We start from the raw sequence: 106,227 nt of genomic DNA, 5'->3' as shown, positions 1-106,227 counted from the left end.
GCAAAAAGCTTCACAATTTGCCGAAATTTGGATTCAGAAATTTTAGAACGGTAAATGTATTTGTTTTTCATCTGCATGATCATGATTTGAACACCATTTTATTTGGTTGTTCTTATCGTGACCCTTTTATTTTTTGCCTTTTTATTCATTTTGTTTCGATTTATTTTCAGTAGTTTTATCTTCTACTTTCACCCTAACTTTAATTCAGATTGTCGGAAAATATTAATAAAATAAAACATATTATTATAAAATTTAAAAAATATTTTATAGAGGAGTGAGGACAAATGACTGAAAATCAAAAGAAAACATGCGGCTGCAAGCCGGACGCAAATGAAACGGACGACGAACTCATCGTCGAAATTGACGAAGAAATGGAAATCGATTTCGAAATTGACGGCGAAGGATTTGATGAGATGTCGCCGGAATACCAAAAAATGGTGGCTGAAATCCAAAAGCAAATTCAAGAACAAATGCAGGCGGCTATGGGTCAAAATTTCAATTTGGCCGATTTGGAAGCGCTGGAAGACGCTTACGAAAATTTGATGTACGGCGATGTCATGTCGGATGAAGAAGTCGAACAATTCTTAGCGGAACACGCCGTCGCCCCGGAATTGGCCAAATATCTCATGGTCGGCGCCGTTTTAATCGGCACCAACGGCGAACCGTACGAAACGCTGGCGCTCACCGGCGAACCGGAAGACTATCTGATTGAACTTTCGGAAGCGTGGGACATCAACACGCCCAACGACGCCATTGAAACCATGAACTGGCTGATGGCGGAAGGCCATGCTGCAGTTTACCAGGAAGACTTTTTGTCTTACAAAATCGGAAAAGAATGCGGCCTTGATGAAGAAGACATCGAAAATTATGAAACGACCGTTGAAGGCTTAATCGAAATTCTCGAATTGCCGGAAAAGCTCGTGGAAGCCTGCGATTCCGTCGGCGCCTGGGACATCGACCGGATCGGCTATTTGGCAAGAATCTTTGCGCACGTCGATTTCATCAGCGAAGATGAAGCCTGGGATTATCTGAAAAAAGCCTCAGCGCTTGCCAAAGAACAATTCGCCAGCTGGGAAGAGTATTTCATTTCCCTTCTCATCGGCCGCGGATTTGCGATGGGCGTCGACGAAGAGCCTTTTGCCATCGTTTATGATTTGCTCACAGAAAGCCGGGATCTGATGGAAAACTATCCGATTTCGGATTTGTAAAAATTTATTTTGTCAATTTATTCAGGCATTTTTGCCTGAATTCTTTTTTCCTTTTTTAAAGCACCATAGCTCTGCTTTTTATCAAAAATACGAATTCCGACAAAAACTCGGACGAAAAAGTGTAAAATTGTTAAAGAAAAACAGGAACCTGATTTTAAAAATAAATAAATAAAATGATCGCTATAACGCGCGCGATGCCGGCGCTGTAAAAACCAAACAGAAACAAAATAAAAAAGAAATAAAATAAAAAAACAAAAGCAACGGAATTATTCCGTTGCATAGTTGTCGAAATAGTTTTGAATCAAAATGAACGGCGTGCCTTTATCGCCGCTGCCGCTGGTCAAATCGCACAAGCTGCCGATCAAATCCACGTATCTTCTCGGCGTCGTGCCTTGAGATTCCATTTTTCCGGTCAAGTCTTTTTTGCAGCGAATGCTTTCGCACATGGCCGCTTTCAGTTCGTCGCCTTTGAGTTCTTTGAATTCGTTGTCGGCCAAATACTTCAGCTTCAATTCGTTGGGTGTTCCGAGAAGACCATCGGTGTAACCGGGAGACACGACCGGGTCGGCCAGTTCCCAAATACCGCAAACCGGGTCTTTGAAAGCGCCGTCGCCGTAAACCAAAACTTCGATCCGCTTGCCGGTTTTGTCTTTGAATTTTTGCTGAACAGCGTTGACGAACACGTTGCATTCGCGCGGAAACAGTTTGATGGTTTCTTCGGTGGCTTTGTTGGCGCCGAGAATGCCGAATTCCGGATTGTAGCCGCTGCCGTCAATCGGTTTGTTCAGTAAATCATCCATGCCGTAAACGGTTTTGGCGCCGGCGGCTTTCAAAACGCGTTTTGTGCGCTCACGGTTGTGAATGTCAGCGCAAAGAACGTGCGGCGTGTACTTTAAAATCGCACGCGGGTTGTTGGCAAAAACGATCTCAATGTTGTCGTTGTGCGCCAAACTTTTGTAATAATCCACATAATCGACGCCGGTGTACGGATGTTTAATGGTACCGAAGTGTTTTCTGAATTCGGCTTCCGACAAAACATCAGCATACGGATCCAAACCGGCTTTTTCAATCATATCCATGCTGATGAGCTCGTTGCCGACTTCGTCGTTGGGAAAACTCAGCATCAAATACAATTTATTGACGCCGCGGGCGATTCCTTTGAGCATGATCGCAAAACGGTTGCGGCTGAGGATCGGGAAGATCACGCCGACTTCGCCGTCCGGAAACTTTTGGGCGACGTCTTTGGCCAACTGGTCGATGGTGGCGTAATTGCCCTGCGTCCGCGCAACGACCGCTTCCGTCACACCAACCACGTCGCCGTCCGACAAAGAAAAGTTTTCCGATTGGGCTGCCGCAAGAACGGAATCGACGACGATTTGAACCAAATCGTCTCCCTCTTTAACAATAGGTGCCTTAATTCCTTTCGATTGCGTTCCGATGAGTTTCAAAATATTTGCCTCCGATGTTGTTTAAAATATAAATGATTATGAATGAAATGATTATGAATGAGATGAATATTGAAGAAATATTGATGGAAGAAATTTAATTTGGGGAAATTCCATTAAAATAATAAAATAAAAGGATTTTGGAAGGGATTTGAATTATAAATTAAATATAAATCAAATATAAATTAAAATTCAAAAATCTCATTGCAGATTCTATTTTTAAATTTATTATATGTGAGTATTATCATTTAAAGTTTGATTTTAATATTATTTTTGGGTTATCTTTTTAATCCCGTAAAGTTATTTTATTGTCGGACGTTCAATTTATAACTTCATTCCGTAACCGTTAAAAGGAATAAAGTTATAGGGTATTTGACTATTTTCAGGAAGGATTGAAAAATATGACAACGCTTAAAGAAAATTTATTAAAAGCCTTAAACGGCGAAGCTGTGGAAAAAACACCGGTTGTCTCCGTGACCCAAACCGGAATTGTTGAACTGATGGACGCCGTGAACGCGCCGTGGCCGGAATCTCAATCCAACGCCAAAATGATGGCGGACTTGGCCATCGCGGCCCACGAACTTGGCGGACTTGAAGCCGTCAGAGTCCCGTACTGTTTAACCGTTCTCGCGGAAGCCATGGGCTGTGAAGTCAACATGGGAACCAAGAACAGACAACCGTCCGTGACCGCTCACCCGTACGAAAAACCGGAAATGCTTGACGGCATGACCAAACCGGATTTAAAATCCACCGCCAGAATTCCGGCCGTTATCGAAGCCATCAAACTCGTCCGCGCACACGTCGGACCGGATGTCCCGATCATCGGCGGTATGGAAGGACCGATCACCCTCGCTTCCGACCTCTGCAGCGTGAAATCATTTATGAAATGGTCCATTAAAAAACCGGAAGACCTCAAAAAAGTCATTGACTTTGCGAACGTCGCCGCCATCGAATACGCCAACTTAATGGCAGACGCCGGCGCCGACATCATCTGTATCGCCGACCCGGTTTCTTCTCCGGACCTCATGAGCCCGCAAGACTTCCATGACAAACTCATGGGCGCCATCACCGAATTCGCTGACAAAGTCAAAGTGCCGGTGGTTTTGCACGTCTGCGGCAACGTGACCGCGATCTTAAACGACATGGCCGACTGCCACTGCAAAGGACTCAGCATTGAAGAAAAAGTCGAAGACGTTAAAGGCGCCGTTGAACTCACCAAGGGACGCGCCATTATCATCGGAAACGTGTCCAGCCCGTTCGTTCTCTTAAGCGGCGACGAAGCCAAAGTGACCGAAGCCGTCAACCAAGCGCTTGACGCCGGCGTCGGTGTTCTCGCACCGGGATGCGGTATTGCACCGATGACCCCGCTCGCCAACATCAAAACAATGGTGGCCGCACGCGACAAATATTTCCAGTAAGCTTGCTGTAAATAACGAAAAGTAATGAAAATCGCCGGCAGCAAAGTTTTGCTGCCGGCTTTTTTTATTTAAAAATGAAAGTTGCAGACTGTTTTTGTTAAACTGTTTTTAAAAAACGATTGCCGTAACGCGCGCGGACGCGGCGGTGCAACGAACCGCCAATCTATTTTCTTGTTTTCGATTTTTAAATATTTGAAAATTATACATTTAAACTTTATTTAAAAAGCCTTAAATCACATTGACGCCATGCTTGTTTATTCGATTTTGAAGATGTACGATTGATAAAAAATAACAAACAGGAGGGAAAAGGATGACAATGGACGATTCAAATTCAAACAACACAAGAGAAATGACATACGACGAATGGATGGAAACATTTGAAATGCTCAAAGAAAGCAGAAGAATAATGGAAGAAAGAATAGAGGAAGAGTTTAAAGACGAAAAAGAAAAAAATCAAACGGTTGAAACAACCCGGAAAAATTTATTTGAGTCCAATATTCCAATATCTGAAACTTTAAAATACGATGCTTTTAAAACTGAAAAAATTAAATCAGGAGCTGCTTAAATGGAAAACGAAAATCAAGAATTATTCGAAAAAAAATCCATTATTCGGGTTCCGGTTTTTCCCAAATTTTATGTCACCAATATTGCCGGCGGCGCGACGGACCAAGATTTCCGATATGAACTTTTGAATGAAAAGTCATACGATTCCGAAAATGAAAAATGGAATTATTATTCCGACGGTTTGCTTATTTTGTCGCCGGTCGGCGCCAAAAAATTATGGAATAAATTATCTGCTGATATCAATTTGTACGAAAGGGAACACGGCATTATTTCAATGGTTATCGAAAATGAATTGACGTACTGATTTTTCCATTTTTAAAAATCATTGCCATAACGCGCACGGACGCAGCGGCACCACAATTATTTGCGCCGTTTTCCGGTGCATTCGACAATTTCAATTTCAATAATCCCTGTCTTTTCAATCATCACCCCAAACGGAATTTTCGGGTAATCCGGCACGTATTTTTCAACCGTCAGCCGGAGAACTTTATCTTTCAAATCGGCGTCGTCAACCATCTTTGCGTTTCCGAGAATGATGACGCTGGAGTAATAAGTTCCGATCCCGCACGCTGCCTTTCTTTCAGCGGAAATGTTGAGACCGTCCATTTGATCAATTTCAAAACCGACTTTCGGATGAGCCAGAATGTTGTCGATTTTTTGTCCTTTGGGCAGCCCGTGGATGTAAATTTTCTGATTGTAATAAACGAAATGAATCGGCGCGATATATGGAAATCCGTTTTCGTTTTGGGTGGCAATCCGTCCGACCGGCGCTTTTTCCAAAAATTCAGTGATTTCGGATTCGGTCATTTGATTCATTTTCATTTTATTTTGCATAAATTTCATCTCTTTAATATTCCAACACTTTAACCTAAAATGTAATCAAGCGAATGGCTCTATTTGTGTCACCAGTGGTGACACAATTTATTTATTTAAAATGTCTGTCTTATTTTCAGGTATAAGCTCTTTAAATTCCCGTAATTTTCGTTCAAGCAGTTTTTTATCAATTAACTGTAGTGTGTATTCAGAAACCAATGCCGGTGATAAGCTTTTACTCATGGCGTATTCAACAATCTCATCGTTTTTCGTTGCACAAAGAATGACACCAATACTCGGATTTTCATTTGGTTTTTTGTGTTCCCTGTCAAGAGATTCAAGATAAAAATTCATTTTTCCAAGGTATTCAGGTTTGAAATTGTCAATTTTTAATTCAAAAGCAACAAGACATGATAAAGCCCGATGATAAAACAACAAATCAATATAAAAATCCGTGTCTCCAACTTGAATACGATATTCTTCCCCGATAAAAGAAAAATCTCTTCCAAGTTCTAATAAGAAATTTTTTAAATTTTGAATGATTGCTTTTTTAAAATCATTCTCTGAATACCCGTCCGGCAAATCTAAAAATTCCAAGACGTATTTATCAAAGAAACCGTTTTTTATATTTTCCGGCAACATCGTTGATGCCGTTTTCTTTGAAGAAAGAAGATATCGTTCATAATAGCAGCTTCCGAATTGCCGCTCAAGTTCTCGTTTGCTGTATTTCTCTTGAAGACACAATTTAATGTAAAATTCCTTCTCTTCCATGCTTTTCGTGTTTGATAAAATAAGCAAGTGGTTTGTCCAGCTGATTTGTGTCACCAGTGGTGACACAAATTCGTTGTCTTTATATGTTTCATAAAACTGTTTCATACGATACAAATTTCGCCGGTCAAATCCCTTTATTTCAGGATTATTTTCTCGAATTCGCCGAGCTGTTTCATCAATGAAAGAACTGCCCCATAAAGATTTTGAACTTTCGTTGCTCAAATATTCTCCAACTCGCCAGTAAAGTTTGATTAATTCAGCATTAACACTCTTTAAAACATTGAGCCGAGATTCTTCAATCATGTGAATAATTGCATCGGCATACGGAATAATATCATGACTCATCGTTTCATCTCCTTTCATTTTGTATTGAAAAGAGACTGAGTTTTATAAACATTTTTAATTTTTTGACATTCTATTATAATCAATTTGAAAATAAAAGAATAATAAAAACAAAAAACAGTAATAAGAGAATTAATATTTGTTTAAAACATTTTATTTTTTATTTGTGTCACCAATGGTGACACAAATTTTATTTTGAATGTTGCGTGTTCCGGTTCTGTATTTACTGATTCCGTTTCAAATATTTCTCAAAATCCGCTTGCGTTCCCGGCTGCATGCCCATCGTTTTCAACCGTTCGATCACGCTTTTCGCGTCGCGTTTGCGGGCTGACAGCGGCACGTCGCGGTCAAAATTAACAACGCCTTCCAGTGTGGAATCTGCTGAAATGATCGATGTCACCACGTTGGCGCCGGCGTTGAGCCGGTCCACCATGCCGTCAATACCGGCGACGTCCAGCGACGCCGGAATCAAGCGGTCCGGGAACAGGAACCGGAGAACGGAAATGATCTTAATTTCCATCAAATACGGCGCTTGAATCGTTTCTTCAAGCGGCGTTCCGGGCTGCGGCTCAAATGTCATCACACGGACTTGATCAGCGTTGAACTTTTGCATTTCCCGAAGCGATAACAGGGCTGCTTCGACATCGTCGACGACGAAATCCGGGGTGTTGAGAACGGATTTTGAAAAACCGGTTAACATGCCGTCTTCAACGCACATACCGGCGGCTCTCGCCGCGGTTCTGGCTTGAATGCGTCCGTCAAATGATTGACCGATGCGGAGTTTTTCATACAGGTTTTGCTGATATGTTTCCTGGTAAAGCGCAAAAAAATTGGCACCGGCGGCGGCCAACTGTTCGATGAATTTGTCGTCGACAACGCCGGGAGAAATCATAACCGGAAGGCCGGCGGTTTCTTTGGCGATTGTCACAAACTCGATTAAGTTTTCCGGGTGGTCGTGGAAATGCGGATCTTCGCCCATCGTCAAATCGATCATGTGAACGCCTTCGTTTTTCAGCTGTTTGCACATGTCCCGAAGTTCTTCCGGCGTTAAACGGTAGCGGTCAATCTTGTTGGCGGCGCGGTAATAGCAAAAAGCGCATTTGTTTTTGCAGTAAGTGGAAAAATAAACGAAACTGTAAAGGTAGACGTTGTTTGAAAAAAAGTGATTGCGAACGGCTCTGGCGGCCGAAAACATTTTCTGAAGGCTTTCTTCATCGGTCGCGGAAAGCATGCTTTTAATTGTTTCGTCTGAAATCGGTTTTTTGGAAATGACGTCGGACACAAACCTCGATATGTCCGCTTCGCTCATGTTTTTAAAATAATCTGCCAAATCTGATCCCCCAAGAAAGATTTGAAAAACCGGCAACCGGTTTTAATTTTATTTAATTCTATTTGATTGAATTTGATTCAATTTTAAAAATGATCTTAGAATGAAGATAACAGAACAATCAAGATTGCCTGCCGTCTTATAATTTGGTGTAAATGCCGTTGTAATAGAATTCAGAACGGCTTCCGCGCTTGATATTTTTAAAGTTGTGGCGCGCTTTTAAGAGGCGTTCGAGACCAAAGCCGGCGCCGATCCACGGTTTGCTGACGCCCCAGTCGATGTCCATCGGAACCGGACCGACAACCGCGGACGATAATTCCATATCGCCGTGCATCACGTCGACCGTCGCGCCGTAAACCATACATTCGTCGCCTTCAATTGTGTAATCGATGTCAAGATACGTCAAAAATTCATCCAGCAATTTCACCAGGTTTTCGCGTGTGGAGCCGTCCCCCATCTGACAGAAATTGACCATCGTGAACTCTTCCAGATGGCTGCTGCCATCGGATTCTTTGCGGTAGCAGGGACCGATTTCAAAAATCTTCACCGGATCGGGGAGAATTTTATCAAAACGGGCCAGATAATTGTAAAGCACAGGCGCCAGCATCGGGCGCAGGCACATGTTGTCGTCCGTCCGGAAAATCTGTTTGGACAGCTCTTCATCTTTGTCAATCCCCATGCGAAGAATGTATTCTTCCGGAATCAGAATCGAGGACTTGATTTCAATAAATCCTTTGGAAATCAAAAAGGCGGAAATGTCACGCTCCAATTTCGCCAGCATGTGTTCGCGGCTGTTCGCGTACAAATCGCAAAGTTCCTGTTTGCGGCGGGCGACCAGAACGGATTCCAATTCGGAAAAATCCATGTCCGTCTTTTCCAGATCAAATTCATCGCCGGAAACCAATAAAGATTCGAGCCGGCTCAGCTGTGACGGCGAAAACGCCTTTTTCGGTTTGGGTTCAGCGTTTGTCATATTTTGACTTCCTGTTGCGTTTGCCGCTGTTTTTGGAACAGCTGCTGTCTGAACTGCAGATTGCGTTGCTGTTTGAGCTGCAACTGTCTGAGATACAGTTGTTTGAGTTGCCGTTTGCATTGCTGCTGCCGGATTAGCTGTTTGAGCCGGCGGGACCGGAACCGGTCTGGCCGTATCTTTCTTGCCGACTTTTTTCGGGGCGGACGCTTTGGCAACGGGTTCGACAAACGTGATGTGTTCGTGGAAATTTTTGGACACGAAACGGTCGATCCGCTCTTCCGCCAGCTTGCATTTTTTGCAAACTTTTTTGTATTTGGAATTGCGCAGGGAACGCGCCGACGCGCTGTTCCGAGAATTGTGTGCGGTGATCACTTCGCCGCAATCCGTTGTGATGCGGATGTTCATGCGGGACGTTTCATATTTGGCCACGCCGTGCAAGACATCTTTTCGGGAAAGCCAAACGCCGTTGAGTTTGACAAGTCTTTCAAGATTCGGGCGGTCCATGTGATCAATCCTTGTTTGGTTTTAAAAAATAATAAAATGTAAACGGAGACCCCGGGAATCTAACCCGGCTAAACGGATCTAGAGTCCATTCGATCTACCTGACCAGATCTCCTTGCCGATTTATTGCGTCTGTTTTCCTGTTCCAATGGAAAGTTTGGTACTATAAGTTATTTTTTTAATTAATACTTTCCCACCCAAAAATCAACTCTCTGTTTTTATAAATTTAAAAATAAAAATGAAATTGATCCCCGTTTTTACGGGTCGGGAAAAGTGTGTGCCGTAACGCGCGCGGCGCCGCTCGCTAAATAAAATGAAAAATAAAAATGAAAAAAATCAATACAAAAACTTGGACATGTACGATTCCGCCAAAACCGCCAAACACGTTTTGTTCAAATCGTTTTCAAACGACCCGTTTTTTTCCTGGATCAAATAAAGCCACGGAACGGAAGCAACGCAGGCCGGATTATCGATGCGGGACAACGCCGCCAGCACCAAACAGCTGGTCGCCGTGTGATTCCAAAAGCCGTCTTTGCGTTCCAAAATCAGCCAATCGGCTTTGCGGTCGATAAAAGCTGAAATTTCTAAATCTTCTTCCTCGGAAAAAGAACGAAGTTCCCGCTGTTTTTGAAGCGCCGTCAAAATCAATGCCGTCGTCCCCGGATGTTTCCACTCCGGCCGGTCAGCGCACAAATTCAAAGACAACTCTTTTTCAAAAATACCGGCGTCAGCCATGGCTGCCAATGCGTAAACACAATCGTAAACGTCGGACGTCCATTCGCTTTTTTTGGATAAAAGCCATTGTGTTGCCGTTTCTGCGCTTTTTTGAATCTTTTCTTTTAGATTTTCCGCATCAAAACCGGCGTACGAATCTCGAATCTGCGGATAGGAAGAAGCTTGATCCAACTGTTTTTGAACGGTACAAATGCAGGAAACGGCGCGCGACGTGTCTTTGATGTCGCCGAATGATCCGTCCGGCTGCTGTTTGTTGAGAAGCGCCGCTGCGGCCGGGAAAAAAACGGATGAGCGGTTCCAAAAAACGTAAACTAAAATCAGATTGGACAATTCCTTGACCGGGAAAACAAAGTTTTCCGGTTTTTGCGTCCTTTTGTTTTCGATTTGAGAAGAAAGCCAATGAAAACCTTTTCCAATGGAAACGAAGGCTTGTTCGGAAATTTCAACGACTTCGCCGTCAAAATGTCCGGAAACGTCATGCTCGGGGCTGTCCGCGAAATTGAATTGCTCAAAATCAAAAAGGTCGCCGCCGAATTTTTTATCCATGATTTTTCACAAACCAAAAATGAACGGCGGAGTATAAAAAAGTTCGTCGAAACGGGGAATTTGTGTGCTGAACGCACAAATCAACACGCGAACGTATCCAAAAATATCTAAGAGAAAAGTAAGATAAGAAAAAAAGAGTTTCCACATCGTGGAAACTCGTGTGTGTGTGTTTATGGTTTGTGGTTTATAGAATGTGTGGTTTTAGACTTTTTGAACTTGAACGTTTTTCAAAATAATCCAAAAGCAAGTTTTACAACGATAACCCCCCTATAAATACCTATTGTTGTTTTAAAGGGTACCGATGTATAAAATCTCAAAAATCGGCGTAGAAAACGGACCCTTTTTTGAATTTTAATGTTGTAATATGTAAACGCTGTTATTCTATAATTTAACTATATGATTGTAAAATTATAATGTTATTGTAATTTATTTATGATTGAAAATTATATTAAAAATTATGTTGAAATTATTTTGAAAAATTCGGATTTTGGAATAGATTGAATTTTTATAGTTGAAATACATTGTATAATCGGAATTATATATTTATATTTGGCTTATTAAATGATTCAACAAAGAGGCAGAATATGTTTTGGATGATTGCAGAACACCTTTTAGGCGTCGGCGGCTTGCGCACGCTGGATGAAAAAACACCTTTCAAATTTGAAAGAAACATCGGAAAAGAAGACCGGCTCAGAAGAGCGATTATCGGTTCATTTTCATTAATTGCTTTGATTTTTGTCCGCAGAGGATTCCTTCTCCGGTACCTGCTCGGCTTGGCCGCACTTGCCGGACTCGTGACCGCGTACACGAAATTCTCGCCGGTTTATGCACTCATTGGCGAAAGCACGGCTAAAAAAGGAAAGAAGAAAAACAAATAATTTGTTTTTCACTCTTTATTTTATCTTTTTTTATTTCTGTTTTTTTGTTTTCTTGTTTTTTGGCGGGCGGCGCCGCGCGCGTTATCGCATTCGTTTTTGACGACACGCCAAAGTCCGGAGTCTGTTTTTATAATTTTTATTCAAAAAGAGTTAAACCGGTTTTCCGACAGCTGTAAACCGTTGGTTGTCCTCAAGACCGGCAAATAAGAATTGATCATCTTTGCTGTAAGCGATTTTTTTGGAACTGATCAATTTCAAAACACCGGATTCACCGGCACCAATCTTTTCCTTGTCAGCGCCGCCGACCGTGATTTTTTTGACGCGGACGGGTTCCGATTGAAGGCCGACAAACATGTGAACGACGTCTTCGAGTTCGATGCCGGCTTTCGCGAATTTGGAGAGCGTACAATTGATTTCAAATTCCGTCGCCACGATTTCGTCGTTGGACAACAGATAGCCGCGGTCGAGTTCACGCTCAAGCAGGCCTTTGAGCGCCAGACCGACGCGGGCGCCGGTTGTCGCTGATTTGACGTCAATGTCATGCGTCTGAATCGAACGGATATCGATTTTTTTGTCGACCGGCCAAAGACCGATTTTGTCGTGCGTGTGAATCGTTCCCTGGAGAACTTTTCCGAGAACAACGATGCCGATGCCGGTCACGTTGAAGAAGTGATCGATAACGACACGCGGCGGAAGAGCGTCTTTGGTTTTTTGTTCCGGTTCAATAATGTCAGCCAAATCGTGAATTTTGTTTTTGAGTTCTTCCAGACCTTCAAAAGCGTTGGGCGCGTCTTTGTTGGTGTTGATGACTTGGATTTCCCAATTTTCAAGAACGGTTCCGACAGTCATTTTCTTCAGTTTTTGCGCAAAGGCGTCGATTTCCATCGGGTAGCTGGTGTCTGATTTTGTAATCACGATCACGCCGTGCTTCATGCCGAGAAGGTCAAGCGCGATAATGCATTCGCCGGTGTGCGGCGTCATGCCGTTGGGCGTCACGCAAAGAAGCGCCATGTCGGCCAAATTAAGGGCGGCCATGATGGATTTAATGGATTTGGGATAGGATTTCGCGTCCACGTAAACATATTTGCGTTCGTGGCGGTCGTCATCGTAAAGCGTGATGTCGGAATCCGTACCTTTTTTGCCGAGTTTGGACGCGAGGGATGTTCGCCCGGTTTTCTCGTCCCCGATAATTGCGATATTTGTCATAAATTCTCAATCCTGATTGGTAAATGAATGTTGAATGATTTGAATGTCAATTTGTTTGATTTAATCTGTTTTTAGATATATGAGTTTTATTCCGATTGATTTTTGATTTTATCTAAAAATAAAAAATCAAAATTTTTAATAGTTTATTATAAATTATGTATATTTATTTGAAAATAGATATTATTTATAAATTAAATCATGAAAAGGATACAAGTATAGTATAAATTAAAATTCACATTTTGAAAAATAAAAACACATTCTTGTTATGCGGTTAAAACCGCATAACAAATCACTTGTTGGTGATTTTATTATTATTATTTTATCTCAGCAATTCAATAAATTTTTGAATTATATATATCAAAAAATAAGTCAAAAATAATTTATAATATATCAACTTCATTAATTTAACAGAATCTGCCCGGCCTCTCGATGATGCACACTGGGCGGATCGTATTTATTTTTCATTTCATCGTTTTTCGCATAATAACAGCCGTCCCTGACAACGGATCGGAACTGATTTTCGGGAAAAAACCGCTGATTTGCCCGATTTCCGTAAATCCTTCTTTTTGATACATTCCATGCGCGTTTTTCCAGTCGCTGTTGACGATGAGAATGGAACTGACAACATCATATTCCGATGTCAGCGACTCCAAAAGCGTTAAAAAAAGCTTTTTGCCGACTTTTCCGCCGCGAACATTCGGATCAACCGCAACGGAAGAAATATAAATTTCATTGCCGGCGGACTTGTGCGTGTCGCGAATGGAATGATTGATGCCGAAATTGTCGTACGGAATTTTGTCGGAATAATCCCAAAGTTCGGAAGAAATGTAGCCGACGACTTTTCCGTCCATTTCCGCCACCAAAAATCCGTCCGCAAAAACGGAAATCCGGTCCGCAAACACATCTGCCGATTCCACAATTTCCGGGTGGAACGAATATTTTTCAATATCCATGACCACGTCGATGTCGTTGGGGACGGCTTTACGAATTGAAACGGTTGGTGTGTTATTCATAGGGATAACTCGGATTTTTGATTGATAAGTATTTCTTCTTTTTGTTTTTTATTTTCATTTCTGTTTTTATTGTTTCTTTCGACTCGAAATGAAAAGGCAAAGCGCTGCAAAAACACCAATGGCCGTTAAAAATTCGAATCCCGGAACCGATTCTCTTTTGATGTTTTCCGCTTTTCCGGAAACAGCAACCGGAATATTTTGAATGCCGTTTTGTTCTCCGGCAGCCGTCACTGCTTGAATGATGGCGTCCAGTTGTTTATTTGTTAATTCGGAATCGTCCGATAAAATCACGGAAATGTAATCATAATCAACGAAAAACATTCCGATCGGGCCGCCGTTTTGGGACAAATATTTTTCAAATTCGGGATCGGATTGCAAATCGGATACAATTTTTTCCAAAGCTTCATTCCAGCTTTGAGCATCGGCACCTTCCGATTTTCTCGGAACTTCACCGGATGTTTTGAGAACGCGGTCGCTGTTTGTCAAATGCTTGAACGCGGAACGGTCGGTTTCCGGGTAAAAGCGCGGCGATTCAGCAACTGTAAATATAATCGGGGTACCGATGGAAATAACGATCGGAACATTTTCAACACCTTCTTGGGCAGCGTATTGGTCAACAATATTTTTCATGTTTTCCAAATCTTTTTGCGTCACATCATTCCGAAATTCTTCATGAATTAAAATTGAAACGTATCCGTCGGCAATGGCGCCATATCCCATAATAAAATTACTATTATCAGACATGTATTTCCTTAAAGCATCGTCTTCTGAAATTGAATCAACAATTGAACTGATATTGAGCCACCATTCATATGATTCAATTCCTTGCTTCTTTTGGGGAATTTCACCATAAACAGCCAAAATACCATTTTGTTGACGAAGCTGGTCCAACAATTCCGGATTTGTCGGTGGAACAGCGTCAATGCGTTCTTGAATTTCTTCCTGTGTGAAACTATCCGTATCGTTGCGTATATCATTTTTGTTTCCATCACCTAAAGCCATGCTCATCAAAACGACAGCAATCATAAGAAAACAAAATGTTTTAAGTATAATTTTCATGTTAATTTCTCCATTGCTGATTTGTAATTTTAGAATACAAACAAAGCGCAAAGAAAACGAAAACAAACGATAAACAAAAAAGAAAAACAAAAGCGATTAATGTTACCGCTGAAACTGAATCTCTTTGTTTGCTGAAATCTCAACAAACAAAAGAGAACTCTAATCCGTTAAATAGTTTATATCTAAAAAAACTATTTTTAAAAATAAATCTTAATTTTTATTTTTGATTTTCCAAATTTTTCGATAAATCAACGTACCATGCCGCATTTTGGATGGTTTCCTCAACTTCCGCATCCGTCACTTGCCGGATCACTTTTCCGGGAACGCCCAACACCAAACTTCTCGGCGGAATGATTTTGCCGGCCGGAATTAAGGCGTTGGCGCCGATGATGCTGCCTTCGCCGATGACGGCTTTATCGAGAACGGTAGAATTCATACCGATGAGAACATTGTCTTCGATGATACAGCCGTGAACGACGGCGCAATGGCCAACCGTCACGTTTTTTCCGATGATGATCGGGGAATCAAAAGCACTGTGAAGAACGCAATTGTCTTGAATGTTACTGTTTTCACCGATTGTCATCTTGGCGGCGTCCGCACGAATCACAGCGCCATACCAAACGCTTGTGTTTTTCTCAAACTCAACGTCGCCGACAACCGTCGCATTCTTTGCAATTCTAAGCATCTTCATCTCCTCTTTGTTTTGATTCCGTTATCTATTGTTTTGTTTTTTGATTATTTTGATTTTATTTTTTGTTTTACTTTTTGTTTTTGATTCGATTATTTTTATTGTGATTTATATTAAATTTTCCGATTCCGGATTTAGAATATTCCGGAAACGACGTCTTTAATGATTCCGACAATATCGATTCCGGAAATCTGCAAGACGACGTAGGTACCGATTAAGGTACCGATAATGCTGCCGACGTTGGCCAGCGCCGCCACCAAAATAACTTTGAAGAACGGGTTGTTGTTCATTTCTTTGAACGTTTCGGCATTCATCATTCTTTTTAAGTCGTTCGTTGTCGGTTTCCGAATGGCGGCTTCCGTCAGTCCGGCAAACCAGCCCGCAGCCACCAAAGGATTGAGGGATGTGAACCACGCCAACATGAAGGCGACAAACGCTGATTTTGGTTTTCCGCCGGCCACGAGTACACCGATCGCGCTGAGAACGCCGTTAATCAGGAACCAGCTCGCAAAGGCGATGAGAAGAATCTCGGGCGTCATGTCCGGGTACGTCACGACGCTGTAAATGATGTACAAGAACGCCAGGAGAACCAATCCGATCAGCGTGTAGCTGATGATTTTGGCCAGGCTGAATCTCTTTTTGGGAATGGTGACCAATGTGGCAAGATCCGGAATTGTGGATGGGTCGTGAAGGTAATTGATAACGCCTTGGCGGTGGCCGGCGCCGATGACGACGACGATTTTTTTGCCGGGTCCGGCAGCTTTAATGGTCCGAACAATGCTTCCGGCCAGATAAGCGTCTCTTTCGTCAATCAAAACGGACGCAGCCGTCGGTGAGAATTTCCTGAATTCTTCAATTAAAGCGGAAACGACGTCTTGATCGGTCATGGAATCCAAACTGAATTCGACCATTTCTTCTTTGCCGCCGATGCCGAGGTAACCGGTGACGAGCGCGTAGAGCATTTTCACTTTTTCCCAGAAGCTCATTTTCGCAATGAAACGCTTGAAAGTGGTTTGGATGTCGCGGTCAATGAGCGCCAAATCCGCGCCGATTTCCTGAGCGCCGTCGATGGCCGCAAACATTTCAGTTCCCGGCGGAACACCGAGCTCCTCGCCCATCTTTTTCTGGATATAAGACAAAAGTCCGTAAAGTAAATAGTAGAAAGTCTGACCCGGAGACAGAATATCCTTAAAGGAAACTTCTTTGTTTTGTTCGGGTTCCATGATGCTTTTGTAGCGGTTGGCGCAAAGCTCAACGGCGACAATATCCGGTTTTTCCCGTTCGATGGTTTCTTTGACTTCCTTCACGCTTTTTTCAGAAACGTGCGCCGTTCCGATGATGATAATTTTTGTCGGCTCAACCGCTTTTTGCGTTGAGAGCGGAATTCCGGAAAGATCGGAAGAGTCGGAGTCGTTCGGATATTCCGACAAAACTTCATCGGAAACAACCGGGACAAAAACATCTGAAATTTCGAGCGACGATGGAGAATCGGAATCAGACGGATTGGAACCGGAAGAATCGGAGTCAACTGATGCAACAGAACCGACCGGTGCTGCAGAATCTGCCGGCATTACCGTATCTGTTGAAGAAACAGAAAAATGACTCATAGATGATTCTGATGATGAAACAGTTATAATATTTTCCTGGATAACATCATCTTCGGGGAGATCCTTTGAAGAAAGATTGGAAGACGAGGATTTTTCGGATTCGTTTTTCATAATGATGTCACAAGCGTCATAATGGATCTTTGTTTAATTGGCGATACGCCATGTAATTTGATTATATATGTATTAATAAATGATTTTGACCTTAAATATCCGTCCTTCTATTTAAAGCACGTTTATTTAAATCATCAGCGGATTCGATTTGGTTTTCTGTCAATATCCGCATTGATGTTGCTCAAAAATGGTAAAAATTGGCTCCATCAGAACAAATCAATTTCAAATATGAGCTTAATTTGGAATTATATTTTGATTTCTTATTTTAATAGTTTGCTTTAACTTCAAAATCAATTGACATATCTTTCTTTAAATTTGCCTTTTATATAAATTTACTTTGATTTATTAACCCCTTTATTTCGCCTGGAAAGTATATAAAGAGACCAGCCCCTATGATTTCGTCTGAAAAGAACAGAATTCAAAAAATTAAACGCAAAAAAATAAAAATTAAAAATTTTTTTAATTTTAAAATGAAATTCAATGTTGTTGTGTTATGAGATTTTTTGTATTTATAGTTTTTGAAAAAATTTATAAAAAATTAAAAATTTTTGATAGATTTAAGAAAAAAATTTATTTTTTTAATAAAATTTAAAAAAACGAAAACAATTGACGCGAAAACTAAAATGCGTTTTTAATTTTCCCGCGCAATTTTTCCGGCCGGATTTTTCTGACCCTTCCAGACGAAATTTTAGGGTGGGGTTTTGAGCATTTATTAAGCATTATTTTTTAAATGCAAAAATATTTTATAATGGTTGATTGATTTTATCATCATCTTTAATTTTTTGTGAAATATTCTTATGGAACATTTTTACAAATTTTTTCTTAAATTATTGTGGATTGAAAAATATGAAGAATATGAAAAAATGCGGCAGAAATTCTTTGATCATTGTTTTAATGTTGTTTTTATTTCTCAATTTGGTCATGATTCCGGTTTTTGCTGATGACAGCAGTCCGATCAAAGATGATAATTTAAGAATGGCAATCAATTAAAAATTAATGAAATCGGAAGATTATCAGCCAACTGTTCAAGATTTACAAAATATGAGAGGATCTTTGTGGGCTTCTGATGTGAGTGATCTATCTGGACTTGAATACGCAACCAACATAACTGAACTGGATTTGTATTTAAATTCGGAATTAAATGATTCCGATCTTAATTTAAAGGCTTTATCCAATTTGAATAATTTGGATAAATTGTCACTTTACAGTGGTCAAATATCGGACATAAGCACCTTAGAAAATCTGACAAACTTGTCACATTTGTCTTTGGAAAACAATCGAATTTCTGATATTAGTATTTTAAACAATTTCACAGAATTAAAATATCTCAACTTGTTTGGAAATCAAATTTCTGACATCTCGCCCTTAAAGAATTTAACAAAATTAGAATACTTGACTTTATCAAACAATCAAATTTCTGATATTTCTTCTTTGAGTGGTTTAAAAAATTTGAGGTTTTTATACATTTACAGCAATCGAATTTCAGATGTTACCCCTCTTGAAAATTTGGTAAATTTGGAATATTTGGACCTGTCCGGTAATCAACTTTCTGACGTCTCATCTCTGAATAATCTAAAGAAATTGAAAATATTATCTTTGCGGATTAATCAGATTTCCGATGTTTCTCAGCTTAATAATTTAAAAAAATTGGAAACATTGGAATTGTCAAATAATCAGATTTCTGATTTTTCAGGTTTGAGTGTTCTTCCAAATTTAAGAACACTTGATTTGCAAACGAATCAAATCTCAGATATCAAAAGTTTATCTGATTTTCCGAAATTGAATGAAGTTTATTTGAGTGACAACCAAATCACAAGTGCGGTGGGTCTGAATAAATCATCAAGTATTAAGGTTTTACATTTAAACAGCAATCAGTTTTCAAATACGGATGGTTTGGGTAATTTAACAAAATTAAAACATTTGTCTTTGAGTCATAACCAAATTTCCGATGTTTCCGGTCTGAGAAATTTGAAAAAATTAAATCATCTATCGTTATACAACAATCAAATTTCCGACATTTCCGCTTTAAGCAACCTGAAAAAACTGAACAGCTTATCTTTAGACAACAATCAAATTTCCGATATCAGTGCATTAAATCAATCAAAAAAACTGGTTTATTTAGGATTGGGAAATAACCAAATTTCTGATCTTTCCGCTTTAAGCAACCTGAAAAAACTGGGCAGTTTATCTTTAAACAACAATCAGATTTCTGACTTTTCCGCTTTGAGCAGCTTGAAAAATTTGTATTGGCTCTCTTTGTCCGAGAATCAGATTTCTGATATCAGCGCTTTACAAGGTCTTGACATTACAAATATTGCCCTTTCTGATAACAATATCTCCGACATTCAGGTCTTAAGTGAAATGGAATATATGTATTCATTAAATTTGTCCGGCAACCAAGTTTCCGACCTCGGTCCTTTACAAAATCTGACAAGATTGAATCATGTTGATTTAAGCCGCAATCAAATTTCCGACCTCAGTCCTTTAAGTGATTTGACAGAAATGTATTCATTAAGTTTATCCGGCAACCAAGTTTCCGATCTCAGTCCTTTACAAAATCTGACAAGATTGGATCATGTTGATTTAAGTTACAATCAAATTTCTGATATAAGTCCTTTAAATTTGACAGAAATATATGATTTGAATTTATCCGGCAATCAAATTTCCAACCTCGGTTCATTAAATTCAACAGGAATATATCGTTTGAATTTGTCCGGGAATCAAATTTCCGACGTCGGTCCGTTAAGCCATTCAAAGTCTTTGGAGCTCTTGGATTTGTCGGACAATCAAATTTCCAACATCAATTCCTTGGAAAATTTGTCTTCACTGAGAGACTTGTATTTGTCGAATAATCAAATATCAAATACCGGTTCATTCATCGGTCTGAAGAATTTAACTTCGGTTTATTTGTCCGGCAACAAAATTTCCGACGTTTCAAATCTGAGTTTAAGCGATTTACCGAGTTTATCCGCTATGGATTTATCCGATAATCAAATTTCAAATGCCGGTAGCTTGAATAATTTAAATAATTTGCCTCAGCTGGGCATTTTAGTTTTGTCCGGCAATTCCGTTTCAAATATAAACACTCTGAATTTGTCCAATTTGTCCGTTCTCGTTTTGTCGGAAAATCAGACCAATAGCGGCAATTGGCCGAAAACTCAAAATTTAAAATACGTGATCTTATGCGATGATTCGGTAGACGGAATGTATTTCAATCCGAATCAATTTTGGTCCGGCATTTCATTTTCGATGCCCATTTCCTCCGGAAAAGGCATTGAATTGAAAAACGCGGTTTATGATCCGGCCGGAAATCCGATCGTTCCGGATTCCATTTACCCCGGCGGTGTTTATGATTCGAAATCCAATCAAATCGAGTGGGAAGATTTCAGCAAAAATTATTCGTATAACATTGGTTATTCATTTGGATCCGAAACCGATTATCCGGGAAGCGTTGGATATGTTTTGACGTGGGAGGAATCCTCAACTTAAAAAATAAAGAAAAAAATGAAAGGAAAATGAAAGGAAAATGAAAGGAAAATGAAAGGAAAATAAAAAATTGGAAAAAATAACAAAAAAGTTGAACAACCCATTGACTCTTTCGGGTTGTCTTCTTTTTCAAATTTTAAGTATTTTTATTTGTTTTTCAGCTGTTTCAATTCTGTGATAATTTTCTCAGCTTCCTGAATTGTATTTTCCGTCTCTCTTTTTAGATTTGTAACCGGCGTTCTTTTATAATCACATTTTATTCGCAGCCGCTTCATTTTTTTAAGTATTTTTCCGATTTTTCGGTATAGATGGAATTCTGATTTTTCGTATACATCTGCCAAACATGAATGTGAATTTTTTCCCTGTGGTGTCCTGTAATTGAAATTTTTCACAGCGAAGTTTTCCGCATAAAGAAATGCAGCATAATAAGCCCGGCTGACTGCGCAGCGGTAAGCGGATTCTGAAAAAGGACAATTTTCCTGGCTTCCTTTTTGTTTCAGCCATTTTGAAATTTCCAAAAAGTCTTCCGGAAAAGCCATGATCATTCCTCGTTTTCGTTCACATATTTATATTTTCAATTCTTTCTTCAGCAGCAATGTAACTCATTACAAAGACATGATTTGAAATTGTTCCAAATCGTTTGAGCATGAGCTCACTGATTTCAAAAAGTTCGTCGTCTATGTCCGGATTATGGTCTTTCGTTGGAATCATGATCACAATATCTTCGTCATCCCAGTCATATTCGATTTCTATTTTATATGATAAAGATGAAGCATATTTTTCTTCCAAAATCGTTGTTGTGAGCGACAAAACTTCAGCAACAGCCGGTTGTTTGAAAAAGCGTTCTTTGATAAGATCGCTGTCTTCCAAATTGTAAATTCGCTTTTTTTCGAGTTCATTCATGACGGCTTCGATTTTAGACGTCCGAATTCGAAATTGTTTGATTTTTTCAAAGATATTTGGTATTTTAAAAGTATTCGAAATTTTTGTTGTATAAGATCCCATCAATGACGCCTCCTGGTTAGAATTTTGTTATTACAAAAAAGAAAATGTTTGCACTGTATATATGACTATCGAAAATAATAAAAACGAAAAGTTTATAAATTGAAGAAGTAAAAATATTATGAATCAAATGGTTTTTTGAGCAAATGATCTTCAAAAACAGAATCGGAAAGATTGGAAAATGAAAAATAGAATGAAAAATAGAATGGAAGATAAAACAAAAAACAGAATAAAAATAAGATGAAAAACAGATAAAAAATAAGATGAAAAATGTAAAATGGAAAAATAAGAAACTTACTCTTCCGGATTATCCTCTTTCTCAATTCCGTTTCTGACAAAAACGCCGACGCCGTAGTTGCCGGCTAAAACTTCATCCGGCGACATCGCCAACTGGCCGGTTGCCAGCAGACGGTCATTTTCATCCGTCACCAAGATTTCTTCTTTGGCGCGCACATTCGGATCAATGGAAACAATATGTTTTGCAAAAGCGGTTTTTCCTTTGGAAACAAAGGGCACGGCGTCTTCGCAAACCACGGCGCGGAGCGCCGGCGCTTTCAAATGGCTGTGAATTCTTTCGGCGCCTTTCATGCTGAGTGTGAAAAATCCGTCTTTGGCGCGAATCGTTGCGATCCGTTCGCCTGTTGCGGTTCGGACCTGCCGGATTCTTTTGGTTTTGGACAGCAAAAACGTCACGTTGTCATCAAAAAGTGCGGCTCCAGCACCTTTTCCGAATTGGTAGTCCGCCATCGTGCGGACGCGCCGGAGTCTCATGTTTGGATTTGTAGAAGTTGTCGGATTCATGAGATTTAAAAAGCGTCAATACATTTAAATTCATTTCGCAGATAAAATCATTCTATGACGGAAGTGATTATTCTTTGGGACAAGCCCATTCTACTTGAAAATCTGTTCAAAGAATATGAAATCAGCTGCAGAATCGTCATCCCGGATGCGCTCAGCGCGCCTCACATCGGAACAGCGAAAATGATCCTGCTTCCGGCCGGATTTTCATCCGAATACGCCGATTCCGGATTCAAAACAAAACTGTTCAAGGAAAAGTGCGTCAACAAATTGATCGCCTTCGCCGAAAACGGCGGCAAACTTTTGATCTTTTCGCCGCTTCAGGATTTTGATTTTTCGTGGCTGAATTTGCCGATTAAATACAAAAGAGAAGACATCATGGTTTCGGCGGTTTCAAAAACACAAACGGATGCCGAACAAAACCTGACTGCGAAACAAAACCCAATTGCTGAACCAAATCCGGCAGCTGAACAAAAAACCGATCCAATTTGTCTCATCAATCAAGATGACTTTTTCTGCGATGGTTTTTTTGAGATTCCGGCGCCGGAAAACTCAAAAATTCAGATATCCATCATTGAAACAGATCATCTGAACCGGCCGATCCATCTGTCGATTCCGGCCGGAAAAGGAGAAATTATCCTGTCTTCCATTCATGAATTTTTGTCCAAAGAATATTTTGATTCCCTTTTGGTTCATCAAAATGTAAAAATATAAATCAAATCAGGTTAAATTTATTCAATTCTATTCATTTATTTATTATTTATTATTCATCTATTTCGTTATTGTTCATCTATTTCGTTATTGTTCATCTATTTCGTTATTGTTCATTCCATTTTCACTTTATTTTAATTCATACCAGCTCAAGCAGGCAAAAGAATGAGTTCGACAAATCCGTCCGCAGAATCCGATTCCGTCATTCGCGTTTTGGACAAGGACACCATCAACAAAATCGCAGCCGGAGAGGTCATTGAAAAACCGGCCTCCGTCGTCAAAGAATTGGTTGACAACGCGATTGACGCCGGCGCCAAAAACATTTACATCGAACTGAAAGACAGCGGCAAAAAGATGATTTTGGTTCGCGACGACGGCAAAGGTATGTCCAGAGCTGACGCTGTTTTGTCGTACACGAAACACGCGACCAGCAAACTCAAAGACGCGTCCGATTTGGAAAGCATTCTCACGCTCGGATTCCGCGGCGAAGCGCTGTCGTCGATCAGCGCGATTTCCAAATTTGAACTCGTCACGAAAAGAAAAGCCGATGCGGTCGGAACCCGCATTTATTTGGAAGAAGGAAAAGATCCGGAAATTTCGGACATTGGCGCGCCGGCCGGAACAACTGTTTGCGCCGCCGACATTTTTTACAACACGCCCGCCCGGCTCAAATATCTCAAAAGCGACGCCACGGAATTGTCGCACGTCGTTTCCATCGTCGGCGATTTGATTTTGGCCAACACGGGCATCACCATCACGCTCGTCAACAATAACCGGACCATTCTCAAAAGCGCATCAGCCGATTTGTTCAACGCGATCGTTAACATTTTGGGTCATGACGTTGCCCGCATCATGATTCCGCTTCAGCCGGATCCGGAATCTGAAACCGAATCCAAAACTGAGACTGAGACCGAAACCGAAACAGGCATTCAAATTTCCGGCTACATGTCCAAACCGGAATACACCCGCTCCGCCGCTGACAACATGTATTTTATCGTCAACGACCGTCCGATTTCATCCAAAGAACTGATCAAAGCCGTCCGTTTGGGTTATTATACGAAAATCCCGAACAACCGCTACCCATCGGTTGTGATTCGAATCACCGTCGATCCGAAAACCGTTGACATCAACGTTCACCCGCGAAAAGTCGAGGTGCGTTTCCAAAATGAAAAAGCCCTTTTGAAATTGGTCTCGGAATCGATTGAAAGAACGTTAAAAGCTTTCGAGCTGGCGCCTCAAATCAAAGCCGAGAGCACGAAAAAAGTGATTGAAAAATCGTTTTCCGACTTCGGGCAAAAGCCGGAATCGAAATCCGGATCCAAGTCTGAATTAAAATCGGAACCAAAACCGGAATCCAAATCGGATCCGGTCGATTCAAATCCGTCTTCCGGTTTCAATGAAAAATCAAAGTCTGAATCATCATCTTTGTTGATAGCAGCGCCGCCCGAAATCGAAATCGCAACCGGAAATTCATCAAACCCGGAAGAAAAAACAAGATCCGCATCCGATTCAACGATTTATGTGAGAGAAACGGCGTCAGAATACGTTGTTTCCAATCCGGCAGCCGGAAATACATTCGGTACCAAATCAGATTCCAAATCTGAAAAACAGTATGTTGCACCGGCTAAAGATACGGAAAAAAGACTCAAAGCGACCGAACGTCTTTTGATGAAAAACGTTGAAAAAGATGCCTCAAATATTGAAGCCGCTGCCACGTCATCAAAAGCGGACGGCAGTACCGGTACCGGCTCAAAATCCAAAAAATCAGCTTCCGAAATTGATTTGTTGGACAACATTCGGATTGTGGGTCAAATTTCCAACCTCTACATCCTGGTTGAGAAAGAAGGCGGACTTTTAATCATTGATCAACACGCCGCTCACGAGCGTATTTTTTACGATTTGTTCAAAAATATGGACAACAAATCCGTTCAAGAATTGATTTCGCCGGCCGTTATTCATTTGTCGCTCAAGGAAAAGATTCTGATGGAAGAATACATTCCGCTTTTGGAAGACGTCGGTTTTGGCATTTCCGAGTTTGGCGACAACTCTTATGCGATCAGTTTTGTGCCGCTGATTTTCGGCCGGATGGAAGACGTGTCCGTTATTTCCGAGTTGATTTCAGACATTTTGTCGTTCGGCAAAGTCAAAGACGCGTCCGGCGCCCGGGAAAATATTATCAAGAGAATGGCTTGCCGCGCAGCGATTAAAGCCGGCGCCGGCTGCACGATGGCGCAGATGGAAAATTTGATCGCGCAGCTCAAAATGACGGAAAATCCCTATTCATGTCCGCACGGAAGGCCGTCAATTCTCGTTTTTTCAAAGAAAGAAATTGAAAAAATGTTTGAGCGGACTTGATAATAAAAACAATAATAGAAAATGGATGAAACTCAATAGAAAATAATAGATGAGAATCCAATAGAAAAGAATGGATGAAACTCAATAGAAAATAATAGATGAGAATCCAATAGAAAAGAATGAATGAGAATCCAATAGAAATAGGTAAAATGGAGCTGCATAAAGGAAAGCGATAAAAACAAAAGGCAAAACTCAAAGTTATTTGTTTTCGGGTTGGATGTTTAATTGTATGGTTTTGAATCATCTGTTTTTCTAAACAGTTCATCCAATTCGATTTTTTGATCAAAATATTTTCCGTTTTCAGTGAATATTTTGATGTTTTTATCTTTGAAATCAATATCATTCGTCCACAAACAAAGATCATATTTTTGACAGACATTCATAATATGAAAATCGTTAAAATCAATGGTGTTGAATTTGTTTTTGCTGATTTTTAAACTCAAATCATTCGAATCATATTCAAAGTTGACCAGATTGACATTGGATAAGATTTGGCAAACGTTTTGACAAACTTCATCAATTGAGGTTGAAAAATCATTTGTTTCTCGGTATTTTTTATAAGAAAATTGATTTTGATTCAGATGATTTTTCAAACAATAATTTTTCCACGATATTTTCAGTGTTCGGTTAAACAACTCGGAAATAACGGTGAAATCCGTATAAAGCTTGGTTTTATTTTTTAAAAATTTGTTGTAATCTCTTTCACAGATATCCGAAAAATAATTATTTTTGGGAAAATAAACAGAAAGAAAAATATTGGTATCAATGAAAATATTCATGGTGAATTTTTCATTGATTTCTTCCGGTTTGAAAACTTTCAATCAAATCCCTCCCACAACTGATTCATAATTTCTTCAAATTCTTTCGGATACTTGTAACAGAGTTCAGCATCCCGAAGTGCGTAATGAATTTGTCTTCGGTTGCCATCGGAAATGTCGACAAATTCAATCAAATCGTCCATGTTTTTTCCGTTGAAATCTCCCGGAAATTCCCAGACGATTGCGTTTATAAAATTGCCAGTGACAATTTCAAAATCCTTAAAAGAAACAACTGCTTTACCATTTTTTTCAATTTCCCGTTTAATTGCCGCATAGACTTTTTTGCCGTCCGTCGACATGACGCCCATGTCGTCGTTGACGATTTGGCGGACATTTAGCTTGTTCATTTTGTTCCTCCGTTCAATGTTTGCGGAATGCATTCGCAAAAAAACAAAAAACAACAATCTATAAAAATTTAATGAAAATCTCAAAAAAACAAAACTTATATATCAGAAATTTAGAATACAAATAAAAATTTGCATCATCATAAAAACAAAACAAAGCAAAATAAAAACAAAGCAAATAAAAATAAAAACAATAAAAAACAAAATCGGCGTCAGTTATTTGTTATCTTCATTCTTTGCTCAAGATGGGGTAACTCTCATCATTCGCCATTCGTTCCTTATATGGATGGTCTTATTTATGAGTAATGCCCTTAAGGCAAGGGAGATCTTCTATGGAATTGACGTTTAAAGCGGTGGACAATGTTCCTTTGATTCAGAAAGGAGACGATTTGGCGGATATGATTTACCGGCTGGCCGACTTGCACGACAACGACATTGTCGTGATTGCGTCCACCATTGTTTCCAAATCTCTCGGACTCACTTTTTATTTATCAGACGTCACGCCGGGCGAAGAAGCCCAACGCATCGCCCGCTTGAATCACAAAGAACCGGCATTTGTTCAAGCCGTTTTGGATGAAAGCTTGGAGGTTTTTGTCGAAACCCCGTTCATGCTCGTTCGGAACAAAAACCGTCACATTTGCATTAACGCCGGCATCGACGGCTCCAACGTCGGCGGCGACCGTCTTTTGAAGCTTCCTGAAAATCCGGACAAGCACGCCGCCAACATCGGTGAAAAGCTTGAGAAATTGACCGGCAAAAAAATCAGTGTGATCATCACCGATACGAACGGACGCGCCTTTAAAGAAGGGCAAACCAACGTCGCAATCGGTCTTTACAAAATCAAAGCGCTTCGGACTTGGATCGGCGAAAAAGATTTGTTCGGATATGTTCTCGAAATCTCCGAGGAAGCCGTCGTTGACGAAATCGCCGGCGCCGCCAATCTCATCATGGGCGAAGGCGCCAACGGCTACCCGGTCGTCATCGCTCGCGGATTGAATCTTTATGCACCGGAAACGGCCGGCATCACCGAATTTTATCGACAAGAAAAAGACGATGTGATTGTCCAAGGTCTTTTGGAAATTAAAAACAAAGGCAGAAATTGAGGCCAAATAAAAACCGGCATGCTTTTTTAAAACCGTCTTCAAAAATGAACGCCATAACGCGCGCGTTGCCGGCGCTCAAAAAACGAAAAGCAATTTTTGAAATTATCATATTTTATAATTGAGAATATTTCTCTTTTTGATCCATTTTCCTTGACTTTCATGTCTGATTCATCATTATTTAATCTTAAATTTATTTAAATTATTAATATATATCAAAACCTATATATCTTTTCAATGCCTTGAGAGGGAGCACGCAATTATTTCAAAAATAACATTTGGAAATAATTGTTTAAAAAAAACAAAGACCTCCATTTAAGACATTAGTCAGACCCCAAATAATTAAAAACATATAATAACGAAAATAAATCGAAACCGGCGGTGTCGTTCCCGCCGTTTCGCTGCTTTTTTACTTTTATTTATTATTTGTCAGCTGTTTTTTAAACTGTTTTTCAAAAATAGAATCCATTTTTGGATTATTTCTATCAAAAATTGTTATTTTTTATCAAAAACTGCATAGAGCATACTCAATGTTCCGATGCCGAGCGGTTCCTGAACAATCTTGACGTTATACTTCTCCTGAAGTGTTTTCGAAAGCCCGCACGGAATTCCGGGCGTCGACAAAACCGAGCCGTTGGTCAAGCAGCATTCCGGAACCGTATCGGCAGCCGGTGTTGCTTCAAAAATTTTATCGAATTTGCAGCCGGCGTTCGGATCGTATTTTTTGATTTTCCCGGAACTGTTCGGCGGACAGCGGTAACCGGAACCGCCAACGACTTCATTGAGCCGGCGGGAATCCGCGTCAAAAACAGAGATGGAATAACCGTAATCCAAAAATGTTTCCAGCGCCGGCGTTCCGACTTTTCCGAGACCGATGACCAGCACTTCTTTGGCGGCAGCGTCCGGCGTCGGCATCCGGCACAAAATTTCAGCGTACACGCGGCCGGTACAAATCTGATTGTGCGCGATTTTTTGGCTTTTCAAATTGTAAGCGACAAACGCCAAATCGTCGGCCATTAAAATAATATCCGCGCCGCTTGTGACCGCTTCATAAAATCCGGCGATGTCCGTGTTTTTCGTAATAAATCCGTCCATGCCGAAATGCTGAACGGTGAAAAGCAGAGATTCGGAAAAACGGCCGATAATACCGCAGCCGGCCGTCACCGGAATGATTGCGATTTTCTCATTTTTCTTTTCCGTTTTGTAAATGTCGGCGCACAGCCGGTCCAAAGAAAGGCCGGTCAGCGTGCAAACCAAATTATCGTTTTCGACCAAAGCGTCGGTCATATTTTGTAAATCGTCCGGGGTTAAAAGCGCCATAAATGATCCTCTTGTTGTCTCTTGTTATTATTTTAAAATGGTAAACGGGTGTGCAGAATGAATCCTTCAATCTGATTGAATGAAATCAAATTTTAACCAAATCGTTTCAACCAAATTTTTCAGCTAAATTGATTCAATCAGATTTTGAAATGTAAAAATATGAAAACAAAAATTTAAAAAAACGTTATTCACTGCACTATGTGTTTTTTTCGAGGACCATCAGCTTCGCCGCTTCGTGATATTTTTCAGCTTCTTCTTGCGAACCGCTGTGGCTGATGATGGTGTAAGCGCGGTATTTTTGATCGGCGAATTCGTAAATTTCAATGTTTTCGCTCACGAATATCGGCGTTAATTTCTTTCCTTTGGACACCAAATGTTCGCCGCCGGACGTCAATTTTCCGTAAACCGGCGCCACGTTTGTTTCTTCATAGATGAAGTGTTCCAAAATACAATACTGACCGACGTATTTGTCACAAGAAGCTTTTTTTAAGCTGCCGACGCCATAGTTTTTTCCGAACGCTTCAATCAAAAGAGAAATCAGGTTCACGCCGGAAGAGAAATAAACGCAAATCGGCGTCTGACTCGGGAACCGGGCGTCAATTTCCAAAACCTTAAAGCCTTTTTGGCCTTTGATCGCTTCAACGTCCATGATACCTTTTAAGTTGAGGCCTTTGGCCAAATCCAGTGTGATTTTCCGAAGATCCGAACTTTCCGGAAGCGGTGTCACCTGATTGCAGTCGTAAACGTCGTCCAAGTGAATATGCGTTTCCTTCACCACGTTATAGTGTTTCCCGTCGCCGATTACTTCCAAAGACCAAACCGGGCCTTCGACGTATTCTTCAATCAAATAACCGGCCGGAACGGATTCCAATTCCTTTTCGGTCCGAACGATTCGGGCGTTGGTGCTGCCGCTCTCATTCGGCGGCTTGATGAAAAACGGCGGTTCCGTCGGGCGGTCGGCCGGCGTCGGAACGTTGACGGACCGGAAATAATTTTTAGATTTATTTTTGTCGCAGCTGATCCGGTATGCGCCGAAATCAAAAAGAAGGGCGCAAGATGGGCTGATTTCGGATTGAACTGCTTCCAAAAAGTCGATCGTTTTTTGGTTTTCGTTGACAGGCAGCATAAAATCTGCGTTTTGCGAAATCTCAACGAATCTTTTCTTGTCGGCCGTCACGTCAAAACAGTGAAACTCGTCCGCGAATTCGCGGGCGAGAGCGTCTTTATTTTTGTCAATCAAAATGACATGAAGACCGGCTTTTTGAGACAAATAAGCGGCTTCCACGCCCTGAAGTTTTCCCCCGATCAAACAAATGCGTTTGCCGGATTTTTGAAAATCCGGACGAAAAACGTTCAACTGATCCCCCATTGATTTACCAGATAAACACATAGTCTAAATCCGTCTCCATTTTTACACATTGACACAATAATTGTTGTTTATGATCGTTCGCTTAAGAGTGTTTTTTAAGGAATAATTTGATTTCTTCCGAACTTTCCCATCCGGAATCCAATTCAGCGATCACTTCTTCGATCCGGTCGCATTCCGCCAGAATTTGCCGGGCGTTTTTGTCGTCGTTGAGCTGTTCGGTTAAAAGAACGATGGTGGATAATGGATTTCGAATATTGTCCACAATCGTTGCGAATTGCTCGATATTGCTTTCGAGTTGAATGTATGATTTTCGCCGCGCTTCTTCCGCGATTTTTTCCGTGGTGATGTCAATCGCCATCAAAACGCAGCCGATCCCCGCGCCAAAATCATCTTTTGCCGGATTCACGGTCACATACCAATACCGTCCGGTTTCGGTTCTGATTTGAATGGACCGGTTTTCACCGACATCCAGCGCTTCGGTGATGACATCCTGCGGGAAAAAGTCAAATTGAAACGCGTCCACCTTTTTGCTGATGAAATTTTTGGACTGCATCCTCAGTTCCTTGTAAAGAGCCGGGTTTGCCCAGCGGATTTCTTTGTTTTTGTCAAAATAAACCAAAATTTCCGGAATGGCGTTGATAGCAGTGTTTCTTTGAACGTTTTGTTCCTGAATGATTTCTTTGGCTTTCAAAACCCGTGAAATCATGTGCGCCAGCAGAACGCCGAAAACGAGACACAGCAAGAGAACAGACAAATTAAAAAAGAGATTCTCATCCGTCGTGAGCGGAGAAAATAAAAAGTCCAAAACCGTCATCCGCGGATTTGAACCGGCCACCAATCGTGAAAAGGATTCCGCAAGTAAGAATATAAACCCGAGAAGAACGGATAAGATGATGATTTTGTATTGCAGCTTCATGAAAATCACGATTCGTTCAAATGTTTGTAATTGTTTTTAAAATAATGCCGTTATGACATTCGATCTTTTATAATTGTTTTAAAATAATCAAATGACTTGAGTCGTTTTATGATTCTTTTAGTCCTTTTGTGACATTATTTTGAGTCATTTTATGACTGTTTTTATGATAACTTTATTCATTAACTTTGCGATTTTCAAATTCCGGATTTCCGGTTATTCTGATTTCAGATTATTCTGATTTCAGATTCATGACCCGGTTTGCCGTTTCCTTACTTTTTCACCAAACATTTCCACTCATTACCGATCAAGTCTTGGCGTCCGGCTTTAATGAGTGTTTCTTGGATAATGTCCTGATTGTCCGGATTTCTGAACTGAAGGAGCGATCGCTGAATCTTCTTTTCTGTCCGGGTGACGGCGATGTGAATCGGTTCCATCGTAAAAGGATCGAGTCCTGTGTGGAACATGCAAGTTGACACTGTCATCGGCGTCGGCGTGAAATCTTGCACCTGTTCTGTGTAGCGGTTGTTGTCCCGAATGTATTCCGCCATCTCAATGGAGTTTTCAATCGTGCATCCGGGGTGTCCCGAAATTTGGAACGTCACCAAAAACTGGTTCAAATTGAGCCGCTGGTTGATTTCTTTGAATTTGGATTCAAATTCTTCATAGGTTTTCCGGTTCGGCTTGCGCATGACCGCCGTCACGTTGTCGCAGAAATGTTCCGGTGCGACTTTCAGCTGTCCGCCGACATGGTATTTGCACAGCGTTTCCAAATAATCGTCGTCCAAAACCGCCAAGTCAAAGCGGACGCCGTATCCGGTCAAAACGCGTTTGACGCCGGGAATGTCCCGCAGTTCTTTTAAAAGAGACAGCAGCGGCCGGTGATCGGCTTTCAAGGACGGACAAATGTCGGGAACCAGACAGTTTTTATGGGTGCAGGCGCCCCGTTTTTCCCAGTTGGCGCACGTCATTTTGTACATGTTGGCGCTCGGACCGCCGACGCCGCTGATGATCCCGCGGAATCCCGGCGTTTTTGAAATCAAAACAGCTTCCTTGACAATGGATTTTTCACTCCGGTTGCTGATGGCGCGTCCCTGGTGCTGGGTAATCGCACAGAACGAACAGCCGCCGAAACAGCCGCGGTGGCTGGTGATTGAAAATCGGACGACGTCCAAACCGGGAACGGGTTCTGTGTAAGATGGATGTTCCATTCGGGTGTACGGCAATTCGTAAACGAAATCCATTTCATCTTCCGTCAGCGGGCGCATCGGCGGATTTTGAACGATCACGGTTTTCGGATGAACTTGCGCCAGCGCTTTTCCGGTGACCGGATTTTGATTTTCGTAAATAATTTTGAAGGCTTCCGCATATTTTTCCTTGTTGCTGAAAACCTCGTCGAAACTCGGAATTTCGGTCAGGGAGAAATTTGAATTTAAGTCGTCCGACTCGGATTTATTTTTCCATTCCTTCACCGGTATTTTCCAGACGGTTCCCGCAACGCTGCGGATATTTTCAATTTTTTCGCCGTCCGCCATGCGTTTGGCAATTTCCGCCAGCTGCAGTTCGCCCATGCCGTAAACAATCAAATCGATCGGCGCGTCCGCCAAAATGGATTGCCGGACATTGTTGGACAAATAGTCAAATTCCGCAAACCGGCGCAGCGACGCTTCAATGCCGCCGGCAATGACCGGCACGTCCGGATACGCTTCACGAATCCGGTTGGCGTAAGAAATCACGGCGCGGTCCGGCCGAAGCCCGGGTCTTCCGCCCGGCGAATAAGCGTCGGATTCGCGTTTGTTGAGAAGCGGCGTGTAATTGTTGACCAGCGAATCGGTATTGCCCGCGCTCACGGAAAAGAAGAGGCGCGGCTTTCCGAGAATTTCAAAAGATTCCTTTTGGGTCCAATCCGGCTGCGCGATCACGCCGACCCGGAAACCCGCCTGTTCAAGAACGCGTCCGATAATCGCGGTTCCGAACCCGGAATGGTCCACATAAGCGTCGCCGGAAACAAGAATAATATCGAGTTCTTCCCAGCCCTTTTGGCGGGCTTGCGCGAGGCTCATCGGTAAAAAGTCAGAGGTTTTAAATTTGGAATTTCGGCGGCGCTCTTCAAAAGCCGGATAGCCGGCCGCTTCTTTTCCTTGATTCCGTTTGCCGTCAAATGATTTTGAGTCGCTTCGCCCTTCTCTTTGTTTTGAATCGTCGCGATATGTTTTTTTATCGTTTACGGAATCGTTCCGGAACGTTTTTTTTTCGGCGGATTCTTTGGGCTCCGGCTTTTTGACGGCGCCGTCCGTCCGCTTCACAACACCCATCTGCCCGATATTTCTGCCGGCCAGCCGGGAATGTTTGTCCGCCTTTTTTTCCGCCAGCAGCGACGGTGCGGACCGGGCTTCCAGCTGTTTTTTCTTTTCAAACTCCTGCTGCCGTTTTTCAATCTCGACCGTGGAAGGGATTGTTCCCCGGAATCCCAATTGTCCGACCGGTTTTTCGGAAGCGACAACTTGCTTTCGTTCGCCTTTTTTTCCGACTTCAATCACGCCCGAAACGCCGGCTTTTCCAATCTTGACATTTGATTTGGGTTTTGATCTCGGCTTCGCATTCGATTTTAAATTAGAAACTGAGGTGGACGTGGTTGATTTCGGGACCGGTTTCGCACTTAATCTGTTTGAACGCGGCGGATTTGAATTGGATTGGTTTGAGTTTGATCGAGGGTTTGTCCGATCTGAATTTGGTCTGTTCGAATCCGGTTTATTTGAATTGGATTGATTTGAACGGGATTGATTTGAACTTGAGTTCGAATAGGCGTTTGAATTCGAATTTGTTTTTGGTTGAGCATCCACTCTTGGTTTAGAATTTGTGTCAGATGTGTTGCCGGATTTTTTAAAATGAGCATTTGAAATCATGCCGGCCAGTTTTTTATCTTGCGTATTTTTCTTTTGCTTCTCAAAAGAATGATCGTTTTTGTTCTCTTGCGCCATCTTTTTCCTTCCTCTTACGGGTTCATTCTTTCGGAAAATTTCAACGATAAATCGACAGAATGTTTGGCATTTTTGTGCGTCGGGCTGCCGTGTCCCGGATATAAATTTTGAATATCGAGTGTCGTTAATTTTTGAATTGATTGCGTCATTTTTTCCGGCGTTGAGTTTCCGAAATCGGACCGCCCGATACCGCCTTCTGAAAAAATGGTGTCGCCCGAAAACAAAGATTTGGAATTTTTCTCATACAAACACATGCAACCGGACGTGTGTCCCGGCGTGTGAATCACTTCCAAATACTCTTCTTCGCCGTTTTCACCTTTTCCGATCGGGATTTTATCGCCGTCGTGGTAAAAAACGTCGGGCGTCAAATCAGGACAAGCCTGTCCGAAATTGAGCGCGCTTGAAAATTCGGCGTGTTTCAGTGCGTCTGCTTCTGTTTCATAAATGCCGAGTTGTGCGCCGCTTTTTTGAATAATAGCCGGCGCCGCGCCGAAATGATCGAAATGGGCGTGTGTTAAAACAATCAATTCAATGTTGGAAACCGGCACAATCTTTTCCAAACGGGGTAAAACATAATCCGGCGTCATGCCGGCGTCAATCAGTATTTTTTTGTTAATAATGTAAACATTGGAATCGTAATAAGCCGGAACAATTTTCTCTACAATCATCCTTTCATCTCCGTCTTTTCCGTTTATTTTTTATTTTTGACGGCGATCACGCCCAAATGGTCGGCATGGTACGGCGCCAAATCAAATGTTTTTAAAATCTTAAAAGAGACGCCCCAATCATTTTTTTCCAATTTCCGGATTTCGTCTTTAAAGATCTTTTTCGGATTCTCGACAACGTCGATGCTTCTGGCTTTGATCGACAAAATCAAGTGTCCGCCGTCTTTCAGGAAATGCGCGGCGTTCTTGCAAGCGATTTCCGCTTGATTGGCTTGGGCGACGTCCTGAAAAATCACATCAACCGGTTCGACCGCCGGCGCATAAAATTCCGGACGGGACGCATCCGCCAAAATCGGGACAATATTTCTCCGTTTCTCAGACAACAAAACCAAATCCCGCATCGGGCGGTCTGAAAATTCGATTGCGTAAACCATTCCGTTTCCCGTTCCCAAAATATCGGACACGTGGCTGACGGTGGTTCCGGAGGCGGCGCCCAAATACAAAACAACGGAACCCGGCGCGATCGGAATGATTGCCCGCTTGTAATAAAGCGCGCCCAGTTTGCTTCTTTTCGGATCCCAAGACCGGAGTTCGCTGCCGTCGTCGTTTAAGTAAATCTTTTCGCCGTAAACGGAATATCCCGGCGACGCATTTTGTGTTAAAATATTGAATTTTCCCCAAAGGCGGCCTTCAAAGACGCCGTCGGCATATTTTTTAACAGCGGACGCAGACGATTGGTTTGATTGATTTGAATGCGGTTGGCGGTTTTCACCGTTATCAATTTCCTCGAATTTTTCATTCTTTTCCATCGGAAACTCCCCCGTTTGTCTTCTGCGTTTGCGCCTTTTTTTGCTTGTGCGCATCGTTGTGCTGAATCTGTGATATTTTTTGTGTCATCCGTTTCTCAATATCCGGATTCAATTTTCCGGCGTAAAAGTCAGTGCGCGCCGCTAAACTGAGCGCGGACGCAAATGTCCGGGCAATTTTACCGCGCAGACGCATCGGCGCAGTGTTGAGAACCGGATGGCTGAAAATAATACCATGTTTCGGCGACGGCGCTCTTGAGCGGAGGTGTTTCATCATCGCTTTTTCTGCGCCCATCACCTGAAGGCTTCCGGCCGGCATGGTTGCCAAATTTTTAAGGCCGCCCGCCATGCTGATCAAACGCGCGCCCAAAACGACGCCGGCGATTTGAGACACATTTGGCGCAACCGCTTCCATTTTTTCGGAAATATAATCTTCAAGAGCTGATTTTTGAGAATAAAGATTTGAAATGTCTTTGGCAAACGATTGCAAAAGAACCGAGTCTTTCGAATCCAAAGCGGCGCCCATTTTGGTGGCGGACGCTTTTTCCGGCGTCTCTGCAACGGTTGAGACGAAATTTTCGTCAAAAACAAGTTCGGGATAATAATAACTGTACCATTCGAAAAGCCGTTCCGACAAATGGTTGGCGGTTTCGTTGAGATCGTCCAGCGTTTCAACGGCTTGAATGATTTTTTTGTCGTCAGTGAGCGACGCGGAAATTTGAGAACGGGCAACGGCAATAGACACGTCCCGGAGAAGAGAATGATATTCGGCAGCGGAATTGACAAATCCGGATTCAATGGCAACGGCAGCCAAATTCAAGCGCGGAACCGATTTTTGAATCTGTCCGGCATTTCTCGGCTGATCCAACAGGGCCAGCCAGCGGTCTTTCAGTGCGTCTGTTTCTTTTTTTTCCAAAAAAACAACGTCAACTTCGGGTTCAGAGTCGCTTTCTTTTTTAAACTTTAAATCTCCGAACCAAACCGATATGTCAAAAACAGATCCGTCAGACATGCCATTTCGCTCCGCTGTTGTTTGCTTTTGTGAGAATTACTTCGCTGCCGGCCGGCATTTTTTCAAGAAGGGCGGCTTTGATGTTTTCGGAATCTCGGCGACTTTCGGAAAATCCGTAAACGGCCGGACCGAATGAACTGACGCCGGCACCGTAAGCGCCGCATTTTTTCATTTCCGCCATCAAGGCCTTGACTTCCGGCGGCTGGATTTCGACTTCATGTTTCTTAAAACCGACTTTTTGAAGGCGGTCCACGGCGTCGCCGAGGGAAACAATGTCTTTTTCGATAATGGCCGGAACCATCTGCATGAGAATAATATGAGATACTTCAAAAGCTTCAGCTTGCGGAATCGGACAAACGCTTTGGAAAAAGTGTTTTTCCACATCGCCGCTGATGCCCGTATCCGGCGGAACGGCGACAATCACGTCCCAATCCGGAAAATCTTTTCGGAGAAGCAGATCGGCCGGCGGTGCAGTGCTGCGCGACGACGGAACAAACCCGTTTTTGTCCTTGGTTTTGTGGCCGGCGTCAATGATAAAGCCGCCTTTTTCAAAAGAATGAACGCCGATACCGGACGTTCCGCCGCGTTTGGTAAGCGCGGCCAGTTCCCGGACATTTTTGTTGAGACCGTAGAGTTCGTTGACGGCCATCGCAGCCGAAAGCGCCAGCTGCGTTCCGGAACCGAGACCGATGTGTTGTTTCACATCGGAAAGCAAGTGAATTTCAATACCATTCCCGTCCAAAAGCGGGGAAATGGATTTTTGGATATAATCGAAAAGTTCCGTTCCGGATTCCAGCGGCGTTTGATCGGCGCCGGTGACGGAAAGAACGTCGGATTTTTTCGCACGCATGCGGACCCCGCCCTCTTCAAGCGTCAAGCCGGCGCTGCCGTCTTGACGGCCGAAACTGCCGTTCATATCGATCAACGTCATATGAACGCGGGAAGGCGTCGTTATTTCAAACATAAAATCACTGAAATGAGAAGGGTGCGAATTGAAATTAATAAAATGATTGATGGACTGAATAAAAACAGTTCACATATAAATAGTAATGGAGAAAAGCGGAAACAAATTTAAAGTTAATCGTTAAATTTTTCCTTTGTTTTTTAAAAAAAGTCAGCTGTCGGAGACAGGCGTGGATTTTTTATCGTCTTGTTTTTGAGTTTGTTTTTGAGTTTGTTTTTGAGTTTGTTTTTGAGTTTGACTTTGTTCCGGCTCATTTTTCTTTTCTTTCTTTTGATCCTGGTTTTCCTTTCCATCCTTGTTTTTCTTTCTTTTCAAGTGGTGGCGGATGAAATAAACATAAACATAATGCCGGATCACCCAGCGTGTGTTTTTGTGAAGCAGGAATTTGAGTGTCGGAACGTAAAGCGACCGGATCCAAAACGAAAACGCCAAATCCGATTCCGTACGCAGCGTCTTTTCCGTTAAAACCGGATGAATCAGCACATTTTCTTCAATATCCTTCATCAGCGTCTCGGCATTTTTCCGGGTATTTTTGTTTTTGGTCCGGTTTTTGACGTCTTCCAAATACGAAATCATAGAACTCTTCAACGCATACAAAACGCCGGATGAAACGGCGGTGTCGGCCGGGTCCGCGAGTCCGTAAACCAAATCAATGTCCAGCTTTCGAATTTTCATTTTCAAAAGAACCGACGACGCAAACCGGGTGGCCGGCTGAATCATTTTTGTGCCGGCGGTGATAGAATCTTTGGCGAACTGAACCGGATCGGACAAATCCACATACTTTTCAATGCTGCTGTCATCCCATTCCGAATCTTCTTCTTCCGGAATCTCATCACTTTCATCGGTTTCGCTTTCATCAATAATTTGTTCCTCTTCTTCGCCTGAAACGTCTTCAATTTCCAAAACAACGGTTTTTTGATCGCCCGCCGATGCGCTTTCGTCAAATACCTGCGCCGGCTCTTTCGACTCAATCACAGTCCGATCAACGATTTCAATTTTAAACTCTTCATCTAAGCCTGTTTCCCAATCTTCAATGAGAATATCCGTTTCTTCCGATTGAATTTCCCACTCTTCGCTCAAATCAATAAATTCATCCGAATCCGTTTCCGGAATGCTTGGCGGCACAATGACAATTTCATAATCTTCGCCGAACTTTTTGGATTTATCAATTTTGAGATGCGCCTTTCCGTCCGCGTCGAATGAAAGCGTATAAACGCTGACAGACGGTTCGTCTTCGTTGATTTCATCTTCCTCATCCGGTTCATCCATGTCGTCCGTTTCAAATGCGTAAATTTTGAATCGGGACAGGAACAAAAGAACCGACACCTTTTGTTTCAATTTCCGGCTGCCTTTGCGAACGGAAACGTCCACATCCAGCCTCAAAAGAAGCGTCAGCAAAAAAGCCACGGCTAAAAGAACAACAACGGCAACCAAAAGAATGGCGAGAATCCACAAAAGAATGTGTCCGATTTCGGCCAAAGTTGTTTGAATCGTCATGAAAACAATACCGGTTGAAGAAATAATTGTGAGCGGTCGATGAAAAAGAACAAATCAAAAGATCAAATCATGATCTGCGATCTGAAAATAAAAGTAAAAAGAAATTTAATTTAAATTCATTGAGCTCATCAATGAATTTAAATTAAATTTCGCAATCGTCGTCGACTTCGATGATTTTTGTTTTCGGCTGCCGCTCTTTTCTCATGGCTTTGACTTTGTCGATGACGGCCGGTACCATTTCCAAGAATTTGAGAATTTCCGTTTCCAGCTGGGTGCCGTTGACGGTTAAAATTTCAGAGGAGTCGGCTGTTAAAATAATGAATGCGACCGGCTCGATTTTCGCACCGGCACCGCCACCGCCGCCATAAGCGCTTTTGATTGCGTTGTCCGCATTTCCTTTTCCGGCGCCTTCATATCCGCCGCTGGCAAATCCGACCGAGACTTTCGTCACCGGAATGATGGTTTTTCCACAGGCTTCGATCGGCGTTCCGATAACGGTTTTTGCGCTGACGATTCTTTCAAGCTCTTCCGTCACTTCTGAAATAACATCTTGAATGGTCATATTGATTCTTCCTGAAAAAAGTGTATATTTTGATTTATTTTGAAGATTGTAATCGTAATTGTCATCTAAAATTTAAATTGCTACAGTGATTGATTTCAATAAAGTATAATAAAGTAATGTAAACAGCATATTTTATTTTTTATATAATATAATTCAATCCATTTAAACCCTCTGTAAAAATTTCCGTTCGTCATTTTGAGAATCTTTTTTGGTTTCAGAGCAAGATTAAAATTCCATCCCGTTTTTTGAATCATCTGCATTTTATGGGGATGGGTATTCAAAATATCAAGAATATTAAGGAGTTTTTAAAAAATGAAATATGAAATCAAAGGAACGCCTTTTCCGGTTGTGACCTGCCACTTGGAAAAAGGAGAAACCATGGTCAGCGAAAGCGGCGCCATGTCTTGGATGACCGACAAAATGAAAATGGAAACCACAACCGGCGGCGGACTCATGAAAGGTCTTGGCCGAATGCTTTCCGGAAATTCCCTCTTCTTAAACAACTACACCGCCGAAGGCGAAAACCAGCACATCACGTTTTCATCATCCTTCCCCGGCCGCATTTTGGATTTTAAGTTGGACGGCTCCAAAACGCTGATCGCGCAAAAACAAGCGCTTCTGGCCATGGAAAAAACCGTAAACATGGAAATGCATTTCCGCAAAAAAATCGGTGTCGGCTTCTTTGGCGGCGAAGGTTTCATTATGCAAAGATTTACCGGCAATGGGCACGTCTTTTTGGAAATTGACGGCGACGTCGTCGAATACGAGCTCAAGGCCGGCGAAAAAATGTATATTGAACAGAGCCACCTGGCCGCGATGGACAGCACCGTTACGTTCGACATCGAAACCGTCAAAGGCGCCAAAAACATTCTTTTCGGCGGTGAAGGCCTCTTTTTAGGAACGATCACCGGTCCCGGAAAAGTGTGGATTCAAACCATGCCGATGTCCGGTTTGATCGACATCATTTTGTCCAGAATTCCGCCGAGCAACGGCTGAAAAAAACGAAAATAAATAAAAATCAGAGGAAGAATTTTTCTTCCTTTTTTTGATTCGGCGCCCGCCCGCGCGCGTTATCACATTCGTTTTTGTAGGCGCGCTGCAAAAACCGGCATTTATTTTTATTCTGTTTTCACTTCTTTCCGGTCGGCATAGGTCGGTTTTTCCTCAAAGAACGTTTCCAGTTCTCCTTTCACGTCTTCCGGCGCAATATCGATCATTTCCGAGCGTTCTTCTTCCGGGAAACAATTGTGAACGGAATATTTCCGGAGCCGGGCCACCGATTTTTTCTGGTACCGGGCGTCAAGAAGCAGCCGAACGCCGAAATCATCCGGAGAACGCACCACGCGCCCCATCGCTTGCCGGACCCGCCGGATCGTCGGCACGGAAATGGCGAACTCCCAGCCTTTTCCGACTCCAAAAACAGTATCGTATGCAGCTTCAACAGCGCGGATCCGGTCGTTGAGCGCCGGATAACCGACACCGACCACAATCACAGTTCGAGCGCGGTCGCCTTGGAAATCGACGCCTTCGCTCAGCGTTCCGAAAATGTAGCTGATGAGAACGCTTCGGCCGCCGCTTTCGCCGATTTTGAAAAACTTTTCCCGGACGGCATTTGCGGAAATGCCGGCTTCGTCAAAAAGAACCTCAATGTTTTCCGAAACAATATCGTCCTGTCCTTTTAAAAAGCGGAAAAAGCGGTCTGCTTCCGAAAAACTTTGGAAATAAATGAGTGTGTTTCCGGGCGTTGCTAAAATAGCGGACACAATGGAATCTTCGACAGCGGAGAGCGTCTCCGGATCGTCCCGTCGACTGGAAAACAAGGGGGGTACGGCAACGGCAAAAGTCCGGCGGTTTTCCACCGGAAACGTTAGGGGGAACGCAATTTCCGTACACTGGCGTTCAATGCCCAGCGTTTCTTTAATCATGGAAAACGGACGCAGCGTTGCCGACATGAGAACCAGGCCGCCTAGTGAATCGAAAAGCGGCACCGTCACGTTTTTGGGAATGCAGGTGAAAATTTCCATCCGTCCGTAAATTTCCTCATCTTTAGTTTGCTGGTCGCGCCGGATGTTTAAAATCGGGTAATAGTTCGGATTTCCGGACAGCAGCAGGTAAGCGGACAAATAGTCGGACACGAGACTGATGCTTGATTTTTTTCGGATGATGTCGGCGCCCGATTTGTACCGCTCATGGTAGATTAGGTCGATTTCGTCGCCGATCGCCGACACGCTTTCCAAAATCATCCGGACGGAATTTTCATTCAGATTTCGGCCTTCTTCGGCGCTGTAGCCGCTGATTTTTTTCATCAGCCGGTCTTTGACGACGTCGAACCGTTCATACGGGTCGCTGATCCGAATATCTTTCCAATTCTTTCCGATGCGGTTGCGTTCGCCGAAATCCAGCGCCAAATCATACGTTTCCCGGATGGCGGAAATAAAACATAAAAATATTTTTTGCGCGTCCAGCTTCAGTTTTTCGGGAAACTTGTCGTCGTGCTCCTCGATTTCCATGACCGCTTTTTCCACCGTCCGCTCCGACACCACCATGGATGAGTGTGACCGCGCCGCATTTTCAATATTGTGCGCTTCGTCAAAAATAATAATCAAGTCTTCCGGCAGCTTTTCCATCCACCCGAGCAGCGTCAGAAAGATTTCTTGGCTGAGCACGTGGTGGTAATTGCAAATAATTAGGTCCGCGCGTTTAATTTCCCGTTTCAGCAGTTCGTACCCGCACATCCCGCGCTCGTCCGCGTATTCATTGATTTCCTCAGGACTTCGGACGTCGTCGAAAAGCCAAGTTTTAAATGACGGGGACTCCAATTTCAAAACTTCATACAAGTGGTTGCAGGACAAATCCCGCTTTCGCTTGACTTCCTTTTCCCGCTCTTGAATTTCCTTTTCAAGTTCCGCACGCAGCCGGTTGTATTCCGGATCTTTGGTTGCTTTGTATTTTTCCGTGGCGTCTGCAAATTCTTTTCTGGATTTTTGCAGTTCTCGTTCCATTTCGAGAAGCTCGTACGTGTTTTCGGACAGCGCGCGGCATTCTTCGTAATCCATCCGCCGTGGACACATCGCCTGTTTCCCTTTCATGACGGCGGCGTTAATATCGACTTTTCGTTTGATGTCGCGCGCTTCATGAATGAATTGAACCATCTGCTGGTGGACGTTGGTGACGATAATCACTTTTTTGTTTTGACGGCTCGCGATTTCAAGCGCCGGCGCGAGCGCGCTCAGCGTTTTTCCTGTTCCGCAGGCGCCTTCAAAAAGCACCGTTTCTCCCTTTTCCAAAGCAGCAGCTATCTGTTTCATTGCTTCCGCTTGATTCGGGTAGCAGCTTTCCTTGGTGAAATATTTCATAAATCCGGGAACAGGTTCAGAATCCATGATGTTGTCCGAGAATGCGTTTCAATTATAAAACGGTGAAACGCGGGGGGTGAAAATATTGAATGAATGTTGGATAAAATGTTGAATGAATTGAATCATAACGATTGGGTTTGGAGTTATATATTTTCTTTTATGGTCTTTTATGGTTTTTCAAAAACCGGCGTTTGGGCAAGATCAAATACCGTCCGCCGCTTTAAAATTCGGCACCGGTTTATTTTTTCGGAATCGAAAAGGTATTTTTGAAAACAATTTGATTGCTTTGAAAAGCTACGACGTCGATTGTTTCGCCGGCTGTCAGTCCGTAATTGTTGGACGTTGAAAAATTGCCATTCACGCCCACGAAAACGCTGGAGTCAGCTGAACTTTTACTGTCGTTTCCGGTTAAAACAAGCTGTTCTCCCGGAGACCAAATTCCATCTTTCAACATCTCAGCATTCTGTTTTTGGTAGTTCGGATTTTTGTCGGTCACGTTGAGATGTTCATATCGAATTTCAATGTCTCCGATGATCATTTTTCCGCCGGATCCCGGAATGCCTTGGTAAGCGTCTCCTTTGCCGGTCATTTTGAGGGAAATTTCGCCAACCGGGACGGGGTTTCCGCCGACGTTTTTGAGAATCAGAACGTTATCCTGAAATCGGGAATTGTCGTCGGCGTGATTGCCGCAGGAAGCATCCACCAGTTCGATTTTGACCGGTTTTACAGCTGTCAAATCATTGGATTCCATCCATCCGGCTGCGTTCATAAATATGGCGCCGCACATCAGCAGAACAATCAACAGGAGCAGCAGAGATGAAATGACGGGACTGATGCCTTGATTGAAACGGTGAATCTGATCTTTATTTTTCATAGCAGTCAGACAAAAATGAGATTTGGGTTAAACGTTTCGATTTTATCAAAATCGGCATGTTTTTAAAGGGATGAAAAATAAAAAAAGAATTTCGGTTTTTTAAAATTATCATCAAAAGTGATTGCCATAACGCGCGCGCAGACCGCCCGACAAAACCAAAAATTAAAAACTCTTTTCATACAAAAACAGGAAAACGAAAATTTTTATACTTTATAATATTTTTAAGATAAATGATTAGACAGGAAGAAAGTAAAGCAAATGGATTAATATATAAAGTAAATCGGAAGGAGGTTTTGTAATGAAAAAAGAGGAAATCGGTCAGATGACGGAAATTTTCGATTCAATAAGCCAGCGTACGCCGGACGAAAATATAGAATTTTGGTTTGCGCGCGACCTCATGGAATTGCTTGATTATTCTCGTTGGGAAAATTTTCAAACAGTTATAAAGAAAGCCATCGTATCTTGCGAATCAGCAGGATATGACCCGGACGATCATTTTCGTGATGTCACGAAAATGATCCCGATAGGGAAAACGGCTCAACGTCGTATTGATGATTTTATGCTGACGCGTTATGCGTGCTATTTAATTGCACAAAATGGAGATCCTCAGAAAGAACGTATTGCCTTCGCACAGAGTTACTTTGCCATTCAAACGCGTAAACAAGAATTAATTGAAGACAGAATGCGCCTTCAAGACAGGGTAGAAGCAAGAGAACAACTGAAAGAATCTGAAAAAACTCTTTCTTGCAACATATATGAACGTGGGGTTGATGCTGAAGGATTTGGAAGAATTCGTTCTATGGGAGATGCCGCCCTATTCGGCGGTCACACAACTCAAGCCATGAAAGAAAAATACGGAATTACTCAAACACGTCCGTTGGCAGACTTTTTACCAACTCTGACAATTGCGGCCAAAAATCTGGCGACTGAAATGACAAATCATAACGTCATTCAAGAAGATCTTGTGGGAGAATCTGCTATTGCAGATGAGCATGTCCAAAACAATGAAAGTGTTCGTGGAATGCTTGGTCAGCGAGGAATTAAACCGGAAGACCTTCCGCCCGAGGAGGATATTAAAAAGTTAGAGCGGCGTGTTAAATCTGAAGATAAAAAGATTGCAAAACAATCGGGGAAATTATCATAATCAAATAAAATTGGTTATGTGATATTCTATTCGCATTCTTAGATTTTAGGAATTATCGTGCAAAAGCAAAATCCGACGAAAGATTATAATATTCTGTTACCGTTTTTGTTTCATGTCGTTTTTATCAGATATTGAAATTCGCGAATTGATGAAAAATGATCCGCCGCTCGTTGGGAACTACACGGATCTCAATCTTCAGGTTCAGCCGAATGGTTTTGAAATGACGGTTCGGGAAGTTTATGAATTATCCGGCGCCGGCGCCGTTGATTTTGACAACAGAAAACGAAAGACGCCGGATAAGAACGCGCTGGCTTTCGGCAACGACGGCTGGATTCACTTAGGTCCCGGCATCTATTCCATCGTTCTGAATGAAGTTGTGAACATTCCGGGCGACGTGGCGGCCATTGCGCTTCACCGTTCCAGTTTGATCCGCAGCGGCGTGACGCTCGGCACTGCCGTTTGGGACGCCGGCTACCGCGGACGCAGCGAATGTTTGATGGTCGTTCACAATCCGGCCGGATTTGATCTTCAAAAGAATGCGCGGGTGATGCAGCTTTTGTTTTACAAACTCGGTACCGGCGTTGAAAATTTGTACAACGGCGTTTATCAAAATGAAAATTTGAAGAAATAAAAATAAACCACCCCATCGTTTTGCGTCTCAAAAAAAACGATCGCCATAACGCGCGCGGCGGCCGCGCAAATCAAAAAAGAAAAAAATAAAATAAAAAAGGTACGAAACAAATGTTCGTACCTTGATCTGCTTTTTTATTCCAATGTCGGAATGGACGTAATCAAACTTCTGCGGGTAATGATGCCGACCAATTTGCCGGCGTCCATCACTGGAATGATGCCCACGTTTTTGTGAACCATGAGGCTGACAATTTCTTCGGCCGGGGTGCTCGGCGTTGCCGTAATCGGATTTCTGGTCATCACGTCGGCGACAAGCAAATTCTTGATCCGGGCTTCCTGGTGGTTGTCAGGGACGCTGTCCTTGAATTCCTGGAATGCGACGGCGACGTCTTTTTCGGAAATGACGCCGATCAATTTGCCGTCTTCCATCACCGGAATACGTCCGACGTTGTGTTCAAGCATCAAGTAGCGGGCGTGAACCAACCGTTCGCTGGAATTGATGGTGATGATGGTCTTTTGGAACATCACGTCTTTGGCCTGGCCGTTGAAGTCGTAGGCGCCGATCAATTCGTTGGGCGTGATCCAGCCGAGAACATCCTTTTCGTTCTCAGACACCAAGAGGACGCCGCCCTTTTCTTTAATAATTTTCACCGCAACCAAAAACTTTGTATCAGGCTTCACGAATGTGAAATTTCCGGAAATGGCGGTCACGACCGGAAGAGATGAAGGCGGCTTCGTTCTCTTTTTGGTTCCAAGCTCCTTGGCCAAATTTCTCATCGTCAAAATACCGACCACTTCATTGTTGTGTGTCACAAGAAGACGGCGCGTATTTTTTTTCTCCATGATTCCGAGAGCGTTTGAGATCTTTGCGGATTTGTCAATGCTTGGAGGGGACACCATAATGTCTTTTGCTTGCATGGGTTTTCACCTTTGTTGATTTTTTTAATGAATGAAACGTGCCGAAACACGTTATCAATTTAATATATTTTAATATATATAAATTTATTTTATATATTTGCTGATTGACTTTTAGTTCGTCACCGGATCATTCCGTGTTGAATTAAATCAACCGGTATTCATTCCGACAATCCGGAAATGCTTTTGATGATATCGTCTCTTGAAATCATGCCGGCGATTTTGCCGTTCTTGGTGACCGGAAGCGACGCGACATTGTTGTCGATGATTTTCTTGGCGGCCGTCGTGATGGGCGCGCTCACATCCACGGTGATGATGTGCGTCATCAAATCTTCCGCCACAAACGGCAGGTCGATGGCATAGCGCCGGGATTTATCTTTCTTATTCTTTCCGTTCTTTTCACTGACGACGTCCGCCAGCAAATCATTGGCGGACAAGTCCTTGATGGAGACGATGCCGACGGCTTTTTCGTTGTTGTCCATCACAATCACTTTTTGGACATTGTTCTTTTCCATTTCGCCGATGATGTGATTGATGGTATGGTTGGTGTTGACCGTCACCGCTTTTCCGGACATGGAATCCAAGACCATGACTTCGGAACCGGTGCCGCTTTCCGCAACAAAGCGGACGATATCTGTTTTGGACACAATGCCCATGATTTCCTTGTCGACGACCGGCAGGTGGTCAATACCTTTTTCCGCCATGATTTTGGCCGCCTCAAAGACGGACGTGTTGGGCGACACCGTAACGACGTCGGCGGAGCAAATGGATTTGATCGGGATCTGGTCGATCGGACGCCGTTTCCAAGCCGCTTCTTCTTCAAACAATCTGACTTTCAAGTCGGATTTTGTGAAAATACCGGCGACGGCGTCGCCGTCCACCACTAAAATCGAGCCGACTTTGTGTTTCATCATCAGGTTTCTGGCACGAGCCACCGTTTCGTCGGGACCGACGACATAAACCGGCGCGCTCATGATATTTTTCATCTTCATGGGTCTTCCTCCTGTGCGACTTGGATGTTAATTTGAAGTCTGTTCAGTCTGAATTTATTCAGTTTGAATCTGTTCAGTTTGGTTTTGAATCTTTTCGCGGTATTTTGCTTGTTTTGACCGCGTTTGTTCTGTGTTTTGTTTGTTTTTGTTCTGTGCTCTATCCGAAAATATTTTCAATTTTATTTTCCGACTTAACAATTTGTTCAGAATCTTTTCCGGTTTATTTTTCTTTTGATTTTGGCAAAATCCGAAAGTTTATATGTTGTTAATTTTTCGAATTTTACCGTGTTTGATCATTGAAGATAGAGTCCTCTGTTCGTCAAAGTTGAGAGAAAAAGGTTTGCTGTTCAATAATGAACTGCAATGAGATCACTTCCGCAAACCCGCCGTAAAGAAAGCCGTTTTAAAACAAACGTTGCTTTTCCTTTTAACGAATTGCAAAAGTCAGAAATGCCGAACAAAAATGCTCTGAAATTGGGATATTGATTGTGTATCATTTTTTTTCACCCAAATATTTCCGGATAACAGATGAAAGGTGTCCCAGACTTATATATTTTTGTGTAAATTTTTCTCATTTAAAATGTATATTAATGTACAATAGACCCCCTTGTTTCCGATGGAGTAATACGTATCAGCATTGTGATTTTGAAATCAAGTGAACAAAAGAGAAATCAAAAAACCTCCGAATTTCAGAATTTTGTCGTTTTTGAATGATGGAGATTGAAGAAAACCGCTCCCTGTTTTTGAAAACAATGAGAAACGTGTTGCGATAACGCGCGCGGCGCCGCCCGCAAAAAAACAAAAAAAAAAGAATAATAAAATGAAAAAAACAAAAAATAATAAAATAAAAAAGAACAAAAAATGAAGCAGTGCTTCATTTTTTATTTTAATTCAATTAAAGAATCGTCACTCTTGTCCGGTTTCCGGCGCTGAGTTCAATTTCTTCGTTCATGCCGAACTTGGAAAAGGCGTCTGTGACCCGGACCCGCATGCCCATTTGAATGCTGTTGACGATGTCGGCGTGTTCGCCCCAGAGGGTGACGCGGATTTTTCCGGTTTCGTCTTCCAATTCGATGTTGGAAACGGAATTTTGGGTGCCGTCGTCCCGTTCAAATTCACGGATTTCGCCGATGTCAATCACGCGGCCCTCGACGGAATAGGATTTTCCGGGGAGAATATCGTTGATTTGGTCTAATTTTTCCTGGTAAGTGATTGATTTTGAAGATGCTGCAACGCTGCCGCGGTTACCGACATTAAGTTCGACTTGCTGGTTGAAGTTGTTGACGCGGGAGTAGGCGCCCATAATCTCAATGGTTTCACCGAAATCGAATTCATCCAAATGTGCGGTTTTGTCGTCCCAAAGAGTGACCCTGATTTTTCCGGTTTCGTCGCCGAGAACAAAGTTGCCGATAGTTCCTTCCGTTCCGTCTTTTCTGGAAAACGTCCGCACGTCGGAAATATCCAAAATAACGCCGGTCAAGTTCACACCGTTCATGCCGTCAACGATTTCAGCCGCTTTTGCAAACGGAACAACGTATTCGACGGTTTCATCAGAAGCTTCAACGATGCCGGAATTTCCGACGGAAAGCTCCACCTTTTGGGAATAATTGCTGAGTTTGGCGTAAGCGCCTTGAATTTGAACGGATTGTCCCGGTTTTAACGTGTCGACGAGTCCGGCCCGGTCGTCCCAAAGGCTGACGCGGATGGTTCCGGTAGAATCGCCGAGCGTCATGTTGGCGACGCGGCCTTCGCCGCCGTCTTTTCGGGCAAATGTTTTGATGTTGCCCAAATCCAAAACTTTTCCGGAAATGGACACGTCGTTCATGCCGTCTTTGATGTCTTCGATTTTACGGTCCGGGGTGCTGTATTGCACATCTTCGTCGCTGAGCGCGAAAACGCCGTTGTTGCCGATATTGACTTCGGTGCCGTTGAGGCCTTTTTTCGTGTAGCCGGCGATGACGACGACGGATCCGACTTCAATTTCGCCGGATTCCAAGGCGTCGACTTTTGCGTCCCAAACGGAAACACGAATTTTTCCGGTGCTGTCGCCGACCATCACGTTGGCGACCCGGCCGACGGTACCGTCGTTTCTTTTGAATTCGCGCGGGTCGTAAGCAGCTAAAACTTTTGCAAAGAAGGATACGTTGCCGCTGTTTTCATTAATGCAGTCGATCGTCACCGGTTCGTTGCCGGTGTTGGACACGCCCAAATCGCTTAACACCAAACGGGCGCACATTTCATCGTCGCAAAGACCGCCGAGCGCTTCTTTTCTTTCATTGACCTTTTCCATAAAGTCGTCGTAGCTGATTAAGTGACTGACTTTTTCATAAATTCCTTTCATTTCCGTCATTTTCCGACACCTGGTCCTTAAAAAATATTAAACCTTTAAAAATAATTCTGCTTAAAATAAAGTGGAAATAAAGAACATAACGATACTTATTATTTGATTCTATTGTTTGGGCTGAAAGTATTCGGTTTCAACAAATTCGATTGTGACCGCCGGAGTTCAAGACGTTGGGCGGCTTCATTTGAAAGATTCAAAGAAATAACCTTAAAAGAAAACCATTTTTATTAAACTTATCGAAAAATAGCTTGATTTTTTTCAATCTGTTTCAATGCTATTCTATTTATATCAAAAAATCATTTATTAGATTCTATGATTCGCAAGTGCAACGAGCACGGTTGTTTTAGAGGCGAGGCTTGTCCGTATTGCGGTGCCGAAGGGGAGTTCATTTTGGACGACGACCGGGAAGACCGCTTGGGACGTTTTGTTTCGGGAGCGCTTCGGCATTTTCCGGAAAAACTCGAACTGCCGATGTATATCGACGGCTGGGTCAGCATCAATGCTTTAACGGCAGCTGCCGCCCGAAAATACAAGTGGCCGAAAAAATACCACCTCTATGCGCTGGTGGAATCAGATGAAAAGGGACGCTACGAAATTGCCGGCGGAAAAATCAGAGCGCGCTACGGACACTCCATTGGCGTGATTTTGAACTACCCGCTCTATGAAAGCGAATTCGCTTACTACGGCGTGAGTCCCGAAGAGGTGGACATCCTTTTAGAACAAGGCCTTCACCCCGTCAAACAAAAATATCTCCACTTGAGCACGACGCTTGAGAAAGCCATTGAAGTGGCCATGATTCACACGGAAAACCCGTCCATTTTCAAAATCGACGCCAAAGGCGCGATTGAAGACGGTTTGAACATTATGGTCGTCAACGATGATATTTTGCTGACGGATGAGATTCCGGTGGAGTATATCGTTGAAATTTACGAATAACCCCGCCATAAAAAATAAAGAATGAAAAATAAAAATATCGGAAACGAAAATAAACCGGTTTATTTTTATTGTTCACCACAAAATTATTAAATTTAAAAGTGATTTAATCTTTGCTTTTTAATTTCCAAATCTGAATAAAAATAACAACGGAAATTTAAAAAGAGTCAAAATATCTTTCCACTTATCAGATATTGTTTTCCAATTTTTCAAAAAACAATGTCGTTCACATCGTCCGTTTTCGGATCAAATCAGATGAACAGGTGAGTCAATTCAAACTGGCTCATCTCAATCACGCAAAATTCGGGTTTGATTGGATTTCTTTTTTAAAAATCTAAGACGAGAACCCAAAAAACCTCATTCAAACAACATTTAAAATAAATATTAACAGAAAAATAGATTTAACGTCATTCAAAAATGTTCATTAAATTCTACAATTCCATAAAATTAATTTAAAAATTAATTAAAATACTGAATATTTAATTAAAATCTAAATTTAATTAAAATCTAACTGATTAAAATACTGAAACTTTATCCATTCAAAAAAGGAAAGCAGATTTAAAAGAAGGAAAATTTAAATCGCAATTTCAAGAATGATCACACTCATCAATTTATTCAAATTATCTTAACAAAAGACAACGACGATATCTGTTTCAATGACACTTATAATTTCAAAATTACAATCAAATTATAAATCATATCCACTTAGATCAGAGCCGCGTTTCGAAAATCAATCGATTTGGTCTTTGCAGCCGCTGTTTGCGGAACAAATACTGAAAAATAAACCATCCGTCAAAAATGACCGGAAAAACCGCATCATTAACCTTATCAGACTTATCATCTCGAATTTTGGTTGAGCCCTGAAAAATGATTCAAACCTCAACGGAATTCAATCAACGGTTGCCGGTCTTTATGTGTTCGGATATTTATTGAAATTGATTGAAACGAAACCGATTCCGAAATCACGTTTATTTTCTTCGTTGTCAATTGTAAATATCTCTTGATGATGTTTTGTTCTTTTTTGCGTGTTTATTTTAAATCGCTTTTTGCTTTTTTGACTCTCAGGAGATTGAATTATGCAAAATGCAGATACAACCAAATACATTATTCAAACCAAAATCAATGCTGACGGCGTCATCGAACGTCCGGATATCGTCGGCGCGATTTTCGGGCAAACGGAAGGACTTCTCGGCAACGATTTGGATTTACGCGAACTTCAAAAGACCGGCCGTATCGGCCGTATCGAAGTCATGGTCACCACCAAAGGCGGTAAAACCCGCGGCAACATTTTCATTCCGTCGAGTCTCGACAAAGTGAAAACGTCGGTCTTGGCCGCGTCTTTGGAAACGATTGACCGGGTCGGTCCGTGTTTGGCCACCATCGAAGTCATGAAAATCGAAGACGTCCGCGCCGCCAAACGCACGAACATCATCGAGCGCGCCAAGGAAATCTACAAAACCATGTTTGACGAGGACCTTTTGGAAGCGCAGGAAATCACCGACTTGATTCGTGAATCCGTCCGTGTGGAAGGCATTACCCACTACGGCAAAGGAAAGCTCCCAGCCGGCCCGGAATATGATTCCAGTGAAATTATTATCGTTGAAGGCCGCGCTGACGTCCTCAACCTTCTGAAATACGGCATTAAAAATACAATCAGCGTCGGCGGCACCAACATTCCGCCGGAAGTCGTGGACCTTGTGAAAGGAAAAACCGTGACCGTCTTTACCGACGGCGACCGCGGCGGCGAACTGATCATCCGCGAGCTCATTCAAGTGGCGAAAGTCGATTTCGTGGCCCGCCCGCCGGACGGCAAAGCGGTCGAAGATTTGGTGCAAAAAGAAATCATCATGTCGCTGCGCCGCAAAATGCCGCTCGACCAATATGTTGAGAAATACGGCATCATTTTGCCCTCCAAGAGACCCGGCAAAAACGTTGTTCCGCGCGGAGAACCCCGTGCAGAAGTTCGTGAATCCGGACGGGAGCAGCCCGAGAGAAGCGTTGCCAGCAAACTTTTGGAAAAGAAAACACCCAAGCGCGTCGCCAAAATCCGGCAGACCGCCATGTTGGTCGGCGGCAAAAAACCCGTTTACGGGGATGAAGCCGAAGACGAAATCTTTGAGGAAGACGATGAACAAGTCCGAAATGTCCGGGCGCCCAGAGACGTTCAAAGAGACGCTCACCGGGAACCGGAACGGGAAGTTCGCGGCAAAAGAAGACCGGCGGACGATTTGGATGGTTTGATTTCCATTAAATACGTCGACATGGACGAAGAACACCAAGAAAATGGTGAAGCGTCTCAACGCAGAAGACTGGAAGACTATGAGTCTCGTGAAAGAAAGCCGCGCGAACCACAATCTCGTGAGTTCCGTGAGCCCCGCGAACCGCGTGAACCACGCGCCCCCCGCCAATTTGACCGGGAAAGCCGAAACGGACGCGAAGACAGCGAATTTTCACCGGAAAAGAGAGAAGAGAAACCGAAATCCTCTTTGCCGCCGCAGTTTGAAAATTACATGACGGAACTTTCCGGAACGCTCGGTTCCAAGATTTTGGACCAAAACGACGCCGTTTTATGCAACCTGCCGGTCCGTGATTTGGCAACGTCGCTTAAAAAAGGCATCGGCGGCGCGAAAACAATTGTTTTCGACGGTGTGGTGACGCAAAGAATCATCGACATCGCTGCCGAACAAGGCATCGAAAAAGTGGTCGGACTCAAGATGGGTAACATCGTGAAAATGCCGACCAACATTGATGTTTTAGTCGCTCAAAAGTAAAATCAAACTTTTGTTTGATTTTCTTTTCTTTTTCTTCTTTTTTTATTTTCTTGGCGCCGGTCCGCGCGCGTTATCGCAATCGTTTGTCTGAACTTTAAAAAAGAGAAGGACGGTTTTTTCAATCATCGGCAAACGGAACCAAGTCGCAGCCGCCGCATTTGGAACACATGGTCTTTGATTTTTCGGGATGCAAATCGTATTTTTCGCAAATGCGTTTTTGCAGGTCGTAAAGTTTCATCAGCCGGTCTTTGGACGGCCGTTCCATAAAGCAGTCGCCTTTTCGCAGTTTGTTTTCAAACACGGGTCGCAGGCATGCAATGACGCCGATTTTTGCCAATTTTTCCAACGTTTCTGCCACGTCGTCGTCCGTTTCCCCGAGCCCGACAATCAGATTGCTGTAAACGTTTCCTTTTCCGAAAATGGCCACGGAGTTTTTCAGTTCATCAAAAACGTCGTCGTAAGAAAGCCCCGGGCAAACATTTTCAAAGATTTCCGCGCTGGCCGCTTCCACATTAAATTTGACTTCGGAAACGCCGGCGTCCTTCAGTTTTTGGGCGCCGTCCTGCGTCACGTAAATAGAAATCCCAATCGGAACGCCGAATTTGACCAATTCAGGCATCAATTCAAGAACGCGGTTCAGTTCGCCTTCCGGCGATTCTTCAACGCCGGACGTGATGGAAATCGCGGAAACGCTTCCGTTTCCTTTGTCAAAGGCTTCCCGAATGATTTGCAGCGTCTCGTCTTTGGATTTCGTGTGTCCCTGCAGCAGCGGCACCGTACAGTATTTGCAGTTGTAGATGCACTTTTCCGACAGATTGATGTAGGCTTGTTCCGGACAGTGCGCCGGCACCGATTCAATTTTTCCGGTGACAATCGGCTCATCCAGATAAGTAACGATGACCGTTTCGGAATCGGTGTTTGTTTTTCTGACTTTGATCGGCGAGTCCGGGTCCAAAGACAAACGAACCCGGTGTCCACCCGAGCTGATAAAAACGGAACCGCCGCTTCCCGCGCTCGGACCGGCGGTTGATTTTCTTGTTGTTGGGATAAGCCCGGGTTCGGCATCGGCCGTTCCGATGGAAAGCAGGAACGCTTTTTTGTCGGCGGTCATGGGAAGCCGTTCGGGATTTGTTTTTGAATGAGGTGTCATAAATTATTCCGTATTCATTTGATTGAATTTGGTTTGGAATTTTGTTTTTGTTGTATTTAAAAGTAGCAGAAGAAGTGAACAAATTCAATTGATTCTAAATCAATTGAATTTTTCTTTTAATTTATCCAAAAAATATTATTTTAATTCACTATTTATATTTTTCATTCAAATCAATTCATTTTTCAAATATTATTACAACAACTAAAATATATATAACAGTTTGACAATCTAAAAATGATATCAGTCGGCACTTTATTGTAAACTATTATCAAAAATAAAGTTTACTATAAAACATTTTAAATAAATATCTAAAAATTATCATTAGACTGTTGGATAAGTGTCACTGATTTGGATTTGTGTTTAATTGGATGAGTTGACACCATGAACTTCAAAAAGAACGTCAAAAAAATAATAATCGTTTGCATTGCTTTGATGATTTTAACGCCGACATTCGCTTTTGCCGCGGAGTCTGATTCCGGTTCTTCGGGTTCCGATTCCGGAGCGGGGTCTTCCGGCGATAACGTGCCGTCTTCCGGAACGCCTTCCGATTCTTCAGCGAATGATTTGTCTTCCGGCAAGGAATCTGATTCGAAACCCGAGTCTTCTGAAAGTAAAAACTTGTCAGATCAAAGTGAATCGGATCAGAATCTTGAGGAAAATGAATCTGAATCCAAGCAGTTGGAAGAATCATTGGCCGAGGAAGAGGAAAATATGGTTATGGCAGCAGCCGCAACGAATAATACAACACCTGAAATTAATATCTCCTCATATACGTCTCCGGAAGTTGATTTTGGTCTTACAAATGATGCTTATTTGACCAGTCTTTTTTCCGGTGCAGCCGTTTATTCTTATCCGATTCAAGTTCCGAAAGGCATTGCCGGTTTTGAACCCAAAGTTGAAATCGTTTACAACAGTCAAGGTGCCGGCCGCACATATGGATGGCTCGGCGATGGTTGGCAACTCAACGACAATTACATTCAAAGAGATGTGAATTTCACACCGCTTAACACGTCCGATGACAAATTTAAATTGACTTTTGACGGACAAAGTTATGATCTGATCTATAACGCGACAGAAGGCCGTTATCACACGGAAATTGAGTCTTTCTTTTTCATTCAAAAAGAGATAGGCGCCTCCAATCAAAAAGGTGATTATTGGATTCTTAAAACCAAGGACGGAACAACATATCGTTTTGGTTATACCATGGATTCCGAACTCATGAATTCTGTGACCGGAAGAGATTATGCTGTCCGATGGAGTTTGGACCAAATTGAGGATGTCAACGGAAATTTGATTGTTTATAACTATGTGGAGAATCCTGTTACCGGAGAAATCGGTGCCTCTTATTTAAAAAACATCACTTACAACAACGGCGACGTTGTGATTGATTTTGAACGAACGGCGAAATCTGTTACATTTAATCAGTTTAAGGATGGAACGCAGGTTTTGGAGAAATCATTGCTTTCAAAGATTTCTATTTGGAACAAAGAAGAACTTGTTTATCGGTATGAAATTGAATATAATACGGCAGACAACCGCTTGTTTCTGAAATCGATTCAGCTTGTCGGTATGGACGAAGAGAGTTTGCCGGAGACGAGTTTTGAGTATAATACAGGACCTCGAAGTTATGTCAGTTCTAATTTGGTCCTTCCGACATATTTGATTGTTAATGAAAATAGAGACATGGGCGTTCAAATCGTTGATATCAATGGCGATGGTCTCCCGGATATTATGCAATCCACGTATCTTTATCCTCCCGGCGGACCTACATATATTGATATTAACACTTGGATCAACAACGGTACAGCTTTTGTCAAAAATACAACATGGAATTCGCCGGTATATTTTACAACCCATTATGATGGTGCTAACCATTGGCAAGGTGTTCAAATTGTGGATATCAACGGTGATGGTCTTCCGGATATTGTTCAAGCCGCCCATTTTAAAAACAATGCGAATCCGACCAAAAAAACATGGATCAACACCGGATCCGGATTTGTTTTGGACAGTAATTGGTCACTTCCGACGGTTTTCCTTTCTAATGAACAGGATACAGGTGTTCGAATCGTTGACCTAAATGGCGATGGTCTCCCGGATATTGTTGAATCTTATTATGCTTCTCTTCCATATTACACGCACAACGTAAAAAGAGCCTGGATTAATAACGGCAATGGATTCACAGCAGACAACAGTTGGGCAACATCTTTGCCCCATTTTTCGGTTGGAGGACATGACCAAGGTGTTCGCTTTGTTGATATTAATGGAGACGGTTTGCCGGATTTGGTTCATTCTTACATTAATTCGGGTCCAAACTCCAATACGAGAATCAATAATGTTTATATCAATAACGGAACCGGTTTCAAATATGACTCAAGTTGGCAAATTCCAAGTTGGATTATACACTATGGAGAAGACTATGGTTTCAGGTTTGGCGACGTGAACGGAGATGGTCTCCCGGATGTTATTCATTCTTACCGATACGCGACAAGTTCGAGTTCGTATACGAATTTTAAATATATTTCTATAAACACAGGATCTGGTTTTGTTCAGGACCCGAATATAAATCCTCCCGGTTACACTAATTGGAGAAGTGGTGTTGAAATCGCAGACATTAATGGGGATGGTCTTTCAGACTTTATTCAAAGCAGCTATGTCCAAAGTGCTCAGACTTTTATCAGAAAATCAACCGTGGTGATGTCTCCATCCTCTCCCAATCTTCTCACTCAAATTCATCACTCAGCCGGTTCCACAACCAAAATTGAATATGACGTTTCCACAAAATACAACAACACACAAGAAAATGGAAAACCCGGTCTTTCCGTTCCGATCAGAGTCGTTAAGAAAATCGAAACTGATAATGGAATGACAGGAGATCAACGAACCGTTTCAACAATCAATTACGATTATAAAGGTGGCTTAATGGTCATCAAGCCGAAAGGAGAATCCGAATTCAGAGGATTCAAACAAGTGACTGTCAATGATGGCCGTTCCGTTGCAGAACATTATTTCCATCAAGATGAAGCCAAAAAAGGGAAAGAGTACCAACTCATCCAGAAATCAATCAGCGGTGTTCTTTATTCAAAAACGGAAAACATTTTTGATGCCGCCAATGATTCCGGCGTTTATACAGTTTTGTTGAACACGTCAACCAAATATCTGTATGATGGCAAAACAACGCCGATTGTAACGGAAACGGAATATTCTTATGATTCTTACGGCAACGTTGTCCGTATTTTCAACAAGGGCGATGTTTCAGTTGCAGGCGATGAGAAAACAGCCATTATGGATTATGTTTACAATACAGATTCCTGGATTTTAAATTGTGTGAAACGTGAAAAAGTTGAAGGCCTTAATTTTGAAAAGCTTTCGGAGCGGACGTTTTACTATGACGGAAATGCCCACTTGGAAACAGAACCAACCAAAGGTTTGGTGACAAAAGCCATTGTTTGGAATAGTTTGGGACAAGACGTTGTCAATGAATTTGGTTACGATTCTTACGGGAATTTGATTTCACAAAAAGATGGTGAAGGTCACGTCAAGACAGTTGAATATGATTATGATTTCAGCGCCGTTTATCCGATTTCAACGACCAATGCGCTCGGACAAACAACAACGTTTGATTTCAATTTAATTCTCGGCAAGATTCAGAAAATGACTGATCCGAACGGATTTGAGACGTTCATGGATTACGACGGTCTCGGCCGGGTCACAAGAATCGTTCGCCCGTATGATACGTTAAATTCGCCCAGCGTTCAATATGAGTATTTCATTGGCGAATCCATGCCGAAATACATCAAAGTATCTGTCAAAGAAAGCGAAAGTAGCGGCTATTTCGATTCGTGGAAATATTTGGATGGATTTGGCCGTGTCATCAAGACGGAAACCGAATCTGTCGACGTATTAGAAAATATCATTCAGGAAACATATTACGACAATTACGGCGCCGTTTCAAAAATTATTGCACCGAAGAAAAACGGTGAACTGACTTTGGAAACCGTCAATTCTTATGATTCGTTCGGCCGGATTATTCAAACGACCAATCCGGATGGGACGACCCGAAGAATGGAATATGACCAATTAAAGACAACATACTTTGACGAGCGATCCAACAAAATTCAGATGGACAAGGACGTTTATGGAAATATTGTTCGAGTGACTGAGTTCAACAGCAATGAAATTTATGAAACAGGATATGAATACGATTTAATGAATCGTTTGACTAAAATCATTCCGATGCAAAATTATGCGGTTTCAACAATTTCATTTTCAGATGAAACCGGATCCGAATCCGTTTCTTATCCGTACGCTTACCGCGTTCAAAACACAACCTTTGCGTACAATTCTCTTGGTCAGCAAATTGAAATTAATGATCCGGACATCGGTATTTGGAAATACGATTATGACAAAAACGGCAATTTGATTTCCAAGACAGATAATCGGAGCATTACAACTTCTTACGAATATGACGCTCTCAACCGGAAGACAAAAATTGATTATCCTACGGATTCAGATGTTATTTTTGAATACGATCTCGGAACAATCGGCACGCTCTCGTCGGTGACTTCCGAAGGCGCAACAAAGTACTATTCTTATGACCAAAGGCTGAGAGTTGTTAAAGAAGGAATTTCAATTAGCAGTGAAGGAACTCAATCACGTGTTCAATCGATGTCCGTCAGATCAATGGTCATTGAACCGGAGATTCTTGAACCGTCAGTGTTCAATTCAACATCGGTGAGATCGTTTGGGTCAAAATCGATTCAATCTGATTCAGTTGACTTGATTACCCATGAAGTAATCACATCTGAGCCGTCCGTCTACAATTCAACCAACCGGTCACATCTCTTTGGTTCGACAATGGAAGTAAACAATATTGAATCGGCAACTGTTTTTGATTCAATTGATTCAAATTCGATTGATACGATTGTGATTGATTCCCAGATTTCGATGACGTCTGCAACCGGTTCTGATGTGGTGACAGGTTCTTTTGAAAATAAAGAAGATATTACCATTCAATTGAGTCGAGACGAGTCTGTTGTTCAAGAGTTGAATTTAACAAATTTGCGCGTTTCGATGGGTGCCGGCGATGTCGGACGTATTTATCTCAACGGAAAGGAGGTTCTAAGATTTACGGATACGGCTGCCGGCGGTACGCTTCAAATTTTGAATGAAAACGGCGTTTCGCTCGGAACCATCCAAAGCATTAACGGAAATCCGTCTTATGAGAATGTGACCTTTAATATTTCATTCAAAGCTGAGCCGTCAGAAAGAACAATTCAAATTGATAAGTATTCCCGCGGTACGTTTGTCGGAACATACAATTATTCTTACGCAACAAACGAACCTCTGTCAAATATGCGGGCTTATCTTTACGGCTACCAGTCTAACGTCAACTACATCACAAGCGGTTACAAAATCGTTTATGACTCTGTTACCGGACCGGGTACGGATCCGGAGCCCGAAAATTCGACAACATTTTATGTGAACGACAGTTTTGTCAATGTTAACGACATTACGGTTCCGCTTGTGCGGGATGACGCCGTTTTGAAAGAGTTGGATTTGAAAACGTATCGGTCATCAATGGGGGCCGGTGACAGTTCTTACTTCTATCTCAATGGAAAGGAAATTTTGAGATTCGTCGACTCCGGTTCCGGCGGCACGCTTTACATCAAGGATGAAAACGGCACTCAGATCGGTGTCATTCAAAGAGTTAACGGAAAACCGACAGCTGAGGGGGTCACTTTCGATATTTCCTTCAAAGATGATGGTCCCGTCAGAAATATTCTCATCAAAAAGTATGAAAAAACAGGTGCATTGAACGGAACGTACAGTTATTCATACGCAACAAACGAATCTGTTTCAGTCATGAGAGCCAATATAATCGGTTACCAAACAGGTGTTGATTATGTCAGCAGCGAATACAATGTACTTTATGAATTGATCAATATTCCGGTGGACCCCGATCCAGAAGATCCTGATCCGGAAATTCCAGATCCCGAAGACCCTGATCCTGAAGATCCTGACCCTGAGGACCCCGATGAACCTGAAATTCCGGATTCATGGCAAGATCCCTTTGAATACAATGCGGATTATACGACAAAATACGTTTATGATTCCATGGATCGTATCACGAAGAAAACTCTTCCCAACGATGAAGTTGTCAAATACAGATATAACAATCAAGCCCTCTTGTCTTCAATTCCGGGAGTCGTTGACAATATCGAATACAACTCGATGAATTTGATCACCAAAAAAGAGTTTTCAAATGGCGTGACGACCGATCTCACCTATGATGGCTGGACAAAACGCCTTCAAAACATCAACACGCCGGATCTTCAAGATTTGGATTATTCCTTTGATGAAAAAGGCAACATCATTGAAATTGCGGACAACGTCGTCGGTGAAACGCAGCAATTCGGTTATGACGATTTGGATAGACTCACCACGGCCGGCAGTGAAACTTATTCGCAGCAATTTGTTTACAATCCGCTCGGCAGCATCTTGGGCCACAAGAACGGAACAGACATTACGTTGTTCGAATACGGCAACGGTGCCGGCATTCACGCCCCGACGAAAGTCGGCGATTCAAACCTTCTTTACGATTCAAACGGCAATTTGGTTGAAGATGAAACTTTCGTTTACGTCTACAACGACGCCAATCATCTCAAAGAAGTCGTTAAGAAGTCGGAAGACAGAGTCATTGCTGAATTCTTCTATGACGAATCCGGAAATCGCGTGAAAAAGATTGAGGAAGGAATTGTTTCATACTACGTCACCGACGATTATGAAATCGAGGACAACGAAGAAGTCGTTTACTATTTCGCAGACGGAAGACGTGTCGCCAAAGAATCGTCCGAAGGCCGTTTCTGGTATTTGGACGACCATTTGGGATCGACCAGCGTTATGATTGACGAAAACGGCGAACTTGTTGAAAGAACGCTTTACTATCCGTTTGGAAGCCACCGTGAAGGTGGAACCGAAAAGTATTCTTTCACCGGTAAAGAGTTTGATTCCGAAATTGGGCTTTATTATTATGGCGCTCGATATTATAATCCGGAAACGTTTGTGTTTACACAGGCGGATTCGATAATTCCGGATGTGTATAACCCACAGGCTTTGAATCGGTATTCATATTGTTTGAATAATCCACTGAAATATGAGGATCCCGATGGACACAACTACTTATATGCTGGACTTGTTGCGGGGGTTGCTGTTTTTACGTTAGCATGTACAATAGTAGGAGCTGGAGCGTATGCATATGAAAGCTATAAACAACAGGTAGCAGAAACAGGAACATACGATGGAAAGGAGGTTTTTAAAGCAGGTGTAAGGGGGGCCCTTGAAGGTGGTACATTTGGACTTGTGACATCCGGTACAGTTGCAGTCGGTATTGCCGCAGCAACCGCAGAGGCTCCGGCAGGTGCTGTTTTACTATCAGCATGCGCTGCTGGTGCCAGCCTTTCAGTTGTTGGAGGTATAGGTTCACGAACTATAGATGGTGTAATGGAAGGTCAAAGTTTATCGGAAATAGGAACTTCAGCACTTCATATTGATTATTTGGCTACCGATGCTGTAAATGGATTTGTCAGCCCTATTGGAATTGCAGAGAGTTTGATTTCTGAAGAATCAATGGGTACAATAAATGTCTCTCAAAGTTTGAATTCAGGAAAGGAATATTTTAATCAAAATTATGGTGATCCTGCACATAATAAATTAGATAATTTTTCAAATTCATCTAAAGAAAAGTGGGAGCCAAACAATCAAAAATATAAAGAAAACAAAGAAAAATTTAATAAAAATCGAAAACTTGGTAGATAAAATCATATAGTTGTGATTTTATCACAACTATATCTTAAATATTTATGAGGGTTTGAAATGAAACCAATTCGCAATTTTCATCCAACAGAATTTTCGGTCGGCGTTGCAATAGTTGTTGGTATACAACTCTTTTTTTTGTGTTTCAGCTATTTATCCTCGTCTCCGGATTTTTCAAAATTTAATCCGTGGGTTACAACTTCAGCTTTTGTTATTTTAGCGCTTTACGGTGCGTTGAGTTTCAACTCTTTTTACATCGTTTCTCAAGAGCGTATATTTTTTTCATATTGGTTGAATCTTCTTTTCTCATTCACAGGCTCTTTTATCTATCTTTTCGTAATTTTAGCTGGCATTACATTTGTTCTTTCCCAAACAACACAATTTTCCGGTCTGCCTTGGTTTGATTATTTATGCACATTCATTTCATGTATCTTTTATTTGTTTTTTTTCACGCTTATTGACAAGCTTTTTTCAAAACCAAAATTTGGCAAACTAATCAAAAAAAGGGAGGAAAGCTTGTGAATATTTTTATTTATTTTGCATTAGTTTCCTTGATTTTTGTTTTTTATTTGGGTTCAAAAAAGAACTTCGTGGTTATTCCAAATCAAGAATTTAATTCCATTTTGACTCGATCATTTTTTATCCTTCCAATCGCTTCCGGTTTTGTCATATTTCTCTCCGGCCTTTTTACGATTCGAAATGATTACATTTATTCTGTTCCGATTACTGTTGACGTGATTATTGAAAATCCGATTTTGTTGTCACCATTCGTTATCTGCGCTTTGTTGATTCTTTTCTTCAAAAAATTCATTTTGAAAAAAGAAATGCCTTTTGAACTTCGGTCAGATTTCATGAATTATGATTTTTATGTTTTTACACCAATCATTTCGGTTATTGATACTAAAATTTTTAAACCGACAACAGAAGTTGAATCATTTTATGAAGGTCATAAGGAAATAACAGTTACACATCAAGACTTAAAAAGAATTGACTTAGCTTATACAAAAAGCGGCGAACTCATTATCAGTTCGGAAGTTTTTGAAATTTTCAATGAAAATGAGTTAACAGGATTTCAAGTTATTCCGGTTCAATATTCTGATTCAAACACACAAAATTCAAAAAACAAAGGTTCTGAGATTCAGCATTTTCAATTAATTACAACTCATATTATGCCGCCCTTTTCCAAAAAAACGACATTAAAATTAGGGTACTCTGCTGAAAGGATTGTTTATGACGGCGATATTTGCTATAATAGAGAAGTTGTTCAAGATGTTCTTGATTTTAACAGAAGTGATGAATCAATCAGTGGAAAAGACATGTGGGGTTATCGCCACCAAAGATACTGGATTCTCTCAAAGAAGACGGTTGAAGTCTTAATCAAAGAACTCAATCAACCCAAGAGGGATTTCAAACCCGTAATTTTGGTAGATGAAACAGAAGATGATGAGCCAATTATCAATAACTTCAAATCAAAAGCTTCACCGTTCATCCCCGAAAAACCGTGACCAGGAAATCTTTTCCCAAACCCCCAAATTCACTTCTTTCAATCGGCCCAAATACGCATCAACATCTCCCACAGCCGAAATAAAATAAACCATCAGCAACATCAAATCTTCATTCCGGCAAACTTCTCCATATTCCCCCAACACAAGATAAGAATCATAAGCCGCCTCTTTCGAATCCAAATTCAAAAACCGGCAATATTCTTCCATTTCCCGGTCCGCGGCGTCTTCAATACTCGGAATCCGTTTTTCATTCAAAAAAGCTTCAAAATCATCAATAACGGCAATTCTCTTTTGGATTTCGCCGTCATTGTTTTCATATTTTTGATTCAAATAAAATAAAAAATCCGGATTTTTCATTTTACCACGGCTTATCTTCCCGAATGTCGTCCCAAACATAAACCAAGGATTCGTAAGAAAAGACCGGTTCCGATTCAAAATCCGGCGCGTTTTCGGACCAAACCCAGCCGTTGTAAACAACGGTTCTTTCGTCGTTTTCAAATTCGCGCTTCTCTTCAATGATTTCAAAGCTTTTTCCCGAAATCTTTCGGGCGAAATCTTCCCAATCAGCAGACGGCGCTTTGCCGTCCCGAAGCAGTTTTCCTCTTTTCAGAATCAACTGCGCTTTTCCGGTTTTGAGCGTGAGGTCGTATGGGTTTTCCAAATGGTCTTCGTCCACGAAAAAGCCGTCCTCGAATTCAAAAATCAAGTCATCGCCGGCAGCGGTGGCTTTTGTCATTTTGCAATCGTAAAGGAGAATCATGTCCAAATTGCCGGTGTCCTGGAATTTCCATGTCTTCTCTGTTCGGTTTGTTTTCCGGCCCACAAAAACCATATTGGCTGGACTGTTGAGAAAAACGCGCTCCTCGATGCCGGCCAGGCACAAATAAATGAAAACTTCCGTATCTTCGTCGCCCGGATTGATTTGATCGGCCGTCTCAAATTCCCGGAAAGCGTCGGCGTATTTGCTCATGTAATAATAAGCGTAGCCAAGGCGGTAATGCCACAAAAAGTCGCCCTGTCCTTTGTCGCGGACGCTTTCCAAAAGGTCGATTGCGGCTTCGTAGTCGTCGACATTGTTGTACGCGCGGGCCAGCTTTCCGACCAAATCGTAGTCCCATTCCGTTGTCGGAAGTTCCCGAATGGCGTCAATAATCCGAACGTGATCGTCCTCGTCGTGCCATTGGTCCAGCTGCGTCCCGAATTTTTCATCCATATGTCTAATCCTCTTCCATAAATTGCAGTTATCGTTGCCGGTTGTGATCTTTACATGTTTTTGAGCAAAAACTTCACCAACATTTCGTTGTTCCGCTCAGTGGCCATTTGAAGCGCTGTTTGACCGGCGTTGTTGACCATATCCGCGAGCGGGTCCCCGAATTCAAACAACATTTCCGCCATGTTTTTCGCCCGGTTCAAATCCGCATTCGACGCGGCATAGTGCAGCGCCGTGTTTCCGGCATTATCTTTTTCGTCAAGCGCCGTGCCCTTTTCGAGCAGCAAAAGCTGAACCTTTTCCGCTTCCGGGAACATCCGGTCGCCGATGCAGGCGAACATGAGCGGCGTTTGCCCGTATTTGTTCTTGGTGTTCACGTCGGCGCCGTTTTTGATCGCGGCTTCAATCACCAAGCGGCGGAAAGTTCCGTCTCCGAAATCAGCGTTTCCAACCGTTGCGGCGCAGGTCAAATTCAAAATCGTGTGGTAGTGCTCGTCAACCGTATCGTTGATGTTCAGTCCGGCGGCAACCATATTTTTAATCATCTTTTCAACGTCTGTTTTTTGAATCCGTACGCCCATCGGCACTTCTCGGACAAAGAGCCACGACAATGCGGTATTTCCGGTGCCGGTTTTGACGTTCGGGTCGGCGCCGCATTCCAGCAGCACGTCAACGGATTCCGTATTATATGCAAAGCAGGCGGCAGAGAGCGGCGTTCCTTCGCCGTATCCGTAAATATCGGCGATTTCATTCACGTCGGCGCCCAGTTTTGCAATTGCGCGCAAACCGGCCGAGTCGCCGATCGCTTGATGAAGTGTCCGTCCGCCGGCAACTGTTTTCAATTCGGTTTCCGGATCGTTGGCGTCGGCGTCTTCGTCGCCTGTGATTTCGCCTTTGAGAAGCGCGCCGATTTTATTGACGCCGGCGCGTTTGGCCAGCACGTGCGCGCTTTCCATCATATTATTCTGATCTTCCGGATCCACACCGGCGTCGTAAAAGGCTTTGGCGGCCATGAACGTGTTGTCAAGCGCAACATCCAGCTTTTTTTGATAATCCGCCAGATTCCGTTCGGCCGTTTCAATCGTGGACGGGTGGCTGCCGGAGGCTTTCGCGTCGTCCAAACGCTTTTGCGTGTTTCTGACGTCGCCCATCGGATTTTGGAGGGAGAAGAAAACAAGGTGAAGACCATTGTTTCCGCTGTCGTCGGTGCCGGTGATTTTCACACCCTTGCCGTAAAGCGCTTTCACAAATTCGCCGTTTCCGTCTTTAGACGCAACAAGGTAACATTTGCTGCCGCGCGCCAGGTTCGGATTGGCGTCGAGAAGCCGGACCGCGGTTTTGTAGACGTCGCCGGGCGCAGGCTGGTAAAAGTAAGACGGCCGTTTTTTCGCCATCAAGGTGAGCGCGTTTTCTTCCTTCGCATTTTTGACGGACGGGTCGTACCCTTCGGCCAAAAGAATGTCCACGGCCTCAACATCGGCATGGTCGGCGGCCACATGGAGTAAATTGTCGCCGTTTTGATCCAAATCATCCGGGCTGCCGTTTCGATAAAAAGCCAAAATCTCGTTCCGCGGTTTTTTGTCGCGGTAGGCGCTTTCAATTTTAAATGAATCCATTTTTGATTTTCCTTTGATTCAATAAATCATTGAGAAAAATATAGTTAAATGTATGGCGGATACTCTTTTTTGGGTATTTTGGAGACGCTTCTTTGTTTGTCTTCATACCACATTTTGGCATCGTCCCGGTCATAATTTTCAGTGTCGATAGACACTTTTTCCCGCCGCTCTTCGACGACGGTCTGTTTGATGATAAATTCCGAAATTTGAACTTCTCGAATCTGTTTTCCGGCTGTTCTTTGAGACGATGAATCGTACGGTTCCGGTTCGGAATCATACGGCTTATACATTTTTTGCGCCGGTTCCGCTTCATATTTTTCCGGGTTGTATTTCAAACCGTTTCTTTTGAACGGATCTTCGTTTGGCATGCTGCCGGTTTTGTTGTTAATGTTATTTTCGCTGTTCGGCTTTCTCTCATACATTTTAGCCGCGTCCGCCGGAATGGTCGGATCGAAATCTCCGTCCCGCTCAATATCGTAAATCAGTTCGGCGCCGCCGGCTCTCCTTTTCCGGTTGAAATTCACGTAAGAGCTTTCTTTTTTCTCGTCTTCGTAAATTTCAGCGTCGTCGTCTTCCGGTTCCACCGCCTTTTTCGGCGAAGACGTATGTTTCAAAAACTTGGGTTTTGCCGCTCCGGTTTCATATTGCCCGGTTTTATCGCCGCATCCAAGTTCGAAATCATCGGATCCGTTTTCGTCGTCCAATCCAAAATCAAATTCAGCATTCGTGTCGTAACTGTATTCTTCAATCGTCACCGGACCGAATCCCGTTTCAATAACGGTTTTCGTCACCGTTTCCGCCGTGTTGCCGCTGATGATCTCAGCGTCGTCTTCTTCGCCTTCGGGCGCAGCAGATGCCGCAACAGAATCCGTATCAACGTTTGGTTGTGATGTTTCCGGCGACAATTCCGCGTCGGTTTCCTCTACCATTTCAATGTCGATTTCCGTCACGATAATTTCAGTCGATTCGATTTCAATCACGTCAACATCAATTTCCATTTTTGTTTCCGGTTCGGTTTCCGGAATCTCAGGCAAAGGCCGGCCGCCGGCGAGTTCGTTTTCGATGGCCATCTCCTCTTCATCTTCTTCGTCGTGATCTTCAAAGAGGCGGACTTCATCGGTCCGGACCGTGACTTTCGTGACGGGTCCTAATTTTTTAATATCCGCTTTGCCGAGAATCTCAAGCGTCTTTTCGGCATTGGCGTAACCGACGACGCTGCCGTCCATAATCACCAAATGGCCGCCGCAATCGATTGAATTGACGGTTGTGTTTTGAAAAACAGAGACGTTCCATTCGGTTTTAATTTTGTCCACGTTGGATTTCGCGCCGATGATGGCGGTTTTGGCCTTCAGGGTACCGGTCACGGTGCAGCCTTTTCCAAGCTGAGCGTTTCCTTCCACGGCGACGTTTTTCCAAAAGTGGACGCCGGGTCCGGCAATCATGTTTCCGTGGATGACGACGCTGTCGTCAAAAAAAGATCCTTTTGGGATCACATAAGTATTGGATGAAGGATAAAAACGAATTTTAGAAGTTTGGAGAGTCATGACTAATAAAAACACTTTTACTTATTTAAATATCGTCAATGAAAAATAAGCACGAATAGAATAAAAAAGAAAAGATAGAAAAGTAAAAATAAAAAAGATAAAAAAAGAAGGCGGATTTTTTCCGAATCATCAAAATCCGCTGCCATAACGCGCGCGGCGCCGCGCCGTCAGCAGCAAGTGCATTCCAAATCGGCGTTCTCTAAAATATATTTCAAATCCAGAACAAATTGATCAATTTCCTCTTTTGTCATGTGAGGCATGAGAACCATTCGGAGCGCCACTTTATTTTTTGTTTCCGACACGTACCAGCCGTAATCTTCGCGCAAAAGGCGTCGAATGTGTGTGGTTTGCTGAACGCCGCCGACTTCCACCGTTAAAATGTTAATGGCGGGGTATTTCGGTTTGAGTTTGATGCCGATCAATTTTTTGAACAGGTGTTCCGTCAAATCCAGGCAATGCGCCACATTGTTTTCGTAGCCTTCCCGTCCCAAATGTTTCATGACGGCGTAAGTGGCGGCCACAGCCGATCCGGGACGTGTTCCGGTGAGCGTCGATTGATATTTGCTGGTCAAATACGGCGTTTTCACCTTGACTTTGTCCAGCGAGTCGTCGAGAACCGAATTGTCTTTAAACAGAATGATGCCGGCCGGAATCACGGAGAATCCCATTTTGTGCGGGTCCATGGAAACGGACGTCACGCCCGGCAGATTGAATCCGAATTGGTTGAGTTCGTTTTGATCTTTTAAAAACGGATAAACGAAGCCGCCGAAAGCGGCGTCGATGTGAAGCGGCAGATTATGTTTTTGAGCAATTTCCGACAGCGCGCCGATCGGATCCATTTCACCGAATTCCGTGTTGCCGGCGATGCCGATGATGCCGATCGTATTTTCATCAATTTTAGATTCGACCGATCTCGGAAGAGCGCGGTAGCTGGAATCCAGATCCGCTTTTCGGAGCTGGAGGTTAAACATGTTGGCGATTTTTTCAAAAGAAAAGTGTGCCGTCGCCGGAACAACCAAATTCAGTTTGACGTTTGGGTTGGCGTTGGCATTGGCGCTTGCATTGACGTTGGTGCCGGTATTGGTGTTGGTGGTGACGTCAGCACCCGCATATGTACATGTATCTTCGTCTTTGTCGCCGAAAAACCGGGCTTTCATGTGGTAAACGGCTTCAATATTGGATTCCGTTCCGCCGGATGTCAAGTGTCCGGCCGCTTCTGCCGGATTTGGATGTTTCAAAAGCGTGGCGGCCATTTCGACGACTTGCTTTTCCATCTCGCACGTGCCGACGAAAAGACCGGGGTCGCCCATGTTGGCGTGAATAAACAGTTGATGCGCTTTGACCGCAATCGGATGGGGAATCGTGCACATGGAACTCATCACCTTCTTGAAATTCGTGTCCATGGCGGAGAACTTTTCCAAATCCGAAAAGATTTCTTCCTCTGAAATTCCCTTTTCCTGCATGACAGGAAGAAACAAAATGAAATATTTATAAATTTGGTTCATTGGGGGGACTAATAAAATTTTTTACACAATTGACTTTGTGTAAAAATTCAGTTATCAGCAAGTTACCAGCAAGTTAAAAGTTCAGTTTCAGCAAGTTGCCAGCAAGTTAAAAGTTCAGCTTCAGCAAGTTGCCAGCAAGTTAAAAGTTCAGTTTCAGCAAGTTGCCAGCAAGTTAAAAGTTCAGTTTCAGCAAGTTGCTAACAAGTTAAAAATTCAACTTCCAGCAAGTTACCGGCAAGTTAAAATAAAAAACATAGAATTTTTTCCAAAAGTTTACAATAATTTTAAATCCCTAAATGCTCATCCTTATTGTCAATCAAGAATTATTTTATTCCATATTCTCAATTCACTTATTTCAATTTCAAGCCGCTGCATTCAATTTATTCATTTCAATTCATCCATTTCAATCCATTTTACAGGAGCTGACGCCACTGCCCGAAAACATTTTCATGACTTTTATCGTTCCCGACAACACAACATTTGAGAACGAAACCCTCAAAACGCCGGCGAGCATGGTCATCGGAAATCATGCCGTCATTGGCTGCAACCTTTGCATGGATACGCTCATGGCCGGTGAAGGCGTTCAAATTTCGGGTCAGGTGGATTCGGAATCGGACATCCGGGCGGACGTTTGGTGTAAATTTGACAAGGACGTCAACGCCGGTGGCGACGTTTATTTGGGCGAATTCACGACCATCAACGGCAAAATCATTGTGGCCGGCGACCTCGATATCGGTAAAGAAGTGAAATTAAACGGCGGTTTTTTGTCCAAAGGCTGGGTCGTCGTCAGAAATCCGTTGCCGATTATGATTTTTATCTTTATTTACATCCGCGAACTCATCGGTCTCGGCAAAACCAGTGAGGAAATCGACAAGGCCCTCACCGATCTTTTTGAAGATGACGAGGAAATCGATTTGGAAAAACTCGCGGAAATGGACCTCTCCAAAGTGATCGGCCTCGACCGCCTTCTCATTATTCCGATTGGCTCCAAGATTTCATCGGAAAGCATCAACGTTCCGGAGGATGCCGTTGTCGGAAACGACTGTTTTTTGTCCGGCAAGATTATTTGTAAAAACTTTGAGGCCGGCAAAAATCTCACAATGACAGGCGATATTCGCGCACGCGGCGACATCATTTTGTCGGAAGGAACGAAAGTAACCGGCAACATCAGCGCGAACAAATTGATTTTGGACAAGAACGTCACCGTTTCCGGAAACATCAATGCCAAGTCCGTTCTCATTCATGAAACTTCTTTTGTCGACGGTAAAATCTCATCCGGCAACGTCCGTTTTGTGCTCGGCGATTTCGATCCGAAAAATCCGAATGCGGAAGGAACCAACATTTTATCCAAATCAGAGTCTGTTGATTGGATGAAAACAAATGTTCGGGAAAAACCGCCGGAATCCGAATTGGATGCGGAAGCAGACGTGGAGATAGATGTTGAAACTGAAACAGATGCGGAAGTTGAAACTGATGTGGAAGTTGAAACCGGCACGGAAACTGAAATCAGCGTGGAAACTGAACCATTAACCACAGATCAGAACACTGAATCTGAAACAGCAGCTGTCCCCAATGTGGAAACAGAAGCTGCTGCGGCCGACGCCAAACCATCCAAACGCAAAACCCGCAACCAAAACCGCCGGGCTGCTTTTGAAAAGAAAAAGAAAGACGATCTTGTGATCGTGGACGTTTTTTCCGGCGAAGAAATGAAAAATGAAATCACATCGGAGCCGGCGTCTGAAATTGAGCTTGTTGAGATTGAAACGGAAACGGTTGTCGATGAAACACAACCCGAATCCGAAAACGCGGATCCGGTTGTTGACGATTATTTAAATGCTGCTGGTTCGGATGCCGATGAGGCGGCCGGCAGCGTTCAAGAAGAGGCGCCGGTTGAATACAACAGCAAAGCCGAAAAAAGCTTTTTCGACGCGGCAGCCATGGACGACGGCGAGTCCGAAAAAGAGATCGAAGAAGCGAAGAAGGAAGCGGCAAGCATTTCCAGAGCGAAAAAGAAAAAGAGAAAATGAAGAAATAAAATAAATTAAAATAAAAAATTATAATTAAAATAAAAATTAAGCCGGAAACCTTACGGTTTCCTGGTTTCGGCTTTGTGTCCTTCTTCAATTTCCTTGATCATGTCTTCTTCTCCTTCAATCACGAAGGTTCCGACGTAGCTGCATTTTTTGCAGTGGTAAATATTTCCCATGATACCGCCGCTTTCCAAATAAAGTTCCGTGTTTCCGCATTGCGGGCAAATGTATTTCATAATTTCACCTTTTTGGATTTATTGGATTCATTTCAGAAATTAAATATAAGATTAGGTAAATTATTGCAAACCACGTGATGAATTTGCAAATTTAAATTATTTAATATTCACAGAATTATTATTTTTAAAATATTAATATTTATTGATTTTATTGATTATTGAATTTCAAAATAAAGGCCGATACAATGGATCAAGCAACGCCGGCCATGCGCCAATATTACGATGCCAAAAAAGAATGCCCGGACGCGCTTGTTTTTTTCCGCATGGGCGATTTTTACGAATCATTTGGCGACGACGCCAAGATTATTTCAAAGGAACTTGAAATCACGCTGACCAACCGCGGAAAGTCGTCCGACGGTCAAAAAATGCCGCTTGCCGGAATTCCTTACCATGCGATCGATACGTATCTGCCCCGCTTGATCAAAAAAGGATACAAGGTCGCGATTTGCGAGCAACTGGAAAATCCCAAAGAAGCGAAAGGCGTCGTTAAAAGGGGAATTGTTCGCGTCGTGACGCCCGGAACCGCGATTGATACGTCGATTATTACGGATGCGGCCAACAATTATTTGATGGCGCTGTCCGGTTCTTTCAAAGATAAAAGCAGCGATGGAACGGAAAGCGGAACGGAAACAGAAAACGAAAAATCGGGAAAGAAAGAAAAGAAAGAAAAAAGCAGTCCAAAAATGGAAGCAATCGCTGTCGAAACGTTCGGCATCTCTTTTTTGGATATTTCCACCGGGGAATTCGTCACCGCACAGTTTGAAGACGTCGCCCCTTATGAAAAAGTGATGAGCGAAGTCGCCAAATTCCGGCCGTCCGAATGCATTTTGCAGCCCAATCTTTTGAAAAACTCAGCTTTAGTGGGACGCCTTTTTGACAACAAAATCAAAATGGACGCCTTTGCGATGAACAAAACTTTCACCGCGGAAGTCAAATTGGCGGAAGAGGAACTCAACGTCCAATTTAAAACGTCAACTTTAGACGGTATGGGTCTTCACGGCAACGATTACGCCGTCTTGGCCGCCGGCAAAGCACTCCATTATGCGCACGAAACGCAAATGCGCGACTTGGAACACATTCACTTCATTCGGACGTATTCAACGTCGGATTCCATGATTTTGGATTCAATGGCGCTGCGCAATCTCGAAATTATCAAAAACGTCCGCGACGAGGAAACCAATTATGCGCTCATTAAAATCCTGGACAAAACCAAAACATCGATGGGCTCCCGCCTTCTTCGGAATTGGCTGTTGCGTCCGCTTCTTTTGCCGCAATCCATTCAAAACCGGCTCCTTGCGGTTGAATTTTTAAAGGAAAACAACTTGCTCCGGTTTGATCTTCGGAAATGCCTGTCCGAAATTTCCGACATGGAACGGCTGGTCAGCCGGATGATTTACGGCAATTCCAATGCGCGCGATCTCATTTCCATGCGCAATTCCCTGCTTAAAATTCCGGAAATTGCCCATCTGCTGGACACTAATCTGCTCGGTAACGAATCCGCGCTGATGGCGGAAATCCGAGACCGTCTGGTTGACTACGATTTTTATGAAGAATTGATTGAACTGGTTACCAATGCCATTGACGACGAGCCGCCGCTGACTGTTCGTGAAGGCAAAATGATTAAAGCCGGCTACAATGCGGAACTCGACGAACTGCGGGACGCCGCCGGCGACAGCAAAGACTGGATCGCAAAATTCCAGGCGGACGAACGGGAACGCACAGGCATCAAAAGCCTCAAGGTCGGCTACAACAAAGTGTTCGGCTATTTCATCGAAATCACCAATTCCAACAAGGACGCCGTTCCGGAAAACTACATCCGAAAACAGACGATGGCGAACGGCGAACGTTATTTTACGCCGGAACTCAAAGAGCGGGAAAATTTGATCCTGTCGGCAGACGACCGGTCGATTGCCATCGAATATGAAATCTTCCGGGAGATTACAAATCGTGTGGCGGAACACGCCCGGGATATTCAGCAAATTGCGCAGCTGGTGGCGCAAACTGATGTGTTGTGCAGTTTTGCCGAAGTGGCGCTTGACAACAATTATGTTTGTCCGGAAGTCGACGACGGCTTTGAAATTCTGATCCGCGACGGCCGGCATCCGATTGTTGAAATCGCGGCCAACGACGCCAAAACCGTTAAAATGTCCAAAGAAACGTTTGTGCCGAACGACACGGAAATGGACTGTACCGAAAACCAGTTTTTGCTGATCACCGGACCCAACATGGCCGGAAAATCCACGTACATGCGCCAAGTGGCGATGATTGTGATTATGGCGCAGGTCGGCTCGTTCGTCCCCGCCTCTTACGCGAAAATCGGAATTGTCGACCGCATTTTTACAAGAATCGGCGCTTATGACGATTTGGCCGCCGGGCAAAGTACCTTCATGGTGGAAATGGTGGAGCTGTCCAACATTCTCAACAATTCCGACGAACGCAGCCTGATCCTTCTCGATGAAATCGGCCGCGGAACCAGCACTTACGACGGATACAGCATTGCCAAAGCCGTTGTGGAATTCATTCACAACAAAGACAAAAAGGGAATCCGCACGCTTTTTGCGACGCACTACCACCAATTGACGGCTTTGGAAAACAAACTCAAGCGGCTGAAGAATTTCCACATCGCCGTTCTTGAAACCGGAAAAGATCTTGTTTTCCTGCGAAAAATTATTCCGGGCGCTACCGACAAAAGTTACGGTATTCACGTGGCAAAGCTGGCCGGCGTTCCTGATAAAGTGATCGAGCGGTCATCTGAGATTCTCCGGGATCTCGAAAACGAAAGCATGATTGAAGCGGAAAGCGAAGGCGGCGGCGACGGCAAGAAAAAGCGCAGTGCGCGTTACACGCAGCTGTTGCTCGTGGATCCGTCGGCGGACAGCGAACGCGTGGTTGAAAAAATCGTTGAAAAGTACGTTCCGGATCCGAAAACCGAAGAAGTTAAATGCGAACTTTCGGCATTGGACGTCGACCACATGACGCCGGTTGAGGCGTTGCTGAAGCTTGGGGAAATCAAGAAAAAATTGTTGGAATAAAAACATAAATGAACGGTTGTTTTTTTGCGATTTGCAGAAAGTGATTGCGATAACGCGCGCACGCGGCTGCCACCAAAAACAGAAAACAATATGGGGAATAAATAGAATTCGTAAAAAGGGATACCGATGGATGGGAAAAAAACATTTAACACAACGATTCTGATCGTTTTGATTTTGCTTGCGGTCAATCTTTTGGCAACAGCCGGCATTGCGGGTTATCTCTATTCATCCGGTCACGACGTTTCCACGCTTGATTATCAAGACGTTGGGAAATACACGCTTTACATCGGAACAACCGATAAAGACGGCAATGCGCTTTATTCTCCGGAAGAAGCCATGCAGATGGTGAATCCGATTTGCGACCAATATGTGCCGGGCTACACGGTGTTTTTGGCCGGTGGGCATTGGACGAACTTTGAAGGCGTCCCAATTGATGAAAATACGCTCGTCTATGTTTTTTACCGGACCGATGAAGACCAAATGCTGACCGTCATGGACGAAGTTTTAGAAGAACTTAATCAGAGTGCGATTTTGGTTGAAAAGGAAAACGTCGGTTATGTTTTTTATGACGGAACACAATGAGTTTTAAAACAATATATTCAAATATATCTTAAAACTATTAGAATACAACCAATCTAATAATTAGTTGTTATATTTGAATCGGGGTGAAATAATATGGTTAACAAAGGTACGGCCGCCGCCATCGTCGGCGTTCTCGGCGCGATTTTATTCGTGATCGGCGTCATCGGATTTATTAATCCGGTCAGCAACATGCTTTATTACAAAATTGCCGTCGGCGCAGGATTCGTTCTGCTGATCGCTTGTTTCTTGTATTTAATCAGATACAGCGACAGTTTGAATGAGAAACTGACGACGTAATTGATTTTTAAATTTACTTTTTTTTTATTTTCCTTTCTCTTTCATTCTTCCATTTTTTATTTTTTGTCTTCATTGTTTGATATCTTAAGCTATTTATAGACAGTATTAATATTTGTATAATATGCCAAAATTAACAGAAATTAAGCAGAAAATTAGCCAACTTGATGGTGGAAGCTTCCAAGAATTATGTGACGCGTATTTGTCAATGCAGGGCTACCTAAATATTCATGCTTTGGGAATGAAACCCGGTACTCATAAAACAACGAAAGGAACACCTGATACGTATTTTATTTCTGAAACCGGTGGAAAATATATTTTTGTGACATATACTACTCAACAATCTGCGTTGTATGAAAAGATCAAAGATGATATTGAAAGTTGCTTTGACGAGGAAAAAACTGGATTAAAAAACACAGACATTTCAGAAATTATTTGTTGTCATACTTCTTCAAATATAAAGCCAGGAGACGATAAGACTTTAAAAGATTTTTGTCAAGATCGTGGAGTCTTATTAAATATCATGGGAATTGACCATATTGCAACGGATTTATATCAAAAATATCTCCGAATTGCTGTTGAGTTCTTAGGTGTTTCAATAGGAACGGATCAAATTTGTTCTGTTCAAGATTTTCTTCTAAATTACAACAGTAATTCATTAGCTGCTCCACTTGATACAACTTTTCTTTTTCGAAAAAAAGAAATTGAAAATGTAGTCAATACATTTGAAAAAAATGATGTAATTATTTTGAGTGGGAAAGCTGGTGTTGGCAAAACACGGTTGGCATTGGAATGTTGTAAAAAATATGTTGAAAAAAACGGTGGAAAAATATATTGTATTCAAAATAATTTTCTTCCCATATATAATGATTTAAAGACTTTCTTATGTACTCCCGATCAGTATGTTTTGTTAGTTGATGATGCGAATCAAATTGAAAATCTTGAACACATTATTCAATACACAACAAAGAAAAATATTGGATATAATGTAAAAATCATTTTAACGACTCGTGATTATTTACTATCAAAAGTTGAACAAAAAGTTCATGAATTTACGTTTCCAGTCGTAATCAATGTTGATGTTTTTTCAGATAATGAAATTAGTGATCTGGTAGGAAGTTTAGGCATTTCAAATCCACTTTATCTTAACAGAATTATAAAAATTTCAAATGGTAATGCAAGGATAGCGGTTTTAGCAGGAAAAACCGCTCTCAAATCCAATAATTTAGATTCAATAATGGATTTAACTCAATTATATGAAGTCTATTATGGAAAAATATTAGAAAATACATTGGATGACGAGTTATGTTTAACTGCTGGAATTATAGCTTTTTTTGATTCGATTGATTTGAATAAATTAGAAAGTTATTCAATTTTTGAACTAGTTCAACTGTCACATGAAAACTTCGAAAAAAATACATTATTTCTTCTAAATCTTGAAATTATTGATTTGTATGAGATGTATGATCAAAGAATTGTAAAAATATCAGATCAATGTTTATCAAACTATTTGATAAAATATGTGTTTTTAGATAAAAACTTAATATCACTTTCTTTTATTATTGAAAATTATTTCCATAATGAACGCCTCATAATCGATAGAATTAGTATGCTTTTAGAAGTTTTTTCATCAAAAAAGGTTGATGAAAAAATTTCTATTTCAGTGAATAAAGTATGGAGTCGTCTGGAATCTCAAAACAGTACTAAATTATTTAATTTTATCAAAATATTTTACGCATACAATCCAATTAAAACCTTAATTTTCTTAAATGAAATAATAGATTCAGAAAAAAGTGTATATGTAAAAAATATTGATTTCGATAGTAAAGAATTTGATAAAAATGTTAATGATATCATTACAATTTTGGGTAGTTTCCATGGAATAAAAGATGGAAGAGATGAATCCTTGGATTTATTTTTCAAGTATTATTTAAAAAGAATGGATTTGGGTGGCCAGTTTTATCAGACAATTTTACAATATTATGGAATTGAACTATATTCTGAATTTGATGGTTATTCTAGTCAAATTTGTTTAATAAATAGAATGCAGGAGAATTCAGATAATTGGAATAAAGATCCAATTTGTAATCTTTTTATAAAAATTTCTGGTGATTTCTTTAATCATGAATTTTCTTCTAGGGAATCCGATAAAAAAACAGTAACTTATTACACAAAACCTCTAGAATTTTCAGATGATGTTAAAAATTATCGTAAATTATTATGGAAAAACATATTGATTATTTCAAAAAATGATACATTTAAAGAAGAAATTCGAAAAATGTTGGAGACATATCCTCTAAACACAAAAAGTTTTGAAAAAGATATTCAACAAAAAGATGAGATTCTTCAAATTGTTCAATATGATTGGATTTTCATGAAACAAATACTTGAAACTGTTTTTACTCCATCATCTTTAAAAGATTGCATCACTATGGAACGAATGTCTAAAATTTTAAATTCGTGGAATATTGAATTCTTAAATATTCTCTCACCTTTCATTCAAAACAGGGACTTTTATATGTATCAGGTTTTGAAAGGTGATATATTTTTAAATCCGGATTTGGACATTGATTTTGCTGAAAATCGAAGGTTAAGACAAGAAGGAATTAAAAATTATTTAAATCAATTAGATTTAGAAAGTGTTTTGAATATCTTTAAAAGTTGTAAAGAAATAAAACCCATACAAAATATTCGGGAAGGTTTACGTTTCGTATTTATCTACCTATTTGGCAATCCATGTTTATATATCGAATCAATAAAAGTTTATTTAGAATCTGATACACCATTAGATATTCCTCCAGTAGAACTGGTTGAAAAACTTTTTGACTTATTGCCTAACCTTGAAATATATAATTTATTAAATCAATATGAATACAATCAAAAATTCATGTGGATTTACAGTTATTTTTATTGTTTGCCAGAAGAGCAAATAACAAAATAGCATGTCCGGTGTTTATGTGATTTTCTATCTTTTGATGAAAATGCAAATAGTTCATACTTTAGGAATATTTGGTTTTTAGAAAAATATGAATCAATAGAACCAAATATTTTTGTGAAATGTTGCGAAACAATTATAAGAAATCAGAATTCGCTTATTCAGAGTATTTATTTTGAATCTATGTTTTATTCTGATAATTCTAATAAAACATTGAATAAATTTGAGAATCGATACGATCTTCTTGAATTGATTTATATGAAATTTGTGAGCAAGAATTCGGATGTAGATCTTAATGGGGCTTTTTTCATTAAGTTTTATGATGCCTACCCACCCATATTACAGAGCTATTTGAATCATATAATTAAGGACAATATTTTTAATGACACTAAATTATGTCAATTTTGGAATACTAAAAATTATTTTAAGATTATTACTGAAACTGTCCAATTTATTATTGACAATGAATCATCTAAATTCAAAATTTCAGGCCATCTTGAAAAATTATTTTTATGTCCCCGAAATAAATCCAAAAAGGACATAATTCTAATTCAAGATGATTGGATTACAAGATATGTTGACGGTAATTGCAATGATAAACAAAAAATGTATTATTTATTTCAACTAATTTCTTCTTTTGAATATGAAAGAAGAAGAAAATTTATTCTGCATTTTTTAGAAGTAAATCAAAGTTATGATTTCTTCGAAATACTTCCTTTGGTCAAACTTGACTATGGTGGTTTTGGTAGCATGGTTCCATATATAGAAGCAAAAGTTGATTTTTTAAGATCTTTACTTCCTTATTTACATGGATCCCAATTTCTAAAGCATAAATGTAAAGTTCAAAGTGATATTGAGACATGGGAACGTCAAATAAGAAATGAAAAGGTTGAAGATAAATTGGCAAATCGTTCCTTTTAAGATTTAACGAGGTTTTTCAGATGATTTCCAAAATAATCAATATCGGTTCTGAGATCGCTCCCGTTCTCTCGATCCGAAAATCTGCAGCAGATCTGTTTGATGAATTCGAATCATTCCCGGCAGATGAAATCTTGGTTGACTTTAAGGATGTGAATTTTATGAGCCGGGCTTTCGCTCATGAATATGTCGTTCAAAAACGAAAAAGCAGCAAAAATATTTCGGAAATTCATTTGTCGGAAGACGCTCAAAAAATGATTGAGATTGTTTCTCGATGATTTTTGAGAAACCTATTTTATAAAGCTTGAAATTCAAAAAAAGAAAAAAGCAAGAGCCCCGTGCGTGATTTGAACACGCGACCTAGTGATTACAAATCACTCGCTCCACCGCTGAGCTAACGAGGCTTTATGAAACAAACCCTTAACGGTATTCTTCTAAATAAATCTTATGGAAATTTGAGCGGATACTTTATATTTTTTTGAACTCTTCTTATTTATTATTGTCTTCGCTTTTCTTTTTCAAAATCATTTGGTGAAATCATGATGTGGCAGGAGTTTCAAGCCATCGGCAAACGGGTGGTCGGGTCCGGGTTGGTGGAATCCAATTTCGGAAACATGAGCGTTCGTTCCGTTTCCAGCGACACGATTCTTATTACAAAAACGGGCGCTGCGATGGATGAACTCGATCAAAATTCAATCGTTGAAGTGCCGCTCTTCCCGGCCGGCAGCAAATCGACGGCGGAAAAGATGGCGTCTTCGGAAACCGCCGTTCACCGGAAAATCTATCAGGAAACGGATGCAAAAGCCATTCTTCATGCGCATTGCCCGTATTCGGTCGTCATGTCGCTTCTTGAGTTTGAAGCCGGCAACGCGTCGATTGTGCCGGTCGACAGCGAAGGAAAACTGTTTTTGGGGGAAATCCCGATCGTTGTCGGCGGGATCGGCAGCGACGAGCTGGCGATCAATGCCGCAAACGCTTTTGCTTTCGGAAAGGAAACGGACGGAAACGCAAAAACCGTTTCGGGAATCGTTGTTCTCGGACACGGCACATTCGCCATCGGCAACGATTTAAAGCAAGCCTACCGTATCACAACACAGCTGGAATATGCAGCGAAAATCAAATATTTGTATGCAACGGCTAAAAATTTGTTTTAATATGATGAAAATCAAAATCAATTTGAAGCCCGTTATGTTTATCATATAAAGTTGTAGAAGTAAATTTATAAAGGAATCCGTTCTCTTATTGTCATCATTCATATATGGGGAAATAATTCAATGGCAGCAGATTCTCTCAGGCCTTTTGTGACGGATAAGTTCATCAATCCGGTTGCTGTGCATCTTGTGAAACTTAAAGTCACGCCTGACGTTCTTTCCGTTTTATCTTTAATTTTCTCATTTTTAGCCGGCGTTTCTTTTTATTTGGCGGGAACGAATTACGTCGTTCCGTCCTATTGGATGCTTTTGGTCGCCGTTTTTTGTGTTTTGATCAACTCCGGTCTTGACGCCTTTGACGGCGCCGTCGCCCGGATTATGGGCGTCGCCGGAAAGCGCGGCGACTTTTTGGATCACGTCATCGACCGCTACGCCGACGTTTTCATCATCTGCGGTATCATTTTCGGCGGCCTTTGTCCGTGGCAAATCGGTCTCGTCGCCATTGTCGGCGTTCTCCTCACCAGTTACCTCGGAACGCAAGCTCAAGCGATGGGCATCGGCCGCTATTACGGCGGCATTATGGGCCGGGCCGACCGCCTGATCATCATTTTGGCGGGCGCGTCGTTGGATTTCATTTATGATTTGATTTTCCACACATCGGAATCGTTTTACGGTCTTTCGTTCTTAGGCTGGGTCATGGTGATCATTGCGATTTTCTCTCACATCACGGCGCTTCAACGCATTTATTACATATGGAAAGCCATCCGCGCCGAAGAACGCGCGGAGAAGGCTGAAAAAGCAAAGAACGCTCAATAATCAAAAATAATAAAAGTAATTAAAAACAATAAAAATAAATCCGCTTTCAAAAAACGGTGTTCCCATGACAAATTCCCCTTTTATTTATTTAGACCATATCGCTGACACACGGTTTATTGCGTACGGCGATTCTTTGGAACACGTTTTTGAAAATTCGGCGCTGGCGATGTTCAACGTGATTGCCGACGTTTCAAACATTTCGCCGGAAGTCGAATTTGATGTTGAAGTTTACGCGTCGGAATTGGAAGACCTTTTGGTTCATTTCCTGTCCGAACTTCTTTTTTTGTTCGACGCCGAAGAAACGCTTTTCGGAAACATCACCGTTCACGAAATCCAACAAACGAACGGCATTTATTCGGTCACGGCAACCATTTCCGGCGAACCGATTGATTCGTCCAAGCAGAATTTCAGAACAGAAGTCAAGGCTGTCACTTACAATCATATTCGAGTTGAGAAGACAGATTCCGGGTTTGAGACGGAAGTTGTTTTGGATCTTTAAAAAAATTCCGTCGCTTCGCTCGGAATTTTTCAGGGCGGTGGGAGTCTGTTTCTATAAGCTTGCTTCGCAAACAGCTCCCTTCGGTCGCGCAAAGTTTATTTCATTTTATTTTTTGCTTACCGTGCAAACCATCCCGCAAATCAGACGTTTTGCGTCTGTATTTTGCGGAATCCGATCCGTAAGATACATTCCAATTTATAGTACAGATTGTACCTGCTGTTAACTATTATTAGATTGCAGTTTGCACCTACAGTTCACTATTTTTAGATTGCTGATTGCACCTACGGTTTCTAAAAATACAGTTGTATTCCTAATCCGATTTGCACCTACTGTCACTGTATCTAATCTTGTTAATCGGATTCCGATTAAATCAGACGCAATTGCGTCTGATTTGATCGGGAGGGCTTTCTTGAAATATACAAAAAATGCCCACTCGTTTTTCAAAAACTCGAAACAAAAAAGTGTCGCTATAACGCGCGCGCAGCCGCTCGCCCAAAAAAGAAAACAAAAAAAGAGAAAGGGAAAAAATCAAAATCTTACGCATTTTCCCCAATCAGTCTGGCTGGAATCGTTTTCAAATAAGGTGACACCGTCACTGAAAACGGCAATTGGTCTAAAATATCTTTCTTCAAATCGACGCCGTCAACGATTTCTGTCAACACGAGTCCGGAGTCTTTCAACTCAAAAACGCATCTTTCCGTCACATAGAGAACGCGCTGTTTGGATTCTTTCGCGTTGATTGAACTGAAGCTGATGGAACGAACTTGGTTCACAAACTTTGGGAACTTGCCTTCCGATTCGATTTTCAGCTTTTCGTTTTCAATTTTCACTTTGAGGCCGCCGGCTGTAAATGTGGCGCAAAAGACAACGGTCGGCGTTGATTGTGTGATGTTGGCAAAACCGCCGATGCCGGTAATTCGTCCGGAAGACATGTGGCCGTTGACGTTTCCGGATCCGTCAATTTCAAGAGCGCCGATGAAACAAATGTTGAGGCCGCCGCCGTCATAAAAATCAAATTGCTGCGACATATCATAAATCGTGTCGGCGCCGCTGGTCGCGCCAAATGAAACCCCGGACGCCGGGAGACCGCCGATCGCGCCGGATTCCACTGTCAGCGTGATGTCCTTCAAGAGTCCTTCTTTGGCCGCGACGACCGCCACCGCTTCCGGAATGCCGATGCCGATGTTGGCCACCTGCCCCGGATGCAGTTCCAAAAAGGCGCGGGACGCAACGAGAAGGCGTTCCGTATCGCTGAGGTTGGCCGCGTTTTTCTCTTTGGCTTTCGCCCATTCGGCCAGCTCCTGGGGCTCAATATACGTGTCGCCCGAATACGTTGGTTCGTAACCGTTGACGCTCAAAATCTGGCTTTGGTTGGAACAAACGACGATTGCGTCGACCAAAATGCCGGGAACAATCACATTGCGGGGACGCAGGTGGTTGGAAATGACCCGCTCCACTTGCACAATCACTTTGCCGCCCCGGCGGTGAACGGCCTGTGCCAGAGCCAATGCGTCGACTGTGGCGCATTCCTTTTCAAAAGAAATATTTCCTTGGGAATCGGCGCTGGTTCCTTTGATAAAAGCGATATCAATTTCAGGCGTCTTGTAAATCAAATATTCGTCGTTCCCGATTTTGGCTTTGGAGATCCAATCTCTTTTGGAAACGCTGTTGAGTTTGTAACCGCCGATATCGGGGTCGGTAAACAGATTCATGCCGATCTTGGTGGCATAAAAGTCTTTTCCGCCGGCTGCCGCTCGAATCATGTGAGACATCGATCCCAGCGGTAAATTATATCCTTCAATGTCGCCCGCTAATATTTTTTTAGCGGTCACCGGCATCGATCCGAGATGTCCCAAAACGGCGCAGGAAACCGCTCCATCTTGAATGTAGCCTTCAATCGGCGAATTCTCATTCCAGTCGCCGAATCCGGCGGAACAATAAACCGTTAAGTTGCGCGGGCTTTGCATTTTTTGAAAACGGCGGGTGAGCGCCAAATGAAGTTCCGTCGGATTGCTAATCGACAAAAAAGCGTTGACGCCGATAACGTCTCCGTCTTTGATTAAACCGACCGCTTCGTCCGGGGACATGAATTTGAACACTAAAAAACCTCCGCATGAACACTGTTTTTAAAAAGATTTTTAAATTTTTCTAAAAAATCTAAATTTTTCCAAAATATATTCCAAACAATTAAATCAATGAATTGGTAATCATTAACTATTACCCTCAAATCATTTATATTTCAATTTATCTTGTCAAATAATTTTTTCTAAAAAATTAATCAAATATTTCTAAAGTATTCTGATTCCAAATTTCAATTCCAAATTTCAATTCCAAATTTCAATTCCAAATTCAATTTCAAAATTTAATTCCAAAATTCAATTTCAAAATTTAATTCCAAAATTTAATTTCAAATATTTCAATTCCAAAATTTAATTTCAAATATTTCAATACCAATTATCTAAAATTATTCTATTATTTTTATCAAATTTCCGGGAAAAATCATGACTCAACAATACGAAAATCAAAAAGGAAAAAGCGATTCGAACAGAGAATCAACCGACAGCGTCCCGGAAGACGTGATGGGCGCGCTCAACCGTGTCAATGAAAACACCTGGGACATTCCAACTTCCCGTTTACGCGGCATGCGCGTTCCCGGACGTATCTTCCTGTCAGAAAAACTTCTCTCCAGCATCGATTTGGCAACCATCGACCAAATCGCCAACGTGTCTATGCTTCCCGGAATTTTGGATTATTCCATGGCGATGCCCGACGTCCATCTCGGTTACGGATTTACAATCGGCGGCGTCGCCGCTTTTGATCCGCAGGAAGGCGTCATCAGCCCCGGCGGCGTCGGCTTTGACATCAATTGCGGCGTCCGTTTGATGAAAACCAATCTCACCCGCGAAGACGTCGTTCCGCACATCAAAACGCTCACAGAAAGTCTTTTCCATAAAATTCCGTCCGGCGTCGGCTCCAAAGGACAGTTCCGTGTCAACGATACGCAGCTGACGGATGCCTTCTTGCACGGTTCGGAATGGGCGGTCGAATCCGGATACGGTATTGAGGACGATACCAAAAATTGCGAATCCGCCGGATTCATGAAAGGCGGCAATCCCGAAAAAGTCGGCGTCAAAGCGCGCCAGCGCGGGCGTCCGCAGTTCGGAACTCTCGGCAGCGGCAACCACTTTTTGGAAATCCAGTATGTGGACAAGATTTATGATCCTGTGGCGGCGGCAGCATACGGATTGTATGAAGGCCAAGTCAACGTCATGATTCACTGCGGTTCCCGCGGCGCCGGCCATCAGATTTGTACCGACCATCTTCAAAATCTGAATGAAGCGGTCAAAAAATATAAGATCGATATTCCCGACAAACAATTAGCGTGCGCGCCGGCCGAATCCAAAGAGGCGCAGGACTATTATGAAGCGATGATCTGCGGCGCGAATTATGCCTGGGCGAACCGGCAAGTGATCATGCATTGGACGCGTGAGGTTTTTGAAAACTTTTACGGCAAAGACGTCGACGAACTCGGCATGAAACTGCTTTACGACGTCGCTCACAACGTCGCCAAATATGAAACCCATACGGTTGACGGCAAAAAGAAAGACGTTTATGTTCACCGAAAAGGCGCCACCCGTGCGTTTCCGGCCGGTCACCCTGAAGTGCCGCAGCACTACCGTGATGTCGGACAACCGGTTTTGATTCCGGGAAGCATGGGAACGCCGTCATTTGTTCTCAAGGGCGGACCCCGATCGATGGAACTCTCATTCGGCAGCGCTTGCCATGGCGCCGGCCGTGTGATGGGTCGCGGGCAAGCCAAAAGCAATATGAGCGGCGAAGCCATCCGGGAAGAGTTAGCCCGCCAAGGCATTACGGTTCGCGCCGACAAGCCGTCCGTGATTGCTGAGGAAGCGCCGAGCGTTTACAAGCCGAGCGACGAAGTGGTTGACGTGGTCGACCAACTCGGCATTGCAAATAAAGTGGCCAGGCTGATTCCGATCGGCGTGATTAAAGGTTGAAAATTGAAATTTATTTTATTTCATTTCCATTTTCAATCAATCATACCTTTTCTTTTTTTTCCTCTTCTCTTCTTTCTTTCCTTTTTTGTTTTCTTTTTTGGACGGCAGCATGCGCGCGCGTTACAGCGACACTTTTTCTTTTTGGTTTAAAATCGGCAACATATTTCCCTTAATTAAGTCGCCCATCATTCGGTTTTTGCGTTTTTCATATGAATATTGTTGTAATTTGTCGCATTATTCATATGAATAATGTTCAAATATTATACATTTTTCATATGAATAATGCAGAAAAAAACGCAAAATTTATATGAATCTTTGATTATTTATTATCCGTTATTGAACTTGAATCTTTCAAACGGGGCGTCAAAATGCAAAGAATGTTTTGTGATCAACTGTTGGCTTGGAAAAATCATCCGGCAAGAAAGCCGCTGATATTGAAAGGCGTTCGCCAATGCGGAAAAACCTATTTGCTGAAGGAATTCGGGCGATCTAATTACGACGATGCCGCTTATTTTAACTTTGAAGGAAATGAGGCGTTGCAGAATGTTTTTGAATTTGATCTGGATCCGGAGCGCATCATCAAAGAGTTGAGTATTTTAAGAGAAAAACAAATTCAACCGGAGAAGACGCTCCTCATTTTTGATGAAATCCAGTTTTGCAGCCGGGCTTTGACGAGTTTGAAGTATTTTTATGAAAACGCGCCGTCTTATCATATTGTTTGCGCCGGTTCGCTGCTCGGCGTGGCTCTCTCTGCTCATGGTTCGACGTCGTTTCCGGTCGGAAAAGTGGATTTGATGACGCTTTATCCGATGAATTTTTATGAATTTTTATTGGCCAACGGCGAAAAAATGCTTTGTGATTATTTGAAAAATCTCTCCACAAAAGAGGCGGTTTCCGAGACGTTTACGGAAAAACTGGAGATATATTTGAGAAATTATTACATCACAGGCGGCATGCCGGAAGTTGTTGAAACTTGGGTCCGGACGAAAAATATCGAAGCGGTTGAAGAAATTCAGCAAAAAATACTGGACAGCTATAAATTAGATTTTGCAAAGCATGCGCCGCCGAAAGAATTTGCAAAAATGTCGATGATTTGGGATTCCGTTCCGGTCCAACTGGCCCGGGAAAATCAAAAATTTGTCTTCAGCCATGTCAAAAGCGGTCAACGGGCCAAGGATTTGGAAGAGGCGATGGAATGGCTGATTCAAGCCGGCTTAATTTACAGAGTCGCCAAAATCACAAAGCCCGGCATTCCGCTTTCGGCCTACTCCGATTTATCTTATTTCAAATTGTACTTTGCCGATATCGGTCTTCTCCGGAAAACGGCAAAAGTACCGGCAGAGGTTATTATTGAACGGACGAACAAAAACGAATTGAAAGACATTTACAAGGAATTCAAAGGCGTGCTCGCCGAAAATTATGTTTTGTGCGAACTGGTCAACTTGAAAAACGCCGTTCCGTTTTATTGGCGGTCGGAAAACATAGCCGAGGTCGATTTTATTGCGCAGTTCGGCGCGGACATCGTACCGATTGAAGTCAAAGCGGACCACAACAGCAAATCCAAAAGTCTTGACGTTTACCGAAAACAATACAATCCGAGAATTTCAATCAAAGCCACGATGAATAACGTCAGCGGAAAAGAAGTCAAGTTTGTTCCGCTTTATTTGGCTTGGAAATTAGACGATTACATCGTTGAAGATAAAACTTAAAAATCTGAAAAATAAAACAACCCACCGTTTTGGACGTTCGTCAAAAACGATTGCCATAACGCGCGCGGCGCCGGCGTTCAAAAAATAGAAAAAACAAAAAAGTAAATAACGAAAAGAAGAAAGTGAAAAAAGAAAAAAAATCAATTGATTTACTTTTTCTTCGATTTTCCTTTTTTAGCGGATTGCTGCAAAATCACCGGCAAATCGATGGCGTATTGCCCTTCTTCTTTGATGCCGACGACGATTTCCTCGTTGTCCATGATGGAGCCGAGGTTGAGTTCGTAAGATCCGGTGTCCAAAATCCGGATGGAATCGACACGGTCCGGTTCCGGTTCTTGCTTTGTCATTTCTTCGGAATCCAGCACGCTGTCGATGTTTTCGAGAACTTTGTTGATGGACCCGGATTTTTCTTTTTGGTCCGGCCAGTTCGTTTTGTCGATTTCATGAAGGCCGGTGTCCGAAGACGCCTCTGCGCTGATATTTGCAGCTGCTGCACTCACCGTTTCTTCTCGAACATAAAGGAATTTGTTCCATTTGCAGGTTGGGCAGCCGGTCAAAATAACCGGGTCGCCGTCGCCAAAAATGGCACCGCATTTCGTACATCTGTGTGGCATCGGATTTCACCGTAAAAAGAATTCATGAATTGAATAAATGAATCGGAATTGAATGAATAATGAATTAAATCATATATTGATATAAAATAAATGAAATTATCTTCATTACAGCCTTACGGTATTTATAGATTTATTATTTTCCTTTTTATCGTGTTCATTTTATTTTTTCTGTTTTTATTTTTCTTTTTTTAATTTGGCTTTGATTGATTCCTCTTTTTGTCAAAAACAGATTTTCTCCAATCCATAAGTATTTATAAAATCAATTAGTTCTAGGATTGCAATTTAAGCAAGGAATCAAATAATTTGAGTCATTGCATTGCTTTTTTACATTATTTTGGCGAAGCGAGGTAGGGTAGCCAGGAGATCCCGACGGGCTCATAACCCGTAGACCGATGGTTCGAATCCATCCCTCGCTATTTTTTGTTTTTTCTTTTGTTTTTCTGTTCTCTCTTTCTTTTCACTTTTGTTTTTCATTTTTGATTGCGTCGGCTCACGCGCGCGTTATGGCAATCACTTTTCTCGAATCATCAAAAACGGGGACTGTTTTTTTGTTTTGCAACAAAATAAATAAGATGAGCGAATTAAAGGATGACAAAATCGATTCTTTAGTGATATTTTATGGCTCAAAAATTAGACCCGTGGAAGTCTTCCGAAAACCTGGACTATTCAAAACTTTTTGACGAATTCGGCATTTCGCCGTTTGCGGACGTGCTGCCTCAAATCAAAAACCCGCACAAGTTCATGAGACGGGGCGTTATCTTCGGGCACCGGGATTTCGAGTCCATCGTTTCTGCTTTAAATGACAAAAAGCCATACGTCGTCCTTGACGGGTTCATGCCGACCGGAAAAGCGCATTTCGGCCACAAAATGGTGATGGATCAAATTGTTTGGTACCAGCAAAACGGCGCCAAAGCCGTCGTCGGCATCGCCGACCGGGAAGCGCATTCGGTGCGCAATCTTTCCTGGGAAGAATGCAAACGCATCGGCGTGGAAGAATATTTGATCAGTTTGATTGCCTTGGGTCTGGAACCGGAAAACGCGCGCCTGTATTTCCAATCGGAATGTGAAGCCGTTAAGGATTTGGCTTTTGAGCTCGGCATTCACGTCAATTCATCGGAACTGTCGGCAATCTACGGTTTTTCCGGGGAAACAAAATTATCGCATATGGTCAGCACGGTCACACAAGGCGCTGACATTTTACATTCCCAGCTTTTGGAATTTGAGGGTCCGATTCCGGTTGTCGTACCGGTCGGCGCCGACCAAGATCCGCACATCCGTCTCACACGCGGGGTTGCGTCCAAAATGAACATGTTTTTGATTGAAAAGCGGACGGACAAGGACAACAAACCGTATTGGAGCGTTCGCGGCAAAGACGCGCCGGAAAACGCTTTTGAACTCATGGACAAACGTCTGAAATCCGAAATTCCGAACGTCAAAACGAAAGTGTCTAAGGAACACATGGATATTTTCAGCGACATGAGCGCCGGCAACGAAGAAACGCTTCGAGCGGTCGTTCAGGAAATTGAATTGGAACTCGGCGGCTATGCGTTCATTGCGCCGGCGTCGACGTACCACCGGTTCATGAGCGGGCTCACCGGCGGCAAAATGTCGAGCAGCATTCCGGAAAGCAACATTGCACTCACGGAAGACCCGAAAGCGGCGGCTAAGAAAGTCATGAAATCAAAGACCGGCGGCCGGACAACCGTTGAAGAACAAAAGGAACTCGGCGGGGAGCCGGATAAATGTTCCGTTTTTGAACTCTTCGTTTTCCATCTGATTGACGACGACGACGAACTTTGTCAAATCCAAAACGATTGTCAGAGCGGCAAAATTTTGTGCGGCGAATGCAAGAAAAAAGCGGCTGACAAGATTGAAGCGTTTTTGACGGACCACCAAGAGAAACGGAAAATCGCGCGGGAACGATTGTGCGAATTCGGAATCAATTATTAATCTCGGTTGGTTTCGTTTCGTCTCGTTTAGATACGATAATTTATTTAGCAAAATGAGGTTTATAAGTTCATTTATGAATTTATCTCATTCAATTTCAATTCACTTCAACTTCAATTTCAATTCAAAATTTAATATTCATTCAATTCATAAATTTTCAATATCATCTTCAAGCATCAAGATTTGATACGTATGGCAAATTACGATTTAACCAATAATGAAAAAAAGGTTCTTTTGGCTCTCAACGAACTGGACACGGCCGAACTCAAAGACGTGGTCGAAATTTCCGACTTGAACGCGGACGCCTCCATGCAGGCGGCTTTCCTTTTGGAAGAAAAGGGACTCTGTCAAGTCATTGAATCTTCTTTTGAGCTCTACGGACTTTCCTGCGAAGGAAAACAATACGCTGAAGCCGGACTTCCGGAGCGGCAAATCATGGACAGCATCGACGGTCCGACGCCGCTTGAAAATTTAAGAGAGCTTTTTTCTCCGCAATTGGTCGGCATTGCGACCGGTTGGCTCATTAAAAAGAAATGGGCGAAAATCGATGACGGCATTTTGATTCCGCTCGGCGATGCGTCGAAAGGTGAAGACGAAAAAGTCCTCGGCGGTCTTTATGAAAATTCTCTGGAAAACGACACGTTCGATCCGGTTTTTGAACTGCCGGAAGAAGTTGCGTCCAAAGCGACCGTCCAAGACCTTCTCAAGCGCAAACTGCTTGAAAAAGACGAATATACCACCCGCAAAATCGTGATTACGAAAGACGGCAAAGCCTTGGCGGCCGAAGGTATTTTCATCACGGAAGAAATCGCGCAAATCACGCCCGAACTGCTCAAAAGCGGCGACTGGGAAGGCAAAACCTACCGTCCCTACAAAGTTCAAAAACCGGTGAAACCGCTTTACGGCGCTAAAATTCACCCGTACCAGCGCATGATTGACGAGATGCGTCAAATTTTCTTAGAAATGGGTTTCACGGAAATCAAAGGCAACATCGTCCAATCCTCTTTTTGGAACTTTGACGCCCTTTTCCAGCCGCAGGACCACCCGGCACGGGAAATGCAGGACACCTTCCACCTCGGCGACCGCACGCCTGTTCCGGAAGAATTCGTGGACAAAGTCCGCGCCTGCCACGAAACCGGCGGCAACACCGGCTCAACCGGCTGGGGCGGCAAGTGGAGCGCCGATATTTCTGAAAAGAACGTGCTTCGAACGCACACAACATCTGTCACCATCAAATATTTGGCCGACAATCCGAAAGGCCCCATAAAGGTTTTCTCGATCGACCGCGCCTACCGCCGTGAAACCATCGACCCGACGCACACGCCGGAATTTGAACAATTGGAAGGCATCATCATGGATGAAGGCATGAGTTTTTCCAACCTCCTCGGCTGTTTAAAAGAATTCTACCACCGCATGGGCTTCTCCGAAGTCCGCTTCCGCCCCGGCTATTTCCCGTACACGGAACCGAGCGTCGAGCCGGAAGTGTATATTGAGGGCATGGGCTGGGTTGAACTCGGCGGCGCCGGTGTTTTCAGAAAAGAAGTCACGGAACCGTTCGGCATCACTCAGCCGGTTTTGGCCTGGGGCCTTGGCGTCAGCCGCGTCGCGATGCTGAAACTCGGACTCAAAGACCTTCGCGAATTGTACCAATCCGATATCGATTGGCTCCGGAAAAGCGAAGTCGGAAACGGACTTTAATCCGTTTCTTTCATTTTCTTTTTTTCTCTTTTTTGTTTTTGGCGAGCGGCCTGCGCGCGCGTTATGGCGACACTTTTTCTTTTCGTTTTTCAAAAACCGATGGGTCATTTTATTTTCGCTTTCAACAAAACTGTCCCGAAGTTTATTTTCTAATTTCAAGCAAACCATCCCGAAAAATCAAACGCTTTGCGTTTGATTTTCTCGGAATCCGATGAAATGGAATTGGGAAATAGCAACTGCAGGTGCAAAACGGAAACAAGAAAGGACTGTATTGTTGGAAACAGAAGGTGCAATCTGAAATTTAAAAACAGTTAACTGTAAGGTGCAACTCAGTACTGTAAAATTGGAATGTATCTTACTGATCGGATTCCGCAAAATACAGACGCAAAGCGTCTGATTTTGCGGGGTTGTTTGCTTGATTTTGAAATAATGCCATTATTTCATCTTTTCTAATTCAGAAAACGATTCCCTTTCTATGATACATTTTATATCCATCGTTGCATTTATCCTTTATATTCATCATTCCATTCATTCCGTTTAATCAAATTATCAGGTGAACACATGGTTTTTATTTTGCTCAATTACAAGACTTTTGACGAAGGAACGGGCGCCAAATCCGTTGACATCGCCCGCGCGTGCCGGGACGTTTCCGAAAGCTCCGGCATTGAAATCGCTGTTGCGCCCCAGTTTCCCGATCTTTTCCGCATTTCATCCGCCGTGGACATTCCGGTTTTTGCGCAGCACGTCGACGGCATCGGTTCCGGCAGCAACACCGGACAAATTTATTCCCGCTGCATCCGGGAAGCCGGCGCTTCCGGGAGTTTGATTAACCACTCCGAAAAACGGATGACGTTGGCTGACATCGAACGCTCGCTTTTGTCGCTCAAAGAAAACAGAATGAGAAGCGTTATTTGTACGAACAACGTCGCCACAACGGCGGCGGCGTCCGCGCTTTCGCCGGACTACGTCGCAATCGAACCGCCCGAACTCATCGGCACCGGCGTTCCGGTTTCCAAAGCCAATCCCGGCATTATTACGGATTCGGTTGAAGCCGCCCGAAAAATCGACAAAAAGGTTGTCGTGCTTTGCGGCGCCGGCATTTCCAAAGGCGAAGACTTGAAAGCGGCGATTGAACTCGGCGCCGGCGGCGTTTTGCTCGCGTCCGGCATTATCAAAGCGAAGGATCCGAAAGCAGCGCTTGAAGACTTAGTGTCGTTGATTTAAAAAATTATTCTGCATTCTGATCATGTTTTGAGAATTGCAAACATTCGTTAAATTGAGTTGGAGAATTTCACATGCGGGTTATGATTATCAGCGGATTTTTGGGCAGCGGAAAGACAACGTCGGTTTTAAAAATCGCTAAAATGCTCACCGATGCCGGCAAAAAAGTGGCGATTATCGTCAACGAAGTCGGCGAAATCGGCATCGACGGCGAAACCTTGGACATCGCCGGCATTCCGTCCAAACAAATCACAAACGGATGCATTTGCTGTTCTTTGAAACTTAGTCTCGGTGTTACTATTTCGGAGCTGGCGGACGTCTACAATCCCGACGTTCTCATTCTCGAGCCGACCGGTCTGTCTTTTCCGCAGCAGATTCGCGACGAACTCTGCGAACTCAACGTCATGATGACGTTTTCCCCAATTACGGCTTTGGTGGACACGTCCCGTTTTTCCACCGAAATGTCCCAGATTCCGAAATTCATCACGCAGCAGCTGATCGAAGCCGAAATCATCGGACTCAACAAAGTCGATTTGGCCGACGCCGCCAAAATCGCCGACGTCGAATCTTTTTTAACGGAAATCAATCCGAACGCGCTTCAAATTCACATGTCGGCGGCAACAGATGAAAGTTCCGTTTCCCGGCTTTACGACCTGCTCATGAGCGCGGAAAACGAAAAGTGCGCGTCCGATTATGAGAAAAGCGAAACGACGCTCAACTCGATTGAAATTTCAAACGTGACGACGTACTCCGGTCTTTACGACCTTTCAGGCAAAGACCTGTCCAAGGAAAGCGCCGGAAAACTGCTTGAAAATATTATCTCCGCAGCCGGCATGGATTTATCCAAAATCAATTACTATTTCGTCGGCCACGTCAAAATGGCCGTCAAAGTCGGCGACACGTTGGTGAAAGTGAGCCAGGTTTCCGCGTCCGACGACCGGCAAATCGAAGCGGAATACATTGCGCAGGAGCCGGAAGACAACAACGGAAAATACGAACTCCGGTTTTTGTCAGCGGTCACCAACATTCCCAAGGACAGGCTGACGGTGATTATTGACCAGTCCATCAGCGTCTTTTTGAAAGCGAAAGGCTTTGAGTTTGAGAAAAGAAAGAGTGCGGACGGAAAAAAGAATTTGATTGAATTGTAATTAAATAGAATCATATATTTTTTCGAGAAGTTTTCTTGATTCTTCGATTGTATATGTTCTATCTCCGATCAATCTAGATTTTTCCGCCAAGTCTAATTTTTCTTTTAATTTTTTTGTTTCTTCTTCCTCAGCAATTTCCATAACCACGGCTGTTACCTCTTTTCAAACTTTAGTATTTAACACAATTTTCAAAAATTTATAGTTTATGTTTCTTTAATTTAAGTGTATCCGCTTTTCAATTTTCATTGTCGGTTGGCAACAAAATCGGTTTCCCATTCGCAACTTATATATAGAATATCTGACATATGAAAGCTGTTATTTTCTGAATTGTCCCGAACACGCGATCCAGAATAAACCGGCATGAATCCCCGGTTTTAGACGCCGGTCGGGCGAAGGAAATGAAACGGAACTTGGATGCGGTCTGCACGGCAAACCCGGGAAAGAAGTTCCTGTTTCGGGAAATGTAAACAGCAATTCAGAACGATTCGATTTTTCACATATTATTCGATTAAATCATTTTTTACAATCATCAGGAGACATAAAATGTCAGGACAACCCATTTTTATCTTAAAAGAAGGCAGCAAACGCACCCGCGGACGCGATGCGCAAAGCAACAACATTATGGCCGCTAAAGCCGTGGCGGAAGCCGTCAGAACAACCCTCGGTCCCAAAGGCATGGACAAAATGCTCGTCGATTCCATGGGCGACGTCACCATCACCAACGACGGTGCCACCATCTTAAAAGAAATGGACATCGAACACCCGGCCGCCAAAATGATCGTCGAAGTGTCCAAAACACAAGACGAAGAAGTCGGCGACGGAACCACCAGCGCGGCCGTTGTGGCCGGCGAACTCTTAAAGAAAGCCGAAGACCTCATCGAAATGGACATCCACCCGACCGTGATCGCATCCGGTTACCGGATGGCGGCCAACAAAGCGATCGAAGTCGTCAACGGCCTCGCCAAAGACGTCAAAACCAACGACGAAAAACTCTTGACCAGCATTGCGTCCACCGCAATCACCGGAAAAGGCGCCGAAGCCGCTAAAGCGCTCCTCGCCGAAATCTCCGTGAAAGCCGTCACCAGCGTCGTCGATGAAATCGGCGGCAAAAAAGTCGTCGACCGCGAACAAATCAACGTGGTCAAAAAAGTCGGCGGCCGCGTCGAAGACTCCGAACTCATCAACGGTATGATCATTGACAAAGAACGCGTCCACACCAACATGCCGGAAGTCGTCAAAGAAGCCAAGATCTTGCTCCTCAACGAAGCGATCGAACTCAAAGACACCGAAGTCGACGCCGAAATCTCCATTACCTCTCCGGACCAGCTCCAGCTTTTCCTCGACCAAGAAGAAAAGATGATCAAAGATTTGGTCGACAAAGTCGCGAAAAGCGGCGCAAACGTCGTTTTCTGCCAGAAAGGCGTCGACGACATGGCCCAGCACTTCTTGACCAAACTCGGACTCTTCGTTGTCCGCCGCGTTAAGAAAAGCGATATGGAAAAACTCTCCCGCGCCACCGGCGGCAACCTCATCTCCAACTTCGACGAAATCACCAAAGACGATTTGGGATACGCCGCCGTTGTGGAAGAAAAGAAAATCTCCGGCGACCCGATGGTCTTTGTGACCGGCTGCAACAACCCGAAATCCGTGTCCATCCTGCTGCGCGGCGGAACCGACCACGTGATTGACAGCGTTGAAACCGCCCTTGAAGACTCCCTCCGTGTTGTCGGCGTGGCGCTCGAAGACCAAAAATTGGTGGCCGGCGGCGGATCTCCGGAAGTCGAAATTTCCCTCCGGTTGAACGAATACGCCTCCACCCTCGAAGGCCGCGAGCAGCTCGCCGTTCGCGCTTATGCCGAAGCCTTTGAAGTCATCCCGAAGACCTTGGCCGAAAACGCCGGTCTCGACCCGATCGACATGCTCATGGCACTGCGCTCCGCACACGAGAAAGGCATGAAAACAGCCGGTCTCGACGTGTTCAAAGGCGAAGTCGTCGACATGTGGAAAGAAGTCGTCGTCGAACCGCTCCGCGTCAAAACCCAAGTCATCAACGCAGCCACCGAATCCGCCGTTATGATTCTCAGAATCGACGACGTGATCGCCACCACCAAATCCCAGGGCGCACCGGGCGGCGGCATGCCGGACATGGGCGGCATGGGCATGGACATGTAATTTGAAAAATAAGATTGTTGAACGAAACCAAAGGCGGCTCTTCCAAAGAGCCGCCTTTTTTTTGGTTTTACGTTTGAGTTGTTATTTTGAGTTGTTATTTTGAGTTGTTATTTTGAGTTGTTATTTTGAGTTGTTATTTTGAGTTGTTATTTTGAGTTGTTATTTTGAGTTGTTATTTTTGAGTTGTTACGTTTGAGTTGTTACGTTTGAGTTGTTATTTTTGAGTTGTTATTTTTGAGTTGTTACGTTTGAGTTTGTTACGTTTGAGTTGTTATTTTTGTTTTGCTGTTTTTGATATTATTCTGTTTGTTTTAGTTCCGGTTCCGTTTTATTTTAGATTTGCGCCGCCACACGCGCGTTACGGCGCCCATTTTTCCGGAATCTTCAAAAAAGGAGATCTGTTTTTATTTTCCACATCCACTTTCTAAATTTTCTCTCTTTTTGTTTTTCATATAAACATATAGGTATCTAAATGGATACCTATTTCCATTTCGGAAACTTTCCGATTTAAGTATCTTCCTCAATATATATTCGAGAAATAGATGATTATATTCAAAATATAATGTTTATGGGGTTGTTTAAAAAACGCGTTGTCGCCAGATGTCGTTTTATTGATTTTATTATGATCTGTCTAATATAAAATCACAATTTATTTGGCAATTAATATATTTTCAACAATTCTATAAATTTATGATTTTATTATTAACATATCTTTATATAATTCGTTCACCTATATAATGAAATTAATTCTCATTAAGGATATTTTATAAATTAATTATTGTTTTTATTGAAGATGATTGTCATTACGACTAAAAACGACTACGGAAAAATGAGTGGTTGAGTAATCTTATATGTATTCAAAAAAGAAATTTCATTTGAGAACGGCAATTTTGATTCTTTTGCTGATATTGCTGATTCTCCTTTTCACAACGTGTTTGAGTGAAAAATCTCAAAGAGACGATTGCGCTTGCTATTCTTGTTCGGTCTCAAGCACCGGAACAGGCACCGGTCTTGATGTTCATAAAGGACAAGGCGGTATTCCGGTCAGTCCCGGCGGCAACGGAACGCCGGTCAATCCGCCGACGCCCCCCGGTCCGACGTCCGAAATCAATTTTACGGCCGAACTTTACGATTATAATTCTACAACCGATACGCTCCGCGTTTTGATGACGGCGGACGCCGCTCTTTCAAATCCGTCCGACATCAATACGGTCAAGTTTACAAATATCAACGATCCGTTGAACAACGGAACCGGAACTGTTTCAAGTGTTGAAACTTATCAATACGCATCATCCGGCGCCAACATGTATCTCGTTTCTTTGAGCGGCGCTCCCTTGAAATTGGACAACCCCGGCAGCGGTCAATCTTACACATATATTATCTCCGACGGCGGCACAGGAACCCCCGGACAAGTCAACTATCCGTTTGAAACCGGAGACGGCAGCTCAGCCACACCGTTTACGATGGTCAACATCGTTCAATTCGACGCCCTCAGATATTATAATAATACATCCGGTTCCGGTCAATATTATCAGTTGAACACACCGGGAGATTTGGAATATCCGGCCGACTGGAACAGATTGGCGAGCGTTAACGTTCACGAACGCGCCGGCAGCGACAACACCGGCTGGAACCCGATCGGAACAGACGCAACCGGCGACGCTTTTAACGGAACGTTTGACGCCGACAACCGTAACCTCACCAAATTCTACATCGATGAACCCACCGCGGACAACATCGGTATTTTCGGCGTCACAGCGCAAGGTTCCGAAATCAAAAATATTAATTTGAAATTCGACGGCTCACTTCAGATTGCCGGAAAAGGCAATGTGGGCAGCTTGGTCGGCGACAATCACGGCAACATTGACCACGCAGTCACAATCGGCGGAACGGTTACCGGTTCCGGCGACAACATCGGCGGTTTGGTCGGCAACAACGGCGGAACCATTTCAAATTCCGGTTTCACCAGCCTCCGGACCGTGATCAGTACCGGAAACGGCAATGAAAACATCGGCGGCCTGGTCGGCAAAAACGGCGACGCCGGCGTCATCACGTCGTCTTATTCTTACAACACCGTCCATGCGTCCAACAGCAACAACGTGGGCGGACTGGCCGGATTCAGTTCCGGTTCCATTACGCTCGGAACCATCACGCCGATTCAAACCGTGGGCGGACAAGTTGACGGCAACACGGCGGTCGGCGGTTTGGTCGGCCGGAATGAAGGCACCGTGAGCGGTAGCGATGGCACAAATTTGATTAAAACGATGGCAAACGTTTCCGGAAACAACAGCATCGGCGGCTTTGTCGGCCTAAACAACGGCTCAATTTCCTATGCTTCCGCCAACGCGACGCTTCAGCCGTCGGACGGCTCGTCTTACATCGGCGGTTTTGCCGGAACGAACGACATTCACGGTACGCTTGACAATGTTTCGATATCCAACGACGTTTTGGCGCCCAAAAGCACGTATGTCGGCGGCCTTATCGGACAGAATCTCGGAACCGTCAGCGGAACGCTTGGAAATGAGATTTTTATCAATAAAAATGTCACCGGGTCCAACGCGGTCGGCGGTTTCGCCGGCTTTAACAACGGAACGCTGGATTATGTTTTGTACAACGGCACAACGGTCAGCGGCAATGAAACCGTCGGCGGTTTGATCGGCATTAACGACGGCAGCATTTCAAACTCAACCTCTTCCGGCACGGTTTCCAGTCCGGTTGAATATAACGCCATGACCGGCATAACATATTCAAGAGGCGTCGGCGGTTTGATCGGCATGAACCATCAAAACGCCCAAATGTCCGACGTTTCCTCAAGCGCAGCGGTCAGCGCGCCGAAAGGAGACAACATCGGCGGCCTGATCGGCGTCAACAACGGATCTTCCGTCACCGGCGCCGTTGCAACCGGCAGCGTGACCGGAAAAGTCAACGTCGGCGGTTTGATCGGCTTTAACCTCAAAGACATATCCGGCGCGGAATCTTCCGGAACCGTGACCGTTTCTGAAAACAATGGCTTCAACATCGGCGGTTTGATTGGATACGATTACGGCAGTGTTTCCGATTCAAAATCCGGCGGAACCGTGACTGTGACCGGAACCGGCGCCGGAAGCGTCGGCGGTCTCATCGGCTTGACCCAAATCAACGCCTCTCTGAATTCAAACGCCAACATTTCCAATGTGACGTCAACCGCAACGGTCAACGCGCTCACAGCCGAAAATGTCGGCGGCGTCATCGGATACAACGTCATGCCGGTTTCAAAAGCAACATACGGCTCTTCCGGCGTCACATTGGCCGGAATGTCCAATGTCGGCGGTCTTGTCGGCAGAAATGAAAATTCAGTTGATGATTCTCAATTTACATCCGGAACCGTCACCGGAAACGGTATAGTCGGCGGTCTCATTGGTCTCAATAACGGCGGTACGTCGTCGGTCAACAATTCCTCTGCAACCGGCGGCACCATCAAAGACAGCGGCGTCAGTTCGTCGATATTCGGCGGCGCCATCGGTCACAACAACGTCGGGCGCGTTTCAAACGTTTCCTCAACGATGACGGTTGAGGCCAACAACAGTTCGGGTGTCGGCGGCCTCATCGGACGGAACAACCAATCCGATTTGGACGGCACGTCATCCCATTTGATTTATGCAGCGGGTGCTGTCACCGGTAAAACCGAGGTCGGCGGTTTGATCGGTTACAATGACAACAGCAGCATTTCCAACGCCAAAGCCAACGGAACGGTCACCGCAAGCGGCAACAATACCGGCGGTCTGATCGGTTTCTGTTTGGGAAGCAACGTTTCCGCATCCCTGGCGGAAGGAAACGTTCAAGGAAACAACATAACCGGCGGTCTGATCGGCAATTTCTCCAATGGATCGAAAACCGTTTCCATTACCGGAAGCAACGCGTCCGGCAATGTCAACGGAACAGATTATGTCGGCGGTTTGCTCGGAAACAACAAGGGGTCAGTTTCATCTTCAAGCGCAACCGGAACCGTCAACGGAACAAAATATGTCGGCGGTTTGATTGGTTGTTCCCTATCCGGCAGCACATCCGGTTCATTTGCAACCGGCCAAGTGAACGGAACAGAAGACGTTGGCGGTTTGATCGGGTATAGTTCCGGCGGTCAAATTTCATCTTCAAACGCGACGGGCGCGATCAGCGGTCAGAAATCTGTCGGCGGTTTGATTGGTTGGAATTTTAATGGCCGGATTTCGGGGGCAAACGCCACCGGAGCCGTGACCGGAAATGATTTTGTCGGCGGCCTCGTCGGTTTTGAGCAAAACGGCAATATTTCCGATGCTTACGCCACCGGCAACGTGGCCGGAAACACCAACATCGGCGGTTTGGTTGGTCACGGCAATGCTTGTCATATTGTGGGAACGGACAGCAACAAGGTTTATGCATCCGGCCAAGTGAACGGAACAAAAAACGTCGGCGGTCTGGTCGGCTATGGTCAAGACGGCAATATTTCGTACTCTCATGCGTCCGGAAAAGTAACCGGAAATAACAATGTCGGCGGTTTGGTCGGCCTTGAAGTGAATGGCACAATTACGAATGCTTATGCCGACGGCGATGTGATCGGAAACGGTACTTCCGGCAGCGATATGTGCATCGGCGGTTTGATTGGTTATAATAGCGCCGCTGCCGTCACACATGTTAATATTTCCTCAGACAGCAATGTCAGCGCTCCGAAAAGCAGTGCGGTTGGCGGTCTTCTCGGATACAGCAACGGTCCGGTTGAGTCTGCGTACGCCACGGGCAACGTCGTTGGAAATTACAGCGTCGGCGGTCTGGTCGGCCATTATGAAAGCAGTTCAACAATGACCGGTTCCGCCGCGAATAAAATTTATGCGACCGGCGATGTGACCGGAAACAGCGGAATCGGCGGTCTCGTTGGTTTGAACCATGTGAATTGGACCGGATTCGTGAACACAGACACGACGAACAGCATTTACGCTGACGGCGACGTTTCAGGTTCAATCAACACGGGTGGAATGTTTGGTTTTAACGGCAAAAATCTGTCGACGCTCCATGCCGGAAACAATGTGACCGGCGTCACGCCGGTAAACGGCGGCACCCATTCAACCGGCACGGGCGGCCTTGTCGGAAACAATAACGGCAACATTTCCGATTCCGATTCGTCCGCAACGGTGACGGGTCAAGGCATGTTTGGCGGTCTTGCCGGCATCAACGCCGGAACGATAAACAACACCCGGTCCACGGCGGTTTTGACGTCAAACACAGCCGGCACGCTTAAGCCGTCAAACGCCGGCGGTCTTGTCGGTTCCAATGACGGCGGCGTCATCAACGCCTCTTCGTTTAACGGAACAATCAGTTTACCAAACGGCGACAACATCGGCGGTCTTGTCGGCCGAAACAATGTTTCAGGCGTCGATTCCACACCCTCTTCAGGACGCAAACCGGCGTCGATTACAAATTCATTTGTCGAAGGCGGCTCTTCCATAGTGGGAGATCTGCAAGTCGGCGGCTTGGTTGGTCTGAACAACGGCGAAAATCTCACCTCTTCCAAAATGTCAACCATTTCCGACTCTTACGTCGGCGACGCAACAGGCGTGGTGACGGTCACTGGTGATTCTTATGTCGGCGGTCTCGTCGGTATGAATAAAGGCGGCGTCAGTTCATCCAAAACAGCCGGCACAGTTACAGTTTCAGGAAGCGGCCACAGCATTGGCGGTTTGATCGGTTCCAACGAACCGTTCGACAAAACATTTGTTTTGACAAACGTTTCCTCAATATCCACCGTGAACGCGCCGGAAGCAAGCAAAGCCGGCGGTCTGATCGGCGCGAATTTTGCACCGATTACAGGAACATCTGCTCAGCCGGTTTATGCAACCGGAAATGTTGACGGTAAGTCTGAAGTCGGCGGTTTGATCGGCTCCAACAAAAACAACGGTACGGTGACCGGTTCCGTCAGCAGCGGCGTTTACAGTATTTACGCCACCGGCACTGTGACGGGACATGACAAACTCAACGATTTGACGGCGAACAAACAAATCGGCGGTCTGATCGGTCGTAACGAAGGCAGCGTTTCCACGGTTTCTTCAAGCAATATCGTTTCCGGTGGTGGACAGGTCGGCGGCCTGATCGGCAACAATACCGGTCCGGTTTCTCTTTCCCGTGCGATCAACACCGTCGGCACAGGAACGGAAGACGACGTCGGTGGTCTGATCGGCCTGAACAACGGTTCAATCTCGTCGTCATACGCAACCGGTGACGTTTTCGGCAATTATTCCGTCGGCGGTTTGATCGGCCGGAACACTGTCGACGGAACGATTACAGGGACGGATTCCGATTGGGTTTATGCAAGCGGCAATGTCTCAGGAGTCGTCGTTGTCGGCGGCTTGGTCGGCGACAACACCGGAAATATTACCGGTTCTGTTGACGGCAGCGGCAATTACAGCGTTTTTGCAAACGGAACTGTGAAAGGTAATGACAGCATCGGCGGCCTGATCGGCCGGACAATGAACGGTACAGTTTCATATACGAAAGCATTCGGCAACGTCACCGGTACAAATGCATCAGCCGGCGGTCTGGTCGGCAACAGTTTCAGTAACGGATCGATTTCAAATTCCGTTGCGGTGGGCAATGTTGATGGCTTGATGAGAGTCGGCGGTTTGATCGGGTATACCACCCGGCCTGTTTCTTTCTCCAAAGCGTCCGGCGCCGTTAACGGAACCTCGGACGTCGGCGGTTTGATTGGAAACAACAATGGCGGCGAGATTTCATCTTCCTCGGCGAGCGGAACCGTTACCGGAATTTACAAAGCTGGTTTTTATCAAAACAACACTGGCGGCTTGATCGGTTTGAATGAAAACGCTTTCATTTACAATTCATATGCCACCGGAAACGTCAACGCACCCGCCGGATCCGGCGTCGGCGGTCTGATCGGCAACAATACGAAGTATTCCACTTCCCCGGCGTCCATTTCCGGAACGGCTGACAACAAAGTGTATGCCACCGGAAACGTCGCCGGAAAGAAAGATGTCGGCGGTCTCATCGGTCATAACCAGATTGTCAGCATCACAGGCTTTGAAAATCCGTCCGGTCCGAACAGCGTTTATGCGTCCGGCCAGGTTTATGGTGAAGAAAACGTTGGAGGTTTCATCGGCAACAACTCCGGTTCCGTTTCGAATGTCAGGTCAAGCAATCAAGTGACCGGCGTCAACAACGCCAATTATGGATACAGCATAAATGTCGGCGGTCTCATCGGTCTTTCGGGACGCGATTCGATTTCCGGTCAATTCGGCTCTGTCAGAAATTCAAGCTCAAACGCGACCGTGACGGCGGAAAAATCGACCAATATCGGTGTTTTGCTGGGTTACAGCGGCGGTGTTGTCGATGATTGTACCACTGAAGGCACGCTGACATTAAACGAAGACCATGTCTTGAACGTCGGCGGTCTCATCGGGCGGGCCGACATCAACAGCACGGTGACAAATTCGTCGTCCAATGTGACTGTCAATGCGCCGCAAGCCAGATATGTCGGCGGTTTGATCGGCGAACAAGGCCGTTTGTCATCCATCTCCTATTCATTTTACAACGGTTCTTCCGTTATCGGATTATACAGTGTCGGCGGTTTTGCCGGTTATGTTTACGGAACCGTTTCCGATTGTTCCGTCTCCGGTCCGAGTGTCACCGTCTCCGGCGTTGATCTTGTCGGCGGCTTTGCCGGCTGCAACGACAATACCGGTAACATTTCCGGCTCTTCCGTCAGCAATGCGACGGTTTCCAATTCCGGCGGCACATCTATAGATATCGGCGGCTTTACCGGCAAAAACGGCGGCAACATTTCCGGCAGCCGGTCCGAAAACACAACGGTCACCGGTACTTTCCAGAACGTCGGCGGTTTTGCCGGAAGCAATTACGGATTGCTGAACAGCGTCACCGCTTTCAACAACACAGTGAACGGCTATTCCTTCGTTGGCGGTCTTGTTGGTGTGTTGGGTACGAATGGATCTATCACGAATTCAAGTTCGGAAAAAGGAACTGTTAACGGAACAATGTTTGTCGGCGGTCTTGTCGGCAGTTCCGCCTCCACAGACGGAAGTTCAATCAATGTCAACCGCTCCTATTCATCATCTGCCGTCAATGGAACAACAGAAGTCGGCGGTTTGATCGGCGACATGAACGGAACGAAGATTTCGGATTGTTATTCAACCGGAAGCGTCAACGGCAGCGCGGATGTCGGCGGTTTGGTCGGCCGTATGCAAAAAAGCAGCAATCCGGCCGGAACCGTGACCAACCAATCGTCGGTTGACAACTGTTACGCCTCCGGTGCGGTCTCCGGTCAATCGAACATCGGCGGCTTGGTCGGAATGAGCAACAACAGTACCATCAGCAATTCCACGGCATTGAATTCCATAATTTCAGATACCGGCAGTATTGTCGGAGATTTCCACCGGATTGTCGGAAATGTGTCGGAAGTGTCTTCATTTTCGACGTTGGGTTCCGGCAATTATGCGTTGGATAGTTTGGACAATTCATCTTTTAATGAAAAAGAGGCAAGAAAATTGGATGGTAAGTCCATCACCAACGAGAACGCAAAATCTAAAACCTTCTATGGATCCATCGGCTGGGGATTTTATCAAGACGAAAACGGTGAACCGTGGACGATCAAAGATTCGGAATACCCAATTCTGGCCTGGCAAATTTAAAAATTGAAGACGAAGATCAAATCTTCGTTTTCATTTTTTCCTTTGGGTCATGATAAGAATAGAGGATTTTCTCTGATAATTTCCAGGATTTTCAGATATAAATTCTCATTCCTATAATTGTACCTAAATTCACATTCTTTTAAGTAAAGATTAAAATACCTTTTATCAATCCCTCTGTACTTACTCATTCTGGTTTTAGAAAAACCCCAGAATCCTTCAATCCCATTAATATGGGATTTTCCATTGACAAATTCATCTTTGCCATGGTCCACACGATAGTGTTTATCATATCCCACATCAACCAATCCATCATATCCGTGCCAGTTAT

At 43.4% G+C, this 106,227-nt stretch carries 77 protein-coding genes, 2 tRNA genes and 2 pseudogenes; 37 read left to right on the top strand and 44 right to left on the bottom strand.

The features are described from left to right. Positions 1-77, bottom strand: a pseudogene (locus tag MsAg5_RS01835) (IS1595 family transposase); the annotation flags it as partial. A 207-nt stretch (positions 78-284) separates the two neighbouring features. Between MsAg5_RS01835 and MsAg5_RS01830 the strand changes: the two are divergent. Further along, positions 285-1,208 (top strand): DUF1266 domain-containing protein, encoded by a 924-nt coding sequence (locus MsAg5_RS01830; protein ID WP_338098914.1) that lies wholly within the window; start codon positions 285-287, stop codon positions 1,206-1,208. Between the two features lie 266 nt (positions 1,209-1,474). On the opposite strand, the gene MsAg5_RS01825 is transcribed toward MsAg5_RS01830, so the two are convergent. Next, positions 1,475-2,656 carry a coenzyme F420-0:L-glutamate ligase gene (locus MsAg5_RS01825; RefSeq protein WP_338098913.1) on the bottom strand — a complete coding sequence of 394 codons (1,182 nt, stop codon included), beginning with the start codon at positions 2,654-2,656 and terminating at the stop codon, positions 1,475-1,477. Positions 2,657-3,054: 398 nt separating this feature from the next. Between MsAg5_RS01825 and mtaA the strand changes: the two genes are divergently transcribed. From mtaA to MsAg5_RS01810, 3 genes are all read left to right on the top strand, one after another. Then, entirely contained in the window at positions 3,055-4,071 is a 1,017-nt protein-coding gene (gene mtaA, locus MsAg5_RS01820) for a methylcobamide:CoM methyltransferase MtaA (RefSeq protein ID WP_338098912.1), read from the top strand. Between the two features lie 310 nt (positions 4,072-4,381). After that, complete coding sequence (locus MsAg5_RS01815) at positions 4,382-4,636, top strand: hypothetical protein (protein ID WP_338098911.1); 255 nt, start codon at positions 4,382-4,384, stop codon at positions 4,634-4,636. Further along, on the top strand, positions 4,637-4,939 hold the full coding sequence (locus MsAg5_RS01810; protein WP_338098910.1) for a DUF3467 domain-containing protein: 303 nt from the start codon (positions 4,637-4,639) through the stop codon (positions 4,937-4,939). 56 nt (positions 4,940-4,995) lie between these two features. Here the strand turns inward: MsAg5_RS01810 and MsAg5_RS01805 are convergent, their stop codons facing one another. The 5 genes from MsAg5_RS01805 to MsAg5_RS01785 form a co-directional block, all read right to left on the bottom strand. Next, the gene (locus MsAg5_RS01805) at positions 4,996-5,457 is read right to left on the bottom strand and encodes a pyridoxamine 5'-phosphate oxidase family protein (RefSeq protein WP_338098909.1); all 462 of its coding nucleotides are present in this window, start codon (positions 5,455-5,457) and stop codon (positions 4,996-4,998) included. A gap of 99 nt (positions 5,458-5,556) precedes the next feature. Continuing rightward, positions 5,557-6,582, bottom strand: coding sequence for a PDDEXK nuclease domain-containing protein (locus MsAg5_RS01800; protein ID WP_338098907.1), 1,026 nt, complete (start codon positions 6,580-6,582; stop codon positions 5,557-5,559). 202 nt (positions 6,583-6,784) lie between these two features. Then, positions 6,785-7,891 (bottom strand): methylornithine synthase PylB, encoded by a 1,107-nt coding sequence (pylB, locus tag MsAg5_RS01795; RefSeq protein ID WP_338098906.1) that lies wholly within the window; start codon positions 7,889-7,891, stop codon positions 6,785-6,787. 136 nt (positions 7,892-8,027) lie between these two features. Further along, positions 8,028-9,365 (bottom strand): pyrrolysine--tRNA(Pyl) ligase, encoded by a 1,338-nt coding sequence (gene pylS, locus MsAg5_RS01790; RefSeq protein ID WP_338098905.1) that lies wholly within the window; start codon positions 9,363-9,365, stop codon positions 8,028-8,030. 333 nt (positions 9,366-9,698) lie between these two features. Beyond that, positions 9,699-10,643 carry a hypothetical protein gene (locus tag MsAg5_RS01785; RefSeq protein WP_338098904.1) on the bottom strand — a complete coding sequence of 315 codons (945 nt, stop codon included), beginning with the start codon at positions 10,641-10,643 and terminating at the stop codon, positions 9,699-9,701. A gap of 584 nt (positions 10,644-11,227) precedes the next feature. Here MsAg5_RS01785 and MsAg5_RS01780 point away from each other — a divergent pair. Beyond that, a complete protein-coding gene (locus tag MsAg5_RS01780) occupies positions 11,228-11,521 on the top strand; it encodes a YgaP family membrane protein (protein ID WP_338098903.1) in 294 nt (97 codons plus the stop codon). Between the two features lie 150 nt (positions 11,522-11,671). Here MsAg5_RS01780 and MsAg5_RS01775 read toward each other — a convergent pair whose 3' ends face one another. The 5 genes from MsAg5_RS01775 to MsAg5_RS01755 form a co-directional block, all read right to left on the bottom strand. Beyond that, a complete protein-coding gene (locus MsAg5_RS01775; RefSeq protein ID WP_338098902.1) occupies positions 11,672-12,727 on the bottom strand; it encodes an EF-Tu/IF-2/RF-3 family GTPase in 1,056 nt (351 codons plus the stop codon). A 461-nt stretch (positions 12,728-13,188) separates the two neighbouring features. Continuing rightward, complete coding sequence (locus MsAg5_RS01770) at positions 13,189-13,740, bottom strand: GNAT family N-acetyltransferase (RefSeq protein ID WP_338098901.1); 552 nt, start codon at positions 13,738-13,740, stop codon at positions 13,189-13,191. Between the two features lie 66 nt (positions 13,741-13,806). Next, a complete protein-coding gene (locus tag MsAg5_RS01765; RefSeq protein ID WP_338098900.1) occupies positions 13,807-14,799 on the bottom strand; it encodes a hypothetical protein in 993 nt (330 codons plus the stop codon). A gap of 217 nt (positions 14,800-15,016) precedes the next feature. After that, on the bottom strand, positions 15,017-15,484 hold the full coding sequence (locus MsAg5_RS01760) for a gamma carbonic anhydrase family protein (RefSeq protein ID WP_338098899.1): 468 nt from the start codon (positions 15,482-15,484) through the stop codon (positions 15,017-15,019). 137 nt (positions 15,485-15,621) lie between these two features. Then, positions 15,622-17,058, bottom strand: coding sequence for a TraB/GumN family protein (locus MsAg5_RS01755; RefSeq protein WP_338098898.1), 1,437 nt, complete (start codon positions 17,056-17,058; stop codon positions 15,622-15,624). Positions 17,059-18,201: 1,143 nt separating this feature from the next. Between MsAg5_RS01755 and MsAg5_RS09380 the strand changes: the two are divergent. Both MsAg5_RS09380 and MsAg5_RS09375 read left to right on the top strand, forming a co-directional pair. After that, positions 18,202-19,422, top strand: a pseudogene (locus MsAg5_RS09380) (leucine-rich repeat domain-containing protein); the annotation flags it as partial. A 39-nt stretch (positions 19,423-19,461) separates the two neighbouring features. Next, positions 19,462-20,694, top strand: a complete 1,233-nt coding sequence (locus tag MsAg5_RS09375) for a leucine-rich repeat domain-containing protein (RefSeq protein WP_420846991.1) — start codon at positions 19,462-19,464, stop codon at positions 20,692-20,694. A 143-nt stretch (positions 20,695-20,837) separates the two neighbouring features. On the opposite strand, the gene MsAg5_RS01745 is transcribed toward MsAg5_RS09375, so the two are convergent. The 3 genes from MsAg5_RS01745 to MsAg5_RS01735 all read right to left on the bottom strand — a co-directional run bounded on the left by MsAg5_RS01745 (position 20,838) and on the right by MsAg5_RS01735 (position 22,494). Beyond that, positions 20,838-21,209: a HEPN domain-containing protein gene (locus MsAg5_RS01745; RefSeq protein ID WP_338098896.1), complete on the bottom strand. Its 372-nt coding sequence runs from the start codon at positions 21,207-21,209 to the stop codon at positions 20,838-20,840. A 40-nt stretch (positions 21,210-21,249) separates the two neighbouring features. Next, the gene (locus tag MsAg5_RS01740; protein WP_338098895.1) at positions 21,250-21,696 is read right to left on the bottom strand and encodes a hypothetical protein; all 447 of its coding nucleotides are present in this window, start codon (positions 21,694-21,696) and stop codon (positions 21,250-21,252) included. A 291-nt stretch (positions 21,697-21,987) separates the two neighbouring features. Next, positions 21,988-22,494 carry a PUA domain-containing protein gene (locus MsAg5_RS01735; protein ID WP_338098894.1) on the bottom strand — a complete coding sequence of 169 codons (507 nt, stop codon included), beginning with the start codon at positions 22,492-22,494 and terminating at the stop codon, positions 21,988-21,990. Positions 22,495-22,548: 54 nt separating this feature from the next. Here MsAg5_RS01735 and MsAg5_RS01730 point away from each other — a divergent pair, with 54 nt between their 5' ends. After that, the gene (locus tag MsAg5_RS01730; RefSeq protein ID WP_338098893.1) at positions 22,549-23,205 is read left to right on the top strand and encodes a hypothetical protein; all 657 of its coding nucleotides are present in this window, start codon (positions 22,549-22,551) and stop codon (positions 23,203-23,205) included. Between the two features lie 162 nt (positions 23,206-23,367). Beyond that, positions 23,368-25,557: a DNA mismatch repair endonuclease MutL gene (gene mutL, locus MsAg5_RS01725; protein ID WP_338098892.1), complete on the top strand. Its 2,190-nt coding sequence runs from the start codon at positions 23,368-23,370 to the stop codon at positions 25,555-25,557. 221 nt (positions 25,558-25,778) lie between these two features. Here mutL and MsAg5_RS09370 read toward each other — a convergent pair whose 3' ends face one another. Further along, complete coding sequence (locus tag MsAg5_RS09370; RefSeq protein ID WP_420846990.1) at positions 25,779-26,336, bottom strand: type II toxin-antitoxin system VapC family toxin; 558 nt, start codon at positions 26,334-26,336, stop codon at positions 25,779-25,781. A 38-nt stretch (positions 26,337-26,374) separates the two neighbouring features. After that, positions 26,375-26,722, bottom strand: coding sequence for a hypothetical protein (locus MsAg5_RS01720; RefSeq protein ID WP_338098891.1), 348 nt, complete (start codon positions 26,720-26,722; stop codon positions 26,375-26,377). A 329-nt stretch (positions 26,723-27,051) separates the two neighbouring features. Here MsAg5_RS01720 and MsAg5_RS01715 point away from each other — a divergent pair, with 329 nt between their 5' ends. Then, positions 27,052-27,822, top strand: a complete 771-nt coding sequence (locus MsAg5_RS01715) for a coenzyme F420-0:L-glutamate ligase (RefSeq protein ID WP_338098890.1) — start codon at positions 27,052-27,054, stop codon at positions 27,820-27,822. A 492-nt stretch (positions 27,823-28,314) separates the two neighbouring features. Here the strand turns inward: MsAg5_RS01715 and pylD are convergent, their stop codons facing one another. The 10 genes from pylD to MsAg5_RS01665 all read right to left on the bottom strand — a co-directional run bounded on the left by pylD (position 28,315) and on the right by MsAg5_RS01665 (position 39,908). Continuing rightward, positions 28,315-29,139 carry a 3-methylornithyl-N6-L-lysine dehydrogenase PylD gene (gene pylD / locus MsAg5_RS01710; protein WP_338098889.1) on the bottom strand — a complete coding sequence of 275 codons (825 nt, stop codon included), beginning with the start codon at positions 29,137-29,139 and terminating at the stop codon, positions 28,315-28,317. 196 nt (positions 29,140-29,335) lie between these two features. Then, on the bottom strand, positions 29,336-30,496 hold the full coding sequence (gene pylC / locus MsAg5_RS01705) for a 3-methylornithine--L-lysine ligase PylC (protein WP_338098888.1): 1,161 nt from the start codon (positions 30,494-30,496) through the stop codon (positions 29,336-29,338). A gap of 94 nt (positions 30,497-30,590) precedes the next feature. Further along, a complete protein-coding gene (locus tag MsAg5_RS01700) occupies positions 30,591-31,424 on the bottom strand; it encodes a PAS domain-containing protein (protein WP_338098887.1) in 834 nt (277 codons plus the stop codon). Positions 31,425-31,693: 269 nt separating this feature from the next. Then, positions 31,694-34,402 carry a YgiQ family radical SAM protein gene (locus MsAg5_RS01695; RefSeq protein WP_338098886.1) on the bottom strand — a complete coding sequence of 903 codons (2,709 nt, stop codon included), beginning with the start codon at positions 34,400-34,402 and terminating at the stop codon, positions 31,694-31,696. A 14-nt stretch (positions 34,403-34,416) separates the two neighbouring features. Next, positions 34,417-35,070 (bottom strand): MBL fold metallo-hydrolase, encoded by a 654-nt coding sequence (locus MsAg5_RS01690; protein WP_338098885.1) that lies wholly within the window; start codon positions 35,068-35,070, stop codon positions 34,417-34,419. A gap of 23 nt (positions 35,071-35,093) precedes the next feature. Continuing rightward, complete coding sequence (locus MsAg5_RS01685; protein ID WP_338098884.1) at positions 35,094-35,876, bottom strand: fibrillarin-like rRNA/tRNA 2'-O-methyltransferase; 783 nt, start codon at positions 35,874-35,876, stop codon at positions 35,094-35,096. Continuing rightward, positions 35,863-36,885, bottom strand: coding sequence for an NOP5/NOP56 family protein (locus MsAg5_RS01680; protein ID WP_338098883.1), 1,023 nt, complete (start codon positions 36,883-36,885; stop codon positions 35,863-35,865). Before MsAg5_RS01680 ends, MsAg5_RS01685 begins: the two co-directional genes overlap by 14 nt. Further along, complete coding sequence (locus MsAg5_RS01675) at positions 36,878-37,849, bottom strand: beta-ribofuranosylaminobenzene 5'-phosphate synthase (RefSeq protein ID WP_338098882.1); 972 nt, start codon at positions 37,847-37,849, stop codon at positions 36,878-36,880. Before MsAg5_RS01675 ends, MsAg5_RS01680 begins: the two co-directional genes overlap by 8 nt. A 150-nt stretch (positions 37,850-37,999) precedes the next feature. Beyond that, on the bottom strand, positions 38,000-39,346 hold the full coding sequence (locus MsAg5_RS01670) for a DUF2953 domain-containing protein (protein ID WP_338098881.1): 1,347 nt from the start codon (positions 39,344-39,346) through the stop codon (positions 38,000-38,002). 142 nt (positions 39,347-39,488) lie between these two features. Then, positions 39,489-39,908, bottom strand: coding sequence for a GerW family sporulation protein (locus tag MsAg5_RS01665; RefSeq protein ID WP_338098880.1), 420 nt, complete (start codon positions 39,906-39,908; stop codon positions 39,489-39,491). A gap of 312 nt (positions 39,909-40,220) precedes the next feature. Between MsAg5_RS01665 and MsAg5_RS01660 the strand changes: the two genes are divergently transcribed. Beyond that, positions 40,221-40,904 (top strand): TIGR00266 family protein, encoded by a 684-nt coding sequence (locus MsAg5_RS01660; RefSeq protein ID WP_338098879.1) that lies wholly within the window; start codon positions 40,221-40,223, stop codon positions 40,902-40,904. A 122-nt stretch (positions 40,905-41,026) separates the two neighbouring features. Here MsAg5_RS01660 and MsAg5_RS01655 read toward each other — a convergent pair whose 3' ends face one another. Next, the gene (locus MsAg5_RS01655) at positions 41,027-43,291 is read right to left on the bottom strand and encodes an ATP-dependent DNA helicase (protein WP_338098878.1); all 2,265 of its coding nucleotides are present in this window, start codon (positions 43,289-43,291) and stop codon (positions 41,027-41,029) included. Positions 43,292-43,502: 211 nt separating this feature from the next. After that, a complete protein-coding gene (locus MsAg5_RS01650) occupies positions 43,503-44,138 on the bottom strand; it encodes a type IV pilin domain-containing protein (RefSeq protein ID WP_338098877.1) in 636 nt (211 codons plus the stop codon). Positions 44,139-44,436: 298 nt separating this feature from the next. Between MsAg5_RS01650 and dinD the strand changes: the two genes are divergently transcribed. Both dinD and MsAg5_RS01640 read left to right on the top strand, forming a co-directional pair. Then, complete coding sequence (gene dinD, locus MsAg5_RS01645; RefSeq protein ID WP_338098876.1) at positions 44,437-45,282, top strand: DNA damage-inducible protein D; 846 nt, start codon at positions 44,437-44,439, stop codon at positions 45,280-45,282. Positions 45,283-45,394: 112 nt separating this feature from the next. Beyond that, positions 45,395-45,913, top strand: coding sequence for a deoxyuridine 5'-triphosphate nucleotidohydrolase (locus tag MsAg5_RS01640; RefSeq protein WP_338098875.1), 519 nt, complete (start codon positions 45,395-45,397; stop codon positions 45,911-45,913). A 134-nt stretch (positions 45,914-46,047) separates the two neighbouring features. On the opposite strand, the gene MsAg5_RS01635 is transcribed toward MsAg5_RS01640, so the two are convergent. The 3 genes from MsAg5_RS01635 to MsAg5_RS01625 all read right to left on the bottom strand — a co-directional run bounded on the left by MsAg5_RS01635 (position 46,048) and on the right by MsAg5_RS01625 (position 50,169). Next, complete coding sequence (locus MsAg5_RS01635; protein ID WP_338098874.1) at positions 46,048-46,830, bottom strand: CBS domain-containing protein; 783 nt, start codon at positions 46,828-46,830, stop codon at positions 46,048-46,050. 158 nt (positions 46,831-46,988) lie between these two features. Then, on the bottom strand, positions 46,989-47,819 hold the full coding sequence (locus MsAg5_RS01630; RefSeq protein ID WP_338098873.1) for a CBS domain-containing protein: 831 nt from the start codon (positions 47,817-47,819) through the stop codon (positions 46,989-46,991). Positions 47,820-48,714: 895 nt separating this feature from the next. Next, positions 48,715-50,169 (bottom strand): OB-fold nucleic acid binding domain-containing protein, encoded by a 1,455-nt coding sequence (locus tag MsAg5_RS01625; protein ID WP_338098872.1) that lies wholly within the window; start codon positions 50,167-50,169, stop codon positions 48,715-48,717. 306 nt (positions 50,170-50,475) lie between these two features. On the opposite strand from MsAg5_RS01625, the gene MsAg5_RS01620 reads away from it, so the two are divergent. Continuing rightward, positions 50,476-51,099, top strand: coding sequence for an RNA 2'-phosphotransferase (locus MsAg5_RS01620; protein ID WP_338098871.1), 624 nt, complete (start codon positions 50,476-50,478; stop codon positions 51,097-51,099). A 1,073-nt stretch (positions 51,100-52,172) separates the two neighbouring features. Then, the gene (gene dnaG / locus MsAg5_RS01615; protein ID WP_338098870.1) at positions 52,173-53,867 is read left to right on the top strand and encodes a DNA primase DnaG; all 1,695 of its coding nucleotides are present in this window, start codon (positions 52,173-52,175) and stop codon (positions 53,865-53,867) included. Positions 53,868-53,985: 118 nt separating this feature from the next. Here the strand turns inward: dnaG and MsAg5_RS01610 are convergent, their stop codons facing one another. Beyond that, positions 53,986-55,017, bottom strand: a complete 1,032-nt coding sequence (locus MsAg5_RS01610; RefSeq protein ID WP_338098869.1) for a radical SAM protein — start codon at positions 55,015-55,017, stop codon at positions 53,986-53,988. A 381-nt stretch (positions 55,018-55,398) separates the two neighbouring features. Between MsAg5_RS01610 and MsAg5_RS01605 the strand changes: the two genes are divergently transcribed. The 3 genes from MsAg5_RS01605 to MsAg5_RS01595 are packed head-to-tail and all read left to right on the top strand — an operon-like array spanning position 55,399 to position 64,334. Further along, a complete protein-coding gene (locus MsAg5_RS01605; RefSeq protein WP_338098868.1) occupies positions 55,399-62,832 on the top strand; it encodes an FG-GAP-like repeat-containing protein in 7,434 nt (2,477 codons plus the stop codon). 57 nt (positions 62,833-62,889) lie between these two features. Beyond that, positions 62,890-63,351, top strand: a complete 462-nt coding sequence (locus MsAg5_RS01600; RefSeq protein ID WP_338098867.1) for a hypothetical protein — start codon at positions 62,890-62,892, stop codon at positions 63,349-63,351. Continuing rightward, on the top strand, positions 63,348-64,334 hold the full coding sequence (locus MsAg5_RS01595) for a hypothetical protein (RefSeq protein WP_338098866.1): 987 nt from the start codon (positions 63,348-63,350) through the stop codon (positions 64,332-64,334). The genes MsAg5_RS01600 and MsAg5_RS01595 overlap by 4 nt, the downstream gene beginning before the upstream one ends. On the opposite strand, the gene MsAg5_RS01590 is transcribed toward MsAg5_RS01595, so the two are convergent. From MsAg5_RS01590 to mfnA, 5 genes are all read right to left on the bottom strand, one after another. Then, positions 64,308-64,691, bottom strand: coding sequence for a hypothetical protein (locus MsAg5_RS01590; RefSeq protein WP_338098865.1), 384 nt, complete (start codon positions 64,689-64,691; stop codon positions 64,308-64,310). The genes MsAg5_RS01595 and MsAg5_RS01590 overlap by 27 nt on opposite strands. A gap of 1 nt (position 64,692) precedes the next feature. After that, a complete protein-coding gene (locus tag MsAg5_RS01585; protein WP_338098864.1) occupies positions 64,693-65,547 on the bottom strand; it encodes a tetratricopeptide repeat protein in 855 nt (284 codons plus the stop codon). Positions 65,548-65,597: 50 nt separating this feature from the next. After that, on the bottom strand, positions 65,598-67,160 hold the full coding sequence (locus MsAg5_RS01580) for an ankyrin repeat domain-containing protein (RefSeq protein ID WP_338098863.1): 1,563 nt from the start codon (positions 67,158-67,160) through the stop codon (positions 65,598-65,600). 44 nt (positions 67,161-67,204) lie between these two features. Further along, on the bottom strand, positions 67,205-68,704 hold the full coding sequence (locus MsAg5_RS01575) for a hypothetical protein (protein WP_338098862.1): 1,500 nt from the start codon (positions 68,702-68,704) through the stop codon (positions 67,205-67,207). Between the two features lie 167 nt (positions 68,705-68,871). Further along, complete coding sequence (gene mfnA, locus MsAg5_RS01570; RefSeq protein ID WP_338098861.1) at positions 68,872-70,167, bottom strand: tyrosine decarboxylase MfnA; 1,296 nt, start codon at positions 70,165-70,167, stop codon at positions 68,872-68,874. Positions 70,168-70,658: 491 nt separating this feature from the next. On the opposite strand from mfnA, the gene MsAg5_RS01565 reads away from it, so the two are divergent. Beyond that, positions 70,659-72,236, top strand: coding sequence for a polymer-forming cytoskeletal protein (locus MsAg5_RS01565; protein WP_338098860.1), 1,578 nt, complete (start codon positions 70,659-70,661; stop codon positions 72,234-72,236). Positions 72,237-72,295: 59 nt separating this feature from the next. On the opposite strand, the gene MsAg5_RS01560 is transcribed toward MsAg5_RS01565, so the two are convergent. After that, positions 72,296-72,475 (bottom strand): hypothetical protein, encoded by a 180-nt coding sequence (locus tag MsAg5_RS01560; protein ID WP_338098859.1) that lies wholly within the window; start codon positions 72,473-72,475, stop codon positions 72,296-72,298. A 185-nt stretch (positions 72,476-72,660) separates the two neighbouring features. Between MsAg5_RS01560 and mutS the strand changes: the two genes are divergently transcribed. The 6 genes from mutS (at position 72,661) to MsAg5_RS01530 (ending at position 80,514) form a co-directional block, all read left to right on the top strand. Next, a complete protein-coding gene (gene mutS, locus MsAg5_RS01555) occupies positions 72,661-75,507 on the top strand; it encodes a DNA mismatch repair protein MutS (RefSeq protein WP_338098858.1) in 2,847 nt (948 codons plus the stop codon). Positions 75,508-75,633: 126 nt separating this feature from the next. After that, positions 75,634-76,089, top strand: coding sequence for a hypothetical protein (locus tag MsAg5_RS01550; protein ID WP_338098857.1), 456 nt, complete (start codon positions 75,634-75,636; stop codon positions 76,087-76,089). Between the two features lie 93 nt (positions 76,090-76,182). Continuing rightward, positions 76,183-76,386 carry a hypothetical protein gene (locus MsAg5_RS01545; protein WP_338098856.1) on the top strand — a complete coding sequence of 68 codons (204 nt, stop codon included), beginning with the start codon at positions 76,183-76,185 and terminating at the stop codon, positions 76,384-76,386. Between the two features lie 121 nt (positions 76,387-76,507). Further along, on the top strand, positions 76,508-79,324 hold the full coding sequence (locus tag MsAg5_RS01540; RefSeq protein ID WP_338098855.1) for an nSTAND3 domain-containing NTPase: 2,817 nt from the start codon (positions 76,508-76,510) through the stop codon (positions 79,322-79,324). A 177-nt stretch (positions 79,325-79,501) separates the two neighbouring features. Then, a complete protein-coding gene (locus MsAg5_RS01535; protein WP_338098854.1) occupies positions 79,502-80,239 on the top strand; it encodes a hypothetical protein in 738 nt (245 codons plus the stop codon). Positions 80,240-80,259: 20 nt separating this feature from the next. Next, positions 80,260-80,514 carry a hypothetical protein gene (locus MsAg5_RS01530; protein ID WP_338098853.1) on the top strand — a complete coding sequence of 85 codons (255 nt, stop codon included), beginning with the start codon at positions 80,260-80,262 and terminating at the stop codon, positions 80,512-80,514. Positions 80,515-80,568: 54 nt separating this feature from the next. Here MsAg5_RS01530 and MsAg5_RS01525 read toward each other — a convergent pair. Next, positions 80,569-80,640: transfer RNA gene (locus MsAg5_RS01525), tRNA-Thr, on the bottom strand. Between the two features lie 135 nt (positions 80,641-80,775). On the opposite strand from MsAg5_RS01525, the gene MsAg5_RS01520 reads away from it, so the two are divergent. The 3 genes from MsAg5_RS01520 to MsAg5_RS01510 all read left to right on the top strand — a co-directional run bounded on the left by MsAg5_RS01520 (position 80,776) and on the right by MsAg5_RS01510 (position 82,702). After that, entirely contained in the window at positions 80,776-81,390 is a 615-nt protein-coding gene (locus MsAg5_RS01520) for an aldolase (RefSeq protein ID WP_338098852.1), read from the top strand. A 120-nt stretch (positions 81,391-81,510) separates the two neighbouring features. After that, positions 81,511-82,203 carry a CDP-alcohol phosphatidyltransferase family protein gene (locus MsAg5_RS01515; protein WP_338098851.1) on the top strand — a complete coding sequence of 231 codons (693 nt, stop codon included), beginning with the start codon at positions 81,511-81,513 and terminating at the stop codon, positions 82,201-82,203. Positions 82,204-82,267: 64 nt separating this feature from the next. Then, the gene (locus tag MsAg5_RS01510; protein ID WP_338098850.1) at positions 82,268-82,702 is read left to right on the top strand and encodes an archease; all 435 of its coding nucleotides are present in this window, start codon (positions 82,268-82,270) and stop codon (positions 82,700-82,702) included. Positions 82,703-83,238: 536 nt separating this feature from the next. On the opposite strand, the gene MsAg5_RS01505 is transcribed toward MsAg5_RS01510, so the two are convergent. Beyond that, positions 83,239-84,801, bottom strand: coding sequence for a CoA-transferase (locus MsAg5_RS01505; protein ID WP_338098849.1), 1,563 nt, complete (start codon positions 84,799-84,801; stop codon positions 83,239-83,241). A 480-nt stretch (positions 84,802-85,281) separates the two neighbouring features. On the opposite strand from MsAg5_RS01505, the gene MsAg5_RS01500 reads away from it, so the two are divergent. Beyond that, entirely contained in the window at positions 85,282-86,721 is a 1,440-nt protein-coding gene (locus MsAg5_RS01500; protein ID WP_338098915.1) for an RtcB family protein, read from the top strand. Between the two features lie 368 nt (positions 86,722-87,089). Then, complete coding sequence (locus MsAg5_RS01495; protein WP_338098848.1) at positions 87,090-88,430, top strand: ATP-binding protein; 1,341 nt, start codon at positions 87,090-87,092, stop codon at positions 88,428-88,430. 149 nt (positions 88,431-88,579) lie between these two features. Here the strand turns inward: MsAg5_RS01495 and MsAg5_RS01490 are convergent, their stop codons facing one another. Beyond that, positions 88,580-89,044: a Zn-ribbon domain-containing protein gene (locus tag MsAg5_RS01490; RefSeq protein ID WP_338098847.1), complete on the bottom strand. Its 465-nt coding sequence runs from the start codon at positions 89,042-89,044 to the stop codon at positions 88,580-88,582. Positions 89,045-89,385: 341 nt separating this feature from the next. Between MsAg5_RS01490 and MsAg5_RS01485 the strand changes: the two genes are divergently transcribed. The 5 genes from MsAg5_RS01485 (at position 89,386) to MsAg5_RS01465 (ending at position 95,058) form a co-directional block, all read left to right on the top strand. Next, positions 89,386-89,460 (top strand) — tRNA-Met (locus MsAg5_RS01485). Between the two features lie 202 nt (positions 89,461-89,662). After that, the gene (locus MsAg5_RS01480; RefSeq protein WP_338098846.1) at positions 89,663-90,994 is read left to right on the top strand and encodes a tryptophan--tRNA ligase; all 1,332 of its coding nucleotides are present in this window, start codon (positions 89,663-89,665) and stop codon (positions 90,992-90,994) included. 189 nt (positions 90,995-91,183) lie between these two features. Further along, positions 91,184-92,689: a phenylalanine--tRNA ligase subunit alpha gene (gene pheS, locus MsAg5_RS01475; RefSeq protein WP_338098844.1), complete on the top strand. Its 1,506-nt coding sequence runs from the start codon at positions 91,184-91,186 to the stop codon at positions 92,687-92,689. Positions 92,690-93,250: 561 nt separating this feature from the next. Continuing rightward, entirely contained in the window at positions 93,251-93,913 is a 663-nt protein-coding gene (gene tpiA / locus MsAg5_RS01470; protein WP_338098843.1) for a triose-phosphate isomerase, read from the top strand. Between the two features lie 71 nt (positions 93,914-93,984). Further along, positions 93,985-95,058 (top strand): GTP-binding protein, encoded by a 1,074-nt coding sequence (locus MsAg5_RS01465; protein ID WP_338098842.1) that lies wholly within the window; start codon positions 93,985-93,987, stop codon positions 95,056-95,058. On the opposite strand, the gene MsAg5_RS01460 is transcribed toward MsAg5_RS01465, so the two are convergent. Continuing rightward, positions 95,059-95,205: a hypothetical protein gene (locus MsAg5_RS01460; RefSeq protein WP_338098841.1), complete on the bottom strand. Its 147-nt coding sequence runs from the start codon at positions 95,203-95,205 to the stop codon at positions 95,059-95,061. A 396-nt stretch (positions 95,206-95,601) separates the two neighbouring features. Here MsAg5_RS01460 and thsA point away from each other — a divergent pair, with 396 nt between their 5' ends. Next, positions 95,602-97,230 (top strand): thermosome subunit alpha, encoded by a 1,629-nt coding sequence (gene thsA / locus MsAg5_RS01455; protein WP_338098840.1) that lies wholly within the window; start codon positions 95,602-95,604, stop codon positions 97,228-97,230. Positions 97,231-98,105: 875 nt separating this feature from the next. Further along, positions 98,106-105,899: a GLUG motif-containing protein gene (locus MsAg5_RS01450; RefSeq protein WP_338098839.1), complete on the top strand. Its 7,794-nt coding sequence runs from the start codon at positions 98,106-98,108 to the stop codon at positions 105,897-105,899. A gap of 47 nt (positions 105,900-105,946) precedes the next feature. Here the strand turns inward: MsAg5_RS01450 and MsAg5_RS01445 are convergent. Next, a partial coding sequence (locus MsAg5_RS01445; protein WP_338098838.1) for a transposase occupies positions 105,947-106,227 on the bottom strand: 281 nt, incomplete at its 5' end.

The organism is Methanolapillus africanus (assembly GCF_032714475.1).
Classification (GTDB): Archaea; Halobacteriota; Methanosarcinia; order Methanosarcinales; family Methanosarcinaceae; genus Methanolapillus; species Methanolapillus africanus.
Note: the sequence above shows the minus strand (reverse complement) of the source record. Positions and strands in the feature narration are given on the sequence as shown.

Excerpts from the sequence above, each read along its gene's own strand:
- MsAg5_RS01830 (WP_338098914.1), top strand. The coding sequence starts at position 285 with ATGACTGAAAATCAAAAGAAAACATGCGGCTGCAAGCCGGACGCAAAT.
- mtaA (WP_338098912.1), top strand. The coding sequence starts at position 3,055 with ATGACAACGCTTAAAGAAAATTTATTAAAAGCCTTAAACGGCGAAGCT.
- MsAg5_RS01815 (WP_338098911.1), top strand. The coding sequence starts at position 4,382 with ATGACAATGGACGATTCAAATTCAAACAACACAAGAGAAATGACATAC.
- MsAg5_RS01810 (WP_338098910.1), top strand. The coding sequence starts at position 4,637 with ATGGAAAACGAAAATCAAGAATTATTCGAAAAAAAATCCATTATTCGG.
- MsAg5_RS01805 (WP_338098909.1), bottom strand. The coding sequence starts at position 5,457 with ATGAAAATGAATCAAATGACCGAATCCGAAATCACTGAATTTTTGGAA.
- MsAg5_RS01800 (WP_338098907.1), bottom strand. The coding sequence starts at position 6,582 with ATGAAAGGAGATGAAACGATGAGTCATGATATTATTCCGTATGCCGAT.
- pylS (WP_338098905.1), bottom strand. The coding sequence starts at position 9,365 with ATGGACCGCCCGAATCTTGAAAGACTTGTCAAACTCAACGGCGTTTGG.
- MsAg5_RS01785 (WP_338098904.1), bottom strand. The coding sequence starts at position 10,643 with ATGGATAAAAAATTCGGCGGCGACCTTTTTGATTTTGAGCAATTCAAT.
- MsAg5_RS01780 (WP_338098903.1), top strand. The coding sequence starts at position 11,228 with ATGTTTTGGATGATTGCAGAACACCTTTTAGGCGTCGGCGGCTTGCGC.
- MsAg5_RS01775 (WP_338098902.1), bottom strand. The coding sequence starts at position 12,727 with ATGACAAATATCGCAATTATCGGGGACGAGAAAACCGGGCGAACATCC.
- MsAg5_RS01770 (WP_338098901.1), bottom strand. The coding sequence starts at position 13,740 with ATGAATAACACACCAACCGTTTCAATTCGTAAAGCCGTCCCCAACGAC.
- MsAg5_RS01765 (WP_338098900.1), bottom strand. The coding sequence starts at position 14,799 with ATGAAAATTATACTTAAAACATTTTGTTTTCTTATGATTGCTGTCGTT.
- MsAg5_RS01760 (WP_338098899.1), bottom strand. The coding sequence starts at position 15,484 with ATGCTTAGAATTGCAAAGAATGCGACGGTTGTCGGCGACGTTGAGTTT.
- MsAg5_RS01755 (WP_338098898.1), bottom strand. The coding sequence starts at position 17,058 with ATGCCGGCAGATTCTGCAGCACCGGTCGGTTCTGTTGCATCAGTTGAC.
- MsAg5_RS01740 (WP_338098895.1), bottom strand. The coding sequence starts at position 21,696 with ATGGGATCTTATACAACAAAAATTTCGAATACTTTTAAAATACCAAAT.
- MsAg5_RS01735 (WP_338098894.1), bottom strand. The coding sequence starts at position 22,494 with ATGAATCCGACAACTTCTACAAATCCAAACATGAGACTCCGGCGCGTC.
- MsAg5_RS01730 (WP_338098893.1), top strand. The coding sequence starts at position 22,549 with ATGACGGAAGTGATTATTCTTTGGGACAAGCCCATTCTACTTGAAAAT.
- mutL (WP_338098892.1), top strand. The coding sequence starts at position 23,368 with ATGAGTTCGACAAATCCGTCCGCAGAATCCGATTCCGTCATTCGCGTT.
- MsAg5_RS09370 (WP_420846990.1), bottom strand. The coding sequence starts at position 26,336 with ATGAATATTTTCATTGATACCAATATTTTTCTTTCTGTTTATTTTCCC.
- MsAg5_RS01720 (WP_338098891.1), bottom strand. The coding sequence starts at position 26,722 with ATGAACAAGCTAAATGTCCGCCAAATCGTCAACGACGACATGGGCGTC.
- MsAg5_RS01715 (WP_338098890.1), top strand. The coding sequence starts at position 27,052 with ATGGAATTGACGTTTAAAGCGGTGGACAATGTTCCTTTGATTCAGAAA.
- pylD (WP_338098889.1), bottom strand. The coding sequence starts at position 29,139 with ATGGCGCTTTTAACCCCGGACGATTTACAAAATATGACCGACGCTTTG.
- MsAg5_RS01700 (WP_338098887.1), bottom strand. The coding sequence starts at position 31,424 with ATGAAGCTGCAATACAAAATCATCATCTTATCCGTTCTTCTCGGGTTT.
- MsAg5_RS01695 (WP_338098886.1), bottom strand. The coding sequence starts at position 34,402 with ATGGCGCAAGAGAACAAAAACGATCATTCTTTTGAGAAGCAAAAGAAA.
- MsAg5_RS01690 (WP_338098885.1), bottom strand. The coding sequence starts at position 35,070 with ATGATTGTAGAGAAAATTGTTCCGGCTTATTACGATTCCAATGTTTAC.
- MsAg5_RS01685 (WP_338098884.1), bottom strand. The coding sequence starts at position 35,876 with ATGGAAAAGAATGAAAAATTCGAGGAAATTGATAACGGTGAAAACCGC.
- MsAg5_RS01680 (WP_338098883.1), bottom strand. The coding sequence starts at position 36,885 with ATGTCTGACGGATCTGTTTTTGACATATCGGTTTGGTTCGGAGATTTA.
- MsAg5_RS01675 (WP_338098882.1), bottom strand. The coding sequence starts at position 37,849 with ATGTTTGAAATAACGACGCCTTCCCGCGTTCATATGACGTTGATCGAT.
- MsAg5_RS01670 (WP_338098881.1), bottom strand. The coding sequence starts at position 39,346 with ATGACGATTCAAACAACTTTGGCCGAAATCGGACACATTCTTTTGTGG.
- MsAg5_RS01665 (WP_338098880.1), bottom strand. The coding sequence starts at position 39,908 with ATGACCATTCAAGATGTTATTTCAGAAGTGACGGAAGAGCTTGAAAGA.
- MsAg5_RS01660 (WP_338098879.1), top strand. The coding sequence starts at position 40,221 with ATGAAATATGAAATCAAAGGAACGCCTTTTCCGGTTGTGACCTGCCAC.
- MsAg5_RS01655 (WP_338098878.1), bottom strand. The coding sequence starts at position 43,291 with ATGGATTCTGAACCTGTTCCCGGATTTATGAAATATTTCACCAAGGAA.
- MsAg5_RS01650 (WP_338098877.1), bottom strand. The coding sequence starts at position 44,138 with ATGAAAAATAAAGATCAGATTCACCGTTTCAATCAAGGCATCAGTCCC.
- dinD (WP_338098876.1), top strand. The coding sequence starts at position 44,437 with ATGAAAAAAGAGGAAATCGGTCAGATGACGGAAATTTTCGATTCAATA.
- MsAg5_RS01640 (WP_338098875.1), top strand. The coding sequence starts at position 45,395 with ATGTCGTTTTTATCAGATATTGAAATTCGCGAATTGATGAAAAATGAT.
- MsAg5_RS01635 (WP_338098874.1), bottom strand. The coding sequence starts at position 46,830 with ATGCAAGCAAAAGACATTATGGTGTCCCCTCCAAGCATTGACAAATCC.
- MsAg5_RS01630 (WP_338098873.1), bottom strand. The coding sequence starts at position 47,819 with ATGAAGATGAAAAATATCATGAGCGCGCCGGTTTATGTCGTCGGTCCC.
- MsAg5_RS01625 (WP_338098872.1), bottom strand. The coding sequence starts at position 50,169 with ATGACGGAAATGAAAGGAATTTATGAAAAAGTCAGTCACTTAATCAGC.
- MsAg5_RS01620 (WP_338098871.1), top strand. The coding sequence starts at position 50,476 with ATGATTCGCAAGTGCAACGAGCACGGTTGTTTTAGAGGCGAGGCTTGT.
- dnaG (WP_338098870.1), top strand. The coding sequence starts at position 52,173 with ATGCAAAATGCAGATACAACCAAATACATTATTCAAACCAAAATCAAT.
- MsAg5_RS01610 (WP_338098869.1), bottom strand. The coding sequence starts at position 55,017 with ATGACACCTCATTCAAAAACAAATCCCGAACGGCTTCCCATGACCGCC.
- MsAg5_RS01605 (WP_338098868.1), top strand. The coding sequence starts at position 55,399 with ATGAACTTCAAAAAGAACGTCAAAAAAATAATAATCGTTTGCATTGCT.
- MsAg5_RS01600 (WP_338098867.1), top strand. The coding sequence starts at position 62,890 with ATGAAACCAATTCGCAATTTTCATCCAACAGAATTTTCGGTCGGCGTT.
- MsAg5_RS01590 (WP_338098865.1), bottom strand. The coding sequence starts at position 64,691 with ATGAAAAATCCGGATTTTTTATTTTATTTGAATCAAAAATATGAAAAC.
- MsAg5_RS01585 (WP_338098864.1), bottom strand. The coding sequence starts at position 65,547 with ATGGATGAAAAATTCGGGACGCAGCTGGACCAATGGCACGACGAGGAC.
- MsAg5_RS01580 (WP_338098863.1), bottom strand. The coding sequence starts at position 67,160 with ATGGATTCATTTAAAATTGAAAGCGCCTACCGCGACAAAAAACCGCGG.
- MsAg5_RS01575 (WP_338098862.1), bottom strand. The coding sequence starts at position 68,704 with ATGACTCTCCAAACTTCTAAAATTCGTTTTTATCCTTCATCCAATACT.
- mfnA (WP_338098861.1), bottom strand. The coding sequence starts at position 70,167 with ATGCAGGAAAAGGGAATTTCAGAGGAAGAAATCTTTTCGGATTTGGAA.
- MsAg5_RS01565 (WP_338098860.1), top strand. The coding sequence starts at position 70,659 with ATGACTTTTATCGTTCCCGACAACACAACATTTGAGAACGAAACCCTC.
- MsAg5_RS01560 (WP_338098859.1), bottom strand. The coding sequence starts at position 72,475 with ATGAAATACATTTGCCCGCAATGCGGAAACACGGAACTTTATTTGGAA.
- mutS (WP_338098858.1), top strand. The coding sequence starts at position 72,661 with ATGGATCAAGCAACGCCGGCCATGCGCCAATATTACGATGCCAAAAAA.
- MsAg5_RS01550 (WP_338098857.1), top strand. The coding sequence starts at position 75,634 with ATGGATGGGAAAAAAACATTTAACACAACGATTCTGATCGTTTTGATT.
- MsAg5_RS01545 (WP_338098856.1), top strand. The coding sequence starts at position 76,183 with ATGGTTAACAAAGGTACGGCCGCCGCCATCGTCGGCGTTCTCGGCGCG.
- MsAg5_RS01540 (WP_338098855.1), top strand. The coding sequence starts at position 76,508 with ATGCCAAAATTAACAGAAATTAAGCAGAAAATTAGCCAACTTGATGGT.
- MsAg5_RS01535 (WP_338098854.1), top strand. The coding sequence starts at position 79,502 with ATGTTTTATTCTGATAATTCTAATAAAACATTGAATAAATTTGAGAAT.
- MsAg5_RS01530 (WP_338098853.1), top strand. The coding sequence starts at position 80,260 with ATGATTTCCAAAATAATCAATATCGGTTCTGAGATCGCTCCCGTTCTC.
- MsAg5_RS01520 (WP_338098852.1), top strand. The coding sequence starts at position 80,776 with ATGATGTGGCAGGAGTTTCAAGCCATCGGCAAACGGGTGGTCGGGTCC.
- MsAg5_RS01515 (WP_338098851.1), top strand. The coding sequence starts at position 81,511 with ATGGCAGCAGATTCTCTCAGGCCTTTTGTGACGGATAAGTTCATCAAT.
- MsAg5_RS01510 (WP_338098850.1), top strand. The coding sequence starts at position 82,268 with ATGACAAATTCCCCTTTTATTTATTTAGACCATATCGCTGACACACGG.
- MsAg5_RS01500 (WP_338098915.1), top strand. The coding sequence starts at position 85,282 with ATGGGCGCGCTCAACCGTGTCAATGAAAACACCTGGGACATTCCAACT.
- MsAg5_RS01495 (WP_338098848.1), top strand. The coding sequence starts at position 87,090 with ATGCAAAGAATGTTTTGTGATCAACTGTTGGCTTGGAAAAATCATCCG.
- MsAg5_RS01490 (WP_338098847.1), bottom strand. The coding sequence starts at position 89,044 with ATGCCACACAGATGTACGAAATGCGGTGCCATTTTTGGCGACGGCGAC.
- MsAg5_RS01480 (WP_338098846.1), top strand. The coding sequence starts at position 89,663 with ATGGCTCAAAAATTAGACCCGTGGAAGTCTTCCGAAAACCTGGACTAT.
- pheS (WP_338098844.1), top strand. The coding sequence starts at position 91,184 with ATGGCAAATTACGATTTAACCAATAATGAAAAAAAGGTTCTTTTGGCT.
- tpiA (WP_338098843.1), top strand. The coding sequence starts at position 93,251 with ATGGTTTTTATTTTGCTCAATTACAAGACTTTTGACGAAGGAACGGGC.
- MsAg5_RS01465 (WP_338098842.1), top strand. The coding sequence starts at position 93,985 with ATGCGGGTTATGATTATCAGCGGATTTTTGGGCAGCGGAAAGACAACG.
- thsA (WP_338098840.1), top strand. The coding sequence starts at position 95,602 with ATGTCAGGACAACCCATTTTTATCTTAAAAGAAGGCAGCAAACGCACC.